Origin of the sequence: Flagellimonas sp. (genome assembly GCF_965215805.1) — a bacterium.
GTDB lineage: Bacteria > Bacteroidota > Bacteroidia > Flavobacteriales > Flavobacteriaceae > Flagellimonas.
This window is the reverse complement of record NZ_OZ244124.1, coordinates 1,045,643-1,160,985: the sequence shown is the minus strand read 5'-3', so window position 1 is coordinate 1,160,985 and position 115,343 is coordinate 1,045,643. Positions and strand designations below refer to the sequence as shown.

The 115,343-nt window shown below is 41.8% G+C and carries 112 protein-coding genes and 3 tRNA genes (2 of these 115 running past the window's edge); 42 read left to right on the top strand and 73 right to left on the bottom strand.

Translation table 11 applies throughout. The features are described 5' to 3' along the window. From ACOOE0_RS05190 to ACOOE0_RS05170, 5 genes are all read left to right on the top strand, one after another. A protein-coding gene (locus ACOOE0_RS05190) for a PorP/SprF family type IX secretion system membrane protein (RefSeq protein ID WP_420401414.1) crosses the window boundary here: on the top strand, positions 1-364 show its final stretch. Its footprint begins 1,694 nt before the window's first position; only the last 364 of its 2,058 coding nucleotides appear in the window; the start codon falls outside the window, past its left edge; the stop codon is at positions 362-364. Position 365: 1 nt separating this feature from the next. After that, entirely contained in the window at positions 366-14,105 is a 13,740-nt protein-coding gene (locus tag ACOOE0_RS05185) for a T9SS type B sorting domain-containing protein (protein ID WP_420401413.1), read from the top strand. A gap of 19 nt (positions 14,106-14,124) precedes the next feature. Beyond that, positions 14,125-15,075 carry a type IX secretion system membrane protein PorP/SprF gene (locus tag ACOOE0_RS05180; protein ID WP_420401412.1) on the top strand — a complete coding sequence of 317 codons (951 nt, stop codon included), beginning with the start codon at positions 14,125-14,127 and terminating at the stop codon, positions 15,073-15,075. Positions 15,076-15,117: 42 nt separating this feature from the next. Next, a complete protein-coding gene (gene folB, locus ACOOE0_RS05175; RefSeq protein WP_420401411.1) occupies positions 15,118-15,480 on the top strand; it encodes a dihydroneopterin aldolase in 363 nt (120 codons plus the stop codon). A gap of 45 nt (positions 15,481-15,525) precedes the next feature. Next, a tRNA-Cys gene (locus ACOOE0_RS05170) sits at positions 15,526-15,596 on the top strand. A gap of 29 nt (positions 15,597-15,625) precedes the next feature. Here ACOOE0_RS05170 and ACOOE0_RS05165 read toward each other — a convergent pair. Genes ACOOE0_RS05165 through rnr form a run of 3 tightly spaced genes read right to left on the bottom strand, consistent with a single transcriptional unit; the run spans position 15,626 to position 19,200 of the window. Beyond that, positions 15,626-16,285 carry a LysE family translocator gene (locus tag ACOOE0_RS05165; RefSeq protein WP_420401410.1) on the bottom strand — a complete coding sequence of 220 codons (660 nt, stop codon included), beginning with the start codon at positions 16,283-16,285 and terminating at the stop codon, positions 15,626-15,628. A 1-nt stretch (position 16,286) separates the two neighbouring features. Continuing rightward, complete coding sequence (locus ACOOE0_RS05160; protein WP_420401409.1) at positions 16,287-16,967, bottom strand: head GIN domain-containing protein; 681 nt, start codon at positions 16,965-16,967, stop codon at positions 16,287-16,289. A 49-nt stretch (positions 16,968-17,016) separates the two neighbouring features. Continuing rightward, positions 17,017-19,200 (bottom strand): ribonuclease R, encoded by a 2,184-nt coding sequence (rnr, locus tag ACOOE0_RS05155; protein ID WP_420401408.1) that lies wholly within the window; start codon positions 19,198-19,200, stop codon positions 17,017-17,019. Positions 19,201-19,790: 590 nt separating this feature from the next. Here rnr and ACOOE0_RS05150 point away from each other — a divergent pair. The 5 genes from ACOOE0_RS05150 to ACOOE0_RS05130 are packed head-to-tail and all read left to right on the top strand — an operon-like array spanning position 19,791 to position 22,468. Then, positions 19,791-20,222: an RpiB/LacA/LacB family sugar-phosphate isomerase gene (locus ACOOE0_RS05150; RefSeq protein WP_420401407.1), complete on the top strand. Its 432-nt coding sequence runs from the start codon at positions 19,791-19,793 to the stop codon at positions 20,220-20,222. A gap of 9 nt (positions 20,223-20,231) precedes the next feature. Beyond that, positions 20,232-21,149: a cation diffusion facilitator family transporter gene (locus ACOOE0_RS05145; RefSeq protein ID WP_420401406.1), complete on the top strand. Its 918-nt coding sequence runs from the start codon at positions 20,232-20,234 to the stop codon at positions 21,147-21,149. Then, positions 21,149-21,592: a GNAT family N-acetyltransferase gene (locus ACOOE0_RS05140; RefSeq protein ID WP_420401405.1), complete on the top strand. Its 444-nt coding sequence runs from the start codon at positions 21,149-21,151 to the stop codon at positions 21,590-21,592. The genes ACOOE0_RS05145 and ACOOE0_RS05140 overlap by 1 nt, the downstream gene beginning before the upstream one ends. 44 nt (positions 21,593-21,636) lie before the next feature. Beyond that, positions 21,637-22,026 carry a helix-turn-helix domain-containing protein gene (locus ACOOE0_RS05135; RefSeq protein WP_420401404.1) on the top strand — a complete coding sequence of 130 codons (390 nt, stop codon included), beginning with the start codon at positions 21,637-21,639 and terminating at the stop codon, positions 22,024-22,026. Between the two features lie 46 nt (positions 22,027-22,072). Further along, positions 22,073-22,468, top strand: a complete 396-nt coding sequence (locus ACOOE0_RS05130; protein WP_420401403.1) for a VOC family protein — start codon at positions 22,073-22,075, stop codon at positions 22,466-22,468. Between the two features lie 118 nt (positions 22,469-22,586). On the opposite strand, the gene ACOOE0_RS05125 is transcribed toward ACOOE0_RS05130, so the two are convergent. The 3 genes from ACOOE0_RS05125 to ACOOE0_RS05115 all read right to left on the bottom strand — a co-directional run bounded on the left by ACOOE0_RS05125 (position 22,587) and on the right by ACOOE0_RS05115 (position 25,103). After that, positions 22,587-23,297, bottom strand: a complete 711-nt coding sequence (locus ACOOE0_RS05125) for a GIN domain-containing protein (protein WP_420401402.1) — start codon at positions 23,295-23,297, stop codon at positions 22,587-22,589. A 32-nt stretch (positions 23,298-23,329) separates the two neighbouring features. Next, a complete protein-coding gene (locus ACOOE0_RS05120) occupies positions 23,330-23,761 on the bottom strand; it encodes a GNAT family N-acetyltransferase (protein ID WP_420401401.1) in 432 nt (143 codons plus the stop codon). Between the two features lie 202 nt (positions 23,762-23,963). After that, positions 23,964-25,103: a helix-turn-helix domain-containing protein gene (locus ACOOE0_RS05115; RefSeq protein ID WP_420401400.1), complete on the bottom strand. Its 1,140-nt coding sequence runs from the start codon at positions 25,101-25,103 to the stop codon at positions 23,964-23,966. A gap of 111 nt (positions 25,104-25,214) precedes the next feature. Between ACOOE0_RS05115 and ACOOE0_RS05110 the strand changes: the two genes are divergently transcribed. From ACOOE0_RS05110 to ACOOE0_RS05090, 5 genes are all read left to right on the top strand, one after another. Next, positions 25,215-25,637 (top strand): SRPBCC family protein, encoded by a 423-nt coding sequence (locus tag ACOOE0_RS05110; RefSeq protein WP_420401399.1) that lies wholly within the window; start codon positions 25,215-25,217, stop codon positions 25,635-25,637. Positions 25,638-25,723: 86 nt separating this feature from the next. Then, positions 25,724-26,140 (top strand): hypothetical protein, encoded by a 417-nt coding sequence (locus ACOOE0_RS05105; RefSeq protein WP_420401398.1) that lies wholly within the window; start codon positions 25,724-25,726, stop codon positions 26,138-26,140. Positions 26,141-26,184: 44 nt separating this feature from the next. Further along, the gene (locus tag ACOOE0_RS05100) at positions 26,185-26,898 is read left to right on the top strand and encodes a class I SAM-dependent methyltransferase (RefSeq protein WP_420401397.1); all 714 of its coding nucleotides are present in this window, start codon (positions 26,185-26,187) and stop codon (positions 26,896-26,898) included. A gap of 16 nt (positions 26,899-26,914) precedes the next feature. Further along, positions 26,915-27,643 carry a hypothetical protein gene (locus tag ACOOE0_RS05095; RefSeq protein ID WP_420401396.1) on the top strand — a complete coding sequence of 243 codons (729 nt, stop codon included), beginning with the start codon at positions 26,915-26,917 and terminating at the stop codon, positions 27,641-27,643. 16 nt (positions 27,644-27,659) lie between these two features. Beyond that, positions 27,660-28,352 (top strand): nitroreductase family protein, encoded by a 693-nt coding sequence (locus ACOOE0_RS05090; protein WP_420401395.1) that lies wholly within the window; start codon positions 27,660-27,662, stop codon positions 28,350-28,352. Here the strand turns inward: ACOOE0_RS05090 and ACOOE0_RS05085 are convergent. From ACOOE0_RS05085 to ACOOE0_RS04990, 20 genes are all read right to left on the bottom strand, one after another. After that, on the bottom strand, positions 28,349-28,957 hold the full coding sequence (locus ACOOE0_RS05085) for a hypothetical protein (RefSeq protein WP_420401394.1): 609 nt from the start codon (positions 28,955-28,957) through the stop codon (positions 28,349-28,351). The genes ACOOE0_RS05090 and ACOOE0_RS05085 overlap by 4 nt on opposite strands. Continuing rightward, positions 28,947-30,179: a DNA (cytosine-5-)-methyltransferase gene (dcm, locus tag ACOOE0_RS05080; RefSeq protein ID WP_420401393.1), complete on the bottom strand. Its 1,233-nt coding sequence runs from the start codon at positions 30,177-30,179 to the stop codon at positions 28,947-28,949. The genes ACOOE0_RS05085 and dcm overlap by 11 nt, the downstream gene beginning before the upstream one ends. An 18-nt stretch (positions 30,180-30,197) precedes the next feature. Further along, on the bottom strand, positions 30,198-30,725 hold the full coding sequence (locus ACOOE0_RS05075) for a DinB family protein (protein WP_420401392.1): 528 nt from the start codon (positions 30,723-30,725) through the stop codon (positions 30,198-30,200). Positions 30,726-30,727: 2 nt separating this feature from the next. After that, positions 30,728-32,125, bottom strand: coding sequence for a pyridoxal phosphate-dependent decarboxylase family protein (locus ACOOE0_RS05070; protein ID WP_420401391.1), 1,398 nt, complete (start codon positions 32,123-32,125; stop codon positions 30,728-30,730). Between the two features lie 41 nt (positions 32,126-32,166). After that, complete coding sequence (locus ACOOE0_RS05065) at positions 32,167-32,469, bottom strand: ArsR/SmtB family transcription factor (protein ID WP_420401390.1); 303 nt, start codon at positions 32,467-32,469, stop codon at positions 32,167-32,169. Between the two features lie 68 nt (positions 32,470-32,537). After that, a complete protein-coding gene (locus tag ACOOE0_RS05060) occupies positions 32,538-33,026 on the bottom strand; it encodes a GDYXXLXY domain-containing protein (RefSeq protein WP_420401389.1) in 489 nt (162 codons plus the stop codon). Next, complete coding sequence (locus ACOOE0_RS05055; protein ID WP_420401388.1) at positions 33,023-34,087, bottom strand: DUF4401 domain-containing protein; 1,065 nt, start codon at positions 34,085-34,087, stop codon at positions 33,023-33,025. Before ACOOE0_RS05055 ends, ACOOE0_RS05060 begins: the two co-directional genes overlap by 4 nt. Next, positions 34,066-35,025, bottom strand: a complete 960-nt coding sequence (locus ACOOE0_RS05050; RefSeq protein WP_420401387.1) for a DUF2157 domain-containing protein — start codon at positions 35,023-35,025, stop codon at positions 34,066-34,068. The genes ACOOE0_RS05055 and ACOOE0_RS05050 overlap by 22 nt, the downstream gene beginning before the upstream one ends. An 87-nt stretch (positions 35,026-35,112) precedes the next feature. After that, positions 35,113-35,664, bottom strand: coding sequence for a DUF7010 family protein (locus tag ACOOE0_RS05045; RefSeq protein WP_420401386.1), 552 nt, complete (start codon positions 35,662-35,664; stop codon positions 35,113-35,115). A 17-nt stretch (positions 35,665-35,681) separates the two neighbouring features. Further along, a complete protein-coding gene (locus tag ACOOE0_RS05040; RefSeq protein ID WP_420401385.1) occupies positions 35,682-36,407 on the bottom strand; it encodes a GNAT family N-acetyltransferase in 726 nt (241 codons plus the stop codon). Positions 36,408-36,411: 4 nt separating this feature from the next. After that, positions 36,412-36,825 carry a nuclear transport factor 2 family protein gene (locus tag ACOOE0_RS05035; protein WP_420401384.1) on the bottom strand — a complete coding sequence of 138 codons (414 nt, stop codon included), beginning with the start codon at positions 36,823-36,825 and terminating at the stop codon, positions 36,412-36,414. A 12-nt stretch (positions 36,826-36,837) separates the two neighbouring features. Beyond that, positions 36,838-37,377, bottom strand: a complete 540-nt coding sequence (locus ACOOE0_RS05030) for an NADPH-dependent FMN reductase (protein ID WP_420401383.1) — start codon at positions 37,375-37,377, stop codon at positions 36,838-36,840. A gap of 73 nt (positions 37,378-37,450) precedes the next feature. Continuing rightward, positions 37,451-38,029: a Crp/Fnr family transcriptional regulator gene (locus ACOOE0_RS05025; RefSeq protein ID WP_420401382.1), complete on the bottom strand. Its 579-nt coding sequence runs from the start codon at positions 38,027-38,029 to the stop codon at positions 37,451-37,453. Positions 38,030-38,085: 56 nt separating this feature from the next. Continuing rightward, entirely contained in the window at positions 38,086-38,373 is a 288-nt protein-coding gene (locus ACOOE0_RS05020) for a DUF6150 family protein (protein WP_420401381.1), read from the bottom strand. A gap of 92 nt (positions 38,374-38,465) precedes the next feature. Next, positions 38,466-39,656: a hypothetical protein gene (locus ACOOE0_RS05015; RefSeq protein WP_420401380.1), complete on the bottom strand. Its 1,191-nt coding sequence runs from the start codon at positions 39,654-39,656 to the stop codon at positions 38,466-38,468. Between the two features lie 3 nt (positions 39,657-39,659). Next, complete coding sequence (locus ACOOE0_RS05010; RefSeq protein ID WP_420401379.1) at positions 39,660-41,285, bottom strand: S41 family peptidase; 1,626 nt, start codon at positions 41,283-41,285, stop codon at positions 39,660-39,662. Continuing rightward, positions 41,266-41,649 (bottom strand): ribonuclease P protein component, encoded by a 384-nt coding sequence (gene rnpA, locus ACOOE0_RS05005; RefSeq protein WP_420401378.1) that lies wholly within the window; start codon positions 41,647-41,649, stop codon positions 41,266-41,268. The genes ACOOE0_RS05010 and rnpA overlap by 20 nt, the downstream gene beginning before the upstream one ends. A gap of 64 nt (positions 41,650-41,713) precedes the next feature. Then, on the bottom strand, positions 41,714-43,558 hold the full coding sequence (locus ACOOE0_RS05000) for a M1 family metallopeptidase (protein WP_420401377.1): 1,845 nt from the start codon (positions 43,556-43,558) through the stop codon (positions 41,714-41,716). 1 nt (position 43,559) lies between these two features. Further along, the gene (locus ACOOE0_RS04995) at positions 43,560-45,209 is read right to left on the bottom strand and encodes a S8 family peptidase (protein ID WP_420401376.1); all 1,650 of its coding nucleotides are present in this window, start codon (positions 45,207-45,209) and stop codon (positions 43,560-43,562) included. A gap of 29 nt (positions 45,210-45,238) precedes the next feature. Further along, entirely contained in the window at positions 45,239-46,105 is an 867-nt protein-coding gene (locus tag ACOOE0_RS04990; RefSeq protein WP_420401375.1) for an MBL fold metallo-hydrolase, read from the bottom strand. Between the two features lie 288 nt (positions 46,106-46,393). Between ACOOE0_RS04990 and ACOOE0_RS04985 the strand changes: the two genes are divergently transcribed. Next, complete coding sequence (locus tag ACOOE0_RS04985) at positions 46,394-48,220, top strand: cation:proton antiporter (protein WP_420401374.1); 1,827 nt, start codon at positions 46,394-46,396, stop codon at positions 48,218-48,220. A gap of 160 nt (positions 48,221-48,380) precedes the next feature. Next, positions 48,381-48,683 (top strand): hypothetical protein, encoded by a 303-nt coding sequence (locus ACOOE0_RS04980; RefSeq protein WP_420401373.1) that lies wholly within the window; start codon positions 48,381-48,383, stop codon positions 48,681-48,683. A gap of 2 nt (positions 48,684-48,685) precedes the next feature. Here ACOOE0_RS04980 and lepA read toward each other — a convergent pair whose 3' ends face one another. Beyond that, positions 48,686-50,482, bottom strand: a complete 1,797-nt coding sequence (gene lepA, locus ACOOE0_RS04975; RefSeq protein ID WP_420401372.1) for a translation elongation factor 4 — start codon at positions 50,480-50,482, stop codon at positions 48,686-48,688. A gap of 154 nt (positions 50,483-50,636) precedes the next feature. Here lepA and ACOOE0_RS04970 point away from each other — a divergent pair, with 154 nt between their 5' ends. Further along, a complete protein-coding gene (locus ACOOE0_RS04970; protein WP_420401371.1) occupies positions 50,637-53,054 on the top strand; it encodes an outer membrane beta-barrel protein in 2,418 nt (805 codons plus the stop codon). A gap of 51 nt (positions 53,055-53,105) precedes the next feature. Further along, positions 53,106-54,098, top strand: a complete 993-nt coding sequence (gene dusB, locus ACOOE0_RS04965) for a tRNA dihydrouridine synthase DusB (protein WP_420401370.1) — start codon at positions 53,106-53,108, stop codon at positions 54,096-54,098. Here dusB and ACOOE0_RS04960 read toward each other — a convergent pair. Together ACOOE0_RS04960 and rbfA are read right to left on the bottom strand one after the other, a co-directional pair. Further along, entirely contained in the window at positions 54,095-55,303 is a 1,209-nt protein-coding gene (locus ACOOE0_RS04960; protein ID WP_420401369.1) for an FtsX-like permease family protein, read from the bottom strand. The genes dusB and ACOOE0_RS04960 overlap by 4 nt on opposite strands. 2 nt (positions 55,304-55,305) lie before the next feature. Beyond that, positions 55,306-55,698 (bottom strand): 30S ribosome-binding factor RbfA, encoded by a 393-nt coding sequence (gene rbfA / locus ACOOE0_RS04955; protein WP_420401368.1) that lies wholly within the window; start codon positions 55,696-55,698, stop codon positions 55,306-55,308. Between the two features lie 103 nt (positions 55,699-55,801). Here rbfA and mce point away from each other — a divergent pair, with 103 nt between their 5' ends. From mce to ACOOE0_RS04935, 4 genes are all read left to right on the top strand, one after another. Then, positions 55,802-56,209: a methylmalonyl-CoA epimerase gene (gene mce / locus ACOOE0_RS04950; protein WP_420401367.1), complete on the top strand. Its 408-nt coding sequence runs from the start codon at positions 55,802-55,804 to the stop codon at positions 56,207-56,209. Positions 56,210-56,267: 58 nt separating this feature from the next. After that, positions 56,268-56,341 (top strand) — tRNA-Ile (locus tag ACOOE0_RS04945). Positions 56,342-56,469: 128 nt separating this feature from the next. Further along, the gene (locus ACOOE0_RS04940; protein ID WP_420401366.1) at positions 56,470-56,733 is read left to right on the top strand and encodes a hypothetical protein; all 264 of its coding nucleotides are present in this window, start codon (positions 56,470-56,472) and stop codon (positions 56,731-56,733) included. A 20-nt stretch (positions 56,734-56,753) separates the two neighbouring features. Beyond that, entirely contained in the window at positions 56,754-56,981 is a 228-nt protein-coding gene (locus ACOOE0_RS04935; protein ID WP_420401365.1) for a hypothetical protein, read from the top strand. Between the two features lie 168 nt (positions 56,982-57,149). Here the strand turns inward: ACOOE0_RS04935 and ACOOE0_RS04930 are convergent, their stop codons facing one another. The 3 genes from ACOOE0_RS04930 to ACOOE0_RS04920 form a co-directional block, all read right to left on the bottom strand. Beyond that, positions 57,150-57,692, bottom strand: a complete 543-nt coding sequence (locus ACOOE0_RS04930) for a hypothetical protein (RefSeq protein ID WP_420401364.1) — start codon at positions 57,690-57,692, stop codon at positions 57,150-57,152. A 58-nt stretch (positions 57,693-57,750) separates the two neighbouring features. Next, on the bottom strand, positions 57,751-58,677 hold the full coding sequence (gene dprA, locus ACOOE0_RS04925) for a DNA-processing protein DprA (protein WP_420401363.1): 927 nt from the start codon (positions 58,675-58,677) through the stop codon (positions 57,751-57,753). A 211-nt stretch (positions 58,678-58,888) separates the two neighbouring features. Then, entirely contained in the window at positions 58,889-59,101 is a 213-nt protein-coding gene (locus ACOOE0_RS04920; RefSeq protein ID WP_420401362.1) for a hypothetical protein, read from the bottom strand. Between the two features lie 563 nt (positions 59,102-59,664). Here ACOOE0_RS04920 and ACOOE0_RS04915 point away from each other — a divergent pair. Together ACOOE0_RS04915 and ACOOE0_RS04910 are read left to right on the top strand one after the other, a co-directional pair. Beyond that, the gene (locus ACOOE0_RS04915; RefSeq protein ID WP_420401361.1) at positions 59,665-60,828 is read left to right on the top strand and encodes a hypothetical protein; all 1,164 of its coding nucleotides are present in this window, start codon (positions 59,665-59,667) and stop codon (positions 60,826-60,828) included. Positions 60,829-60,837: 9 nt separating this feature from the next. After that, positions 60,838-61,824: a hypothetical protein gene (locus ACOOE0_RS04910; protein WP_420401360.1), complete on the top strand. Its 987-nt coding sequence runs from the start codon at positions 60,838-60,840 to the stop codon at positions 61,822-61,824. 178 nt (positions 61,825-62,002) lie between these two features. Here ACOOE0_RS04910 and ACOOE0_RS04905 read toward each other — a convergent pair whose 3' ends face one another. The 18 genes from ACOOE0_RS04905 to ACOOE0_RS04820 form a co-directional block, all read right to left on the bottom strand. Beyond that, positions 62,003-62,341 carry an HNH endonuclease gene (locus ACOOE0_RS04905; protein WP_420401359.1) on the bottom strand — a complete coding sequence of 113 codons (339 nt, stop codon included), beginning with the start codon at positions 62,339-62,341 and terminating at the stop codon, positions 62,003-62,005. A 17-nt stretch (positions 62,342-62,358) separates the two neighbouring features. Next, positions 62,359-63,648: a DUF6965 family protein gene (locus ACOOE0_RS04900; RefSeq protein WP_420401358.1), complete on the bottom strand. Its 1,290-nt coding sequence runs from the start codon at positions 63,646-63,648 to the stop codon at positions 62,359-62,361. A 260-nt stretch (positions 63,649-63,908) separates the two neighbouring features. Then, complete coding sequence (locus tag ACOOE0_RS04895; RefSeq protein ID WP_420401357.1) at positions 63,909-65,045, bottom strand: AAA family ATPase; 1,137 nt, start codon at positions 65,043-65,045, stop codon at positions 63,909-63,911. Then, positions 65,042-65,425, bottom strand: coding sequence for a helix-turn-helix domain-containing protein (locus ACOOE0_RS04890; RefSeq protein WP_420401356.1), 384 nt, complete (start codon positions 65,423-65,425; stop codon positions 65,042-65,044). Before ACOOE0_RS04890 ends, ACOOE0_RS04895 begins: the two co-directional genes overlap by 4 nt. A gap of 66 nt (positions 65,426-65,491) precedes the next feature. Beyond that, the gene (locus tag ACOOE0_RS04885; RefSeq protein WP_420401355.1) at positions 65,492-66,217 is read right to left on the bottom strand and encodes a hypothetical protein; all 726 of its coding nucleotides are present in this window, start codon (positions 66,215-66,217) and stop codon (positions 65,492-65,494) included. Positions 66,218-66,223: 6 nt separating this feature from the next. Then, the gene (locus ACOOE0_RS04880) at positions 66,224-67,135 is read right to left on the bottom strand and encodes a tyrosine-type recombinase/integrase (RefSeq protein ID WP_420401354.1); all 912 of its coding nucleotides are present in this window, start codon (positions 67,133-67,135) and stop codon (positions 66,224-66,226) included. Positions 67,136-68,106: 971 nt separating this feature from the next. Then, positions 68,107-70,071, bottom strand: coding sequence for a DUF3857 domain-containing protein (locus tag ACOOE0_RS04875; RefSeq protein ID WP_420401353.1), 1,965 nt, complete (start codon positions 70,069-70,071; stop codon positions 68,107-68,109). Positions 70,072-70,090: 19 nt separating this feature from the next. Further along, entirely contained in the window at positions 70,091-72,010 is a 1,920-nt protein-coding gene (locus tag ACOOE0_RS04870; protein WP_420401352.1) for a DUF3857 domain-containing protein, read from the bottom strand. 7 nt (positions 72,011-72,017) lie between these two features. Further along, positions 72,018-75,317 (bottom strand): tetratricopeptide repeat protein, encoded by a 3,300-nt coding sequence (locus tag ACOOE0_RS04865; RefSeq protein WP_420401351.1) that lies wholly within the window; start codon positions 75,315-75,317, stop codon positions 72,018-72,020. A gap of 308 nt (positions 75,318-75,625) precedes the next feature. Further along, a complete protein-coding gene (locus ACOOE0_RS04860; protein ID WP_420401350.1) occupies positions 75,626-76,513 on the bottom strand; it encodes an ABC transporter six-transmembrane domain-containing protein in 888 nt (295 codons plus the stop codon). Positions 76,514-76,537: 24 nt separating this feature from the next. Beyond that, a complete protein-coding gene (locus ACOOE0_RS04855) occupies positions 76,538-76,939 on the bottom strand; it encodes a hypothetical protein (protein WP_420401349.1) in 402 nt (133 codons plus the stop codon). 137 nt (positions 76,940-77,076) lie between these two features. After that, entirely contained in the window at positions 77,077-78,189 is a 1,113-nt protein-coding gene (locus ACOOE0_RS04850) for a helix-turn-helix domain-containing protein (RefSeq protein ID WP_420401348.1), read from the bottom strand. A gap of 154 nt (positions 78,190-78,343) precedes the next feature. After that, on the bottom strand, positions 78,344-78,589 hold the full coding sequence (locus ACOOE0_RS04845; protein WP_420401347.1) for a hypothetical protein: 246 nt from the start codon (positions 78,587-78,589) through the stop codon (positions 78,344-78,346). Then, positions 78,586-81,684 (bottom strand): efflux RND transporter permease subunit, encoded by a 3,099-nt coding sequence (locus ACOOE0_RS04840; RefSeq protein WP_420401346.1) that lies wholly within the window; start codon positions 81,682-81,684, stop codon positions 78,586-78,588. Before ACOOE0_RS04840 ends, ACOOE0_RS04845 begins: the two co-directional genes overlap by 4 nt. 12 nt (positions 81,685-81,696) lie before the next feature. Further along, a complete protein-coding gene (locus tag ACOOE0_RS04835) occupies positions 81,697-82,710 on the bottom strand; it encodes an efflux RND transporter periplasmic adaptor subunit (RefSeq protein WP_420401345.1) in 1,014 nt (337 codons plus the stop codon). A gap of 18 nt (positions 82,711-82,728) precedes the next feature. Next, positions 82,729-84,051, bottom strand: a complete 1,323-nt coding sequence (locus ACOOE0_RS04830; protein ID WP_420401344.1) for a TolC family protein — start codon at positions 84,049-84,051, stop codon at positions 82,729-82,731. Between the two features lie 309 nt (positions 84,052-84,360). Then, positions 84,361-84,434 (bottom strand) — tRNA-Ala (locus ACOOE0_RS04825). A 55-nt stretch (positions 84,435-84,489) separates the two neighbouring features. Beyond that, complete coding sequence (locus ACOOE0_RS04820; RefSeq protein WP_420401343.1) at positions 84,490-85,287, bottom strand: universal stress protein; 798 nt, start codon at positions 85,285-85,287, stop codon at positions 84,490-84,492. A 53-nt stretch (positions 85,288-85,340) separates the two neighbouring features. Between ACOOE0_RS04820 and ACOOE0_RS04815 the strand changes: the two genes are divergently transcribed. The 6 genes from ACOOE0_RS04815 (at position 85,341) to ACOOE0_RS04790 (ending at position 89,700) form a co-directional block, all read left to right on the top strand. Next, complete coding sequence (locus ACOOE0_RS04815; RefSeq protein WP_420401342.1) at positions 85,341-85,841, top strand: GNAT family N-acetyltransferase; 501 nt, start codon at positions 85,341-85,343, stop codon at positions 85,839-85,841. 12 nt (positions 85,842-85,853) lie between these two features. Beyond that, positions 85,854-87,188, top strand: a complete 1,335-nt coding sequence (locus ACOOE0_RS04810; RefSeq protein ID WP_420401341.1) for an MATE family efflux transporter — start codon at positions 85,854-85,856, stop codon at positions 87,186-87,188. Positions 87,189-87,237: 49 nt separating this feature from the next. Next, a complete protein-coding gene (locus tag ACOOE0_RS04805) occupies positions 87,238-88,005 on the top strand; it encodes an enoyl-CoA hydratase/isomerase family protein (RefSeq protein WP_420401340.1) in 768 nt (255 codons plus the stop codon). A gap of 123 nt (positions 88,006-88,128) precedes the next feature. Then, a complete protein-coding gene (locus ACOOE0_RS04800) occupies positions 88,129-88,557 on the top strand; it encodes a DUF3592 domain-containing protein (RefSeq protein WP_420401339.1) in 429 nt (142 codons plus the stop codon). A gap of 34 nt (positions 88,558-88,591) precedes the next feature. Beyond that, a complete protein-coding gene (locus tag ACOOE0_RS04795; protein ID WP_420401338.1) occupies positions 88,592-89,359 on the top strand; it encodes a UDP-2,3-diacylglucosamine diphosphatase in 768 nt (255 codons plus the stop codon). Continuing rightward, entirely contained in the window at positions 89,356-89,700 is a 345-nt protein-coding gene (locus ACOOE0_RS04790; protein WP_420401337.1) for a cupin domain-containing protein, read from the top strand. Before ACOOE0_RS04795 ends, ACOOE0_RS04790 begins: the two co-directional genes overlap by 4 nt. Here the strand turns inward: ACOOE0_RS04790 and ACOOE0_RS04785 are convergent. From ACOOE0_RS04785 to ACOOE0_RS04765, 5 genes are all read right to left on the bottom strand, one after another. Further along, positions 89,697-90,968, bottom strand: a complete 1,272-nt coding sequence (locus tag ACOOE0_RS04785; protein WP_420401336.1) for an MFS transporter — start codon at positions 90,966-90,968, stop codon at positions 89,697-89,699. The genes ACOOE0_RS04790 and ACOOE0_RS04785 overlap by 4 nt on opposite strands. Before the next feature lie 3 nt (positions 90,969-90,971). Next, positions 90,972-91,358 (bottom strand): VOC family protein, encoded by a 387-nt coding sequence (locus ACOOE0_RS04780; RefSeq protein WP_420401335.1) that lies wholly within the window; start codon positions 91,356-91,358, stop codon positions 90,972-90,974. After that, on the bottom strand, positions 91,355-93,058 hold the full coding sequence (gene recJ / locus ACOOE0_RS04775) for a single-stranded-DNA-specific exonuclease RecJ (RefSeq protein ID WP_420401334.1): 1,704 nt from the start codon (positions 93,056-93,058) through the stop codon (positions 91,355-91,357). Before recJ ends, ACOOE0_RS04780 begins: the two co-directional genes overlap by 4 nt. Positions 93,059-93,145: 87 nt before the next feature. Beyond that, positions 93,146-93,436 (bottom strand): GIY-YIG nuclease family protein, encoded by a 291-nt coding sequence (locus ACOOE0_RS04770; RefSeq protein ID WP_420401333.1) that lies wholly within the window; start codon positions 93,434-93,436, stop codon positions 93,146-93,148. Between the two features lie 169 nt (positions 93,437-93,605). Further along, positions 93,606-94,028: an OsmC family protein gene (locus ACOOE0_RS04765; RefSeq protein ID WP_420401332.1), complete on the bottom strand. Its 423-nt coding sequence runs from the start codon at positions 94,026-94,028 to the stop codon at positions 93,606-93,608. Between the two features lie 54 nt (positions 94,029-94,082). On the opposite strand from ACOOE0_RS04765, the gene ACOOE0_RS04760 reads away from it, so the two are divergent. Further along, positions 94,083-94,685: a carboxymuconolactone decarboxylase family protein gene (locus tag ACOOE0_RS04760; protein WP_420401331.1), complete on the top strand. Its 603-nt coding sequence runs from the start codon at positions 94,083-94,085 to the stop codon at positions 94,683-94,685. A gap of 256 nt (positions 94,686-94,941) precedes the next feature. Then, complete coding sequence (locus ACOOE0_RS04755; protein WP_420401330.1) at positions 94,942-95,511, top strand: DinB family protein; 570 nt, start codon at positions 94,942-94,944, stop codon at positions 95,509-95,511. 21 nt (positions 95,512-95,532) lie between these two features. On the opposite strand, the gene ACOOE0_RS04750 is transcribed toward ACOOE0_RS04755, so the two are convergent. The 3 genes from ACOOE0_RS04750 to ACOOE0_RS04740 form a co-directional block, all read right to left on the bottom strand. Continuing rightward, a complete protein-coding gene (locus tag ACOOE0_RS04750; RefSeq protein WP_420401329.1) occupies positions 95,533-95,880 on the bottom strand; it encodes a hypothetical protein in 348 nt (115 codons plus the stop codon). A gap of 53 nt (positions 95,881-95,933) precedes the next feature. Beyond that, positions 95,934-96,365 carry a hypothetical protein gene (locus tag ACOOE0_RS04745; RefSeq protein WP_420401328.1) on the bottom strand — a complete coding sequence of 144 codons (432 nt, stop codon included), beginning with the start codon at positions 96,363-96,365 and terminating at the stop codon, positions 95,934-95,936. 169 nt (positions 96,366-96,534) lie between these two features. Beyond that, positions 96,535-96,876, bottom strand: coding sequence for an immunity protein Imm33 domain-containing protein (locus ACOOE0_RS04740; RefSeq protein ID WP_420401327.1), 342 nt, complete (start codon positions 96,874-96,876; stop codon positions 96,535-96,537). Positions 96,877-97,158: 282 nt separating this feature from the next. Here ACOOE0_RS04740 and ACOOE0_RS04735 point away from each other — a divergent pair, with 282 nt between their 5' ends. After that, a complete protein-coding gene (locus tag ACOOE0_RS04735; RefSeq protein ID WP_420401326.1) occupies positions 97,159-97,446 on the top strand; it encodes a hypothetical protein in 288 nt (95 codons plus the stop codon). 217 nt (positions 97,447-97,663) lie between these two features. Beyond that, on the top strand, positions 97,664-98,317 hold the full coding sequence (locus ACOOE0_RS04730) for a Crp/Fnr family transcriptional regulator (protein ID WP_420401325.1): 654 nt from the start codon (positions 97,664-97,666) through the stop codon (positions 98,315-98,317). Positions 98,318-98,363: 46 nt separating this feature from the next. Here ACOOE0_RS04730 and ACOOE0_RS04725 read toward each other — a convergent pair whose 3' ends face one another. The 13 genes from ACOOE0_RS04725 to ACOOE0_RS04665 all read right to left on the bottom strand — a co-directional run bounded on the left by ACOOE0_RS04725 (position 98,364) and on the right by ACOOE0_RS04665 (position 106,568). Continuing rightward, positions 98,364-98,939 (bottom strand): uracil-DNA glycosylase family protein, encoded by a 576-nt coding sequence (locus ACOOE0_RS04725; RefSeq protein WP_420401324.1) that lies wholly within the window; start codon positions 98,937-98,939, stop codon positions 98,364-98,366. Between the two features lie 112 nt (positions 98,940-99,051). Continuing rightward, positions 99,052-99,405 carry an SPW repeat domain-containing protein gene (locus ACOOE0_RS04720; protein ID WP_420401323.1) on the bottom strand — a complete coding sequence of 118 codons (354 nt, stop codon included), beginning with the start codon at positions 99,403-99,405 and terminating at the stop codon, positions 99,052-99,054. 37 nt (positions 99,406-99,442) lie between these two features. Next, on the bottom strand, positions 99,443-99,916 hold the full coding sequence (locus tag ACOOE0_RS04715) for a YHS domain-containing (seleno)protein (protein ID WP_420401322.1): 474 nt from the start codon (positions 99,914-99,916) through the stop codon (positions 99,443-99,445). Positions 99,917-100,161: 245 nt separating this feature from the next. Continuing rightward, positions 100,162-100,515, bottom strand: a complete 354-nt coding sequence (locus ACOOE0_RS04710) for a hypothetical protein (protein ID WP_138837057.1) — start codon at positions 100,513-100,515, stop codon at positions 100,162-100,164. 92 nt (positions 100,516-100,607) lie between these two features. Beyond that, a complete protein-coding gene (locus ACOOE0_RS04705; RefSeq protein ID WP_420401321.1) occupies positions 100,608-101,660 on the bottom strand; it encodes a helix-turn-helix domain-containing protein in 1,053 nt (350 codons plus the stop codon). A gap of 78 nt (positions 101,661-101,738) precedes the next feature. After that, positions 101,739-102,800 carry an NAD(P)H-dependent flavin oxidoreductase gene (locus ACOOE0_RS04700; protein WP_420401320.1) on the bottom strand — a complete coding sequence of 354 codons (1,062 nt, stop codon included), beginning with the start codon at positions 102,798-102,800 and terminating at the stop codon, positions 101,739-101,741. Beyond that, positions 102,790-103,158: a nuclear transport factor 2 family protein gene (locus tag ACOOE0_RS04695; protein WP_420401319.1), complete on the bottom strand. Its 369-nt coding sequence runs from the start codon at positions 103,156-103,158 to the stop codon at positions 102,790-102,792. Before ACOOE0_RS04695 ends, ACOOE0_RS04700 begins: the two co-directional genes overlap by 11 nt. Positions 103,159-103,168: 10 nt before the next feature. Continuing rightward, positions 103,169-103,912: an SDR family NAD(P)-dependent oxidoreductase gene (locus tag ACOOE0_RS04690; RefSeq protein ID WP_420401318.1), complete on the bottom strand. Its 744-nt coding sequence runs from the start codon at positions 103,910-103,912 to the stop codon at positions 103,169-103,171. A gap of 1 nt (position 103,913) precedes the next feature. Further along, on the bottom strand, positions 103,914-104,114 hold the full coding sequence (locus tag ACOOE0_RS04685) for a tautomerase family protein (RefSeq protein ID WP_420401317.1): 201 nt from the start codon (positions 104,112-104,114) through the stop codon (positions 103,914-103,916). Positions 104,115-104,223: 109 nt separating this feature from the next. Then, positions 104,224-104,781, bottom strand: coding sequence for a Crp/Fnr family transcriptional regulator (locus tag ACOOE0_RS04680; protein ID WP_420401316.1), 558 nt, complete (start codon positions 104,779-104,781; stop codon positions 104,224-104,226). Between the two features lie 8 nt (positions 104,782-104,789). Continuing rightward, the gene (gene rsmI, locus ACOOE0_RS04675; RefSeq protein ID WP_420401315.1) at positions 104,790-105,467 is read right to left on the bottom strand and encodes a 16S rRNA (cytidine(1402)-2'-O)-methyltransferase; all 678 of its coding nucleotides are present in this window, start codon (positions 105,465-105,467) and stop codon (positions 104,790-104,792) included. A 9-nt stretch (positions 105,468-105,476) separates the two neighbouring features. After that, the gene (locus ACOOE0_RS04670) at positions 105,477-105,833 is read right to left on the bottom strand and encodes a DoxX family protein (protein ID WP_420401314.1); all 357 of its coding nucleotides are present in this window, start codon (positions 105,831-105,833) and stop codon (positions 105,477-105,479) included. Positions 105,834-105,893: 60 nt separating this feature from the next. Beyond that, a complete protein-coding gene (locus tag ACOOE0_RS04665; RefSeq protein ID WP_420401313.1) occupies positions 105,894-106,568 on the bottom strand; it encodes a hypothetical protein in 675 nt (224 codons plus the stop codon). 157 nt (positions 106,569-106,725) lie between these two features. Here ACOOE0_RS04665 and ACOOE0_RS04660 point away from each other — a divergent pair, with 157 nt between their 5' ends. The 7 genes from ACOOE0_RS04660 (at position 106,726) to arfB (ending at position 113,813) form a co-directional block, all read left to right on the top strand. After that, positions 106,726-107,370, top strand: coding sequence for a thymidine kinase (locus ACOOE0_RS04660; RefSeq protein ID WP_420401312.1), 645 nt, complete (start codon positions 106,726-106,728; stop codon positions 107,368-107,370). Further along, complete coding sequence (alr, locus tag ACOOE0_RS04655) at positions 107,363-108,469, top strand: alanine racemase (RefSeq protein WP_420401311.1); 1,107 nt, start codon at positions 107,363-107,365, stop codon at positions 108,467-108,469. Before ACOOE0_RS04660 ends, alr begins: the two co-directional genes overlap by 8 nt. A gap of 78 nt (positions 108,470-108,547) precedes the next feature. Beyond that, complete coding sequence (gene mscL, locus ACOOE0_RS04650; protein ID WP_420401310.1) at positions 108,548-108,949, top strand: large-conductance mechanosensitive channel protein MscL; 402 nt, start codon at positions 108,548-108,550, stop codon at positions 108,947-108,949. A 186-nt stretch (positions 108,950-109,135) separates the two neighbouring features. Further along, positions 109,136-110,149: an aspartate-semialdehyde dehydrogenase gene (locus tag ACOOE0_RS04645; protein WP_420401309.1), complete on the top strand. Its 1,014-nt coding sequence runs from the start codon at positions 109,136-109,138 to the stop codon at positions 110,147-110,149. A 73-nt stretch (positions 110,150-110,222) separates the two neighbouring features. Beyond that, positions 110,223-112,376, top strand: a complete 2,154-nt coding sequence (locus tag ACOOE0_RS04640) for a prolyl oligopeptidase family serine peptidase (RefSeq protein ID WP_420401308.1) — start codon at positions 110,223-110,225, stop codon at positions 112,374-112,376. A 59-nt stretch (positions 112,377-112,435) separates the two neighbouring features. Next, the gene (locus ACOOE0_RS04635; RefSeq protein WP_420401307.1) at positions 112,436-113,446 is read left to right on the top strand and encodes a sulfate/molybdate ABC transporter ATP-binding protein; all 1,011 of its coding nucleotides are present in this window, start codon (positions 112,436-112,438) and stop codon (positions 113,444-113,446) included. Next, positions 113,409-113,813: an alternative ribosome rescue aminoacyl-tRNA hydrolase ArfB gene (gene arfB, locus ACOOE0_RS04630; protein WP_420401306.1), complete on the top strand. Its 405-nt coding sequence runs from the start codon at positions 113,409-113,411 to the stop codon at positions 113,811-113,813. Before ACOOE0_RS04635 ends, arfB begins: the two co-directional genes overlap by 38 nt. A gap of 15 nt (positions 113,814-113,828) precedes the next feature. Here the strand turns inward: arfB and ACOOE0_RS04625 are convergent, their stop codons facing one another. Both ACOOE0_RS04625 and ACOOE0_RS04620 read right to left on the bottom strand, forming a co-directional pair. Beyond that, positions 113,829-114,281, bottom strand: coding sequence for a 3-oxoacyl-ACP synthase (locus ACOOE0_RS04625; RefSeq protein WP_420401305.1), 453 nt, complete (start codon positions 114,279-114,281; stop codon positions 113,829-113,831). 8 nt (positions 114,282-114,289) lie between these two features. Then, positions 114,290-115,343 carry the 3' portion of a sensor histidine kinase gene (locus ACOOE0_RS04620; RefSeq protein ID WP_420401304.1) on the bottom strand. Its footprint extends 296 nt past the window's final position, so the window shows 1,054 of its 1,350 coding nt (coding positions 297-1,350); its start codon lies off the right edge, out of view; its stop codon occupies positions 114,290-114,292.

Here is a 115,343-nt window from a genome sequence, read left to right as displayed (position 1 = left end):
ATCACGCGGTGCTTCTTCAAAATATGGGGATAACACATTGACCAAAAATGTGACCAAGACAAATAGCACGGGAAGCGGTCAGGTTACCTTTAAAACATACAAAATCAATGGCCTTGGGTCTGGATTCTACATTATAGCCAATGTCTTTGAAAAGCCCTCCAACGCCAGAAGATTTGTTCGGGAATTGAACTCCCGAGGCTTAAACGCCAGCTATTTCATAAACCCAGAAAATAAGTTAAGGTATGTCTATCTCAAGAAACATGAGAACTGGACCAATGCCCTTACCTCATACTATTCCAAACTAAATGCCTCGTATGATGACGAAATGTGGATCATGCGGGTAAAACCAAACTCCCATAGTTAAAATGACCAATCGATTTTATAAAGTACTTCTAGGTGTCCTATGTCTTGTTGGCATAGGTTTCAATGCCGCAGCTCAAGAGGTTCCTTTTACACCGCGTCTTAACGATGGTGGAAATACCTATTTGAACATTAAGGGGGATTATACGTTTTTGTCCAACAGTGTCATGAACTCTGTGTCCAATGGCCATGATGTGAATACGCCTTATAACGGCAATGGGAGTAACAACAGCTTACATGTGGAATACGTTGATATCGACTCCGATCCCTCAACCTTCAACTCCAGTAGTTCAACCCTATCTCTCCCTGCTTGTTCGCAGATTTATTGGGCAGGATTATACTGGGCAGGAAACTACGATGTTGAGCGGGACGGTGATCATCGAAGCAGATATGTTAGCGGCTATACGGACGACCCCAATCACTATGACGTTACCCAAGTAAAGTTTAGGGTGCCGGGAAGTGCCACCTATATAGATCTACAGGCCGACACAGCCGCCGATCCGGTTGGGGAAGAGGATGATATTATTGTCAACGGATATAATACGTTGCCCAATGACCCATATGTATGTTACAAGAACGTAACCAATATTCTCCAAGGCCTCGCCGACCCAACAGGAGATTATTTTGTGGGTAATGTGAGAGGTACAAGAGGTGCTACCACTTATGGTTGTGCTGGATGGACTTTGGTTGTTATTTATGAAAACCCAACGCTCCCAGGAAAGTACATTTCTGTTTTTGATGGGTACGAAGGGATTACCACCCAATCAGGAAACTCAACTGCTGACATAACCGTATCCGGGTTTAATACCATTCCTGTTGGACCAGTTAATGCCCGTATTGGTGTAAGCACCTTGGAAGGTGAAACTTCGCTTTCTGGAGATACCTTTGGTATTGTCTCCAACAGTAGTGCAACATTCACAGATATCTCAGATTCCGCAAACCCCAACAACAACTTCTTTAACTCCACAATTTCTGAAGATGGAGCTAACGTAACTACAAGAAACGTAAGTAGTACCAATGCCATTGGATTTGATTCCGATGTATTTGATCTAAACAACCCGGGCAATAGTATCATAGATAATGGAGATACCAGCGCTACCCTAAGATTAGGGACAAGCGGAGATTGGTTTGCTTCATTCTTGGTGACGTTTGCTGTGGAAATCATTGAACCTACCATAGTCTTGGAAAAAAAGGTGGAGGATATCGGAGGTAATGACATCACTGGTTTAGGAGTTAACCTTGGACAGTACTTGGATTATGTCCTTTCCTTTGTTAACACAGGAAATGATGACGCGACCAATTACACGATCAGGGATATTTTACCGGCAAATGTTACCTTGGATGAAACCACCATTACCGTGCCAACAGGCGTTACATGGACATATGATAATGCAACCAGGGAGGTGGTGTTTAACATTCCGGACAATTTAGTGGAAGAAGGCGATCCCGTTTCTGAAATAAGAATGCGGGTACAGGTAGCTGAGAATTGTTTTGATTTTATAGACGCCTGTACGGACATTATTGAGAATTTGGCATACTCCACCTATGAAGGGATTATCAATGCCAACCAGATTAGTGATGACCCCAGTGTATCCGACTTTGATGATTGTGGATTTACTACCCCCGGGGCCACTAACTTTCTTTTGGATGATTTATCCGCTTGTAACTTTACGCGTACCGTGGAATTGTGTGGTGCGGATGTACTGCTTGATGCTGGGGACAACTTTGATGCCTACATCTGGTATTTGGATGAAAATGGAAACAACCTAATTGACGCTGGAGATACAGTAATAAATGACGGAGATCCGGATGGAGACCCAAGTACCTTCTTGGCAGACGCTCCAGGAACTTATATGGTAGACAAGCAAGTGGCAGATCCGTGTAAGGATTTTGCCGAAATCATCATTGTGGACTTGTTTTCTGCAGGTTCCGGTCTTACCAACCCCATTACCGCATTGATCAATGACACATCCAATACTGTTGATGGCGAAATTGTTATCTGTCCCAATGATGGTGCGGAACTTCCAGAAGTTTTCCTTTGTGGACTCAACGACACAGAACTAATCCAGGTAAATATCCCAGATGCGGATAGTATTGATTGGGAACAATTGGACGAAACTTCTTGCGCTGCATCAACCCCGGATTGTGCCAATACAGACAACTCCTGTACCTGGAATTCTGTAGGAACAGGAAATGATTTCTTGGCCTCGGATGCAGGGCAATACAGATTGGTGGTAAACTACCAAAATGGATGTTTCAGAAGATTCCATTTCAATATCTATAAGAACCCTCTTGACCCGCAATATACCTCCAGTGATATAATCTGTAACACTGATGGTAACATTACGGTAACCAATATGCCCATCGATTATGAGTATCGATTGATTGATCAAACTACAAGTACGGTATTGGTTCCTTATAACGCCAATCCAAGTTTTGACATTACTACCAATGGTGCTTACACGGTTGAGATGAGACAACAAGGTGTAACCGATGGTTGTGTTTTTGTTTTGGATAACATCGGAATCCTTGATCGCGATTTTCAAGTTGACATTGAAACCAAAGACACGGATTGTAACGGTTTGGGTGAAATTGAAATCTCCGTTTTAAACGTTGAAGCACAGTACTATTATGAAATATCGCAAGGTGGAACCATAGTTGACACTTTTGGTCCTTCCAACGACAATAACTACACCTTCGTAAATCTAAATGATGGGGTTTACGATGTGGAGGTTACAACAGATGATGGCTGTTTGCATAATGAGCAGGTAACCATTAACGATGTTACCGATTTGGCCGTTACCGCCGTAACCACTAAAAACATCGATTGTACCCCTGGTGTTATCACCGTAACGGGTTCAGGTGGATTCCCAAACCCAAACTACAATTATGCCATATGGAGTTATAACGGTGTTGACTTGTATGCTAGCGTAGGGGATATTCCTGGAGGCGCATATCAACAAGCTAATGACTTTACATTTGTCAACGGGGAAGAGGGCAATTACGAATTTGTGGTTGTTGATGGTAACAACTGTTCTTTTATCTCAAATACAGCAACCATTGTTATTGCACCTTCAGTGGTTTACACAACCGCAGCCACCGATGAAACTTGTTTTGGAATCGAAGATGGAACCTTTGCTGTAAACGTAACCAATTCAAATGGATACAGTTTGTCCTATACCTTGACATACCCGGATACCTCCACAGCGACAAACACCTCTGGATTGTTCACGGGCTTACCTCAAGGTTCCTATTCCTTGGACATTACACAAACCCAAGGAGCTGTTTCCTGTGATTTTACAGAAACCTTTACCATCGGCGGGCCAACTTCAGGTATTTCCGGCGATGCCGTATTGATACAAGATTATACCTGTTTACAGGATGGCATAATTGAAGCTCAAAATGTGGCTGGTGGAACTGCTCCTTATGAATATAGCATTGATGGGGTTAACTTCTTTAGCGGTGCTGGAGCAGAACGATTCTCCAACCTGACCAATGGAAATTATGCCATTACAATTAGAGATGCCAACAACTGTACGTTTGTTACAAACACCATAACTTTTGACCCATTAAATCCTCCCTCGGACTTAACCTTTTCTGCTAGCACTCCCAACTGTCCTGCACTAACCTCTGATGTGACTGTGACCGTTGTTGACGGAAATACACCTTTCGTTTTTGAGATTACTGCGCCCGCACCTATTGCGGCCACTTCTATCTCAGGGAACACCGCAGATTTTGATGGGCTTGCCCCTGGAACCTATACTTTCCGGGTAACTGACAATAAAGGATGTGTTTATGATGAATCCTTTACCATCGACCCCGTTTCACAAATCAGTGTGGTTGGTAACTTGGTCAGCAACATTACCTGTTTCACGGATACAGATGGAGAAATTGATTTCATCGTTTCCGACTTCAACACGGACTATGACTATTCCGTAACTGGGCCAGCCAATTTCTCTGGAAACAACCAGACAGGAGGAACTATTTCCTTAACTGGATTGGATGATGGTACATATACAATAGTTGTAACCGACAACCTAACCAATTGTACCGCTACCACAGATGTTATGGTGAATGCTCCTGCCGCGGCTTTGACGCTAAGTGCTGCAGAAACCCAACCCACCTGTATCACGGATGGAAGTGTAACACTTTCTTCAACCGGTGGCTGGGGAGGAAATACCTTTGTCCTTACTAACCCTGACACTACTCCCTTTGGCACAAACAGTACGGGAGTATTTAACAATCTAACCCAAACCGGAACGTATAGCGCAACAGTAACTGATGCCAATGGCTGTGTGGTCAATACCGCCTTTACATTGAATGCTGCTGTTCCACCAGTTCTTGCAATTGTTCCCAACGACACCTGCTACGACGATGCCGTTGGATTAACATTAACAGCCAACGTAACTTCTGGTGGCGATGGTAATTATCAGTATAGCTTAAACGGAGGGGCTGCCCAGGCAAGCAATGTGTTTGCTGGATTGACCTCGGGAACCTATACCATTGAAGTTAGGGACGGGAACAACTGTACCGACACAGCCTCCATAACTATTAACCCAGAATTAAGCGTTTCTGCGACAGCGGCCAACATTACCGCTTGCGGCACAGATACAGATATAGATATTGTTGGTGCTGGTGGAGATGGGAATTATGTATATGCTGTTGTTGCTGATGGTGTAGTTCCAACGGCTGGTGATTTTGCGGCTACTAATCCTGTGTCCGTTACTGGAGCAGGGGATTACGATGTATATATCCGCGATAATAATGGAGCTGCTGGTTTTTGTGAGGCTTCTTTTGATATTACAATTGCCCAAGACGCGCCTTTGGCGATAACTCCAAGTTTTACTCCGGTAAGTTGTTTTGGAGGGTCTGATGGAACTATCACTTTAGTGGCATCTGGCGGAGAAGCCCCTTATCAGTACAGCATAGACAACGGAACAAACTATCAGGTTTCTGGGAACTTCATCAACCTAACCCAAGGAACATATAACTTAAGAATTAGGGATGCCAACAACTGTGAGGCCACGGGGACGGTAACCGTTACCGAGCCCAATCAATTGGTGGCCGAGGCACAACAGACCCAAAACTATACTTGTTTACAATTAGGACAAATTTCCGTAGGAAGCGTTACCCCTACCACTGGAGGCTCTGGAGATTTCCAATATAATATTAATGGAGGGCCTTGGACCGCTTCCACCACTGGTGGTCATGTCTTTACTGGCTTAACCGATGGAACCTATACCATTCAGGTACGGGATGCTAACGAAATTGGCTGCTTTATTACCCTTCCGGATGTAATTATAGCTCCACTACCCGTAGAGCCTACATTGACCACTTCTGTGGCATACAACTGTGATGGCACAGGGGATATTACCATATTGCCCAACGACCCCTCCTATACCTACAGCTTAAATGGAGGAGCCGCCCAAGCAAGCAATGTGTTTACTAGTGTAGCTGTGGGGACACATACCATTGATGTAAATTATGGTAGTGATTGTGTTACTCAGACCACGGTAACCGTGGAACCTGGAAACGCCTTTACCGCAAACATAACTGCATTCTCTGACATCAGCTGTAATACTGGAACTGACGGTTCCATCACTTTTGAAATAGAAAATTTTGATGCTGTCAATGGCTTCGAGTACCAGATAAATGGGGGAGGTTTTTCTGCCCCACAAACCACAAGTCCGATTACAATCAATGGGCTTGCCGCTGGCGCCTACGCCATTGAGGTAAGGGATGTGTTGGACAGCACCTGTTTGATTACCCTAAATCAGACCTTGTCCGAACCAGCTGCGGTGGTAACTACGGCATCAATCACCTCAGTATTGACCTGTACCAACGGCGGGGCGACCATTACGGCCTCTGCAACGGGTGGAACACCGGCTTACGAATATCAGTTGGAAGATAATATTGGAACAATCTTAACGGCTTACCAAAGCTCCAATGTGTTCACAGGACTTGCTGCCGGAGATTACATCGTAAGGGCTAGGGATACCAATCTTTGTGAAGATCCCATCGATACCGCTTTGACTGTGGTTACTCCAACACCTATTACATTTACCTCAACACCAACCGCATGCTACAGCGGAAGCAATGATGGAACCATTCAGGTAGATGTTACCGCTGGAAACGGGGATTACCAGTTTAGCCTAAATGGCGGGCCATGGATTACCCCAACTCCAGCTACGGCAACAACTCACACGTTCACTGCTTTGGCCGCAGGCAACTATACAATCAATGTAAGAGACGGGTTCGGTTGTACGGGAACCTTGCAAAATATTACCATAAACGATGCCCTGGTAGCCACTGTTGATGTGGTTGATATCAGTACGTGTGCAAATGGTAGCATTACCGTAACTGCATCTGGTGGAGTTCCCAATTTGGAATACGCATTCGTGCCAACCACCACCAGTCCGACAGGTCTGTTCACCACAACCAACACCTTTACGGTAACAGCTGGAAATGATGGTGACTACGATGTTTATGTTAGGGATAATTCGGCTACAGTACCCTTCTGTGAATTCATGGAAACGGTAACCGTTAATCCAGCAACTCCACTGACCATTACAAGTACCCCGACCGACCCAGAATGTCATGACGGCTTTGGTTCCATTCAAGTTGATATAACTTCAGGAATTGCCCCATATACCATCCAAATTATTGATTTGGACAATGGGGGTGTGGGTAACGTAACGGATACCAACGTGTTGGTAACCAGCAGAACTTATTTCAATTTGCTATCTGGTGACTATACCATCAATGTAACAGATGCTACTGGATGTTTGGTTACAGATACACCTGTAAATATTGCCAACCCGGATGAGTTGACGGCCACCATTTCAGGTGTAACTCCAGCCACATGTACTGGAGACCCCAATGATTTTGGTTTTCAATTTACTGCATACCCAACTACTTTGGGCACAATTCAATTTAGTGATGATGGCGGTGCTACCTGGACTGCTGGTGACAACTCTGTTCCCGGAACCACCGATGTGATTACTGGTTATAATTCTGGAGATATTGTTAATCCTTCCATGAGAACCGTGGATGGTTTGGGCAATACCATTTGTCAAACCGATTTCCCTCCATTTTTGATTCCTTATCCTTTGGATGATTTGGATATTACTATTTCGGCTTTGGTCGTAAACTGTAATGAGCTACAGGTCACCGTTCAAGGGTCTGAGGGAGCTCCAGGATATGAATATGCCTATTCTGACGACCCTAACAATTTTAACCCCGGAACCGCTACATGGTTCCCTGGTGACAGTGTGGACAATCTTGGAAATCCTGTGACCGCAGGTCATGGTAGATACATTTGGACAGGTTTGGTGCCTGGTCGAACATATCTTTTCTACGTAAGGGATAGTGGTGGATGCGTTAGACAAAGTAATGTGAACGTAAACGACTTAATCACAGTTCCCTTAGAAATTACTTCCGCCATTACTCCATCTTGTAGCGGGGCCAATAATGGAAGTATTACGTATACAGTAACTGATAACCAAGCTCCATTTGGAACAGAATTTAGATGGACGGTTTATGATATGACCACAGGTGTTCCTGTTGCAGTGGCCAATAGTGGTGGAAATGTTCCTTATACATCGCCACAAAATGTAACCGTTACTGGTTTGGGCGCTGGAAACTACTTCATTGAGGTAGTTGAGGTTGATGGAGGTTTGGACAGTTGTGTAGGAGCAACCGAAAATGAACTTTTGGACGAGCTTGATCCTTTGACTGGAACCCCAGTTGTATTACAGAACATTAGTTGTGATAACCCCGGTTTAATTCAGGTTCAAAACCCTCTTGGTGGCGGTGGAACTTACACCTATACCGTAACGGGTCCCGTTCCTTTTGTAACTATTACATCTACTTCAGATAATCCAATAGAGATACCTGCCAACTCTCCTGCTGGAAACTATCATGTTACCATCGAAGATCAATATGGCTGTTCTACCCCTTTGGGTAACGTTGCCTTGACCTTGACCCCGGACCCAACCATTGATTCCACCAATGTGGATAACTGTTCTGACCCTGCCACGGTTACTATCAACGCGACAAGTGGTGCTGCACAGATATTCTATTCTTTGGATGGTGGAACCACCTACCTGGACAATGGAGGTGTTTTCAACAACGTTGCTGCTGGAACGTACAATATTTCCATTCTTGACAGTAACGGATGTACCGATACAGATGTAGTGACCGTGCATCCTGTTTTGGAAGTTGATGTTGCCTTGACCAAGCTCTTGGATTGTTCGGTAAGTCCAGATGCTGAAATAACCATTGAGGTCCTTGCGGGATCTGGTGATTACGACTATCAAATTACGGATGGTACTGGAACGGTAGTTGCAAGAACGGCACTTCCATCGAATCCGTTTGTGTTTAGCACAACTACTGTTGAAAACTATACGATTACAGTCTTTGACAACCTGACTTCAACACCTTGTACAAGAGTGTTCAATATCCCGGTTGCCCCGGCCTTAACGCCATCTTTCAATATTACTTCAACTGCAGATGTTACTTGTAATGGAAATGATGATGGAACCATAGATGTTGCAGCCGTTGATAACGGAACTGGTCCGTTCACTTTTGAAATTATTTCTGGGCCTGGTAGTTCGGCTACTTTCCCGTTAGCACCAACAAGCAGTAATGCTACTACTGCATCTTTCACTGGGCTTGAGGGAACTGCAGCTGGAATCACCTATACCATAGAAATCACAGCGGCCAATGGATGTACTTCAACACAGACACAGACCATTACCCAACCGGATGTGTTGTCCAACATAAACACAACTGTGGTAGAGTTCGGTTGTACCACTGGAAACAACATGAACAACGCTACAATCACCGTCGATACAGCATCTATAACCGGTGGAAGTGGAAACTATGTGACCTATGAGTTCATTGACGATCAGGGAACTGTTCCTACTGGGGACGATGTTGTGGTTCAAGTGGGCCCAAGCAATGTGTACACCGAAACCAATACGGCTGGTGGTAGCTATATCATCAATGTTTATGACGACAATGGTTGTGTAGGTACTGTTACAGAATCCATTGCGCCATTTGACGAGCTTGTTTCGGCCAGTATTGCCATCGACGCTGCTGCCACTTGTTTAGCTGGTGAAAATATTACCATCACCGCCAACGGATCCATAACCAATTCTGGAACAACTCCTGCTAATTATGAGTTCAGGTTGTTGCCTGCCGGAATTTTCCAAGCCTCTGGAAGTTTCACTGGTTTGGCCGTGGGCACACACAATTTTGAAGTTAGAAATGTGGTTACAGGATGTGTCTTGGCCACTTCGCATACGGTAGCCGATCCAGAAATATTGGATTTGGTTGTGGTCAACACCACCAACATTACTTGCTTCGGAGACACCAACGGAGCAGTGGAGCTTGATCTACAGGATGCATTGGCAGTAACCTATGCAAGTGCCACTACTTATACTTTGTACTACGATATCAACAACACCCCGGGTAATTTGGCAGATGATATTGTTACTGCTGGCGGCGATGCCGATGGCAATTTCAACATTACAGGTTTGGCCGCAGGTAATTACTATATTGAAGTGACGGACACCAACCCTCCTGGTTCTGCCTGTGTTTATGCAGAGTCTTTCACAATCGCCGGACCAAGCGTGGGCATTTCTGCCAACACCCAGGTCACAGATGTTACTTGTGCACTTAACGATGGTATAATTGAAGTTATAAATCCAGCTGGAGGTTGGGGAAGCTACACCTATTTCGTTGACTTGGCTTCAAACCCTGCACCTACCTTCCCAGGAAGTTATCAAGTTTCTCCACAGTTCTCCGGTTTGGCCGGTGGAGCTGGAGCAGGAACGGATTATCAGGTTTGGGTGGCAGACGTAAACGGATGTGAATTCCAATTGCCCAATGTAAATTTGGTAGACCCAACCCCAATAACGGCAACCCTACAAATCAACCAAGAAAACTGTACTGCGCTTCAAGGTGAAATTGAAGTAGTTGGCACAGCTGGAGGACAGGGAAGCAACTATACCTACCAATTAATCAGAAATGGTAGCAATGTAGGTTCGCCTCAAACAAGTCCAATTTTCTCTGGTCTTGGAGAAGGTTCATATGAGGTACTTATTGCGGACCAATGGTCATGTACTACCACGATTGGTCCAGAAGTCTTAATCGAATCCATGTCTGCTACGGCAACAGTGGTTAAACCAATGGACTGTACGGTAGATCCAGGTGGTCATATCACCATAAATGTAACAGGCGGTTCCGCCAACCTTTCTTATGATGTGCTATTCCCTGATGGATTGACCACAGCAAACAATACAACTGGTGTTTTTACCGGCTTAACACAAGCAGGAACTTACACCTTCACCATTACTGATGGAGATACGGTAACCCCTTGTACTGTGGTATTGACCCAGGATCTGGATGCTCCAATAACTCCCGTAATCGATGATGTGGTTATGGCTCCGGTAAGCTGTAATGGCGGTTCCGACGGTAGTTTGACTGTTGTCTTGGATCCTGTTACCGTGGTAAACCCAGTGTATACCTATGAGCTGTACGAAATCACAAATTTGGCAGTACCATACAGAGTAGCACAGACAAGCAATGTCTTTGACAATCTGCCTCAAGGTGATTATAGAGCCCGAGTTATTTCAGGTAGGTCTTGCGATGATTTCTTTGATCAGACCGTTACCGAGCCTACGGTATTAAATGTTTCTGCTTCAGCTACAGCATTTGTGTGTAATGCAAGCAATGCAGTTAACACCTCAACAATTACTGTAACAGCTTCAGGTGGAACAGGTCCATATCTGTATAGCATTGACAATGTGAACTTCCAGGCCTCAAACACTTTTGATGTAGTGGATACGGGAGTTGTCCAAAACATTACAGCTTATGTAACCGATGCCAACTCTTGTGCGCAAACGGCAGTTGTGGCTCCAATTCAGCCTATCAATGTATTCACGGTTGCGGTTACACAAAACATTGGTATTACTTGTGCCAATCCTGAAGAAGTTTTGGTTACCGTTACGGATGATGGAAATCCAGCCAACACCTATACATTTGAGTTGTTGCCTGTCGGAAACCCTGCAGGGACTCTAACGGCAACCCCAACCAATGTAACAGCAACCTTTGAGTTGACACAACCTGGAAGCTATACATTCAGAATTACGGACAACACCACTGGTTGTTATGTGGATACAGCTCCTTATAATATCGCTCCATACGATACCATCGATGTTGTGGCTACGCCAACAGCGCCTGCTGTTTGTTTTGGAGACACCAACGGTGCATTGGAAATTAATGTCACTGGATATACAGGAGCTTATGACTACGAAGTTTTCAACTCTGATGGAACCACAACGGGGGTAACGGGATCAGCAAATACAAGCACCAATCCATTGCCAATAGCAGGATTCCCAGGAGGCAACTATTATGTACGTGTTACCCAAACAGCCAATCCATTATGTGTTGAGGATTCCAATACCATAACCATAGCATCTCCGGATATGGCCTTGGCCGCAACACCGATTGAGGTGGCCAATGTGACCTGTGCCAATAATTTAGGAGAAATAGAAGTCTCGCCTACGGGAGGTTTCGCTCCATATGATATCCAATTGACCAACACTACTACCGCTCAGGTTTACAATGTGTCCAATGTAGTCAGCTTTGTGTTCCAGGGCTTGTCTGCCGGTCTTTTTGATGTAGAAATTACAGATACTGCTGGTTGTACAATCAATGAGCCTATTACGTTGACACAACCAGCGCCAATTACGGCCGATATTGATGCCACGCCAACCACCTTAGTGTGTTACGGCGACACCAACGCAACAGTAACCGCTATAAACGTATTGAACGGTAGAGGGGTCTACTTGTACGAATTGAACACCTACGACCCAACTGGAACCACCATTGTTTCAACAACAGGGGCACAAAGCAATGCTGCCTTCACCAACCTTGGAGCTGGAATCTACAGCATTACTGTCTCTGATGGATGGAGTTGCGATGTAGAGACCGTTCAGGTTACCATTTCCGAGCCTGTTGAGGTTATGGCCAATTTGATTCAGCTTTCACAGCTAACCTGTACCGCTCAAGCACAAATTGAGCTAACGGCTGCTGGTGGAACAGGACCATATGAATTCAGTTCAGACGGTGTGCTTTATACCAATATGTCTGGTGGAAACACCCATACATTTACGGTTCCAGCCGGAGCATACCAATACTATGTTAGGGATGCCTTTGGATGTGAGGCCATGATTTCAAATCAAGTGACCGTAGATCCTATCATTCCTTTGGATGTGGTTATTGATGACAGTGCAGCGACCATTAATTGTACTGGTGAAGCCTCGGCAACCATCAGAGCTACAGCCGTTGGAGGTCTTGGTAACTACTCTTATGAACTATTTACGGATGCAGGTCTCACCAACTCCGTTGCTGGACCACAAAATGACGGTGAATTCAGTGGATTGATTGCTGGAACATACTTTGTAAACGTAATCAGCATGGATTGTCAGGTAACCAGTACGGCTATCAACATTACCGATCCTGCACCCTTGCAAATTGACCGACAAGAATCCACAGATGTAACATGTTCAGGTTTGGACGATGGTACCATCACCGTAGAGGTTTCTGGTGGAACCGGTGAAATTTTCTATGCCATCACACCTAACTTGGATCAGTTTGACACGGTAGGAACTTTCGAGGATTTGGCACCCGGCATTTATGATGTAATTGCTCAAGATAGAAATGGATGTTTTGAAACCTTCCAATTTGAGATTTTGCAACCAGAACCTATCCAAGCTCAGGCCATCAATGTAATGCACGAAGTTTGTTTCAATAGTGCAGATGGTTCCTTTGAATTGGACATTACAGGAGGTACTGCGCCTTATTTCTCCAGTTTGAACTCGAATGCCGATGCGGATTATGTTCAAGATCAAATCTTGTTCCAGAACCTACCGGCAGGAATGCATGTGGTGTTCGTAAGGGATGCTCAAGGCTGTGAAACCAACATCATTGTAGAAATCAACCCTGGTGTTAATCTTGCAGCGGAAGTTACCCCGATCTATGAGTGTGATGGAAATCTGCCCACAAACCGTTTGGATATTGTCTTTGAAGACACCTCTGTTATACCAGATGTGATGTATGCCATTGATTCCACGGATCCAGCTGACCTTCAACTGACATCCGACTTCATGAACATAGTACCAGGTGATCATTTCTTGACCATTGCGCACGCAAACGGGTGTATCAATACCATCGATTTCAGCATAACCGGATTTGAGCCATTGACCTTGGTGTTGGAGAACAACAACATCAATGAAATTACGGCCGTAGCCGAAGGAGGTCTGGAAGATTACACCTTCATCTTTGATGGCGTGGACAACGGAACGGACAACACCTACATTATCAACAGAACCGACACCTACACTGTTACGGTTATTGACCAAAACGGATGTGAGGTAACCATGGAAATCTTTATGGAATTCATTGATATTGAGGTACCTGACTTCTTTACTCCAGATGGTGATGGATTGAATGACAACTGGTTGCCAGACAATCTTGAAGCCTTCCCTAACGTACTAATGATCATTTTTGATCGTTATGGTAGAGAGCTCTATCGTATGCGTTATGGCGATGCCGGATGGAACGGAATCTACAATAACAGTGAGCTCCCAACTGGAGATTACTGGTACATCATCAAGCTCCAAGGCGAGAATGATGACCGTGAATTGGTTGGACACTTTACCCTATATCGAAATTGATCCTTTAACCTACAGCATCATGTTAAGAAAAAGCATAACCTCAATTTGTATACTACTGCTCTCCCTCGGGGCAGTGGCACAGGAACTGACCATTCCGCAGCTTTCGCAATACATTGCGGACAACCCTTTTCTAATGTCTCCAACCTATGCGGGAATTGGCGATCACATCAAGGTTAGACTTAACGGTCTTACACAATGGGTGGGTATTGAGGATGCCCCGGACACCCAAACTTTGGCTGCAGATGCTAGAATAGGTAATAGGTCGGGCCTTGGGATGCTTATGTACAATGATAGCAATGGGGAAACCAAGCAGCGAGGGGCTCGGATATCCTTTGCGCACCACTTGACCTTGGATAGATATGAGGATGTCTTCCTGTCCTTCGGTATTTCCTATAACTTCAACCAGTTTAGGATCGATGTGGAGAACTTTACCGATTTTGGGGGTCAAAGACCAACTGATGATAAGGCTACTACCAACCACAACTTTGATTTGGGCGTCTTATATCGATTCAGTAAATTTTATATAAGCTTGAACGCTTCCAATATTTTGCCCAAGGATTTGGCCCAGTTCAATCCTGTTTTTGAACCCAACACCTTGAGAAACTACTACGCCTATGCAGGGTATAGTATTTCCAAAAACAAAAACAGCAAACTGGAGATAGAACCTTCGGTTTTCTATCAATATTTTGAAAGTGATGGTCGATCGGTGACAGATTTAAATGCCAAATTCCGTTTTCACGATTTTGAAGATTATTATTATGTGGGTGTTACCTATCGCTTCTTGAACGATCAGTTGGGTAAACCTTTGTATATAGCCCCTATTGCAGGATTGAAAAAAAACAATTTCTACTTTGGCTATTCCTATCAGGTCATCACCAACGAGATTTTGGGATATAGTACAGGTACCCATGTTGTAACGGTGGGTATGGATCTCTTCCAGGGTATCAGTAACTGTAGGTGTATGTACTAATTACTGGGTTTCACTTATTTTTGTCCCACCAAAGCAACAATTGTGGGGAAAATAAGGCTCAACAATATTAGAGTGCACTCCAACCATGGGTGTTTAAAGGAAGAAATGCTCATTGGAAGTGATTATCGGGTAGATTTGGAAGTATATACCAACTTATCCAAACCATCTGTTTCCGACAAGCTCAGTGAAACAGTTGATTACGTTCATCTCAACAACATTGTAAAGGAAGAAATGGCCATTCGTTCCAATCTTTTGGAACACGTGGCCAAACGAATTCTAGATCGTGTTTTTATAGAATTGACCACCGTTTCCAAAGCTGAAATAGAGGTCGCAAAAATCAATCCTCCAATAGGAGGGGATGTGCAGAGTGTAAGCGTAGTTTTAAAGGCCGAAAGACCTGCCTAAAGGTTTGGGTAAGCTAAAAAAAGTAGTACATTTGCACCCTGAAATGGCATCGTGGCCGAGTGGCTAGGCACAGCTCTGCAAAAGCTTGTACAGCGGTTCGAATCCGCTCGATGCCTCAAGAACCCAACCAAATGGTTGGGTTTTTTTATTCGCTAATACGTTCTATGCCTTCTTTGATATCAAACTTTTCCTTGGGTAAAAACCCTTTGATAATCAACACGATTCCACAAACAATGATTACCAATCCAAGCACCTTCTTGATTAACACAATGCGTTCCTTGGTCAAATACTTTTTCAATTGCTTGGCCAATAGAATCTTAAAGACGTCCGTGATAAAATAAACAATAATCATGGTGCTGAAGAAGACCAAAATCCTATTTGGACTGTTGTCCAAACTAGGTCCCACGATCACAATCAATCCCAACCAAAAAGCCAGTACCCCAATATTGATAAAATTCAAAAGAAATCCTTTTATCATTAGCCCAGCGTAGGTGCCTTTGGAGGCTTTCAGGTTTTCTTTTTTGGAAGCCTTTTTCGCAAAAATTACGATACCGTATACCAGTAGAATCATTCCTCCAAAAACAAACAGACCTGGTTGGTTGCTTAAGTTTTCCAAAAGCTGAAAACTACTGAAATACGCTATCAACAAAAAGACAACGTCAGCCACAATCACTCCAAAATCAAAACTAATGCCAGCCCTAAATCCTTTGGTTGCGCTGGTTTCCAAAAGCACAAAAAAAACAGGGCCTATCATAAAGGCCAATAAAAACCCCAAAGGTATTGCTGCTTGAATGTCTTCTATCATACTAATCCATCCGAATTACTTTCCCACCAAAAACTGTCTTTTCATCCATCTTTAAAGGGTCTCCGTACACTAGCACCTCTCCTCCAGCTTTAACATTGGCCTTAACGTATTCTGTAGCATAAATTGCCCCATTTCCGCCAGCATTCACGGTAATTGTGGAAAATTTGGTCTTGAGCTCCTTTCCGTTATATTCTCCCCCTGTGTTGATAATCACATCCTGGGTGTCCGCAAAGCCCTTAACCTCAATTTGACCACCAGTGATTGCTTTGACCAAAAGTTGTTCTGTTTGACAGTTGATTTTCAATTCCCCTCCTTCTTGAGCCCTTAAATCCAATACACTTTGAACCATGGTTTCCTCGGAGCTAATTTTAGCATCCTCATTGACATCTATTACCACAAGTTCCCCTGCATGGAATAAATCAACAAAAGTTCTATAACCACTAAAAATTTTGTCAATTTCCATTCTAATTTTTAGCACACCATCGTTATTCACAATGGCCACTTTTTGTGTATGGGCCCCTTTGATCACGGCTTTGTTTTCACCCGATTTTATCAGATTGATGGAAATTCCATCAAAACCCTTTACCTCCGAAAAAGATTCCAGTTCTTTTGTAAGCTGCTCTTCCTGTGCCTGCATCAGCTGAAACGAAATGAACAGCATCAGTATTATTAAAGCTTTCATGTTTCAAAGTATTATGCGCAATTGGTTCACAAAATGTATTCCAAAAAAATCACTTTTTCCGCCCCACCAGGGAAAAATCCAAATGTCTTTTTATTAAATCCGTTTCCTTTACCATCACATAGACCTCGTCCCCTAATTGGTACATTCGTTTGGTACGCTCTCCCACAATGGCAAAATTACGTTCATCAAAGACATAATAATCATCTTTGATATCCCGTATGCGCACCATTCCTTCACATTTATTCTCAATAATCTCCACGTAGATGCCCCATTCGGTAACACCAGAAATCACCCCAAGGAATTTTTGATCCCTGTGGTCCTCCATAAATTTAATCTGCATGTACTTGATGGAATCCCGTTCAGCATTGGCAGCCAACAATTCCATATCCGAAGAATGCTTGCATTTATCTTCATATAAAGTATCCTTGGGAGGTTTGCCTTTATCTAGGTAATGCTGTAGTAATCGGTGCACCATTACATCCGGATACCTTCGGATTGGTGATGTAAAATGGGTGTAGTATTCAAAGCCCAAACCGTAATGGCCAATATTTTCGGTGGTGTAAATGGCCTTGCTCATACTCCTGATTGTCAAAGTGTCCACCAGGTTCTGTTCTTTCTTCCCCTTTACATCCCTTAAGAGCTGGTTTAGAGAGCTGTTCAGACTCTTTTTGTCCCTGAGGTTAATGGAATGTCCAAACCTTGAAATAACCCCGTTTAAGGCCATTAATTTTTCCTCATCAGGTTCGTCATGAATCCGATAAACAAAAGTCTTTTTTTGTTTGCCAATAAACTCCGCCACCTTTCTGTTGGCCAACAACATAAACTCTTCTATAAGCTTGTTTGCATCCTTGGATTCCTTGAAATAGACTCCTTCGGGTTCATTCTTCGCATTCAGGTTAAATCGCACCTCTATTTTATCAAAGGAAATGGCCCCGGCATCCATCCGTTGTTTACGCATGATCTTCGCCAATTTATCAAAGGTCAAAATTGCCTCAACAACATCCTCCGAAATAGTATATGCATCCTCCCGAATGGATACTTCCTTTGGAATCTTGTCTTGTTTGGTTTCAATCACATGCTGCGCCTCCTCATAAGCAAAACGCTCATTGGAATTAATGGCAGTACGTCCAAACCATTGATTGATCAACTTGGCATTTTCATCCATTTCAAAAATGGCCGAAAATGTATATTTTTCTTCATTGGGTCTCAGGGAACAGGCTAAATCGGAGAGTACCTCAGGTAACATGGGAACCACCCTGTCCACCAAATAGACCGAAGTCGCTCGCTCATATGCCTCGTCCTCCAAAACCGTATCGGGCTGCACATAGTGCGACACATCCGCAATATGAATCCCAATTTCGTAGTTGCCGTTTTCCAATTTTTGGAAAGAAAGGGCATCATCAAAATCCTTGGCATCTTTTGGGTCGATGGTAAAGGTCAACACATCCCGCATGTCCCTTCGCTTGGCAATCTCGGATTCTTTGATGGAAGTATCCAGGGTTTTGGCAAACTGCTCCACTTCATACGGAAATTCATACGGCAGACCATATTCTGCCAAAATGGAATGGATTTCGGTATTGTGTTCCCCAGGTTTACCCAAAATTTCCAATACTTCTCCATAGGGAGATTCGGCATCATCAGGCCAATTTCCGAGTGCTACCACCACCTTATCCCCATCTTTTGCCTTTTTAAGTTTGTCCAGGGGAATAAAAATATCGGTATACATCTTTGGATCGGTGGGTCTGACAAAGGCAAAAGTCTTCTGCTTGTCCACAATGCCAACATAGCTGCTTTTTCTTCGTTCCAGTACTTTGGAAATCTCCCCTTCTGGTTTCTTTCCATTCCGTCTGGGTCTCAAAAATATCTCGACCATATCGCCATGAAAAGCCTTGTTTAGCTTATTGTAAGGAATAAAGATGTCATCTTCAAAATCTTCGGTAATGATATAGGCATTCCCACTGGTGGTCAAATCCACCTTTCCAGTGTAATAGGTATGTAAAGTTGGCTTTTTCTTGAACTTGCCGCGTTCCACTTCCAAAATCCTATCCGTGGCCTTTAATTGCCCCAATCTTTTGATCAAAGCGTTCCTATCACGGGTATCCGTAATACCCATTTTTGAAGCTATTTGCTTGTAGTTGAAGCTTTTAGAAGGTTCTTTCTCCAGTACTGTAAAAATGCCTTTGGTAATCTCGTTCTTGCGTTGACTCCTGGCTCTCTTCTTTTTCTTTGACATCTACAGTTTAATTTTTTGAAAATTACGAATTATAATAAGGCAGCATCATTTTATGGCAAACAATCGTTTCACAAGAATTGTTTTATCAACATATATTAATATTCTTTTTTCTTTCTTTTTTAAAATTTATAAAAATGATGATTATGATAGCTTGTTGAAATGTGGAATAAATTATTTACGAAAAAATTGACTTCAACAGATAAGAAAGTTTGTGAACAAACTATCAATGGAAAAGAAAATTAAAAATCAACGGATTAGATTTTTAATGAACATAATTTGATAAGTGTTTTCAACATGGAATTTTTGAAAACTAAAATCAAATTTATTGTTGACTACGGGAAATAATTGTTGCTTAAAAGTTGATTACTTTCTGATGGATTAAACGCACAATTTTGAATTTTAATATGTAATGCCAATATTTTTTGAATAATAAAAATTTAATTCCCTCAAGTTTTCTACGAACGATCAACAAACCACCTTTTTTTTCAAAGTTCTGAATATGAAGCCAATGGAAATAATAGGTGATTTTTATCAACATCCCAACTTTAAAAGAATCGTACCTTTGTATTTACCAATCTAAATCTTGAACAATGAAAATAGCTATAGGAAATGACCATGCCGGTACAGACTACAAACTGGCAATTATTGGCTTGTTGAAATCAAAAGGAATTGAAGTAACCAATTACGGAACGGATGGAACGGATAGCGTAGACTACGCTGATTTTGTACACCCTGTTGCCGATGATGTTGAAGCAGGTAAAGTAGACTTGGGCATTGTCATCTGCGGCAGCGGAAATGGGGCTACCATGACCATCAACAAACATCAAAACATAAGAGGAGCGCTTTGCTGGAATAAGGAAATCACAGCTTTGGCCCGTGAACACAACGACGCCAACATTTTAAGCCTTCCTGCTCGCTTTATAGCACTCCCACAAGCCCTGGAAATGGTAGAAACTTTCTTGAATACCGAATTTGAGGGCGGTCGGCATGAGCGACGCATAGAAAAAATTCCCTGCAGATAAGATGGATTAATGGGGCACCACCACCATCATGGACATTCGCATTCCCACAATGATTTAAAGGGAAGGAATCTTCTCATATCCATAGTTCTCAATATTGCCATTACCGTTTCTCAGGTAATAGGTGGTCTAATTTCTGGCAGTCTGGCGCTCTTGTCCGATGCCCTGCACAATTTCAGTGATGTTCTCTCCTTGATCATCAGCTATGTCGCCGCTTTGTTGGGACGAAAAAAGGCCTCAAAAAACAAGACTTTTGGTTATAAACGAGCCGAAATCTTGGCCGCTTTTATCAACGCTGCAACTTTAATGGTGGTAGCCGTTATTTTGATGATTGAAGCCGTGGAACGCTTTTTTGAGCCCCAGGAAATAGAGTCCAGCTTGGTGATTTGGTTATCGATCATAGCTATTTTGGGCAATGGATTTAGCGTGTTGTTACTTAAAAAAGATTCTGAGGACAATATGAACATGAAATCGGCGTATTTGCATTTGCTTACGGATATGATGGCTTCTGTAGCGGTCTTGGTAGGAGGTGTATTGATGAAATTTTACCAAATTTTCTGGGTAGATGCTGTGCTGACCATGGCTATAGCTCTTTATTTGATTTATATGGGCTATGATTTATTGAAGGAATCCACCAAAGTGCTGATGCTGTTTACCCCATCAACCATTGAAGTGAAGGAAATTGTGGAATCCATTTGTACCTTGGAACCGGTTAAAAATGTGCACCACGTGCATATTTGGCAGCTGAACGAAGAGGAAATTCATCTGGAGGCGCATATCGATTTTAAGGAAGACATTAAATTGTCGGAATTTGATAAGATTTTGGTGGATATTGAAGAGCATGTATATCATAAACATGGTATAAACCATGTAAACATCCAGCCCGAGTTTGACAAATGTGATTCCAAAAGTGTAATTGTACAGGATTGATGGAAATTCAGATAAAAACGTTTGACCAATTAACTACCAAAGAGCTCTACCAGCTTTTGCAATTGCGCAGCGCTGTTTTTGTGGTGGAACAAGATTGTGTGTACCAAGATGTGGACGGAAAAGATCAAAAGGCAATCCATGTTTTGGGAACAAAAGAAGGCAAACTTGTAGCTTACACCCGAATGTTTGGCCCTGGGGATTACTTTGATAATCCAAGCATTGGAAGAGTGGTGGTAGCCCAGGACGAAAGGCAATATGGCTATGGCAAGGTGATTATGGAAGCTTCCATCCAAGATTTGGAATCTCGATATCCAAAGAAGACTCTAGAGCTTTCCGCACAGACCTATTTGTTAAGATTCTACAACAGTTTGGGTTTTAAAGAAACGGGTGCGGAATATTTAGAGGATGGTATTCCGCATGTGAGGATGGTGCGAACCCAATAAAGCACTGAAATGCCTAATTTTATGAGTCTATGGCTAGATAAAGGATGACTTTTTACGAGAAGGAAATACATAGAATTGGCCGTAAGGTTTATGCAAACCAATCACAGATCAATGCCGTAATTAGAACGCGCCAGCATTTGGAAAACAACTATGGGGCCAACACCAATTTGAATTATTTGTCCAGTGTTGGAGCCGTATCCAAATATCATTTGTTGCGCCTATTCAAAAGATATTATGGCCTAACACCAACACAATATGTAACGGACAAACGGATTGGAAAAGCAAAAGAACATCTCAAAGACGGAATGTCCGTAACCCAAACTTGTTTTGCTGTTGGCTTTCAAAGTTTGGGGTCTTTTAGCACCCTTTTCAAAAGGAAAACAGGAAAGTCCCCGCATCAATATCAAAAAGAGCAACTTTCGAGAAGCATTTAGTGTCTTGATTTTGGAACTTGCCCGCTCTAATCCTAATTGAAAAAGCATGAGAGTAACTTTAATAAGCATTCCCGTTCTGGATCAGGAAAAAGCGCTAAAATTCTATACGGAGAAACTTGGTTTTATCAAAAAAAGGGACATTCCGTTGGAAGGTGGCAATAGATGGTTGACCTTGGTTTCCGCAGAGAATCAAGACGGCCCCGAACTTTTATTGGAGCCTGCCCCCTTGCATTTTGAACCCTCAAAAGTATACCAAGAAGAGCTTATGAAAGCTGGAATTCCCTATACCCAGTTTGATGTGGATGATGTACAAAAAGAACACGACCGACTTGTGGATCTCGGGGTGGAATTTAGCGTAAAACCCACCGCAATGGGTACCGTAAAAGTTGCAGTTTTTAATGATACCTGTGGTAATAACATTCAGTTGGTGGAGGAGATTTAAAAGTGTTCCAATAAAGATTTTTAAACCCAAAGAACTATGTGTTCAAACCCATTCACCACCAATGGTTATATTGGATTAGAGGTTGATTTAGTCAAGTATGGTAAGATAAGGGATTAACTTAATTGGCATTAACAACTTGACCACTACCAATGATTTGCTGGGTTATTGATGGCGCCCCTTGGTAGTTCACGTTGCCGGAGCCTTTGATGGTAACATCTAGATTATTTTGGACCCTCACATTACACTCACCGCTTCCAGCGGAATAAATGGTGGCATGTTTTACCGGGATTTCATACAGATTCAAATCACCACTACCGCGAGTATCTATCCTTAGGTTTTGTAGGTCGCCAAAACCTGAATTTGCTTTGATGTTTCCGCTGCTCCAAGAAGTGATACCAAGGTTCTCCATCGCATCAAAACCATTAATGGTGATGTCCCCGGAACTTTTGGAGACCACCTGCTCCAATTCTGGTAGTACGATATCTATGGAGAGTTCAAAGCTGGAATAACAACCCTCTTCCAAGGCGATGGTCCAACCCCCATGGTTTACTTCAGATTCCAATCTGTTGATTACATTGGCATGGCCAGTGGCTGTGACAATTTGCTCATTGCCTTGCGAAATACGAACATCGACCCCTTGTAGGTTGATTACCTTTTTAAAATCTCCAAGATAAATTGATTCGGTAACAATGGGTCCGGTGCCCACAACCTTTAAGGTTCCATTGCTGCAAAGCAAATCTTCGTCCACAACACCTATGGCGATATCCGAATAGCAGGCCGATAGTGCCAACGCGGTGGTGGTTAGTAAAATACAAACTCTGTTTTTCATAACGTTTATATGTTTTTTGATTTCTATTTGTTTTAAAACCGGGTTGCACACTCTAGTCGAAGAACCATTTCCTGACTGGGTAAATGCCTGTATTTTTTTATCGGCCTAAAACCATATTTGTTATAGAAGGCCCTGCCTATCTGGTTTTTTACAAAGACTTCTACCTCCAGTTGTTCAAACAAGAGGCCTACATAATTGACCAAGGCCGTTCCTATGCCCCTGGCATGCTCGTCTGTCAGCACAAAGAGTCCGCCTATTTCATTATTGGCCATGGAGATAAACCCAACGACCTCTCCGTCTTCTTCATAGACCCAGGTTTGGGAATCGGGCAGGTACACCTCCCTCATGTCTTTTTCAATTTTACTTACGAGGTCCGCATCTAGGAAATGGTGCGCCAAAGCTGTGGCTTCCCTCCAAATATGGATCAGTTGCTCTAAGTCCGCCGAGGTATGTTTTCGTATCATTTTGTTGTTTTTGTTTTTTAAATGGTTTGCCTACTGAAAGTTTATCCTGCACCCAGTAAAAGGATTAGAAGTGCAATTAGAAATTTGGCCAGTACGCCCATATCGATGATTTTAAATGATTGACGTGGCAAAAGTGCGGCCTCTAAATCACCTAAATGCCTTAAATGATGATTTGAGACCTTTTTGTTGGGAGTTGTACGGCCTACTTTGTAAACTGAGCCTTTTGAAATTCCTTTGGGGAGCTTCCAAGCTGCTGACGGAAGATGCGGTTCAGCGTAGCTTTGGAGTTAAAACCGCTTTCAAGACCCAGGGCAAGAATGGTATATTTCTGGTTTTCGGGCTTTTTTAAAAGTGCCGATAAATGCTCCACCCTAAAGGAGTTGACATAATCAAAAAAGGACTTTTCGGCCTTTGTGTTTATGGTTTGGGAAATCTTGTGGGTGGTTACGCCAAGGCGTTCGGCCAGACCATGAATTTTAAGCTGGGGCTCCAGAAATACCTTTTCCTGTTCAAACAAGGTGTTGATCTGCTGAAACAGGGCGTCCATATCTCGATCGGAGAGCGATGAGGTCTTGTATTTTTCACCTCGGGCAACGCTCTTTACGGGATTTCCATCCTCATTCCGTGGGGCATCTCTAAAATCGGCCAGGGCATATTGTTTGATGCCATTATAGCATAAGTAGAAGAGGGAAAGCACCATCACCAGATAGGATATGGCAAAGGGTGTTTTTATATCCTTGAGCACCCCTATATCGAAACCCACAAAAATCAGAAACCCAAGTATATCATTAAAGAGAAAAATAAGGGTAAAGTTCCGGAACCATTTTAAGTGGATAGGGTCTATAAAGGAATAATAGTTCCGGATGTCTTGGCCATAGCGCTTCATTTTTCTTAAAAACCAGATCAAGACAACAATTTCAAAAGCATAATGGGCCTTATAGAAAATCATGTAGCCCACAGGAGGGTCATTATACAGTTTGATGATTTTTTCATAAGAACCATAATCATTAAACAAAAAGAAATCCATCAGCAAAAAAATGGCATAGGCCAATGCAAAAGAGGGAACCCACCACCATGTTTTTCTAAGGCGGTGCTCCTCATCTGTAAGCACCAATCCATATAGGATAAAACTTGGAAAAAGAAAGCTGGAGACCAGCATTTGAAAAAGGTATTTTGGAGCGGTCAACCCTTGGGCAATAAGAACATAGGAGAACAACATTGCTGCAATAAGCAGAATGGCCAAAACAAGCAAGTAATCGCTGGTCCCTTTCTTTTTTTTAGGAAGAATGAACAAAAGAAAAATGAACAGTACGGTAATCCCTACTATATTTACATAGACCATATTAAAATCCCACGATGCCTTAACCTACAACAAGATAAAAAATCCCACAGAATCCAATGGTTGATAGGGCAGTAGAGCAACATCTTGGAGATTAAAACGGCGTTTCGATAAATGAAAACAATCACTTGGAAGTTACATTTAAAATCTAGCCCCGAGACGGTTTTTGAGCTTCTTTCCACATCGGAGGGGAGGGCAAAGTTCTGGGCCGAAAAGGCAGATGAGGAGAATGGTATGGTCCACTTTGTATTTCCCAACGGCCAGACCTATGGCAGCAAAGTTTTGGAATGCATTCCCAATCAAACATTCTGTTTGGACTACTTTGAAAGCTTGGTTAAATTCCATTTGGAACCTTCGGACAATGGTGGAACCGATCTTACCCTGATCAATGAAAATGTTGCGGAGGAAGAGTTTCATGAAGTTCATGCCGGATGGGTCTCTGTGTTGATGAACTTAAAAGCTACGGCAGACTTTCAATGCGATTTAAGAAACCATGACCCAAACAAGACATGGGACCAGGGGTATTTGGATAATTGATGACTATCCAGCACCCAAAATAATTCCTTACATTTCCTATCACAAACAATTTTCGAGGAGTACTTGTAAATCTAAAATCAATAAAATTGGCACAACGTAATTTTGGTAAAAGAGTTAAAACATTGGCCATCTTGTTTGGCTTTATGGCATTAATGGGGTGCAGTAACGATGCAGAAATATCACCTGACGCTATACTTGGTGAGTGGCTAACTGTGGGGCGTGAGACAAAATCCGGTGTTCCGGATGAGATATCATTTTGTGAAGCTCGCATTTACAGGAAGTTCAACACGGATGGCAGTATGGTCGCCAAATGGACAACAGGTGATGCCCCAACGGAATGTGCTGATTTGAGCCTCTCGACCTTAAAATGGAAAAACATTGGAAACAATAGATGGGAGCTGGGTACCGGGGTACTTGTTTTGGGAATTTTACGGTTAGAAGGAAACCGAATGGTGGAAGAGAACCAGGATAACGAGTGGGTTTACTTTTATGAAAGGAGATAGTCATTTGACATGGCTAACAGCGGAGGGATAAAGTGCGGAAGCAGATGAAGGAAATTTACGAGCCAAAATTTGTCGAGAACCTATTTGACAAAATGAGCAGCTCTTACGCTAGGGTCAACTATATAACCTCTTTTGGATTTAGCGAAAGATGGCGGCGGCAATGCGTAGAAGAACCCAAGATTCAAGAGGGAAAATATGTAGTCGACCTAATGACCGGCATGGGTGAATGCTGGAAACACATTCTAAAACCTTCCGACGAAAACTCAATTCTCATAGGGCTCGATTTCTCATCGGAAATGGTTAAACGCGCCAAGAAACGCAGGCATAGACACAAAGACTCTAAAATTGAGGTTCTGATGGAAAATGTCTTTGACAACTCGTTTGAAAGCGGAGTTGCAGATTATGTTATCTCTGGATTTGGGTTAAAGACTTTTAATCATGGGCAATTGGTAAAGTTGGCTGATGAAATCAGTAGAATTTTAAAACCGTGCGGGGAATTTTCACTCATAGATGTGTCCGTTCCCCAAAACAAGGTGCTGCGAACTTTCTATATGCTCTATCTAAAGAAAATCATCCCTATTTTAGGAAAACTCTTTCTGGGAAATCCAGAAACCTATAAAATGTTGGGCATTTATACGGAGAAGTTCGGTAATGCGAGAAACACGCTTCAAATTTTTGACCGCCCAGATTTTGAAGTGGAATATGTAGAGTATTTTAATGGCTGTGCCTCAGGAATTAAAGGAAGAAAAATAAAATAGCCGCGACCAACAACACATGTTCTGGAACAAAAAGAAAAAACTGCCAATAACCCAAGAGGACAAAGCTTGGATTGATGAAGACCTAAAATGGATGTGTACCGAATTTGGCGAGGAACACTTTTTGGAAATTCAAACCGTAACCCCAACCAAGGATTTCTATGAAAGAACCTTTGATGGCACCGAAAAAGATGCGGAATTCATTCTCGAACGAACCATGGAGTTGATGAATATTCGAGATACCAAAATAAAGCTGGAGTTCTTTACAGACCAACCCATTGAAATGGCCGATGGTACAATTTTGAGCACACCTGCAGACATTGATGGGAGTTGGGACAGTGCAGGCGGGACATATCAAAAAACCAATAAGGAAACCATAATTTCTATTGAACGGAGACAGCTAAAAACCCCAATATCATTAATAGCAACAATCTCACACGAATTGGCGCATCAAATTCTATTAGGAGAGAACAGGATAGAAGAAAATGACGAATATTTGACTGATTTAACTGCTATCGCTTATGGATTTGGGATTTTTATAGGCAATTCACGTTTTCATTTTTCGGCATCGGGCTTTGGGTGGCAATCCAGCGGACAAGGATATTTACCAGAACAAATTATTGCTTACGCAATGGCCTGGTTATCGAAACTTCGGAATGAGAATACTGATTACAGCCAGTTTTTGGACAAATCCCTTAAAAAATACTTTGACCAGAGCTACGGATGGTTGATGGAGAATGAGAAATAAATATTAGAATTTACAGATGAAAACACCAGACCACATTAACCTCAACGGCTATAAACATGTTTTATATGAAGGAGAGACGTATTCTTCAAACGAGTCTTTAGAGCGTAGCCAAGAATTTCATGAATGGTTGGATAAACGCAGGTCAGTTCGGGAGTTTTCGGACCAAAAGGTGCCCAAAGAAATCATTGATAATTTGATTTTAAGCGCCTCCACAGCACCTTCTGGTGCCCACAAGCAACCTTGGACCTTTTGTGCAGTGTCAAATCCTGCCCTGAAGACCGAAATACGAAAAGCTGCGGAAGCCGAAGAAAAAGAAAGCTACGAACACCGGATGAGTGAACGCTGGAAAAAGGATTTGGAACCCTTGGGAACGGACATGCACAAGCCTTTTTTGGAAATTGCTCCCTGGTTGATTATTGCCTTTAAAAAGGTCTACGAATTTGACGAAAATGGAGAAAAACACAACAATTACTACGTAAACGAGTCCATTGGGATTGCTTGTGGCATGTTGATATCTGCCATCCACAATGCGGGCTTGGTGACCTTGACCCACACCCCCAGCCCGATGAATTTTCTAACCAAAATTCTTGATAGGCCGAGCAATGAACGGGCCTTTTTATTGCTTCCAGTGGGCTATCCAAAAACCCCTACCTATGTTCCGGATATCCATAGAAAGGGACTGGATGAAATCGTTGTGTATTACGACTAAACAAATCGCTTTCCGACACCAATTCGGGTTAAGAACTCCAATTTCAAAATGAGGTTAACGGGCTTTTCTACCTTATTTCTTCTCGAGAAAAAAAGATAACCTTCCGAATACGAGTCGAGGCTTTCCAATTGCATTTTCCCATGATAATGGGGTTGGGAACACGCCAGTCCCATCATTTTTTCGCGGGTTATACCCTTGGAATTCAAGAAATCCAGCAGCTTTTTACGGTTTACAAAGGTGATGTTGCAAGCGGAAAATACGTCCTTCTCATCAATATAAACCCCAGTGACCAGAGAGTAGAAATCTGTTTTTTTGTTGGCGTCCAGAAACCAGCCTATTTTCTGTTCCCCACCTTTTTCATAACAGAGCTCGAAAGCAAAAGTGGGGAGGTTGGTGTTGAGGTAATCCAACTGAGCCTTTTCGTCAATATGGTATACCGCACCCGTTTGTTTGTGGGTGAATGTCAGGTCAACTCCTAATAGCTGTTCTTCTATATGGGAAGTACGTTTAAAAGAATAGCACTTCAAATACTTTTGGTACTGGCCATCAAGAAAATGGGAAAATAACCGCTCCCTGGATAAATCGTCTTTAAAGCTACTCTTCAAATTCCTGGGCTTTCCGGAACAGGGCGGCACCAATTTCTTTCACCACACCCACCACTAAGGCATTGCCCATAAAAAAAGCACGCTTGGCATCAGAAATGCCCTCAAGTTGGGTGTGATTGTCCGGAAACATGTTCAACCGTTCCAATTCAACTGGGGAAAGCCTGCGCATTCCCTTGGGTGTTTGCACCACATGTTTAAACCGGGATGGGGACTTTCCGCCCTCTCCGGTAATAATGGTTCTGGAAGGTTGATCAAGGGCATCTGGGAAAACCATACTGCCCTCACTGTAGTTATATTCAAAACCAGCTTTGGTTCTTCGAATTTCTTTTTTGGCCCCTTTTAAATATTCCCATTTTGGCCGCTCCTCTTCGGAGATAAACAGGCTTTCATCTGCACTTCCGTTTTCCAAAATATCGGCAAGCACCTGTCCCGTTTTTTGCAGAAGCGGTTCCGTTTTAAAGGAGGACACCCGTCCGTTAACGCACACTCCTGAATTTAAAAAAGGTGAAAGCCCTTTTTCAGTGTTGAACTCCTCTGAAAGTTCTACCAAACTTTGGTCTATGGAAAAACGCTGGACTTGTTTCGAGCTAGCTTTAACGGCAAATGCCGAGGCTAGCGTTCCTTGCTCCAAAATCCAATCTTTAGCGGAGGCTTTTTGCATGGATTTAAATAAAGGGGAAGATTTGTGGTAGCCCAGAAAAAAAACCCGCCTTCGGCGCTGGGGCATTCCATATTCGGCGGCATTGATCACCCGCCACTCCACCGCGTATCCTAGGTCATTGAGACTTTTCAACATGATGGCAAAATCCCGTCCACGTTGCGAAGAAGGAGATTTCAGGAGCCTATCCACATTTTCAAAAAAGAGGTATTTGGGCTTGTTTTCCTTTTCCGATAAAATCCGGTGGATGGACCACCAAAGCACCCCCTTTTTTCCAATGAGCCCCTTGGAGTTTTTTAAGGTTGTGGCCACGGAATAATCCTGGCATGGAAATCCCCCTACCAAAACATCATGGTCCGGAATTTCATCGGTGGATACTTCTTCAATATTTTGGTTGGAATGGTTGTCGGCCCCAAAACGGGCCTCGTAGACCATGGACGCATGCTGCATTTTTGTGGAGGGTTCCCACTGATTGCTCCAGACCACGTTAAAGTGCTCGGTGTCCTCCAATCCCAATCGGAAGCCACCAACTCCGGCAAAAAGCTCGCATACCGTCAACTGCATGCCCAAAAATAGGATTTTCTACAAGTCCTTCAGGATTCTGATGTAATTTTTCCACGGGCCCACGTCCGTGGCATAATGCTTTACCATTACCCGACTCATTTGATTAATATGAGCCAAATCATGCACAGTCCAAGTGGAAAGCAGCTGTCTTAAACTCACTTCCCCTAAATCGGGATGCACACCTTTTTTGTCCAAATCCTCCTCACTTAATTTCCAGGATTTAAGCTGGTTCAATGACGATTCACGAAGGCTGGCAAATTCCTCCAGCAGATCTTCCATGGTTTTCCCTTGGGACAATTTTTCCTGTGCAAAACGGTCAAAAGGCTCAAAAGTTTTATCGGAACCATCACCCAGAATTATTTCTGCCCTGGGAACCCAATCGGTTTGCTCTCCATGGATCAAATGGCCCAAAATGTCATAGGCGCTCCACGTGCGGGGACCTTCATTTATGGTGGCCCAGTTGGCGTCCAGTTCGTAGAAAAGGGCCTTGAAAACAGCGGGAGTCCGCTCCAAAATTTTGATGGATTTGTCTATATCGAAATTCATGATCATTGTTTTTTGGCCTTGGCCAATGATTGTTTAAAAGAAGCTACGGCCTTGGAAATATCATCTTCCGTAGTGGCCCAAGAGCAAATGCTCACACGGATAACCTTTCGGTTTTTCCATTGCGAACCTCCAACCCAACAGACACGTTCTTGTTGAATGTTGAACATGGTGTTCTGGGTCAGTTCATCTGTTTCGCATTGCACCAAAACTTGGTTGAAAACGACATCATTAAGCACTTCAAAACCTGCTATTTTTGAAATTTCATTTTTAAACTTGGTTGCCATGTGGTGCATGGTTTCAACCAGGTCTGTTACCCCTTCCCTGCCCAAATATTTCAATGCGGCCCACAGTTCAATGATTCGCGCTCGCCTGGACATTTCGGGGGTGTAGAACATCCCGTCCCTTTCTTCGCCTTTAACAATATAGCTGCCCGTCATGTGCAAAGCAGATTTTAGCGCCTCGGGATGCTTGCAAAGGACAATACCACTGTCATAGGGAGTGTTCAAGGTCTTGTGGGCATCCACGGCCCAGGAATGGGCATGCTCCATACCATGGGTAAGGTGGGAGAGATTTTTTGTGGCCCGGGCCCAAAGCCCAAAGGCCCCATCAATGTGAATCCAAGCTCCTTTTTCAGCCGCCTTTTTGCAGATTGCCTCAAAATCATCAAAGGAGCCGGAATTTACATTCCCCGCCTGTAGAATTAGAATACAGCTATCATCAAGTTCTGGGATTTGGGAGGGGATGATTCGGCCTTGGTCGTCTGTGTCCACCCATTCAATATTTTTATAGCCAAAACCTAGCAAGGAAATAGCCTTGATCACTGTGGAATGCGCTTGATTGCCCGTAATAACCCGCAGTTTTGGACTGCCGTTTAGACCATTTTCATTCACGTTCCATCCCAATTTTTCAAGTTGATGGAATCGACCAGCCGCTAAACCGCAAAAATTGGCCAAGGAGGTGCCGCTGACAAAGCCCGCGGCGGTATTATCGGCCAGATTAAACAGTTGCTGTAGCCATTGCTCAACAACGGACTCGAGCTTACTTCCGATTGGGGATAGCACTTGCATGGCTGGAGCCTGGTCCCAAACAGTTGACAGAGACTTAGCCGCAAGGGTAATGGGGAGTGAGCTGCCATTTACAAACCCGAAGTAACGGCCACCAAGAGTAGCAACAGTAGCGGAACCTCCATGAGTGTTCAACTGTTCCAGAATTTGCGCGGAATTCCCGCTTTGTTCAGGCAGGTTCTCTTCAAAATGTTTCAAGTTTTCCAGGGCTTCCTCGGAGGGGTATACATTTCTGCCGAATACGGTATCAATATATGATTTGGCATAGTCGTGAGCTGCTGTCAAGTCGGATTTGGTTTCCAACTCTTGAAGCATTTGTTCCTGCAGATTTTTCATATTGATATATTGAAAACTATCGATTTAAAAAGATAAAATTTTTAGAGCTCTTTGCTCATTTCCTTTACATAGGCTTTAATGTTTTTCTCATTGCGTTGAAAGTAGGTCCATTTTCCAATGCGGGTAGGGGTGATGAGCCCAACATTTTGAAGCTGGGATAAATAATTGGATATAGTGGACTGTGAGAGGCCGGATTTCTCAAAAATATATTGCCCACAGACCCCAAATCTAAAATGCCCCAATTCCTTATGCGGCGGAAATTCCTTGGAAGGTTCCTTCAGCCATTTAAGGATATCCACTCGGGTTTTGTTGGAGAGTACTTTATTTATTTCAATGACATTCACTTTTCAAATATAGTAAATATCGAGATATGTCGATATATAAACTTGTCAAACACGGGCAGAAAACGGAATTATTCAATCAAATTCTTGTCTTCATCATAGAGGCCTATTAAGAGGCTATTGCCATTTCCATCCACTTTGACACCGCCATATTTGGCATTTTCATACTTCTCTCCTTCACCTTCCTGAAAAAAATAGGATTCGGCTCCAATGTTGATGTTGTTCCAGCTCTTTTTGGTATAGTTGATTAAAAATTCACCAGGGTTCAATGGCAATTTTTCACGCTGTACCCTAAAATGGTCAATGGTGTTGTCCGAATGGAGGGTAACTACGCAGAAACCAGTTTTGGAGATTTTATCATAATCAATATCACCAGATATGCCATAACGTAACCTCATATAATCCCCCTGAATTAGGGAGCGGGGATCCACTGGGGCGAGTTCTAGAAGGATGAGCTGTCCATCCTCCAACAGTTTCTCCTTTTGAACAACAGAATTGCTGAACAGCACCAGTACCAAGACCAAGTTTACCAATATTACAATTTTCTGAATGTGGTTCATTTCTTGGTCATTTTAAGGGTGAACAAATAGAAAAGTAGAAATACCACTCCAGATGAAAACAAGATTATAGACTTTGTCAGCAGGGTCAGGTTGAGGTCGTAGTAATATTGTGAAACAAAATAGGTTAGAGCAATGATTCCAATAGCCAGACCCGTTTTGTAATTTATTTTATAACTCAATAATATGATCAGGATTGCACCTGAGATTGCGGGCGCCATGACGGCGGGCAACAATACCGCCACGCTAAGGATGTAAATCAGGGTTTTGGTATTACCAGAGACCACGCCAACCACCTTTATCAAATCCCTTACCAAATAAAGCACGGCCAAAAAAGATACAACTGAAGAGAGCCAGATATAGTTTTGATCAATGGGAAACAAATCTCGCTTGCCCAAGGCAATCAATCCAATTAAAAAGGAAAACAGCAATCCAATTCTTAGGGGGCCGTACAGTTTGGAAAGCTTATTACCCGATGTAAGGAACTTGGCCTCGTTGAGAAAACAATATACCAACAACAGCGCATAAACCGCTAGGTACAAGTGAATCGAATTATACTGGTCATTGGAAATGATCAAAATCAGCAAGCAGCCACTCACTCCAAGAATGGAGAGAAAGGACAGCATATAGGTCTGTGTAACAAACAAACTGCCCAAGGCCGCATTCAAGACCAAAAGAGTAACCATATCCTCATTTACTTCCAAGTTCAATAAACTTATGATGACCAAGGCAAAGCCTATAAGGTAAATGGAGATGCTAAAAGTGTCTATGATGAGCCGATCGAACATTTTGTTCAAGATCAAAGCGCTAGATATTAATAGTACACCCAGCACCATCATTCCCACTTCGGAGTCGTAGACCCCTAAAATGAACAGAAAGCCCAAAAATGCCAAGGAAGCCAAAAAGCCACCAAAAATGGAAAGCACCTTGATGGCCAAACTGGAAGCTTCTCTCTTATCCTGACCAAGAGCTTCCAAAATGGCGCTTTCATCAGATTGAAAGTGCTCCCCTTCCTTTTTTTGGATGGTTGCTAGAAAAGTCTTTACCCGATTTGCGCGTTCCATTTTCTGTGAAGTTTTATGAGCCACATGATTAACAAAGTCACACTGCTTATAATGAACAAGCTAATAATCAGAAACATTCCAGCATCACCCGATAGTTTGATCAGAAATGCAGAAAACATAATAATCGAGCTAAAGCCAATGACGGAAAGGTAAAAGGCACTTTTGTTCTGTAAGCCATATAATACCCCTGCCACATAAAGTAGCAGTACAGTAAACAGGAGCATATAAAATGCAGTCTCTGGCGGGTCAAAAATTCCTATACAGACACCCATGGTGGCATAAACAATGGCTGCTAACGCAATCAAATGTGTAAACCAGGACGGGGTATTTATATTTTTAGCCCATTCGGAACCCAAAAGAAATACTACGAGAATAAAACTATTGACCCCAAACAACAAGGAATGAAGAAAGACATCTGACCAGCCATGAGCGACCTGCTCTGCATAAAGAACAATAGTAATGTTTATCAAAGTGATGAAAACGGTCCATAGGGGTGCAAAATTTACAATGGCTACCCAAATGGCAATTAGCAAAGTCCAATTGAGAAATAGGTCATACGCATTGGCACCTGTCTGGTACACTTGCCCAAAAACGGCTAGGAATAACCCAACCAAAACAGCGCTTGCCGTAAGTAGGGCCTTTTTAACCAATGGATTCAGCTTGGCCAATACCGCTGTTAAGGTAGTGGCCACCAAAAGGCCGCTGATCAAGCCGAGTTTGGCAAACTTGTGAAGCGCATCCCAATTATAGGCAAAGAAAAAGATGATACCTGCCACCGTGAAGGAGACTCCGAGGCCCAAGAAGAAGACTTTCAAGAATTTTAACCAGTCCCCGGACGCATTGTAAATATGATCATGTAAAGCCTTGGACACTGAAGAAGTAGACCAGTTGCTATTTTTTGCAATGATTCGAATTTCCTCCCTGCGGATTTTTTCCATATGCAGAAAGATAACAAAATAGTAGGTCTGTTTGGCACTAAATTGATGGATGGCTCATTTGACTTTATAGCTTGGAATGGAGAAAGCTTATTTTGCGGTTCTTCGTTGCCGTAAGATCAAAAGGGTAATTAGATAAATCAATACAATCCCAAAAGGGATGGCCACAAACCGATGTTCAGGCAAAGCATACCAGAGACCTAGAACCAGAAGGGTTCGGGTAGCTGCATGGAAGATCCCAACCCAATGTTTAATGATCCAAGAAAAGGGAATCCACATTCCCCCCAAAAGGATTCCAACCGTTAAGGGAAGGGAAGTGTAGTCCACTAGAAAAAAGGGTATGGCAATGGCGTAGACCATTACGGCCTGACCTACGGTATAAAAAAACAAAGCATCAAACTCGTTTTTGGCCTTATTCCTGGCTAAAAAATTCTCGCCGGTAAACTTGGAAATGAACATGGCCAAATACACAATACTCCCAGTTCCGATGAAAAGCACCCAAACTGTGGCCTTGGCAGAAAGGAAAAGGGAAGCAATGCCCACCAATGCCCACATAATGGCGCCTGCCAAAGGAGTTGCCAAGAATTTGCTGCTTGCAAAAGCGATGCGTTGTTTTTCCAAAGAAGCTCCCTTGTTTTCCATAGTAGACATGTATTTGCTTAGACCTTAAAACTGACTAAAGAACCGTGGGTTTCAAAACCCAGTTTCGCATAGATGGGTTCTCCCAATTTGGAAGCGACCAGAAAAACCTTTTTGGTTCTTGATGCCCCAGCTTTGGATAATAAGGCCTGTGTCAATCTTTTGCCCAGCCCCAATCCCCTGTAAATGGGAAGCACCCCGATCATATGGATACCTGAATTTCCGTCACCATCAAAATAAACCATACCGCAACTGGCGTAGGTTCCTAAATGCATGCCCAAATATAAATGAAACTGTCGATGTCCAAGCAATGCATTTATCGTACTTGGATGAATGGTATAACCAAAAGCCTTGGAAGCCACAGCGGCAAATTCAAGGGCATGTTTTGAGCTTCCAACGACAACGATATCATCTGACAAACCGCAGGGATGATCTTGATTTGATGAAAGACACATGGCCTTTACCCTGGAGATTTCCTTAAAGCCAATGAGCTTCAATTTTTCGATTAGTTTTTCGTCCTCCCCTATGGAAAAAGAATTGGGAAGAATCCCATTCTGCATACTTCGTTGGATGTATTCAAAGTCCGTTTTGGAGGAATCGGTTATAAAAACTTTACTTGGCCAAGAATTGGAAGGGGCAAGGGTAGAGGTATATCCCAGCCCCGTCTTGGTGAACCCTCCTTGGTTCCCAATTTCGGACCAAAACTCAAACAGATGGGCCACTATCTCTTGGTTCAAAGTATTCATAGCACTAGACCTGTGAAGCTTCTACAAAGGCCGCGGAGTCCTCATAAAACCTGTACTCCTTGATTTTGTCATCTTCAATAATGCTCATTTGGGCCCAATCGCTGACGAACATTTTTCCTGTTGCTTTTAGTTCGTGGCTAAAAGAACCATTGGCAAACACCACGTTATTCTGTGCCACAATTCGTTCCACTTCAAAACTTTTGGTGTTGAAGAGGGCAAGAATGTTGGCGATAAATTGTTCGGCTTCCTTTTTAGTTCTGTAAATGCCGTGCAATTGTTCTTTGGGTCTTTGCTGCTCTTTTACACTTACAATAAGGCAGTCTTCGTGAAAGGAATCCAACACCTGAATTGTATTTCCATTTTGAAAAGCCGTAAAGTAGTCGTTAACTACCTGAATGTTTCGATTTGATTTTTCCATGATTTGATTTTTCTATGAATGAAGTATTTGTAAAAAGTTCTGGATGACGCCGTCAAACTTGGCAGCCTCTTCCTCATTTGCAATTCTATTATTGATAGGGTCAAATTTGTGATTGAAGCTACCAAGGGAGTACGAATCCGTAAGATTGCCGCCCCAAATAGGCAGGAGTTTTTCCAAAACTTTTAGATTGGAAGCCCCACCATTGTATCCTGGGGATGTGCTTAGGAGCAAAACAGGCTTATCGCCAAAGAATTTTTGATCAATTCTCGAAACCCAGTCAATGAGGTTCTTTAAAAAAGCCGTGGGGAGCCCATTGTGTTCTGGAGATGCAACAATAAAACCATCTGCTTGTGCAAATTCCTTGAAAAGCAATTTAATGGGTTTTGGCAATCCCTTTTCCTCCTCTTGAGGGCTATAAAGGGGTACATCCAATGTGGTTGAGGCTATCCTTTTGATTTGGGATGAATGAAGCGCCTCCAAAGCGGCGGTCATTAATTTTTCATTGATGGAATTTGGGCTGTTACTGCCCGTTAAAGCAAGTATCTTTTTCATTGTACCGTGATTTACGGCACAAAGTTTCTAAACTCCTGGGGCCTGAATCTTAAGGTATCTTAAGAAAGAAGGGTCAAGGAGAATTTTTTCGCAATGAGCTTAAAAACTCAGGGGTAATCCCCAGATAAGAGGCAACCATGTATTGAGGGACCCGTTGTTCTATGGCACGGTACTTAGAACGGAATTCCTGATATCGCTGCTCGGCCGTTTTGCTCATGGTATCCATGGTACGCTCTTGAAAAGCCACATAAGCTTTTTCAAACTTCAACCGAAAAAAACGCTCAAGTGAAGGGATATCATGTAACAATTGGTCAAGGGTGTTTTTTGATATTTGAACTACGGTGCTGGGCTCAAGAGCCTGAACAAATTGTTTGGCCGGGGTTTGGGTAAGATAGCTGTATAAGTCATTGATCCACCAACCCTCTATTCCAAATTGGACCACATGTTCTTTAGCCTCGGAATCCATATAGTAGGCCCGCAAACATCCTTTGGATATGAACCTCATGTGTTTGGAAGTATCTCCTGCAAAAAGTAAAACATCTTTTCTTCCAAGCTCAATAACCTTACAGTGTTGTTTTATAAGATGTGCCTCTTCCAAAGAAATCGCTACTGAGGTTCTAAAATGATTTAAAAGATGTTCAACTGGATTCACCTAGGCGCTAATTAAGAAGGAGACTTTCAAGATAGGGAATTTGAAGCCAGCTTACGCTACCACATCCAATGCTGCAGGGATGTGTCCCTCCATTTGGCCTTATAGTCCGAGTCCACGACATAAATGATCAGATCAGCCTTATAATCGGCTTCCACGAAATAGACTTTTTTGTCAGCTTTATAATCTGCATCAGTGAAAAACCATAGCCCTCTGTTGTCTTGTGCTTTATAATCCCTGTCAACTTTATAAACCAAGAGATCTGCCTGGTAATCGCGATCGGCAACAAAGACTTTTATATCTGCTTTATAGTCTCGGTCCACAGCAAAAACTTTTTGGCCGTGCATGAAGTGCGTGCAAAATAGAAATACTAGAAAAGAAAATAGCGCTTTCACGGGTTTTGGTTTATTCTTAGGGCACCAAAACCATGCCAAGCCACCTAATTGGATTTTAACAGCTCAATAAACTCATTTATAAATGTAGACTGGGCACTAGATTGTGCATGAATCAACTCGTTTTTCCTCGAATACAATCGAACAAACAAATCAAATCGGACACGATAGACCATATTTTGGACTTCTGTATTTTCCTTATCCTTGAGTTTATCCAGTTTTCCCAGTTCTTTTTTCCACCATTCCCAATTCACTTTTTGCGGTTGTGCAAAGTCCTCCCGTAGTTGTTTGTCCCAAGCCATCACCCATTTTCGTTCCTGTTCCAACGTTTTTCCCAACTGGGCCAATTTCTTTTTGAGCAGCTTGGATTTCAGAAGCGCTGTATATTGGGTTTCTATACTGTCGATGTCCCAAATTCCTTTGTAGTCTTTGATGATCCGTTCCAGTTGTTCTGCTTCAAACAAAAGCCGTTCTCCTGCTCTGAACTGCTTTACTAGCTCATAGTCTTTTACATATTGAGCTCGTAATTTATCTGTTGGAATTGGCTTTTTCTTTTTGAGCTTTTGAAGATTTAACCAATCAAAGGCGCGCAGGATTTGTTCCTGCGGTGGCCATCGATGCTCTTCATCAAAAGTAATTAGGGTGCTGTTGAAATTGATGAGGTTTAGGAAGCCTTTGTTTTCTACCATTTCCTTATAGTTCATGTCCCTGTTCCCGCAGAGGCCCACATAGGCGTAATCATGGGCCGCTGGCATATGCTCCTTGATTCCTGAAAACCCCGCTCCACAACCTACGACCCCGGCAAACTTATTGGTCAGGGATGCGATGGCACTTGCCAAACGTGAACCCCCGGAAAAACCGGAAGCATACATCTCATCCTCTTTTATATTGAAATGGGAAAAAACATGGTTGAACAAGTTGTTGGCCAAGGCAAAGTTTCTTTCGTAGGGGGCATTTCTGGAGTTGTTGGAGCAGATGAGAATATGACCATACTTTTCCGAAGCGGGAATAAAAGGTTCAATGCCGGCCACTCCCCTGGCAGAAGGATCAAAAATAAAAACAATGGAACTCAGCTCCTGGCTGGAAAAATTCTGGGGCAAATAGAGCGCAAAGGTCTCTTTTTGGGCTCCATTGACTGGGATAGAATCGTGTATTTCCCCTTTTTCATAGCCTTGCTGACCGAATAGGGGAATGTTGAAAACCAGTATCAGAAATAGGCATGGGCTATACCTTTTCATGACTTACCGAAGAATGCCATTGTATTTGGAATCATCTCCGAGCAATGCCGTGGCACTGAGAATGGCATCATCATGCTTTAGGTAATATTGATAAAGACCTTCCCTATAGAAATATCGTTTGATGATCTCGTCTTCAAGATTTTTTTTGATTTCCTTTTGATAGGTATCCAAAGCGGAAATTTTACCATTATTGATGGCCAATAACAAGTCCTTGTACTTTTCTTGGACATTGGAACCCAACAAGTGATCCTCGGAGTTCATGGTTTGTTCCAATAACTCTTCTGTTTCGGTCTGGAATGAAAAATCCTGTGTTTGCGCATATTTTTTGAATGCCCCAAAATCCGAATCCGTAAAAGTGAAATCACCTACCGTGTCAAAGGAATGGTCAAAATAGAAATCAGTGGCAAAGTCAAAGATGATGTTATTTTGCTGTAAAGCATCAATAAGGTTATTGGTTCTGATGGATGCAATTTCCACATCGGGCATTACCCCTCCACCGTCCTGTACCTTGCGGCCATTTCTTGTGGTGAACTCCTGAAATTGGGTGTTCCTGACGGCGTTTCCTTCTTCATCCCTGTTCCAATAATCCAAAGACTGGATACACCTTCCTGAGGGGGTATAATATCGGGAAATGGTTACTTTAAGTTGGGTGCCATATGTAAGTTTGAGCGGGCGCTGCACCAAGCCTTTTCCAAAACTACGGGCGCCCATGACCACGGCTCGGTCCAAATCCTGCAATCCCCCGGAAACAATTTCGCTGGCTGAGGCACTTCTACCATCCACCAACACCACGAGCGGGATATCCAAATCTTCTGGCTGATTTTTGGTCTTGTACTCCTGATTGAACTTTTTGACCTTGGATTTGGTGGTTACGATCAGCTCTCCTTTGGGAACGAACAAATTGGTCACATTGATGGCTTCTGTAAGAAGACCCCCAGGATTTCCCCTTAAATCGAGAACCAGTCGCTCCGCGCCTTTACCCTTTAGATCTTGTAGCGCCGATTTGGTCTGGCTGGAAGCCTTTCTATTGAATCGGGAAAGCACGATATAGCCCGTTTTTTCGTCGATCATGTCATAAAAAGGAACCGCATCCACTTCCACTCCTTCACGGTTTAGGGTAGCGGTCTTGGTTTCTCCCTGTCTTACAAAGGTGACATCTACGGAAGTGTTGTTGGCCCCTTTGAGCAATTCACTGGCGTTATCATCAAAATCGGCAACCGTAATGTCTCCAATCTTTATGATTTCATCCCCAGCCTTCAATCCAGCCTTATCAGCAGGATACCCTTTGTAAGGTTCAACAATGAGCAATTTACTCTCATAGGACCGAACCAAGGCCCCAATACCTGAATATTCACCTGCGTTGTTGATTTTATAAGCCTCCACATCCTGTTCGTTCAGAAAACGGGTATAGGGATCCAATTCTTCCAACATGTTCTTAATGGCTGAATCCATCAATTCCGCAGGATTCGTCTCATCCACATAATTCATGTTGAGTTCCTTGAAAAGTGTCGTGAAGATTTCGATTTGTTTTGCTATCTCGAAGAAATCGCTTTTAAATCCGGAAGAGGCAACCAAAATGGTGAGCGCTACAACTGGAACCCAAATTCTTTTATTGATCAGGTTTTTCATGGGATTCTTTTTTTATGAATGCTTCCAAAAGCTGAGTCATGGCTTTGTCCACCTCCTTGGCGTTAGGCATCGTATTACCAAGGTATAAAAATAGAAACGCAAAGTTTCCCTCTACATTGTTAAAAAGAAGGTGCTTGCTCAACCGATAAGATTCCCGAAGAAGGCGCTTTACCCGATTCCGATCAACGGCATTTTTAAACTTTTTCTTTGGAGCTGCTACACCGGCCTTGAACTGAACATCATCGAATTCACATTTGATGTAAAGCAGCCTTATAGGAAAGGCCTTGACACTTTTTCCTTCAACAAAAAGTTGCTCAATCAGCTTTTTGCTCTTGAGTTTTTCTTTTTTGCTGAAAGAGGCCATTTTAGTCTACTTAAATTTTCTCGCTAGAAAGGAACTTCGCCCAAAAACGAAGGCCGCTCTGATCTTAAGGCTGCCAAACGTTGTTTTCCCCATTTACATCGGCCATGAGTTGTGATGGATCAATGACCAAAGCTTGGATATCGCCCAAGGGCTTGTCAATGATCAACTCATAGGTGGGATGCGCCCAAGTCCAATCTTTTGCCACGGTTCTTTTCAGGTTGGGATAGGGGTTATCCTTTTCACCTCTCATCATTTGTAGCGGGATGTAATAAGTTTCCTGGGTACCATCCGTATGGGCCACCAACAAATCAATGGGCATGGGCATATCTCCAATTCTTTCCAGGATCACCTTGGTCTGGTTCCCCAAGGCCTCAACACTTTTAATGGCATAGTCAATCGTATTGGTTGTTTGGGTCCAATCCACCAAATACCATTCGAGCTCCATTCCAGAGACTTTTTCCGCCACGCGTTTAACATCATTGGGAACAGGATGTTTGAACTTAAAATCTTCATAGTATTTCCGCACCGATTCCATGAGCTTATCCTGTCCTATAACATATCCCAGTTGGGAAAGGAAAATGGAACCTTTGCTATAGGCGGCAATTCCATAGGCAAAGTTGGTGCTATAGCGATCGGCGTGGGTGGCCTGTGGTTTTTCCAGACCTGAATTTACCAGTGCGTAATACCCTTTATAAGAACCCTCAAACGGATTTTCCTTGCCCTGTTCCATGATCTCATTCATACACAAACTGCTGATGAAAGTAGTAAAGCCTTCATCCATCCACTCATGCTTGGATTCGTTGGTGGCCAGCACATGTTGAAACCAGGAATGTGCCATTTCATGCACCATCACGCCAACCAAACTTCCGAAAGAACGGTTACCGGTGATTAAGGTACTCATGGCATACTCCATTCCGCCATCCCCGCCTTGAACCACCGAATATTGCTCATAGGGATATTTGCCAATATTCTTGTTAAAGAAACGCATGGCATCAGCCGTTTTTGGCTGCAAATTTTTCCAGTTTTCTATGATTTCCGGATTGTTTTTGTAGTAGAAATGAAGGGTGGGCCCATCCTCCATTTGCAAGGTATCATGAATGTATTCAGGGTCCGCTCCCCACATAAAATCGTGGACATTTGGCGCCTTAAAATGCCATGTCAAGGTTTTGCCCTTGGTTTTAACCTTGGTGCCAGGGGCCTCATATCCATGTCCCACCTCTTGCGGGTTTTGAAGATAACCTGAACCACCTACCACATAGTCCTTGTCCAAAGTCAATTTTACATCAAAATCCCCCCAAACTCCGTGAAACTCTCTTGCGATGTAAGGGTTTGCATGCCAACCTTCAAAATCGTATTCGGATAATTTAGGATACCACTGACTCATGGAAAGGGCCACGCCTTCGGATGTGTTTCTGCCTGACCTTCTAATTTGGGCAGGCACTTGTCCTTTAAACGCCATATCCAAAGTAGTTTTACCACCCGAGGGAATGGGTTGCGCCAAATCCACCACCAAAATGGTTCCTTCTTCGGTAAAAGATACAGCTTGACCATCTTGGGTAAGGGTTTCCACATGCAAATAACCCATTTCAGATTCAGATAGGGAGGCAATCCTACTTTTCCCATTTTCCATCATCCTGCCATCGGGATCTTTAATGCTTTGCAAGCGGGCATCCATCTGGCTGCCAGGCTGAAAGGCATTAAAAAACAAATGGTAGTACACCCGATTCAATGCATCGGGAGAGTTGTTGGTATAAATCAGTTTTTGCGTACCCGTATATTGAAATGTCTTTACATCCATTTCAACATCCATGGTATAATCTACATGCTGCTGCCAATATGAAGTGTTCTGGGCAGGAAGCGAAAACACAGCGGCAAAAGCCATTGATAAGAAAAACCAGGCCTTTTTCATCTTATTTGGTGTTGTTGCTAAGGGTTGCTTTTCCTTTGGTGATGCTTTCTGCTAGTAATAAGGCGTTGTACGCATTCACCATTTTCCCAGATTTGGAAATCTTATCAAAAGTTGAGGCGTTGGCCGGATCTCCCGAAACAATTACGGAAGCCTTGGTGCCCAACCCTGATTGAATAATAATCTGTTTTACTTGTACCGCTGACAACTGCGGGTAGTAGGATCGGACCAATGCCGCAACACCTGCAACAGCTGGTGCGGCCATTGAAGTACCTCCCATGAAATCATATTTGTTGTTCGGCAAGGTGGAATAAATGGCATCTCCAGGCGCAAAAACATCCACGTTTTGGCTGCCATAATTGGAGAAGGTTGCCACCATTTTGGAACCATAACTGCTGGTCAATGCCCCAACCGTGATTACGTTGTTGGCAATTTCCATAGCTCCGAACATATGATCATTGGGGTAGTTCGGATTTTCTGGATTATCCAAATCATTGCCATCGTTTCCTGCAGCATGTACAATTAAAACATCTTTTGAAGCTGCATATTTTATGGCATCATACACCCATTGTGCGTTGGGAGAAAAGGATTTTCCAAAACTACAGTTGATGATTTTGGCACCATTGTCCACAGCATATCGAATGGCCAAGGCAACATCTTTGTCATATTCATCGCCATTGGGTACCGCGCGCACACTCATGATTTTCACATTTTTGGCAACTCCGTTCACCCCTTTTCCATTGTTCCGTTCCGCAGCTATAATCCCGGCAACATGGGTTCCGTGGCTTTCGGTATCCACTCTATTTTTCGGATTTCCGTTCCCGTACTTTTTGTCACTAAAGTCATAAGGATTGTCCCCAACGGTCTGTCTTCCGTCAAAATCCTTGTTGAGGTTGTAGTTGACCTGATCCGTGAAGTAGGTAATGCCCTCGTTGAGTTCTTCCATTACACTGGGAATACTCTCCCCGTAGGTGAACATTTGGGTAAGTACGGCAACATGCTGCTGCATTTCCTCTGTTTTAGGCTCAATGGACAACAGCTCTTTTTTGGTGTATGAACTTTTGCCCAATTCTTTTTTCACAGCCTCATCAGCACCCTTAACCACTTGGAAAATCTGCTCGTATTGTTGTTTGTTCTGCAATGCTTTTGGATAAGCTTCGTCCAGTTTTAAGCGAGCTTTGGCTCTTGCCGAGGCGTCCCCAACACCTACTCGGAGCATACGTACATACTCCAATTGTTCGTTATAGGCTTCGCCCAGGAAATTATAGCCATGGATGTCATCTATATAGCCGTTTCCGTCATCGTCCCTACCATTATTGGGTCGCTCACCTTTGTTGGTCCACAGCACGCCGTCCAAATCTTCGTGTTCAATATCGATTCCCGAATCAACCACGGCCACAATAACGGTTTTCCCGTTTTTGTTCTTGATGATTTCCCGGTAGGCCTTGTCCACGCTCATGCCGGGTATGGTATCCGTAATGAGGTCTGCATGCCCCCAGGTTTTTTTCTGATATTCTGACAATTCCGATACCTTAAGGGGAATGGTATCTATATTTTCAACGGGTGTTGAAACAAGGGTAGTGGCACCGCACCCCATTAGGAAAATGGAAGCGGAGACCATAGAGAAAGAAAGATTGAAATAACTGCGATTCATATAGATGATTTTAATTGAAATGTAAAACTTTATTGTGAATTGAATACTTCATCAAAGGAAAACAATTGATCCAGGCGCACGCCTTTTTCTGTTTTTTTGAGGGAGCACAATTGATTGTGCGCATCGTGCTCAAAAAAGAGGAGGTAGTTGTTTTCTGCAACCGTATTCAAAAAATTAGCCTTTTCTTTTAAGGTTAGTAAGGGTCTGGTATCATAACCCATAACGTAAGGTAAGGGAATATGCCCAACTGTTGGAATCAAATCTGCAACAAAAACCAAGGTCTTGCCCTTATATGTAACATGGGGCAACATTTGTTTTTCCGTATGTCCATCTGCAAAAAGAATGCCGAACCCCAACTCTGAACGCTCTTGAAATGCACCTTCTTTTCGATCCACAAAATGAAGTTGGCCACTTTCTTCCATGGGCAAAAGGTTTTCTTTTAGAAAAGAGGCTTTTTCCCTAGCATTTGGATGGGTTGCCCATTCCCAATGATCCGTATTGGACCAAAATCGTGCATTTTTAAAAGCGGGCTCATACCCCGTTCTATCGGTATTCCATTGGATACTTCCCCCGCAATGGTCAAAATGGAGATGGGTTAAAAAAACGTCTGTGATATCATCCCTATGAAACCCCAATGCTTCCAATGAAGCATCCAAACTGTGGTTTCCCCAACGGTAGTAGTAGCTGAAGAATTTTTCTGATTGCTTGTTTCCCAGACCATTATCAACCAAAATGAGCCTGTTGCCATCTTCAATGAGAAGACAGCGTGCGGCCAAATCGATCATATTGTTGTTATCTGCCGGGTTGGTTCTGCTCCAAATGGATTTGGGCACCACTCCAAACATGGCCCCCCCATCCAATTTAAAATTTCCGGTCTCAACGGGATAAATAGTCATTCAGAAAAGCAAATGGCGTGCAAAATAAGAAAAGCAAGCCTTAAATAGTTAAAAAACATGGGTTTATTGGCCGTATTTTAACAAAAATCAAACAGGCACGGATGGCCTCAAAAGTTTGGTGAACTGCCGCCCAAAATAGATCAGGGTCTTGGTTTCTTGAACACTCAACAACCGTCCTTTTTTAGGAATGGGGCTTCAAAATATCACAATATGAAGAAAGAAGTGGCCAATGTCATAAGTTTGACAAAATTCTAAAAGAAAAACGTTAAATTTCAAGAAAACTAACTCATGGTAGAGCTTGCGGGCATTATAATTTTGGGAATCATTGCACAATGGGTGGCATGGCGCTTTAAACTTCCCGCTATTTTACCGTTGATTCTGATTGGGCTTTTGGTGGGCCCTATTGCCACTTTGTACACTGAGGATGGAGGTAAACTAATAGAGCCTATTTGGAATGGGAAAAAGGGACTTTTTCCTGGAGAGGGCCTCTACTATTTTGTGTCCTTGGCCATCAGCATCATTCTGTTTGAGGGAGGACTTACCCTTAAACGGGCTGAAATAAAAAATGTGGGCCCGGTAATCACAAAGTTGATAACTGTGGGGACCGTGGTAACCTTTTTTGGGGCTGGAGTTGCGGCTCATTACATCTTTGAACTTACTTGGCAAATTTCATTCCTGTTTTCTGCATTGATCATTGTCACGGGGCCTACCGTAATAACTCCAATCCTGAGAAACATCCCGTTAAAGAAAGATGTTTCCGCAGTGCTTAAATGGGAAGGTATTTTAATAGATCCCATCGGGGCTTTGGTGGCGGTTTTGGTCTTTGAATTTATTAGTGTGGGAGAAGGTCAGGCGTTTACCAAAACCGCATTGATTGAGTTTGGCAAAATCCTATTGTTTGGAACCACCTTTGGTTTCACTTTTGCCCATGCCTTGGGGTTTGTCATCAAAAAAAACCTGGTGCCACATTATTTGCTGAATGTGGTATCACTTTCTGTGGTGCTGTTGGTGTACGTGGAATCCGATGTGTTTGCCCATGAATCCGGATTATTGGCCGTGGTGGTCATGGGAATGGTCATGGGGAATATGAATTTGCCCAATTTGAAGGAGCTCCTTTATTTTAAGGAATCGCTAAGTGTTTTGTTGATTTCCATCTTATTTATCCTTTTGGCGGCCAACATTAATATTAGTGACTTGGAACTTATTTTCAATTGGAACACGGCCATTTTGTTTGCCGTGGTTGTTTTTGTGATACGGCCGTTGGGTGTTTTTCTAAGTTCGATGGGTTCCGATTTGAAACTCAATGAAAAGCTTTTTATTGGTTGGGTTGGCCCTAGAGGTATTGTTGCGGCGGGAATTGCTTCGCTATTTGGCTCCAAGTTGTTGAGCAAAGGGGAACCAGGAGCAGAATATATTACGCCTTTGGTGTTCATGATAGTGCTGGGAACCGTACTATTGAATGCGACTACAGCCCGTTTTGTGGCCAAAATTGTGGGGGTGTTCTTAAAGAAATCTGAAGGGGTATTGATCATTGGCGCTTCCAAAGTATCCCGTCTTATTGGGAACTATCTCAAAAAGAACAATCGGCATGTAGTATTGATAGACAACAACCAAGCCAATATTGAAAAAGCACAACGTTTGGGACTTGAAGCGATGACAGCGGATATTTTCTCGGACTCACTGGCGGACAATATTGAACTGAACGACATGGGATTTTTGCTGGCCTTAACGGGGAATTCGGATATTAATGAATTTGCGATTGAAAAATTCCAACGGCAATTTGGGGAAAACGGGGCGTTCAGATTGGTAAATTCCGATGAGATGAACGATCCTGACAACAATCCACAAGAGGGGCTGTTCTCCCATACGGACGACTTCATCAAATTGATTGAAGTGGTACGGAAATATCCTGCCATTCAAGAAATAGACCTTAAGGACAAACAACATTATGATGATCTGATCGATCTGGCCCAAAAGGACAGCGAGATCATCCCTGTTTTCACAAAAGCTCCAACCGGGGTCATAGACGTTATCCCTGCAAACAGCAAGGACTTTTCTCCAAACGGGAATGGCTATAAGCTGGTGTACATGGGAAAAACCATTAATATTGACTAGAATCCCAGTCTTAGGATTCCTCTCAAAACTACATTTTTAGCAAAAATCCCTTCATCCGTCAATTGAAAAGGGCCATTCGTCAATTGAGCGCCTAAAAAAGTACTGTTGGGCGGCTACATTACTCCATCTTTAATTTTAGTCTAACCTAAATCTTGTTGAGATGAAAAAAACAGTACCACTTACGGCCTTAATGGCCATTTTGTTTATGGGCTGTTCTGTGGACGCAGAGCAATTATTGAAAGACAGACTTGCCGAACCTGAAGTCACCACTTCCTCGGTGTGCTTTTCCTGTGCAGATCAATTGGGGTTCAAGCTCGAAATATGCAGTAATATGGATGGAACCTATACCTTATTGTATAAAGATGTAGAGGTAAAGACCATCAATGCTGAAGAGCTTGAAGGCATGAGCCCGAGGGAATTTGTCGCCGAAGGATGCAAGGGCATTCCAGATTTTGAAAGCTAAACCTAGTCGTTCAGTTTAAGGACTGCCATAAAAGCTTGTTGTGGAATCTCCACGTTCCCCACTTGGCGCATGCGCTTTTTCCCCTTTTTCTGTTTTTCCAAGAGTTTACGCTTTCTGGAAATATCACCCCCGTAACATTTGGCAGTAACATCTTTCCGAAGCGCTTTGATGGTTTCCCTGGAAATGATTTTGGAACCAATGGCCGCTTGGATAGGAATATCAAACTGTTGCCTTGGGATAAGCTCCTTTAATTTTTCGCACATCTTCTTCCCAATACTATGGGCGTTATCAAAATGAACCAATGCGGATAAGGCATCAACGGGCTGCGCATTCAACAAGATATCCACTCGGACCAATTTGGAAGTTCGCATTCCTATTGGGGTATAATCGAAAGAAGCGTATCCCTTTGAAACGGTTTTCAATCGGTCGTAAAAATCAAAAACGATTTCGGCCAGGGGCATATCAAAAGTGAGCTCCACCCTTTCCGTCGTCAAATAGGTTTGATTGGTAATTTGACCCCGCTTTTCAATGCACAAAGACATCACGTTGCCCACAAAATCAGACTTGGTAATGATAGTAGCCTTTATATAAGGTTCCTCTACGCGATCTACTGTGGAAGGATCGGGTAAATCCGAAGGATTATTAACAATGATTGCTGTTTCCCTGTCCTTGGTAGAGTATGCGTGATAGCTAACATTGGGTACGGTAGTAATAACGGTCATGTTGAACTCCCGCTCCAATCGCTCCTGGATGATTTCCATATGCAACATGCCCAAAAATCCACATCTAAAGCCAAAACCAAGCGCGGCACTGCTTTCAGGAGTAAATACCAAGGAAGCATCGTTCAACTGCAATTTTTCCATGGAGGAGCGAAGCTCCTCAAAATCTTCCGTATCCACAGGATAAATTCCAGCGAAAACCATGGGCTTAACGTCCTCAAAACCTTCAATGGCGTTTTGGGTGGGTTTATTGGCATCGGTGATGGTGTCCCCAACCTTGACTTCCCGAGCGTCCTTGATTCCCGTAATTAGATAGCCCACATCTCCAGAGGAAATAACGGGCTTGGGAACCTGATTTAACTTTAAGGTGCCAATTTCGTCGGCAAAATAGTCCTTGTTGGTGGCCACAAACTTGATTTTCTGCCCTTTTCTTATTTCTCCGTTGATGACCCTAAAATAGGTTTCCACACCTCGAAAGGGATTGTAAACAGAATCAAACACCAAGGCCTGTAGGGATTCATCTGGGTTTCCCTCGGGAGCGGGAACCCGCTCTATGATGGCCGTGAGGATATCTTCTATACCAATACCGGTTTTGGCACTGGCTGGAATCACTTCCTCTGGGGTGCACCCCAAAAGGTCAACAATATCGTCCGTAACTTCATCTGGGTTGGCACTGGGCAAATCCACTTTGTTGAGCACGGGAATGATTTCCAAATCGTTTTCGAGAGCCAAGTATAAGTTTGATATGGTTTGGGCTTGGATACTTTGGGCCGCATCAACCACCAAAAGGGCTCCTTCGCAGGCTGCGATGGATCGCGAAACCTCATACGAGAAGTCCACGTGTCCAGGAGTGTCAATCAAGTTGAGGATATAAGTTTCTCCCTCATGGACGTATTCCATTTGAATAGCATGGCTTTTGATGGTTATACCACGCTCCCGCTCCAGATCCATATTGTCCAACAGCTGATCCTGTTTTTCCCGATCGGTAACGGAACCTGTAAAGTCCAATAAACGGTCTGCCAAGGTACTTTTACCATGGTCTATATGTGCAATGATGCAAAAATTCCTAATCCTCTCCATATCAATAACTGCCCGTAAAATCTAAGGCTTTAAAGCAACTGCAAATATAGCTCTTTTAGCTGCCCAACTACTGGTTTTTTGCAAATATGACGCAATGGCGACGTACATGGCTCTAAAATATTTTCTTAGATTTGATATCCAACCCCAAGACTAAATGAGACACCTTGCCTTTATTTTTTTATTGGCGTTTTTCCCCTGCACGCACTTGCATGCACAGACTTACCAGATTAGCGGAAAGGTTGTAGATCAAGAAAATAATTTAATCCCATATGCCAACATCCTTTTGTTACAGGCAGTTGATTCCACTTTTGTTATGGGAACATCAGCGGATGAGGGGGGTTACTTTTCTTTGAATGAGGTTGAACCAGATCTATATTTATTACAGGCCAGTTATGTGGGTAGAGGCTCGGAACCAAGAGCATTGGATATTGCCGGCAACATTTCATTGGGAGCTTTGATTATTCCTCTGGAAACTAATACCCTGGACGAGGTTGTGGTGACCGCAAAACGACCAACACTGCAAAGATTTCCAGACAGACTGGTCTTTTCCGTTGAGAACACCATCGTTTCACAGGGAAGTTCTTGGGACATATTAAGAAGCACTCCTGGAGTTATTGTAAATCAGGAAGACTTACAGATAAAGGGGCAAAGTGCCACGGTTTATCTGAATGACCGAAAGGTGCAGCTCTCTGGTCAAGAGGTAAAGGAATTGTTGGAAGGCTTTTCAGGGAATAACATAAAATCCGTGGAAGTAATTGCCAATCCCCCGGCCCGCTACGACGCTGAAGGTGGGCCCATATTGAACATTGTTACCTCCAAAAACATTACGCCAGGATATAAAGGAAGTATCAATGGGAGCTATACCCAGGCCTCGTTCCCAAAATTCGCCGCAGGGATGAGCCACTATTTCAAGACGGACAAACTCAATCTGTTTGCCAACTATTCCATAAGCCCGAAAAAAGAATTGCAGAAGACAAGAAAGGGAACAAATTATATGGATGATACCAATTCGATTTTTTCCAGATGGACCACCTTATATAATGAAACGCTGTCCTCCCAAGCACAGAACGCCAGCTTTATACTGGACTACGATTTTGATGAAAGGAACAGCCTTAACCTCACTTCCAATTTGGCCTTTAATTTTGGACAGGAAAGGGAAATAGACTTGAATGCGGAAATTAGGGATGGACAGCAGCAGTTGGATTCTACTTTTATGACGAGGAATATTGCCGATTTGGACAATTCCAATTTAGCCTTTGACCTTTCATATGTCCACAAACTGAAGAAACCAGGTGCCAGCCTCACTTTTAATGGACATTTTACGAACTATAATGGGGAATCGTTTCAAAATCTGAACTCCAATTATTTTGACAACAATGCCATGTTCATACGAAATTTTGCCTTTGACACGGATTCCAAGCAGGACATACAAATTTTTACTGGACAGGCGGATTTCTCAACGCCTCTGGGAACCAGCTCATTTGAAACAGGGCTTAAGATGTCCTCCATTACTTCCGAAAGCAGGGTGGACTTTCGGAATTTTATCGGTTCGGACAATGCCGTAAGCCCATCCTTGTCCGATGTGTTTTCCTATGATGAGAAGGTTTATGCGGGATATTTGAGTTGGGTAAAGAGCTGGGATAAATGGTCCATGAAATTAGGTGTTAGAGGGGAATTAACCGAAGCCAATGGAACATCACAAACCCTAAATGAGACCAATACTGTGGACTTTTTTGAGCCCTTTCCTTCCGTATATATTCTGTACTCTCCATCAGACAAACATAGCTTTGCCTTGGACTATGGAAGAAATGTGGCCAGACCCAAATACAATGACCTAAACCCCTTTAGAGTCTTTTTCAATGAAAGTGATTTTGAGGAGGGCAATCCCAGTTTAAGGCCAAGTTTTAGCAATAATTTTAATTTTAATTACTCCCTGAACAGCGAGTTCTTTGTTGACATTTATTATCGAGACAATGGACGCAATATCGGGTATTTGGTTTTTCAGGACAATGATGAGCAAACCTTGGTGGAGTTGAAACAAAATATGTTGGCCAGTAAGTCCTATGGTTTGGATTTCACGGTCAGTAAGGGGATAACCCCGTTTTGGTTTATGTATGCGTACACCTCCTTTTTTCATGAAGAGGAGACGTTTCTCGCGGTGGAAAGCAACAATCAGGAATACACCAACGAAGTGGATGGGGTTTATGGCTATTTGGCCAACTACCTGACCCTATCCAAGGACGGCACCTTCACTGGAGAACTTACCATGACTTATATATCGCAGTTCTTATTTGGTTCGTATATCTCAGATGAGCAATTGAATCTGACCCTGGGATTGCGCAAATCGCTCTGGAACAATCGAGCCAGTATTTCTGTGGCCGCTGAGGACGTGCTGGAGCGATACCTTACCACATATACCTCAAGATACCTTAATCAGTACAATTTTTACAGACGCAGACCTGAGGCCCAGTTTATCCGATTTGGATTCACTTATAATTTCGGAAACTTTAGGCTACAGGATAATGAGCGGGCCATCGAGAAAAAAGAACGTGACCGATTGGAGGCCGACTAACCCACTGATTTTCCTGTATTTTGTATTTTTGCAATCCTAAAAAAGAAGGATTTGCCTAAGATTGGAAACATAGAACTCCCTGATTTCCCGTTGCTACTTGCTCCCATGGAGGATGTAAGTGATCCCCCATTTAGAGCCTTATGCAAAGAACAGGGTGCGGATGTGGTCTATACGGAATTCATTTCATCAGAAGGGCTTATCAGGGATGCGGCCAAAAGTGTGATCAAGCTGGATATTTACGAAAAGGAACGCCCTGTGGGAATCCAGATATTTGGTGCCGAACTGGATTCCATGTTGAAGGCTGTTGATATTGTTGAAAAGTCCAAGCCCGACATAATCGACATTAATTTTGGGTGCCCCGTGAAGAAGGTGGTCTCTAAAAATGCTGGTGCGGGAATTCTTAGAGATATTCCGTTGATGGTGAAACTAACCGAGGAAATGGTAAAGCGGACACATTTACCCGTTACGGTTAAGACCCGATTGGGTTGGGATTCGGATTCCATCAAGATTGTAGAAGTCGCGGAGCGATTACAAGATGTAGGAATCCAGGCTATCGCCATTCATGGACGAACCCGGGTACAGATGTACAAGGGCGACGCTAATTGGACTCCAATTGCAGAAGTAAAGAATAACCCCAGAATGCAGATCCCAGTATTCGGAAATGGGGATGTGGACACTCCTGAGGCGGCTGTGAGAATGCGGGATGAATTTGGCCTGGACGGAGCCATGATCGGAAGGGCAAGCATTGGCAACCCCTGGTTCTTTAAGGAGGTGAAGCACTACTTTAAGACAGGAACACTTTTGGCACCTCCCACCATGGAAGAACGCGTGGAAGCTGCACGAAGACACCTGCAAATGGCCATTGATTGGAAAGGTGAAAAGTTAGGGGTTTTTGAAACCCGTAGACATTATACCAATTACTTCAAAGGAATTCCCCACTTTAAGGAGTACCGCATGAAAATGGTAACCAGCGATGATTCCTCAGATGTTTTTGCAGCTTTCGATGAGGTTTTGGAAAAATTCGGAGATTTTCAGTTTGTTTAGGAAGCAATCAAACGCCTGCTAATCCTACTACTGGCTATTTGTGAAGAAACAAACCCAAGCACTACGATGGTGCCAAGTACCACCACAACATTCATCAAATTATATTCCACTGGATAGGCCAGGGAAGGTGTAATTTTTAACCAACCGAAAGCGAGTTGCGACCCAATCAAAAGTGACCCAATTAACACCCCGATAAGTCCACCCAATGTGGTAACAAGAAGACCTTGGGTAAAATAAATGGAGCGCAGCTCTTTAATGGTAGCGCCAAGACTAAAAAGGGTTTTGGAGTTTTGTTGTTTGTCCAAGATCATCATTATGATGGCCCCAACCACATTGAACAAAGCAATGATCAGAACCAGGGTAAAAATCAAATAAGTTGCAAGATTTTCGGTGTTGAGCATGCGATAAAGGGTACTGTTTTGCTCCTGTCGGTTGAGCACCAACACCTTATTGCCCAAAATTGTTTTGAGTTCGTTTCGAACGTCTTCCAAAGGAAGTTGCCCATTCAATTTAAAGTTGATTCCAGAGATTTGTGTACTATCCTTTTCCAAAAAAGTCTGCACAAGGGGCAGCTGGGCAAACACATATTTTTTATCTAGATTTTCCTCAACCGCATAAACCCCGCTCACAACCAACGGCAATTCATTATAAGGTTTGGAGCTGAAACTCTGTTGCGAAATAGAACCCTTTCCAGGTTTTGGCACCAAGGCAGTCAAAGGAGTTTGGTAATTATCCAAGGGAACATTAAGTAAATTATATATACCAATTCCCACCACTCCGTTGTATTCTGTTATTCCCCAATTGCCAAAATACAGTGTGCTGTCCACGCCGGTTACAGATCTGTAATTTCCATCAATGCCTTTGATGTAGGCAAAATGGCTTTTGTCCCTAAACGTGAGATAGACCCTTTCCTCTAGTTCCTTGGAGTAGTTGGCCAGGCCCTGTACTTGTTGCAGCTTGTTTTCTTCCTCCGGAGTAATGGAAAAGTGCTTCCCATAGGCGGGAAGTGCCTTAAGATCCGGATCAAATGTATTGGTAAAGGAAAGACTAAACGTTTTTAGACCAGCAAAGGCAGAAAGCACAACGAAAAGCGCAGCTGACCCAATAACGATCACTAAAAAAGTGATGAAATTGATAATGTTTACCGCATTTTGACTGCTTTTTGACCGTAAATAGCGCTTTGCGATATAAAATGGAAAGTTCAAAATCAGGATTTCTTTCGTTTGGCAAGCAAGTCCCTGTTCTCAATCGGGTTTTCTTCCCCCTTTAATGACTTTTCAATTTGATCGATGTATTCCAAGGAATCATCATGATAGAAACTAAGTTCCGGAACGCGGCGCAATTGATTTTTGGTCCGTTGTGCCAGCTCGTGCTTGATCAGGGGCTGATTGGACTTGACCCCATCCAACAATTCGTTGGCCTTATCGTTTGGGAATATACTGAGGTAGACCTTGGCAATGGAAAGATCTGTGGTCACATAGACCTTGGAAACCGAAATTAATGTTCCTTTTAAACCTCCATCTGTTGCAGCTCGTTGAAGGATATCCGCAATATCCTTTTGAATGATTCCCGCAATTTTCTTCTGCCGCTGTGTTTCCATACTGCAAAATAACGGAATAAATGACGAACCTCATGATATCATAAGAAGACAGTGCTTAATTTTGGAGGGAATTACCTGCAAACGATTAAAAAAAGCAAGAAATATGGATAAAATAGAACATATTGGGATAGCCGTTAAAAATATTAGGGAATCAAACAAATTGTTTGCAAAACTGTTGGGCGTTGAACCGTACAAGATGGAGGAAGTTGCTTCAGAAGGGGTAAGGACTTCCTTTTTTCAATCGGGGCCCAATAAAGTGGAATTGTTGGAAGCAACTATTCCAGATAGCCCCATTGCCAAATTTTTGGACAGGAAAGGCGAGGGGATTCATCACATTGCCTTTGCTGTGGAAGACATTGAATCGGAACTACAACGGTTAAAGAAAGAAGGCTTTAGAATATTGAATGAAACACCCAAAAAAGGGGCCGACAACAAGTTGGTGGCGTTTTTACACCCCAAGGGAACCAATGGGGTTTTGGTAGAACTTTGTCAGGAGATAAAGGAAGAGTAGCGGTTTAAAACCTTGCGACGAACAAAAATAAGTAGTAATATTGCATCCGCAATTTGCGGGTCCTATAGCTCAGTTGGTTAGAGCACCTGACTCATAATCAGGGGGTCCCTGGTTCGAGCCCAGGTGGGACCACCTTAAACACAGAGAGTTACACGGTTTTTATCGTGCAGCTCTTTTTTTTGTGCAGAAAATTTGCAGAAAACAACTTGATTTTAGGGTAATTCAAAGCTTAAATATTATTAATCCTAAAATTTCAAAAAATGCAAAAGGACCAGAATTTTTACAAGATTGCTAAAGAACTTTTTGTGTACGCCAGCGCAAAAGAAATAGGTGAACACTTATCCCTGACCACTTCACAATTTATACAACTGGATATTGGAGATTACGGCAGCGAGGTAGATGGAAATTATTATAGCAACTGTGTCTTTATGACCACCACATTAATGAACTTCATCCACGAATTGGAAAAGGAGTACTTTAAACGTGAAGAAAGTTTGCGGGCTCCTGAGCTAAAAGCAAGCTGACCACTCTTTGACCTGGGCAGATGACTAGCAGAAACGCAAATGCCAATGAGATTGGTGAGCGGCTATCCGTAATCACTTCAGAATTCATCCATCTTGATATTGCAAATAATGATGGCCAAGCAGATGGCCTTTATTTTAGCAATTATGTATATATGATAACCTCTTTAATCAACTTTATCCACGAACTGGAAAAAGTATCATGTTGGAGTAAAAAGTCTTTTCAGGATTCAAACCTAAAAGCTAGCTAAATGACGCTTGCACCTATTAGCGCATTTTCTCTTGAATATTATTGGACTTTAGAATTTTGAGCACTAAGTTAAAATGCGCTAGTTCCTTTTCATTGATGGAATTAATGGATCCAGGGCATAAAACAATAGAAATCTTAAATCAGAACTAATGGTAAAATATCACTTGTATTACCCTTCTTCAATTATTCGCCTCGTTATAAAAACCCCCATTATTTCAGCATTTGGAAAGCGTTTTTGGAGAATTCTTCTACATGCTACAAAGTGAGAACCGGTTGTTATCATATCGTCAAACAATAAAATAGTGCCTGGCTCAGTCTCACATAAATCCTCATCGATTTGAAGGCACCTCATTAGTTCCGTTGGAGGAGGGCGATCATCCGATAAATGGGATGACCTTATTGTTTCGGTGAGGGTTATTAGTTCACGCACATCTCCTTCAGTGCCCCTGCAAATGCCTTTCAGGATTTTGGTCATTCTATCATCATATTCTGCATGCCCTTTTGCTTTTGATGGGGGAATAGGGACCAATGTTACATCTCCACTTAGATATTGAGGAGAAAAAATCTTTCTATATAGATCGATGACCACCCTTATTGCCCAGCCTTTCCATTTATATTCAGGCCTTCCTTTTTTTAATGGGGATTTTTTAAGATTATATATAAGGTCTGTAACTTGGTCCTCTGAATAACTCAGTCCAGTTTTATATTCCATCAAATAGTAGCAATTGTCTTGACTACCAAGATAAGAATGTTGGTCTATTACCAGCTTATCAATTTTCCGGAGTCTCTGACACATCTGAATTCAAGGCATTTATAATATCGTTATAGTCCTTAACCCGAATTGCTCCTTCTTTCTCAAATCTGGATGGCCACGTTATCTTGGGATTCTGAAAATTACTTTCGAGAATAAAGAGCTTTCTCTTTTGATACAAAGCGGCTTTTGCTTGAATGAGGGTTCCGGAAGTTTCACCAGCCTCTATTATAACTGTGGCTTCTGTCAAAGCCGACATAGTTTTGTTTCTCTCAGGAAAGAATAACCTATTTCCCCGAATACTTTGCTGTTCATATCTCCAAAAAGGCACCTGACTTAATAGTAAGTGTTCCTGAGCTATAAATTGCTGAAGCTCCTTATTTTCCTTTGGATAGTATTTGTTAAGTGGCGTTCCAATTACAGCAATAGTATTTCCATTGCTGTCAATGGCCGTGCTATGTGCTTCAGTGTCTATTCCTTGCGCAAGCCCTGAAACGATAGTAAAACCGTCATTGACAAGCAGCTTTACAAGCTTTCTGGCCCGCCTTCGCCCATAATCTGTGGGTTTTCTTGTGCCAACAATGGCAATAGATCTACTGTTAATCAGCTCTAGATTCCCTTGATAATATAGAAGTTCTATGGGTTCTTTGGCGTCTCTGAGCTTAAGAGGGTAATCAAATGTGGAATTAATCAGGAAATTGGGCTTATTTTTTTTTAGAAAATCCTTGAGAGCTGTTTTGATATATTGATAGAATTCTTCTATATCTTTTTCTTCAACCAGGTCAGAAGGTCTAGAATCCGGATTGTTGGCAAAAAACTCGGCGAGTTTCTTAAAGCTTACACCTTTGTTTTTCCAAAGTGCCTCGTACGCAGCCATCTCTTTAATGGGTTCTATGGAATCATTAAAAGGATTGCCCGACTTATTCAGGTATAAGGTCGCTTGCATATTCTAGTTATAATAAAGTTTAGTTGGTTTCTGTTACGAATATTGTACTGGATTTAATTTTATTTACTGATTCAATTTTCGCAATTTAAATAATATTTTAGTCACAAGTGATCAGCGGTCAGCGAAAAAGGTCAAGACTAGCCCAAAAGCGTGCATCTGGCCCATGGGCATAAAACCGCTCCATGCACAATACGAATTTCTACTTAAGCATTTAAATTATCCGTTCTAGAAAAATAATATACTCTTTAACCTTCAAATGGTATTCTTCAACCCCATAAATCCCAAAAGAAAGAATCTCCATTTCTTTTGCGGCATACTCCTTCATCGTTATTCCATTACTGTGTTCCAAATAGTTTGACCAAATGACTTGTTTGAAATCATTGGAGTTTTGGATTTGGTTTGCAAGTTTGAAAGGATATATCATTGATTTTGATTGGGTCATTCCTCAAACGGATGTGTTGTTTACTGATTGGGTTAAATGGCGCTTATTTGGATTACATGAACATCAACATAGAATGCTTTGATTAATTCATTTATAGGCACTTTTTTGATAATGGCACCTGATATCAAATTTATGATTACCCGGTGCTTTTTAAAATCAAATTCTGATTTGAAGCTTAAAGAGTCAGAAATAACCTCGGGCATGTTGTAATAATATCACTCGTGTAGAGAGTTACCAGTACGTTTCAAAAAAGCTATCGGAGCTCTATCCTATTGACCTAACGTCAAGGACTCTAAGTTTAGTATTTACTGCCAAAATATATACATTTTCAATAAATGGAGCCTACCAGATCAAAAAAGTTTCTAAATTCATTGATTTCGTGAAAAGCTTGGTGGAGGAACTGATTATGTCTTTCTCAAGAGCTGACTTGAAGTATAAACCTCTATCTTTTGGATTCTTATAAAGAGTTATTGTTTCTATCGCTCATTTGAAACCATATATCTGATTCGGCAAAGAGAGCGAAAAAGGGACTTATAAATGTGCTTATGGATATATTTGGCAATGATTTCATTGGTTCATCTTTCGGAGCAAATAGTAAAGAATGGAATGAGAAAAAATTTGAGGCGATTGGCAATTTAATTGGCAACAGGGAGGACGCTAAATCATTTTTGGCCACAAGCACTTGGCAGACGTTAATTGAGTCACCAGAATTTAGAACATTATACAGCGACAATAGAGAAGCTAAATCAAACATATTAAATCGTGAGAAATATATTGTTTCCTTGAGTAAAGACAGTTATGGCCTTTTAATATTCGACCCCGATTTTAGTGGTAAAGAACCGGGTGTTTTTGATTTGGCATCTTCAATTACCTCAAATTCTGTCGCAAGTGGATTCCAGGCCTGGAAAAGAAAAATGAGAAATGCTGTAAATCGTCAAAGAAAATACCTCTCTTTAGGCCAACGAAGTAATAACTCCACTGCCTTAGTTGTTCAAAAACATGACAACACATATAGATTTTTTAACAAGAACATCCTCAAAATAACCGACTTCGACCTTTTCAAGGATGTTATAGCTAATTTTAGTTGGCCTGTAATAATTACAAAACCACCTATTCAAAAGGTAACAAATGTGTATCAATCGCTCTCAAATCGGGTAAGAGAGTTTGATGGAGGTTATTATTTAGGGTCGCTTGCCGGCGTCTGCACATATAATTCCAACCACGAATTCGGAGCCACAATACCTCTCCACTCTTTTAAAAACATAGAGGTAAAAGTTGACAAAACAAGGGTTTATATCGGGGGCTTCCCTGGAACTATAAGCTCGGTGGATAAAGTCAGTGATAGTTGTTTCGTTAAGTTTGACCCAGGAATTACCAGCATCCCACATACTATGCGGGTAAATGGACCAATAGTAGGAGTATCCCCTAGACAACATGAAAAATGTTCATTTATAAATAAAAAAAGGGATAACGTGTCTGCGGAAATAGTTGGTTGGTCTCCCACAATTAATTATTTTAATGCTAATAATCAAGTGAAAGTTCTGACCAATCCGGTTACAAATCCAGGAGATTCAGGAGCCGCTTTAATGGACTCTTCTCAAAATGTTATTGGATTTGCATTTTTTAGAACTGCGGTGGGTGAGACTTTTGAATACTCTGCTTGGATTTGGGCAGCTTCCGTGTTTAAAGCGCACAAATTAACCTTTTAAATCTAGAAAATGGGATGGTTCCAAAGCATTTTTAAATCTGAAACACAGGATTGGTTTTTTTCAAAAATTCCATTTAAGCAAACTCCGGGGGATATTAAGTATAGTAAAGTCGATGCAGAGAGTAGATACATAGAGATATTTCTTAAATCAATGCGAATTGTAAATCTAAGAAAAGGCTTCTCTAAATTTTACCCAACTGTGCACAGTCACATAGAAATAGCTCATAAGACTGGTAAATCCGCAAGTTTCAATGTTGTAACAACATCTAGCAATTTGGAACTGTTGGATTCCAAAAACATTGACAGGGTTATAAATTTTAATCGACGACTTTTAGGTCCTATTCCGTATAGAGGTTCTGATGTAAAAATTGAAGCCGGACTTTTTGCGGTTAAAGAAGATAATTTAGCTAAACAGTTTATTGCATTGCTTGATGATATATCCTCTTTAGGTGGGGTATCATTTATTAGCGCCGCACTTCCGTATGTCCAACCGTTGGAACATGGAATTGAATTGCTAACAGGAAGTAAAGAAAATGTAACTTTAGAGATTGGCTTAAATGTTGAATTGAATAAATTGGAAACAGGATACTATGCCATTATTAGGGTAGATAAAGGTCAAATTAATGTCAAGGATTTATTGATTGACAAAAAAGATTTTAGACTAACCGACAAAAAGGGGAATCCATTCAAAGATTATCCATACATGGTGCTCGAAATTTCGGCAAGGAAAAAACGCGATGATTGGTATAGTATTCCTGAAATATCTAAATCCTACAATAACTTAAAACAAGAAGTTTTAAAGAGGGATTATGTAAACGCGTCAGATGCGTTAAAGGCTTTTAAGTATGAAATATTGACTTGTCCCGATTTGTTGTATAAAGATGCAAAGTCAATTTACCAAATAGTAGAAGGCGAAATAAATGAAGTATTAAGCACTACTGAGACTAGCGGTACAGACAATGTTGAGCTAAAGGAACTCCGGGATTATCAAATATAAAAATCATTTAAACTCTAATTCCAGGCATCAATTAAGGGGGATGAATTAAATCATCGAGTTGGCAAAACGATATAAACTATTCTATCGGATGACTTCTTTTTTGATTTGCACTTTACCCCCCCCCTCTAAAAAATTACTCTAAGTAAAATTTCGACTGGGGTAGGATATACGGACTTTATTACCTGGGGTGTTTTGACCCCCTACCCCCTTTCTCCTTGTAACCGTGGGCTTCCTTACCACTTTTGCGGTTGTGGCAACTTTTACAGAGTGCCTGAAGGTTTCTTTCATCATATGGTTCACCACCATCCTTTATCCTAACAATGTGATCGGTAACTTCCGCCTGGGTTATTCTGCCCTCCTCTTGACATTTAACACAGAATGGATTTTTTTCACGATAGGCTGTTGATGTCTTTCGCCACTTGCGACTATTGTAAAAACTATGGTCTTCCCTTACACTCTGAAAAGGTTTGTAATCATCTCTCCATGGGCGTTTCTTTTTTTCTGGTCTGTACGGCATATCTTTAAGTTTTAAGATTAATAATCATTCTTGATCAGATAATTTTTTAGTTGTTCAAGCCTGTTGTAGTAGGGCCTATAAACGCTTTTGCCATTATGCAGTTTAACTGTGTGCAAGCTGGTTTCCACGAATTTGCCCAGATCCGTAATGGTGACCGATGAACTTAAATTGATGGGGCCGGCCGGTAATTCCGCTTCCTTGAAGAAGCCCACTAATTCATCGACGGGCCATATCTCCTTGCCCACCGTTTCTATTTTCTCGGATTCCATGAAGAAGCGGTCCTTAGAATCAATTTCATCACTATGTAAATTGACATCCTTTTTAGGCTTTGCACGTTTCAGTTTGTCATTGGAAGCTTTTCTGGTAGAGCTCTGTGGTGGTTCCGTAAGAAAGTCGGCCATATCATAGCCTTTCTTCAATTGCTCCGCGGTCGCCTTGTTCTCGATCAGTTGGGACACTTGGATATTGGCTATATCCTTAAGTTGCCTGGCCTTGTTGAGCCATATCTGATAGGCACCGGCATCTGGGTATAGGGTGACCGCTTTTCCCTTTAGGCACTGGATCCGTTTTATTGAAAGGTTGTTCAGGTTTCCAGATGCCAGCCAGAGGAAATCGGGACAATGAACGGCACAGAGCATAGCGGTCTTCTCGCTTTCCACGATAGCCACCGGTTTGAAAGGGTGTTCCTTTAAAAGGTGCTCACCGAAGAGGCATTGGTCCAGATTGTAATCCTTGTAGCCAGCAAGCTTATGTACCCAGTTGATATGCGGATAGGGTTTCTTTACCCTTTTGCCAGTAATGGGATCATACAACATTACCTTACCAGTACGGATCCTGCCTTCCATATCGATTTGCCAAAAGACGTTGGCTCCTTCCCAGTGCCCAGAGGTACCCAGGAAATATTGGCCAGCAACTTGCTCGGCCATTTCTAGCCCCAGTCTATTGGTCAAAAAGACCGCGAAATGGTTTTTATCAAAGGACCTTAAGGTCCTCTTTAAAGTCTCAAATGGTATTAGTGAAATGGGTTTTTCTTGTACTGGTACCACGGCTTTTTTTCTTGCTTGTCGTTCAGGATTCTTGCTTGTGTGTGGACCGGTATGTTGGTTATCCAAAAAGTACTGTTTTGGACTATAGTGGTAACCACACTTGATTGCCCTATTGCAAAGCCCTACATTATCCGCCAAGGGCTCCCCCGTGTCCATATCAACATAAAGGGTAAACTGACCCTTCTTGTGACAGTTTGGACAGATATGCCTTGTCTTGGACCCCTTGTAGGGTTCTAATTTATATTTATGATTACCGTTCATAAGTTCATGATAAGTTCACGCGGATGAACATTTTTTGACGTGTCTATGTAGTTGTTTATCAAGGAATTATGGACGACGGGGATTGCTAAGTTCATAAGTTCACGGTATCCATGCGTGTTCGTGACCTCGGTCGGGGAAGGATACTTTGTTTTATCCGTGAACATGTGAACTTTTCTGGGTTTGCCTGAGCTAATCATTTAAGAATCAAATATTTACATTTGTTTTTAAAAGTTCATATGCGTGAACTTAGCGTGAACTTATCAGACAAGAGTTAAGTTTGAATCGTTAGGACCATCGTTCTGCTTTTTGGCCTTGTTCCTACCTTTGATTTTTGTTATATCCTTGGTGTTCTCGCTTACCCAGCCCCTTGAAACACCCAGCTTGTCCTGTATCTGGTCAATTGTTGCGCCCTCTTCCTTCATCTGCCTGGCAAGAACCCTTTTGTCATCAAAAGAGTTTTCCCGGTTGATCAAGAGGTCATACTCAGTGGTGTAATATTGAAATTGGAACATTAGGAAGTTGTCCGGCTTGGCTATTTGGCAGAGCATCACGTTGTTGGCATCAAACTTGAACTCTGTGTTTCTGGCCTTAATTTGTTTAAGGTACCTTGCGCCTTTATCTGCCTGGCACTCTCCGATTGCAAAGGAGGAATCACAGAAATTGATGAGCATCTTGGACCCTTGGAGGTCATTGCGGGTAATGGGCTTGTTTTGGTCCCTTTTGGGTGTATGTGCCAGGGCCAAGATTGAGATGCCGTGTTTTTTCTTGAGTGCTTTGAGCTGCTTCATCAGCGGTAGGGCATCCTTTGCTTTTTCGGTTTCATTTTTTAGATAGGTAATATTGTCCACTATCAATGTTCTGGCACCGGTCTCTTTTATGGAGGACTCCAATGAGGAATGGAGAAATTCCTCAAATTTCCCCTCAGGGACATCGGTATCGGGGTCTATTTCTGCCCTTAGGAAGTTATCACAGAACAGGTAGTGGTTTTTGTAATTGACCGAATATCTGATTTCAAACTGTTTGTCAGAGAGTTCAAAGTCCAGATACAATACCTTGTGTTTATCTGCTTCCAAGGTGAAACCGTGTACCGGATTCCCGGTCGCTATACTGTTTCCAATTTGTACGGCCAGAATGCTTTTTCCAACGTTTGTGTCGGCGAACAGGATGCATAGCTCACCCTCGTGCCAAAATTCACTGAACAACATTCTTGGGGCAGGTCGGTTCTTGGCCTCTTCAATCCATTGCGCGCCTGTTTTAACGACAAACAATCCTTTTTTCGAAAGGGCCTTTAGGGCATCGGACTTCAGTTGCTCAGTCACCTCCGAAGTCGTCAAGCCCGCATTTTTGGCGACTTGCTTTTTTATTATTTCATCATTGAATTTTGGATCCATCATCATAGGGATGTTGACCCTTTGGCACCACCTTTAACAGATGTTTTATTTCGGACTTGAGACACTTCGTTTTTTTGACCGCATAGAACCACGTCAACCTCTTGAGAAATAACTGTTTTGGTTTTGAGCTTGCCTTCCTTTATGCTATTCAGAAGTTCACTTTTTAGGAAGTATCTTTTCCCAAATTTCTTATAGCTAGGGATGGTGGCCTTAATCGCCATGTTATAGATAGTTCCTTCCGCTAATTTCAACATCTTGGATGCTTGCTTTACATCAAGTAAATCTGATTCCGGCTGGTGGTTGGTCGTATTGTTGGTCTGAAGTTCGTCAACGGTATATTGTAGCTTGTCAAGCTTTTCTTCAATTGATTTAAAAGGATTTTCCATTTGCGCTATTGATTACGGCACAAATGTTCGGTAAGAATTAAGAAGGCTAGGGGTTGCTAGGGGTTGCTATTTTTCTTGACGTCTAATTTTTTCGTCAAGACGGGACAAATCTTTTATGGCCCTACTTACATTTTCGCCTGAAGAAAGGAAGCGGATTACTTTTTCAATATCTTTTTTGGTCTTTTTTGGGGAATGTTGGTTCAGCCTATCAGTATTGGAACAGACCTTTAAATAATGATTATTGTAAAGATCTTGTCCAGACCCATGACCATGAAACTGCGTTATTTTGTTTGCAACATCACTTTGCTTTCCAGGCTTGGGAATTACGATACCTTCATACCAACAAATCAAAGCTATTTGTCTTTGGGTTAGTTTTTCTCCCTCGTTAACTAGATATTCCCACTTCGCGTTTATGTCAGCAATTGGCCTTTCATTCCACTCAACATGTGGTTTAACATCTTTGGACTTAGGCAATTTATGAAAGCTTTTATCTAATGTCCAATGCCAACCAAGGACATTGAGAACAAAAGTTGCTGGACCAAAAGACCCAGACATGTTCGTATGGACTAGATACTCCAGCCATTTTTCTTCAGGAAGGTCTTTTGGGAAGTTATTGGCATTCATTACTTCAATTTGCCTAAAAGCATAGCTTAAACGATGCTTTATTTTTTCTATCGTGTATTGTAGGAGTTTGTCCTTTTGATAAATGGTTAAAGTAGTTACAAACGAAGGTATTTGTACGGTCTCGTCGAACCAGTCTGAAAGTTGAACCTTAGTAGGAATCATTTTCATTTTTGATCAATCAAAATTTAAGAGGCTTTCACTAAGCTTTTGTTTGACATCATTTGAGAAACCAGCAAAGTAATTTTGTGTTGTCGAAAGGCTTTTATGTCCGAGACTTTCCTGTAATAGCTCCATACTGGCCCCTTTTCTTATTGCTTGAGTAGTAAAACTATGCCTTGCCCAATAAGTCGATATTTCATCAGTAATGCCATTTTCCATCGCCAATTTTTTGATATGTTGATTCACGAATCTTGTAAAGTCTTTTACCTTGTTTGCAGCTTGTAAGGCGGAGTCGCTTTGCGAAAGGATGGGAAAAATATAATCCTCACTTTTACTATTCTTATTACCGTATTCTTCAATAACATTAAGAGCAAATACAGGCAGCATTGCCTGAATTAACTTTGGGTTGCTTTTAGTGGTCCTTTGAGTCTTTGCTCGGTAAAAAGAAATGCGGTTATCGCTAAGGTTGCCATATTTGAGCTCGGCAATATCCTTGAAATTCATCCCATTTGCCAGATAGCTAAAGAACCAAAAATCTTTGGCCTTTTTCTGTTGATCATTCTCTGGTTTAGATTCAAATAGGGTTTTTAATTGTTCCGGAGACAATGCTTTTTTCACATTCTGTCCGGTTGGGATTTGGTATTGTGATTTCCCAAACGGGTACATTGATTCCCTAAGTCCTGAATTTGGGTCGTTGATGGCAAGGTTAAAAATGGCCCGCAATGGCCTCAAATAGATTCCAATTGTGGCTAATGAACACCCCTCATTGACTAGGTATTTCTCATATTTCTTTAAAAAACCAACAGATATTTTTTCGAACGGAATGTCATCCAACTTTTTTATTCGACTTAGATTTATATATCCTTTCAACCTTCTATAGGACAGGCTATAGTTTTCAGCAGTTCTAACTCTGCCCTCTTGTTCCAAAGCTTCTATCTTGGTTTGGTAATAATCACCAATGGACAATGCGGCAGACTTGTTATAGTACCTTTTTTCAAATGCCTCAAACGAAAAATTGGGGAGGTTCTTTAGAATCAATTCAGCTTTGTTTCGAAGGACATGAAGTATTTCAGATATTTCTGCCTTTCGCTCTTTTCTTATTTTATTACCCCCTTTTGCAGGCCTCAGTTTCACTGCCTGATCATATTCCGCAATGGTAAAATAGTAACCAGTACGGAAAAGTTTTTCTTTAGTGCTTGGGGGGTGGTATAACCTTAATTTAAGCGGAAAAGTGTTTTTACCCTTCTTACGCCTGGTGTCAAAGTAAAAGGTAATGGAATACTCCTTACTCATCGTTCATTTTTTTTACTAAATAAAAATGGTTCAGATTATTTGCAGAAAATTTGCAGAAAAATAATGAAATTTTGTGAGATAGGATTAAAACTTATATTTTTATGCTGCTGAAAAACAGTAAATTACTATATCTGTGTTAACCCTAATTAAGTATATGCGAATGACTCATAATCAGGGGGTCCCTGGTTCGAGCCCAGGTGGGACCACTTAAAAATCCGTAATTAACTAATAAACAGTTTGTTGCGGATTTTTTGTTTTTAAAATTGTACGATATTTGCTTGGGTAAAGTGTTTCGGATTTAGTACAAATTCTTTAGACCACCTTGCATAAATAAGAGTATAATATTCAGTTGTGGCTAGTGTTAATAAGAATGTCAGATGGTTATTCTCTACTAGTTGACATAGTATATCAAGGAAAGTCTGAATGCACCCAACAACTGCGAGCGTTCTTAAACCTCTTATAGCGACAAAGATTCTTTTTTGTGATTGTTCCCACAAAGAACTGCTTTGGAGGCCAGGGTTCGAAGCGAAACACTAATAAAACAGACACCCTTGGCAAAATTGTGGAAATACTCTAGGAAATCGAGTAAGATTTTATTTTTAGTATTAGCCTTCGGGCTCTAGTATCAATGTAATTTTGTTGAAATCAGCTGCCGTATTAATCACTTTTCTAAACTCCTCAAATATAGATGGAACAACAATATTGGTTCTATAATGTTCGTCCGCAGTAATGCTCAAAACATTATCCTTTAATTCATAAAATGAGATAAATGAAAAGAGTTCTTCTCCATTCTCATCATATTTGTTTTCAATGTTGAGTTCATCCAGATTTACCACCCTGTAGCCTTTAGGTAAAGTAATGTTGAGTGTCCGGTAATAGCTTCTAGTATGCTCGTTTTCCAAAGGAAGCACACGTTTTTTATCCTGATACATTTCTATTTGAGGGCCTATTAGTTCACCCAATTTAAACAAGTATTTTCGTCCAGCTTTTTCAACAAAAGCGTCAGACTTTAAATCTACTATGAACTGTATTGGCTTTATTCCGAAAAGGTCTGGGTTTTCATTGACCAATTCCATTTTTTTAACCTCGATATTCTCATTCATGGTTTTTGCCAGCCCCTCCATCATTTCATTCCTGTTATCTCCAATTATCTGATCCATGTAGGGATGAAACGGCATGGCATAGTAACCCGAAAAAGAACGTTGCAGCTTTATCAAGTTATAGGTTAAATCTTCCTGGTCGAATTGGACATCAAGTACCATTTTATCAATGGTTTTATCCGCACTTAAAGGCTCAATATATTTGACCTTCCCTATAGCAGATTTAAAAGAGCCAACACTTACCTCCTTTATGAAAAGACCATAGTTATCCGTTAAAAAGGCAGGAGGATAACCATATCTGGATTGCATATCTGTGGGAGAAAGGTAAGTTTTCAGGTCGGGAAAGTAAATCAAGAAATCCTTTAAAAAGTTATGGGCTTCAAAATCCTTGTCAAATTTTAAAACTTGACGATCAGATGTTATAACAATTTCATGGGTTATTTGAAGGTGCCTCAACAGCGCAACATAAAGCTTTATCATTCCTGAGGAACTGGCCACTTTCTTTTCAAGGATTTCCTCCAGATTAGTAAGGTTCTCATCTCCAAACTCCGATAAGATAAATCCTGATTTTATTTTATTATCAATACTTCTGATTTGGGTTTCTAAATCATCATTGTTTTTGGCTGAGGAGGTTGCAAACTGTTGAATTAGAGAGTTAGCCTTCTTGCTTGGTTCCGTATAGTAATAGTTATAAATATTCTGAGCAACCTTGCCATACGAGGATAGGTCACTTTTATTGGTTTTTAGATTTTTGTCAAGCTTATAAATCAAATAGCCACGAGAAGCAGCGTAAGGGGCTTGTTCCTCCTTCTGTAAACCTTCTAGATTCTTTAGGTTTAAATTCCAATGTAATCTGTCTTTTGATAATGTATCCTGAACAACTTCCGGTAATCCATTATAGGATTTAAACTGAAATACCAAGTTCGAAGGAGAGTATACATCAAAATCTATATTTTTTTTGTCAAAATCCGACTGCAACCGAAATGCTATCCCACTATAACTAGGGTTCTTCTTTTCTATATAAAAGTATTCAATGACACTACCTTTTTCCACACCCTCAAAAGCAAAATATTTGTAGTGTTTCCCGGTTTCTTCATCTTGCGCCGTTAGGATTTTAGATTCGTCCAATTCAATGATTTTAGAATCCTTTGTTATTACCCTTGCTTTACTTACAAGCAACACAGAATTGGCGGAATAAGGCAAATATATTTTGTTATATGCCTCAATCTTATCGTTACTGTTCAACCAAAGTGCCTTGTGTTCAAGATAGTGTTCGGTGAAGGCATTATCATTTGAATAGGCAAACTCTGTAACGTATTTTTCCTTTAAAGCCATCATTGGCTCTTCATTGTTAACGGGTAATTTATATTCAGGCGTTTTATCCCAATTGTAGCTTGACACAAAAAGGTCGTCTTGGCCATGAATCGAATAGGATAAAAAAACAAGTGCCAGAAAATAAAGATTTTTCATAGGGGTTATGGAAGTTATATTAATGTTTTTTGAGCACAACAACCTCTTTATGTTGCCGCTCAATTTTTTTTGCAAGCTGGTTTACTTTTTTTTGGGCATCGGAATCAAAAACCAGTGCATTAAGCCGAAAGTTGCGTTTATATATTATTTGGTTTGATTGAAGTTCATAAGCTATGCCATAATCAAAGTATTCATTTGATAGGGTTATTCCTTCAGGTAAATAATCAACTATGTAGCCCTCAGGAATATTAAATACGTATTGATACTCACCTGAATCTAAATATCTGTGCTCCAATGGAACAGTTCGATTATCATCTGTTTTCAGGTTAGAAACAATGGTCTTGCCCAGATTCAAGTTAATGTAGATTTCATCTCCCAAAGTTTTGGCATAATTGGGCACACTAAAATCGTATTCCACAATGAGGTTGTCATCATAACTATATTTGTTTGTCTCAGTAAAATTGGAAATTTGGAAACTGTTGTTCCCCTTTTGAAAACCTGAGTTGTATATATCTAGAAGTTTTGTTTTGGCATTGTTCTTTTCCAAGCGATAGAAGAGGTCTATTTTCCCGTAACCAGCTAATTCAGACCTTGATTTCCCTTTCAAATTATTGCCTTCCAACTCAATGATAGAATAATCTCTATAGATATTTTTTAATGGATCGATTATGGGAACTTTTTTTATCATAAATGAATCTCTTCCCATCGAAACCAATGCTTCCTTCCCTTGAATAAAGGATGTTGGCATTTCCATTGCGTTGAACCTTCCGGTAGCATCCAAAAAATAAGATTTCCCTTGATACTCATAATGTAAAATCATATGATTATCAACTGATGGGGTTGGAACATCTTTATAGCTATATGGGATACTTCTTGTGCCAATCCAAGCCAAGTTTCCCTTAATATTAGCTATATCGAGCATTTTTAATAATAGACTTGAATTGTCTTTACAATCACCATACTTTTTACGAAACACTTCACTTGCTTCCCTTGGAACGAATCCGCCCAAGGCATATTCGAATGCTATGTATTTTATATTTTCCTGAACCCAATAGTAAATGGCTCTTACCTTTTCAAGCTCATTTTTTTTGTTGGCCGTTAGATTTTCAACAAGTTGTACCAATTCTTTGGGAGCTGGCTCATCATTTAAGTTTTCCACAAGTGAAAAGTACCACCTATACAAATCCGACACATCTTCAAGAAGGTTAACCGTTTCCCCATTGGACTCATATGAAACAATTATTGGGATGATATGTGGTAAAATGCTCTTATAATCCGGTGCTTTTTCCTCATATTTAAATTCATCGATGTTTTTTACTTGCCAGGTATATATGTTGTGTTTTCTAGTCTTTTTTTCAGTGAATTCAACAAGCAAACCGTCCATGTTAACCTCTTGAAATCTAAGCTTAACAGTATTGTCCGAAATGATGGTGAATTTGTTGTCTTTAATAGGGTAAAAGTTCCCGAAATAGAAGGCACTCAAAAAACGCGGATTCTTTATGATTTGCTTATAACTTAGTCTAGTTTTTGCCCCTGGACCCAAACTTGGAAAGATAAAATTGATTGATTTTACATCATCGTAAAATGACCCCTCCAATTCATCTTTATCCTTAAAATTGGAAACTTTTAGCTCTTCATACTTATTGTCCCTTATCACAAATGAAGATGCCTCTATTTGTTCCAACTCGTAAAAAGAGGAGTAACTCAATGATTGTTTTGCATCATTTTTAGCACTATCATATAGGAATATGTCTTCCTCCAAGGACTCTTGGGATATTACAAATTGTCCCTTGTCAAGGCCAATATTCAAAACTGCCTCTTGGTTCAATCTAACAGATTGGGAGTTTGGATACTGTTCCTTGTACTTTTTATAGTCAGTCGAAATTTGTGAATACGAAGTATACCCAAGCAGCAGAATAATAAGCGTTCTTATTCTCAAACCCTTTCTATTTGGAAGTAGATGAAATAATATCGCCATTGAAATAAGTTTCTTCAATCATTAGTTTCCCGTTTTCATTGTACTTCTTGGAAACACCTTCTTTGATATTGTGTAAATAAGTTTCCTCCTTCTTCAAATTGCCGTTGTCATAGTACTCCCTTACAATACCGTTTAAATTCCCCAATTGATACTGGCGTTCTTTTTTTATGTTACCATTGGAAAAGTACTCCACTCTTCTTCCTTCAATTTCTCCTTTGGCATAATGTATTTCTTCCAGCAATTGTCCTGAATAATAATATTCTTTGTATACATTGACCAACTTCCCATTGCCATACTCAATGTCCATGGATATCTTCCCGTTATCATAATGGGCCAACATTTTGCCTGTTTCGTTCTCAATGGGAATCATCGGCATCTCTTTGGAGTTTTCATCCTGATAGCTGTAACCTTTTAAACGCCCATATTCATAAAATCTAACAAGTTGTAACTTACCGTTTGGGCTGTAAATTTCTCTTCTACCATGTCGCTTGTCATCATAATATTCGCCTCTACTTTTTATGCTGCCATTTTCATAATAGCTGACAGCATTCTTTTGGAGTTTTCCTGAGCTATAATAAGTTTTGGTATCTAAAGTCCCATTTTCATAATAATAAATGTAATCCCCGTCCAATTCTCCATTCACATAATTTGCAACGGTTTCCACCTTTCCGTTATCATGATACCAAGTCACCTCTCCATGTAACTTTCCGTTTAGGTAATTACCTTCAGTTTTCTTTAAACCATAGAAATCAAAATATGAAAAAGGGCCATGCCTTATACCGTTGACATAGGTTATTTTAGTACTTGGCTTTTTGTTTTGATGCTTATAGCTCAACTCATATTTTTTTCCGCTTTTATCATAATCGACTGTATGGTATACGTTTCCATCCACATCGTAATAAATGTCTTTTGATTGATTGCCGTAATTGTAAATACTAGCTTGAGTTTTAAGTCCTTTTCCAGAAAAAATTAATTGTTCTCCATGGAATAATCCTTTGTGATAAAAGTTTATTTCATTTACAACACCATCTGGGGCATATGATTTCCATTCCCCGTGGGCATTATTATCCTTATACCATCCTTGTCTTTTTATTTTACCGTTTTTATGGTAAATGACATAATAACCGTTTAGTGTGTCATTTTTATAGTGGGAACTGGTCTGCAACTCCCCGCTGGTATAATATTCTTTATATTCTCCTTGTAATTTGTCGTCTTCATATACCCCTTCGTCAGTTAAAATACCGTGTTTGGAATAATACTTCCACTTGCCTTTCTTTCCCCCTTTAATGTCATATAATCCTTCGGACTTAATTTTACCATTTGGCGAATAACCTTTGTAGTAAAACTCACCTCCCTTTTTGCGGTTTTCTTCAATTACATTACCTTCTTTGTCATAGTACTTATAGGCAATGAACTCACCTTTACGGTATTCAAAAATATAGTGCAGTTTTCCATCAACGTCATAGTATTTATATTCTCCGTCAGTTTGACTTTTGTCATCGTAGTTAAAATCACTTTCTAGAGTACCATTGCTATAAAAAGTTTGCCAGTGTCCCACATAGTTGCCTTCAAAAGATTGCCCAACTTCTTTTGGCGACCCGTTGGGATAAAACAACTTGTAATACCCATCTACAAATCCATTTTTGCTGTTTAAATCTGTATATAACTCACCATTTAAATAGTATTTGGTCTCTTGACCGTGAGCCTTTCCATCCTTAAAATTTATTTCGGAGCTTATTGTTCCAGTTGGAAAGTACTCGCTATACTTTCCTTTTACTTTTCCCTTTGCATACGTCGCCTTGGATTTTATTAACTCTTCACCCACATCATGGTACGAATAAAACTCGCCATCCAACTGACCATCGGTGAAGTACTTTTTTTGCTGCAATGCACCTTTTTTGTTGTAAAGCAAATACTCTCCATCCAAATTATCATTCTTATAATTGGCAAGAATATTTGGTTTTCCATTCTCATGATATAGAACGTTTTTGCCATTCAATTTTCCATTTATATATTGAGCTGATTCCTTAAGTTTTCCTTGCGCATTGAAGAATATCCATTCCCCATCTCTACCACCTTCAGGACTAAATGTTCCTTTTGCGGTCAATCTTCCCCTGTCATTAAACAACTCCCAAGCTCCCACAACAACATTGTTTGCAGTTTGACCAATGCCTTTGGTATAGCCATCTTCAAAATAATAGGTCAACGTTTCTTCTTTTCCATTTTGTTTGATGGTATTGTTTTTTACAATATCTGCCCATTTCTGTTTGGATAGGTCAAAAAACTCCTGAATCTCGTCTATCTTCTTTTCGATAACTTTTGCGTAAGTTTCATTCTCAATGGAATATGATAGGGTATAGCTGAAAGCATCAAAAAGCCCTTGATTCACAATCCATTGATAGAATGGGACAAACTTGGTGTCCCAAAACCCCCCATTCCCGGAAAAGTTCTTTAGAGACTCCATAAGGGCATGGTTTTGTCTTATTATGGCAATGTCAATTTCGTTCCCTGTTTCATACTTTTCGTTCAGTGCAACTCTGTTGTTGATTATCAAGTCAATTTCTTCGAATGATGCATCATCTTCGGAAACTTTTATATCAGGATTCTTCTCATAACTATTCTTACTTTGAGCAGCGGTGTTGAGCAGCTTTAGAACACTAAACGCATTGTCCGCATCAGGTTCAATCAGCAAATACATGTTATATGACATTAAAGCCTGACTAATTAACTCTTGTTTGTAACAGATGTCTCCCAATTTTAAATAAGCACTTTTGTAAAAGGGGTCTAGAAGGATTGTCTTTTGATATGCTTTAACTGCTTCTTCCCATTTATCTCTTTTTTCCAAACAAACTCCTTTGTTATACCATAGTGTCTTATTCTGTGGAAATCGTTTTAACCCTAACTCACAGAGATCTAGAGCATCTTGATTTTTGTCCTGCCCTAAGAGCGAAGCCACTTTGTTAACGTAAAATGAACTATGTAGATCATAGCAGTTGGAACCCAGCCCTTCGTCGGTTACTGCAATAGCCTCATCATATTTTTTTTGAGCCATTAAATAATATGATTTTGTTACCATTACTGAGCAGTAGGTAGAGTCATTTTTACTAATCTTTTCTAGATATTCTACTGTTTTTTCATACTCGCCCTTTTCGGCGGCTTCACTCATCTTTTCGGACACAGAATCGTAATCTATGAAAGGGATTTTTTCTTGGGCTGAACTGAGGAGGCTAAAAAAAAGGGATAGTAGTAGGGGTAGGTATTTCTTCATTTCTCAAATATAAAAAAGCACCTGATAATTCTACTCTTCTTGTAGGGAATTTCGATGTTAAAAGAAATAATCTCGTTTAACTTGCAAATTCGTATACTTAATCAAGTAGCAAGAATAACCTTTTGGGATTTCCAGTTGGAGTTACTTCAGGAAACTACTAAAGGAGATCATATTTGGGACTTGGCAAATAAAAGATTACAGCATCAAATAAAAGGACCTATAAAAAGGCCGCTTAACAAGACTATGCAGAAATCAATAATGGTTTAACATCAGTTTAGTTTTTTTCTTCATTTCTACTTCCTACGTACCTACAACTTTTCCAATCGCCCTTTTATTTCTTTCAGTCGCAACCAATTTTGATAAAACATGGGTAAAGCAATTACGCTTTCTATGTATTGAAAAACATAGATGATCAACGAAAATAAAGCTCCGTATGCCACATTGCCCGTACTTACCGAAAATACGATGGAGAGCACCAAAAAGGCCATCAAGACCAACCACGACATGGAAAAATTGAATACCTCCAGATCAGATAGTTTAATATTCCATTTCATCATGTTTTTTAGATGGGACGCGAGCAATGTACCGTCATTTGTTGTGATAACATCTACCTGTTTTTCAAACTCATTGTTATAGGCACTATTTAAATCTGTGGTCCTATTACTGGTCAAAAAATAAATGAGAAAGACCAAAAATGTGGCAGCTAGACCAATATAAAATACGTTGAGGTTCAGACTTGCAATGATGATGACCACTCCCACCATTCCTATAATAGTAGAGACCAACATCGGAAGGGAATTTTCCAAAAACTCGACAATCTCATTGATCATTCCCAATCTTGCGGTTTTTATTGACGACCGGTTCCCATCTATTTTCAAGAGCATTGTATTACCCAGCCTTCGGTATATCTTGGCATAAATTCTTGAATCGAAAAATCGGCGTCCCCCGCCAATCAGAATAATAAGTACTCCCAATGCGCCAAGTTGAAGGGCACCCATATAGCTTCCGTTAATGGCACTGTCTATTGCAAAACCAATGAACAAGGGAATCAGTAATTCGATAGCTGATTCGACCAAGATCAAAAAGAATACAAGGCTGAGCTTCCACTTGAATTCCAACAACACGGACCGTAGGGTCACCCTTTCAGCATCGAGTCGTTTTCGGATACCTTTCCAGATTCTTTCCTTATCGAACATATGCCGTCCGTTTAGCATTGGAAATTACTTTAATCGTTTCCAAGTTTCATTATCGGAATAGCCCCATGCCGAATAGCTTACGACCAAGGTGTTGTTATCACTCAATTTAAGGTTCGCCCTGACCTCATAATTTTTCCCTTTATGATCAATTATGAACTTTCCAGTACCTTTTTCCCCTTCAAAAACGATGTCCTTTATTGCCAGTGATTCGTGTTCTTCACCACGCCCTTTATCATCTTTGATGTAGGTGGCATAACAGGTAGGCTTTCCATTTTCATTTCTGAATTCATAAGTCACATAGAATTTCTCATTGTTCTCCTCATACTCCGCTTCCCATTTTCCGGTCAATGGATTGTTTTGGGCCGTCAAATTTGTGATTGACACTAATACTACCACTAGGGTAGTGAATGTTGTTAAGGATTTCATACGACTATTTTTAAAGAATTAAAGTCAAAAGTAGCCTTAGCGATTTGCAAGAATGCCGCTCCCTATAATACTGAACATAAAAACTGCCTTGAATCATGACCAAGGCACTTTGGACAGTGATACGATTTTTATTGGAGCTAAATTTTTGAGGCCTTTTTAAATTCTGTGGGGGTCTGGGAAGTCACTTTTTTAAAAGCGGTATAAAATGCCGCTTTGCTATTGAACCCCACATCGAGAGAAATGGCGAAGATGGTGTCTGGTTTTGGCATGAGCAGCCGCTTTTTGGCTTCCTCAATTCGAAAACCATTGATGAAATCAGGAAATGTCATGCCCGAATTTTGATTGATTGCCTGTGAAACATGGTGGACGGAACTTCCCAACTTTTCAGATAATGTGTTCAATTTTAAATCAAAATCGAGATACAATTGTTCTTCCCTTACCAAGGTGCTTATTTGATCAAAGAGTTCAGACGAATCTTTCAATGAGGATTTGGCATATTTTTTTTTGGTTTCTTCTGGTAAATCTTCAAAATCTCCCGAAAAGGCAAATACGGGAAAATGCATAATGGAATAGGCAAAAATGAAAAAGAATATAGCGATCAACAGCGATTCAAACTTCATGGAGATTTGATAGGTGTCCAGAGTATAACCGTTGACGACAAGGTTGATGAACATGCCCAGTTGCAAAATTACAAGAGTGATCAATATCAATTTAGCCCATTTGTACTTGAGCCTTTCTTCTTTGGTAAGTACCAATGCCATCGGCGCCTTTCTAAAACGATAGTACGCCAGGAAGAAGAAGAAAATGTTGAGCAAGGTGACCAAAAGGTATTCCAATGACAACCACTCGGCATAATCTGAGGTCTGTAATAATGTAAAAAACTCATCAATACTTTCATGTTCAAAAAGGGGATAAAAGAACAACCATCTCAGAATGGTAAGGCCTATAATGATAAACACCCATTTTTTAAAAGCTACCGGTAGTTTTATCAATAGGACGATAAAGTAATAGAACAGAAATCCTACCAAGTGGTGGAATATATAGGATACCCCAAAGTACCAATTGCTCCCGGGTTCGCTTAGGGTGGTATAGTAATCAAATGATACGAATGCAAAATAAAAGACCAGTGCCGCCAAAACATAGCGAAGTCTTTTATCCCTGCCCAGGCCTGATTTTCTGAACAAAATGAAAACAAACAAAAATACCCCTACGGTGAGACTTAATAAGGGGGCTATGTTTAAAGCATCCATAGGGCAAATGTAGCACTTAATGCCTATAAAAAATGGGACATTCCCCCCGTTTCCTATGGAATGGTTTTATGTGACTTATTGTTACTGCTGCACAACTAGCGAATCAATTAAAGGAGTTCGTGTTCTTTCGGATTTGTAAATACAAGGCTAGTCATCATTGGACAAAGAAGAGGATCACCAACACATCTATTGTCAGGATCAATGCCAAAATAAGTACCCAGACCCACAATTTTACATGAAAGTTTTTGGCCACGATCACTTCTGCCCACCACCACACGCTGATATACCCGATCCAAATCCATGTATTTTGCACTTGATGGACGATCATAATGATCATTCCTATCAAGAAAACTATCATTACGGCCAAAAACTTTACAATTTCAATTTTTGGTGGTTTCATCCGACTGCCTTTTTTTGCCTTCTACTTCTAATGACATAAAACAAAGAAGGAATCAGATACAGGGTCAGCACAGTGGAGGTGATCATCCCACCAATGGTCACGATGGCCATGGGGATTCTGTATTCCGCTCCCGCATCGCCCAGACCAATGGCGTTGGGTAGCATTCCAAATATAATCGCAACCGTGGTCATAATAACAGCCTTCATTTTGGTTTTCCCCGAAAGAATGGTAGCACTATGAATGTCCATTTTCTTTTTATGCATCAATTGTTCGGTATAGTCGTGGATCAAAATATCGTCATTCACCACCAGACCCAGCAGGGTAATGATGGCCATTAGGGACATGATATTCATAGTTGTTCCAGCAAAATACATGATGATAAAAACCCCTATCAAGGCCATGGGCACGGTAGTAAAAATGACCAAGGGCTGCCATAGACTTTCCATTAGGGAGGCCAGAAGCATGTACATCAACACTAAGGCCAATAGAAAGGTAACAGTCATATCGGTCACCGTGTTGTCCAATTCCTCTACATTACCGCTCCATTGGAAATCGACACCGGCGGGTAGATTTATTTCGTTGAACTTTGCATCGACCATTGCCCTAACATCTCCCAATATATAACCGGGGGCCAAGGTGGCGCTGAACTCGGCGGTCTTTGACTTTTCTTTATGGAGGATTTGGGCAGGGGCGGTTTCATAGGACACCTCGGCCAACTGCCCAACAGAGTACATACCCGTCGCTGTATGGACAGGGAGCTGTTTGATATCTTCGACCGAGTTGGCCTGGGCAACAGGAACCTTGATATTGATGTTGTACTCCACATCGTTTTCACTCATTACCGTGGCCTTGATACCCGTAATGGCACTACGAATAACCAATGCCAATTCATGGACCGAGATGCCCAGTTCGGCCAACAAACGCTTCTTGGGCTTGAACTGAAGCAAGGGCGGACCATTTCGTAAGCTAGATTCGAAAGAAATCAAACCTTCCACATCTTTTAAAAGATTCATGACCTGATCGTTTGCTTGAGACAGTTGTCCGGCATCATTAGATTTTAGGGAAAATCCCAAATCACCACCACTTTCTTCAGAATTGATGGTCGCTACCACGGGTTTTATTTCTGGTATCTCCTTGAGGTCGTTCAATAGTTTCTCGCCAATTTGCGCATTCGATAACTCCCGTTCCACCCGTTTGTTGAGCTTCAATGAGATATTGGTGTAATTGGAGCCGGTGGTAAAGGAGTTTTTGCTTCCCAACATACTCAATACCGCCTTTACCTCAGGATATGAGGCAATCTTCTGTTCGACCAGTTTGGTCAGTTCCCTGTTTTTCTCCATTGATGTGCCCGGTTGCATTTCAAGCTCAACGAACAAATCCCCGTTATCGGATTCCGGTTCAAATTCAAATCCGATTTCCCCCAGCAATCCCAGACTCATGATAAAGAAGAAGAACATCACGGCAAATAGGATGATGGGATTGCGTTTTCTTGACATCAACCTTCGCAATGATCGTTCATAAATTTCTTGAAGCCTGTCAAATGATTTAATGATCCAATTGGAAAACTTGGAGGGTTTTGGATCGTTCTTCAATAAAATTGATGCCAGCATCGGGGTTAAGGTAATGGAGACCAGAAGCGAAAAAATAGTCGCGAACGAAATGGTCAGGGCGTATTCCCTAAAGAAAGCACCAACTATGGAATTCATCGAGGCAATCGGCAAGAACACCACCAAGTTGGTGCCCGTGGACGCCAAGACAGCCGTAAAGACTTCTTGGGTACCGGTGACACAGGCCTCATTCATGGGCAAACCCTCTCTTTTGAGGCGAAGAATGTTCTCCAAGACCACGATGGAGTTGGAAACCAAAGCCCCAATGGCCACAGCAAAGCTCATCAACGACAGCATATTGAGCGACCCATCAAAAAGCCTCATGGCCAAAAAATTGATAATGAGCGATACGGGAATGGAGATGCTCACGATTACCGTGGCCTTAATATTGTTTACAAAGAGAAATAAGATCAAACCCGTGACAATGATTCCCAGAATAACATTCATCATGGCATCGTTCACCGAACTTTCTATATATTCCGAGGAGTCGAATGGCAAGCTCAGGGTAACCCCTTGGGGCAGGTTTTTTTGGATTTCGGGAACCAGTTTCTTTACCGCCTTTGCTATGGATACTGCGTTTGCAGTGCTGCTTTTCTGCACGCTAATACCCACAATATTGTTCAGTTCTTTTTTTTCAATTCCATCGTAAAAGAAGGCATCATTTTTTGAAAGTTGGAAGCTGTCTTTTACCGTGGCAAAATCGGTCAGTTTCTTTTCCCCATAAGGGGTGGCGATATAGGTGTTCTTGACGGATTCAACAGAATTGTACTTATTGCCGGTCTTGATGATGGATTCCCTGTCTTCCCTTACGATATCACCGCCTGACATATCCACATTGTTGTCCTTTAACTGTGTGGCGACCTCCGTGATGTTCATGCCCAGACCGTAAAGGCCGCTCTTGTCGACCTCCACATGTATTTCACGTAATTTTCCACCATTGAACTCAATTTTGGTGACCCCATCAATGCGAGATAGTTTATCCTTGATTTCCCTTCTCGATAGTTGGTAGAGTTTGTTGGCATCCACATTTCCGGTAATGATCAGATCCACCACGGAACCACTGTTCATGCTAAAAGGTGCCAACAGGGGTTTGGATCGTTTGCGAACAAACGGCAACTTGGCCTCCTTGGGCAAAAAGGAAACCACCAGATCTATCTTGTTTCGCAGTTCGGCCATGGCCTTGTCTTGGTCTTTATCCAGTTCAAATTGAACGATGATCATGGACATATTGGGCATGGAGTACGATTGCATAAGCTTGAGCCCATTGATGGTTGCCACTTCCTTTTCAAGCAGGTTGGTAATCTCGGTTTCCACTTCCCCTGGGGTTGCCCCGGGATAGTCCGTAATGATGACCATGGCTGGTAGATTGACCTCGGGCATTAGGTTTACCGGCAGTTTTACATAGGACATAAATCCGAATAGCAATAGTGCCAAAAAGACCATTGAGGTGGTAACCGGCCTTGATACTGCGAATTGGGTAATTTTCATAGCTGATGTATTTTACTGAATGATTGAAACGGGGCTGCTTCTTTCTACTTTTTCCGAGCCGGCGGTAATCAAATGCTGTCCAACTTCCAGGCCCTTAATGATCTGCACTGAAGTTTCGTTTCGCTGCCCTATTTTCACATCGGTTTCAATGGCTTTGCCATCTTCGATGACGAACACGTAATGCCTATTCCCAATTTGTTTCAACGATTCCACAGGTATCCAAATACTTGAAAGTGAAACTCCGGTTTCCAACTCGATTTCAACATGAGTGCCCGCAAACGATACACCTTCGTTCTTAAATGAGGCGGTGACCAGAAATGCTTTTCGTTTTGGATCCATTTGGATGGATGTCCTTGTGATTTTCCCTTCAATCTTTTTATGGGGAAGAATCAAATAGGTTGTTGCTCCTACTGCTATAGGGGCAATGTCTTGTGGAGTTACATAAAAATTCACCTCCACCGCAGCCGTTTCCGCCATGCTGAACAGGGGTTGCCCCATGCCCACTTCCTCACCGACCTTGACTGGAACATGGGTAATGGTTCCACTAAATGGGGCCTTGACAGTGTTCATATTTTGTACTTGCTGGGTCGTTTTGTCCAGAACATCCAATTGGGTTTTATATGCATCGACGGACACTTTGGAGACAGCACCTGCCTTGAACAGTTCTTGTTGCCGCTCATAATCTTTGGTCATCTTGTTTTGCTCAATTCGTGCCTGCTCAATCTGTAATTGGTGATTCAAGGGAGGATATACGACTACAACTGTACCCTGCCGCACTCTCTGACCGGGCATAGCATTTAATTTGGTTACTATTCCCGACTGTTGTGCGACAAAACTTGCTGATTTGGAAAATTGCAGTTCCCCGTGATAGACCTTTGTTTTATTGTAAGGCTCTTTTTTTAAGATGATTGCCTTTACATTGATCTGTTCTTCCTTAGTGGTTTCCTTTGAGGTTTCCGGCCAATAACAGGCCGACAGGAGTATGCTTGAAATCAGCAACATCGATAAACGTTTTATTGTCTTCATTTTTTGCTACTTTATATTTTATAGTTTGCCATTGGATTGACCTGTGATTCGTGAAATTTGAAGTTGCGCGATATGCAAGTCCAAATACGCATTGAGCAATTCCAATTTGGATTGCGTGAACCTCAAACGACTTTCCTTGAATTCGACGGTAGTGACTACGCCCAGACTCAACTGCTTTTTAAAAATTTCCAGTTCGCTTTCATTGAGCACAATAGTCTCCATATACGTTTCAATATTGGTCACGGCACTGTTATAATTGTTTTCGGCCGTACGTAGTTGGTTGAGCAGATGCTGTTTGGTCTTTGCAAGCCTGAGTGCCGCCGTTTCCCTTTCAATGGAAGCCTTTGCAATTTTCGCCTTGTTGCTCCCCCCGGAGAAAATGGGAACACTGACTCCCAGCTGCACAAGGAACAATTTGTTCTCGTTAGCACTGAAATTAAGATCATTGGCCTGGGCATCATAGTTATAGGCTGCAGTCAGATTGAGCTTTGGATACCAGAACTTTTTGTTGATTTTGATATGCTTATCGGCAATCTCGACCTCTTTTTTTAGGGTCTTGAGCTGTGGCCGTTCCTCCAGATCCGCTTCAACAGGATACATGGTATTGTCGATGCCCATGGTTTCAAGATTGTCCGTTAATATGATGCGCTCTTCCAAAGGAATATTTGCCAGTTCTTTTAGGCCGTTCACCAATTTTTCAAATTGATTTTTGGCATTTTTAAGGGGTGGGAGTGTCTTTTTATAGAAAACCTCGGCTTGTTGTGCCTGTAGATCACTTACCGTGCCCTTGCTGTGTAGTTTTTCGATTTGGGCCAACTGTGCTTTGGCCAAGCTCGAATTTTCATCGAGTACGGCAACACTCGCTTTGGTAAAAACCGCCTGCCAGTACAAAGTGGAAGCTTGGGTAACAAGCTCATCCTGAAGCTGTTCGTCATGTAATCCACTGATTTCCTCGGCAAGTCTTGCAATTTTTGCAGCGGAAAAAATGGCTGGATCAAAAAGGGTTTGGTTCAGCGTAGCATTGGCACTGACACTGTTGTTGAAATTGGTCCGTAAGCGTGTGATGCTTCCATCAAAATCATTGATAAAAAGGAAATTTCTATTGAAGTCCCGCTGATAAAACCCGTTGATGCCCACATTCGGCAATAGTGCGGATTTGGCTATTTTGGTTTCCTCCTTGGCAATCAAAACCTGTTTTCTACTCTGCTTTAAATCGATGTTGTTTTGTTTGACCAATTCGATATACGATTGCAGATCCAGTTCCTGGGAATACAATGGAGGGTGTATTCCTATGATAACACAAAAGACCCAAAAGAATAAAGAGTGCAATAGATACTTCATTTGCTTCGTTGTTTTGTGATGGAGGGTAGCCCCCATTTTTCGAAGCAAATGTAGTTTTGCCTTATACCGTATAAGACTTGCCCTATAAATCAGGACATAATAATTAATGATAAAAATGTCTGGATTTAACGGGGACATGGTCTTATACCATTGGCGCTCCATTGCCCTAGCCCTTGTCGGAAAGTACTCTCCTATTTCATCTCCCAGTCCCCGTCATTGGCCAGCGTATTGCGGGTCAACGCTGCTACTATAAATTAAGTACGCTGCATGGCCCATAAAAAAAGCACCCTTTTGAGGTGCTTTAATGTGTGGAGAATACCGGATTCGAACCGGTGGCCTCTTGCCTGCCAGGCAAGCGCTCTAGCCAACTGAGCTAATCCCCCGCAGAGCGCAAAGGAAAGACTTTTTATGAAAGTTTCAAAATAGGAATGCCTAAGCCTACACTTTTTTTACGCTTAGGACCAAAACAGGAATGGGAACAAAAAATTCAGATTTGGGAACGGTGTTCTTTTCCCACAATTTCTTGAAGAACCCACGTTTTCTTCGGAACACACACAGCATATCGGGCTGCTCTTTTTGAAAGTACTCCAATACGCCCAAATAGGTAGATGCCTGCTCTGTAATGTTCAATTTTTGGCTAAGATCCAACAAAGCGGTATTAACCTGTAAATCTTCCTCGGAATAGCCAGGCCTTTTTACCAAAAGCAAGCTTATGCTGGCCCTGAACTTATCCTTAATGGCCACCAAGGGATTTAAAACACGATTTCGTTTCAAAATCCCGGAACCAAAGGCGGTCATTATACTTTTTATGGGCTTGAATTTTGTTCCTTTGGGGACCAATAGTGCAGGGATGTTGGTCTGCTTCACTATTCTACCAGAGGTGTTCCCCAAGTAAAGTTCTTCTTTGATATCATTGCTTCGCGGGGCCATAATAATCAAGTCTATGCCCAGCTCCTTATGGATGCTTTTCACTCCATCCACAATATCCCCATTGTAAGTGGCTATTTTGATGTCCACCTTACCAGTATTCACCGTGTCAATGATCTCCTTAATTTGCACTTTGCTGCTTTGGGCCACTTTTTGTTCCACATTGGCTAGACTTCCTGCTGCGGATATTACAGTGATCACATCCATGACATAGACCTGTGCCCCAAACTTGGAAGCAAAGTCAATGGCATATTGAAGTGTGTCGGAAGAATTAGGGGATGTTCCAATGGGTACAAGAATGTTGTTCATGGGTTGGTGGTTATTATTATAGCTTAAATTTACAATTAAATTGAAACCAATCCATGATAAGACTCGCAAAGATCTCAGATATTGATGGTATTCTTGAAATTACGCGCGCTTGCGCGGCAAAAATGGAGAGCGATGGAATTTATCAATGGAATGAACACTACCCCTCAAAACAAGCCTTTCTAAAAGATTTGGAAAGAGAGGAGCTCTATGTAACGGAAGTTGAGGGCAAGCTAGTTGGAGCAATTGTAGTTTCCACTTTTATGGATGAAGAGTATGTCCCTATTGAATGGTTGACTCCCAACGGTAACAGCTCCTATATTCATCGAATTTGTGTGGACCCCAATCTTCAGGGCAAAGGATATGCCCAAAAACTAATGGATTTTGCAGAAGAACTATCCAAAGAGAAAAGGTTTACTTCCGTAAGGCTGGACACCTTCTCCCAGAACAAAAGAAATCAGCGGTTTTATGAACAAAGAGGATATCAAAAACTGGGGGATATCTTCTTTCCTAAACAAAGTAGCCATCCTTTTCATTGTTACGAACTAGTGCTGTAACTTGCACCAACTTTGGCAACTGCAGTTAATTTAAAAAGCATCAACCAGCTGGCAATTCCGGCCACCATTTCAGGGATTGCGGAGCCTATTCTATCCATAACGGATACGGCAATAGTGGGTAACATTCCCGTTGATGGACTTGAATCCCTTGCCGCTGCGGGCATCGTAGGTTCGTTTTTATCCATGCTCATATGGGTTTTGGGCCAAACACGAAGTTCAATTTCGGCCATTATCTCGCAATATTTGGGCGCTGGAAAATTGGAGGAGGTAAAAAACCTACCGGCCCAAGCTATTTTTTTCAATATCCTGTTGAGCATTGTGGTCCTCCTCTCAACGATTTTCATTATCGAGGAAATTTTTAGTTTGTTCGAAGCCTCGGGCAAAATCTTGCAGTATTGTATCTCGTACTATTCCATACGGGTCTGGGGATTTCCTCTAACGCTATTCACCTTTGCGGTTTTTGGTATTTTTCGGGGACTGCAGAATACTTTTTATCCCATGATCATTGCTTTGATCGGGGCAGCCCTAAATATTGTTTTGGACTTCGCATTCGTATATGGCATAGAAGGAATTATCCCGGCCATGTACTTGGATGGCGCAGCATGGGCCAGCCTTATTTCCCAAGCCGTAATGGCCTTGATGGTTTTTGTGCTGCTCATCAAAAAAACTGAAATAAGCTTAAAGCTGGTCTTCCCATTGAACAAGGAACTAAAGCGATTGATTTTCATGAGCCTCAATTTATTTGTTAGGGCCCTGGCGCTGAATGCGGCATTGATCATAGCGGTTAGGGAAGCCACTGCCTTGGGGGATCGTTTCATTGGGGCGCATACCATTGCCATCAACCTATGGTTGTTTGCCGCCTTTTTTATCGATGGATATGGTGCTGCGGGCAACAGCATGGGTGGAAAATTATTGGGAGCTGAGGATTACAAAGGACTTTGGCGATTGGCAACAAAGATTATGAAGTACGGAATGGTCGTGAGCCTAATCCTAATGCTTCTCGGTTTTATTTTTTATTATTCGGTAGGAGAGATTTTCTCAAATGACCTGATTGTTTTGAACACCTTCTACAGCATTTTCTTCATAGTAATTCTTGGCTTGCCCATGAACACCATGGCTTTTGTTTTTGATGGCCTTTTTAAAGGACTTGGAGAAATGAAGTATTTGAGGAACGTTTTGCTTTCCGCTACATTTCTAGGGTTTGTTCCCGCATTGTATTTGGGCAAATACCTGGGTTGGGGATTTTATGCCATTTGGATTGCCTTTGTGGTTTGGATGATGATCAGAGGGCTGGCACTGGTATGGAAATTCAGAAGAAAATTTAAGCCGTTGGTGCAAAACCGTTAATTTAGTAATCTTATATTCTGAGTTCTGACAACTGATTGCTGAAAAATATATGTCAACCAAGAGAATAAACGGAAGCCTCTACACTAAAATTGAAAACAATATTGCCTGGGTCGAATTTGGACATCCGGCAAGTAATTCGTTTGTTTCCGAATTGTTGGCCAGACTGGCTTCTGAATTTGATAAGATATCCGAAAACAAGGAAGTTTCCTTAATTGTTTTAAAATCGGAAGGGGACAGGGCTTTCAGCGCAGGCGCCTCTTTTGACGAATTGGTGGCCATTTCCAATCTGGCGGAAGGTAAGGCGTTCTTTGCGGGTTTTGCCAACGTGATCAACGCCATGAGAAAATGTAGCCAGCCCATTTTTGGACGGGTTCAAGGTAAAACGGTTGGTGGCGGAGTAGGTCTTGCCTCGGCCTGCGACTATGTGTATGCCACTGAAGCGGCCTCTATCAAGCTATCCGAAATTTCTATTGGAATAGCGCCCATGGTCATTGCTCCCGCAGTGGAGCGCAAAATTGGGAAATCCGGTCTGGCAGAACTTTCCTATGCGCCCACAGAATGGAAAAATGCATATTGGGCCAAGGAAAAAGGGCTATATGCCAAGGTGTTTGACTCCATTGCCGAAATGGACAAGGAGTTGGAGTTTCACGTTCAAAAAATGGCAACCTATAACGCCGAATCACTTGCTGAAATGAAACGTGTACTTTGGGAAGGCACCTCGCACTGGGATCAATTGCTTATGGACAGGGCAGAGGCATCCGGAAAGCTGGCGTTATCTCCCAACACCAAAGCAGCATTGGAAAAGTTCAAAAAATAAAAGCATGGACATTCTTTCATATTTAAATAGCGATCTTGTTTTTCCCATTTTGGCCTTATTGGTCATCGTGGTTTATATTGTAACACGGGTTCGGAACAAAAAAAGGTATAAACGATAGCCGAAATGGCAGCAAAAAGGTACACCATGTGGATTTTGTTGTATGGATTCTTCTTTGTTCTAGGCTTGATTCTGGCATCGGTTGCAGCGCAGCAATATCAGAAGACCCAAAAATTATTGGAAGAAGGCATTAGGACAACAGCTGTGGTCACCACTCTTTTGACTAAAAGCGACAGTGATGGCAATACCTATACCCCAGTTTTTGAGTTCAAGGACCGATCAAACACCACTCAAACCTATAAAAGCCCAATTAGCTCCAGTCCGCCAGCTTATCGGGTGGGAGATAAAGTGAAAATAGTCTATGACCGAAGGGATAGCGACCATGTAAAAACGGTCACCTTTTGGGGGCTTTATCGCGTCAGCGTAATTCTTTTCATGATTGCATCACCGCTATTGGTCATAGGAGGCAGCTATTTGCTTTACACCTACAGATAAGTTTCCGCTCAGTTATTGGTTATCTTTAACCCCAATGAAAGACCTAACACTACCAGAAGGAAAGAAAGTCTATTTTGCAAGTGACAATCACTTGGGTGCACCCACCAACGAAGACAGTATGCCCAGAGAGAAAAAATTTGTGGCTTGGTTGGACTCCATTAAGCAGGATGCGGCGGCCGTTTTTCTGATGGGGGACCTCTTTGATTTTTGGTTTGAATATAAGACCGTAATCCCAAAGGGATTTACCAGAACACTGGGCAAGCTGGCGGAACTTTCGGATATGGGTATCCAAATCACCTATTTTGTGGGTAACCATGACCTCTGGATGAATGGGTATTTTGAAGAAGAGCTAAACATTCCTGTCTACCATAAACCTCAGCAGTTTTTAATCAACAACACCTCTTTTTTCATTGGCCATGGAGATGGTCTGGGTCCGGACGACAAGGGCTTTAAACGGATGAAAAAGGTTTTTACCAATCCCTTTGCGAAGTGGTTGTTCAGATGGCTTCATCCAGATTTGGGCGTGAAGTTGGGCAGGCATTTGTCCGTCAACAATAAAATTATTTCTGGGGATGCGGATGCGAAGTTTTTAGGGGAAGATAAAGAGTGGTTGGTACTCTACGCCAAGCGAAAATTGGAAACCCAACACTATGATCATTTCATATTTGGGCACAGACATTTGCCCATGGAAATTAAACTCAATGAAAAATCTACCTATACCAATCTTGGGGACTGGATTTCTTACTTTACCTATGCCGTTTTTGATGGGGAACAATTGGCTTTAAAAAGGCTGGAGGAATGATAACATCCAAGGAAAACAGTGAGCATTACTTCTGGGGAGATAAATGTAGCGGTTGGCATTTGGTCAAGACTGAAAGTCTCAGCATCATTGAGGAATTGATGCCACCCAACACCCAGGAAAAGGAACATTATCATCAACATGCCCAACAGTTTTTTAGAATTTTAAAGGGCACCGCCACTTTTGAAGTAGCAAACAAATTGATACAGGTTCCTGCGGGATCGGGAATCCACATTCCTTCTGGTACACGCCATAGAATCAAGAACGATCAGTCGGAAAACTTGGAGTTCTTGGTCATTTCGCAACCCAATACCCGAGGAGATCGAATAGAAGACCCAGCCTAATCCTTATTGTGCTCTTCCACATCTTTGGACAAGTCCAATCGCCTAAAGCTTGGGGAAACAATGGCAGTTGTTCCCGTGGTCAAGATGGTCATAACACCTCCAAAGACCACAGCTGTTACCGTGCCTAATAATTTGGCAGCCAATCCGCTTTCAAAAGCACCCAATTCATTGGAGGAACCTACAAAAATCGAATTGACCGAAGCAACACGCCCCCGCATATTATCTGGGGTTTTTAATTGTAAAATGGTCTGTCTGATGATCATGGAAACACCATCTACAGCGCCGCTTAAAAACAAGGCTACAACAGACAGCCAAAAAGAGGTGGAAACCCCGAAAACGATGATACAGACACCGAAGGCAAACACGGCCCACAACAATTTACTCCCAGCATTTTTGTGCAGCGGAAATCTAGTGGATCCCAACATGGTTAAGGCAGCTCCGACCGCGGGTGCGGCCCTCAAAATACCAAACCCTTCCGACCCTACATGCAAGATATCCTGGGCATAAATGGGCAAAAGAGCCACAGCGCCACCAAACAAAACTGCAATCATGTCCAAGGTGAGCGCACCAAAAATGGCCTTGCTGCTAAAAACAAATCGTAATCCATCTTTTAAGCTTTCAATTACTGGCTCTCCTATTTTAGGATTCAAGATGGGTTTTCTTGATATCCGTAAGAGGAAAATGAGCGCGACCAATGAAAATCCAAAAATCAAACACATGGACCAATGCACCCCGATCCAACCAATACTGAATCCAGCTAATGCGGGACCCATAACCGAAGCCACCTGCCATGTTGAACTGCTCCAGGTGGCGGCATTTGGGTATATCTTTTTTGGGACGATCAGTGCGATCAAGGAAAACACGGTAGGGCCAATAAATGCTCGGACCAGCCCTCCAAGAAACACCAAAAAGTAAATGGTGTACAAAATAGTACGAGAATCGAGTTGGGTTTCCAAATCGGGATCACTTATAAAAAAAAGCCCAAGACTAACTACGGAAAACGCCAAAATGCATTTGATCAACAAATTCCGTTTTTCCTTTTGATCAACAACGTGACCTGCAAACAGGGCCATGCCAACAGCTGGAATAACTTCCATCAACCCAATAATACCTAAAGAAAGAGGGTCCTTGGTCAAAGTATACACCTGCCATTCAATAACTATGAATTGCATGGACCAAGCAAAAACCATAGCAAATCGCACCACCAAAAAAATATTGAATTCTTTGAATCGGAGCGCCGCATAGGGGTCAATGGCGTTTTTGGTCATAGGTTAGGTTGTAATCTCTATTCGGTTGCCTTCAGGATCCAAAGTTACACTTTCATAATATCCATCACCCGTGGTTCTAGGTTCACCAATTATTGCGTACCCATCCTTTCTAAGTTCTTCGGTAAGGGCATTTACTTTTTCCTTAGAGCCCACAGATATGGCAAAATGAACCAAGCCCAACCGTTCTAAATCCTGACCCACAAGGTTTGGAATCTCAGGATTGTGCATCAATTCCAAACGTGCGCCATTTGAAAAACTTAAAAAGTAGGAGGAAAAGTTTTTCTTTGGGTTGGTATATAATTCGCCCCGCTGTGCCCCAAAGTACTTTTCGTAGTACGCACAGCTAGATTCCAAATTTGTGACCCATAAGGCCAAATGTTCTATTCTCATCGGAGATCTCGTAACTTCAGTTGTAGGCTCACTTGCCCGTTCCATTCATTTTCTTCCAAAGAAAATACCACATTAAAAATACCCTTGTTTTTAACCTTGTCCAATCGGGAACCCAAGTTAAATCCTATAGCGCCATATGCCTTTTCAATACCACTCAGCTGGTTGGCTGACTTGACCCTAAGTTTTAAGTGCTTTTCATCTTCACCCACCCCTTTGGCATATCCAGTATCCATTAGTTTTTCGGCCATAAAAACAGGCGTCATGTTCCCAGGGCCAAAGGGAGCAAATTGTTTTAGGACACGCATTAACCTTGGACTTATTTGACTCAGGTCAAGCTGGGCATCTATGGAAAGTTCGGGTTCCAAAAGTTTCGGACTAATGGTTTCCGACACTACTTTTTCAAAATGGGTTTTAAAGTTTTTGTACTGCTCTTCTGAGAGTGTCAACCCCGCGGCATATTTGTGTCCTCCAAATTGTTCCAAATATTCGGAGCATGCTTCCAGGGCATTGTAGACATCAAACCCTTTTACGGAACGCGCCGAAGCCGCTAGTTTGTCTCCACTTTTGGTAAAAACCAAGGTGGGTCGGTAGTAGGTTTCCATAAGTCGGGAGGCCACAATACCGATAACACCTTTGTGCCAGCTTTCATGGAAAACTACCGTGGTAAATTGGTCTTCTTCCCCATGGTCTCGAATTTGCTCCAAAGCCTCTTCGGTGATCTTTTTATCCAGGTTTTTCCTGTCGGCATTGTATTCTTCAATTTCCGAAGCGAACTGTCTGGCTACTTCCAAATTGGTCTCCACCAGTAGGTTTACCGCATGTTGCCCGTGTTTCATTCGCCCAGCGGCATTTATTCTGGGGGCTATGATAAAAACCACATCTGTAATGGTTAAGGATTTTTTATTAATGTTTTCAATTATCGCTTTGAAGCCCGTTCTCGGATTGCTGTTAATGACCTGAAGTCCAAAGAAAGCCAGCACCCTATTTTCCCCTGTGATAGGAACAATATCAGCACCAATGGCAGTGGCCACCAAATCCATATAGGGAAGCAAATCTTCGGTGTTCAATCCTTGTTTGGAGGCCAAAGCCTGAATCAGCTTAAATCCAATTCCGCAACCACAGAGTTCTTTATAAGGATATTCACAATCTTCCCGTTTTGGATCCAAAACCGCTACTGCATCTGGTAGCTGGTCTCCTGGTCTGTGGTGATCACAAATGATAAAGTCCACCCCTTTCTCCTTGGCATAAGCCACCTGATTTAAAGCTTTTACGCCGCAATCCAAAGCAATAATCAAGGAAATATCATTGTCCGCTGCAAAATCTATCCCTTTGATGGATACCCCATAACCTTCAGAATACCGATCGGGGATATAGGTGGCAACGTTGGGATAATAGTTTAGAAGATAAGATGATACCAAGGCCACCGCAGTCGTTCCATCCACATCATAATCACCATAAACCAAGATATTCTCATTGTTTTCAATAGCAGATTCAATGCGTTTCACGGCCTTGTCCATATCCTTCATTAGAAATGGATCGTGCAAATGGGTCAGTTCTGGACGAAAAAACGTTTTGGCCTCCTCATAGGTGGTTATTCCTCTTTGCGCCAACAAATGGGCCACCAGTGGTTCCACCTTTAGTTCTTTAGCAAGGTTTTCAATGGTGTCAGGGTCAGGTGTAGGTTTTATGGTCCAGCGCATAATGAATTTGGATTTTGATCAACGTCAGTTCGAGTTTTTCGAGCTGGACTGAGGAAGAAGGCCAGATTGAAAAGTATCGAGAACAAGTTATTGAAATTTCTTTTTAGCAAGATTTGGCAAGAGATGATAATTTTCTTCGATTAACGCTTCTTTCTTTGCCCTTGACCATTTCTTGATTTGTTTTTCTTTTTCAATAGCAATTTTGATACATGAAAATTCTGAATAAAAGACCAAAACAACGGGTCGTCTCCAAAAAGTATAACTCGACGGGTATTTTCCTTCAGAATGTTCTTGAATGCGGTTTCCAAGATTGGACGTGACACCTGTATAATACGTGTCGTCTGAACATTTAAGGATATATAGATATGATTTTTTCATTTTCTACCCCACTGACTTCTCGATACATCCCGAACTTGCTTCGGGACACTCGAAGTGACGTTACACAAATCTTGGAATGATTTATTTATGAGGTCGACTTATGAACTTAAATGTAATTCAATTTTTTGAACTTGAAACTTGAATTTGAACTTGTACTTGCGCCTTGAACTTATTTGTGATGAAAAACCGTTTTGATATCCAATTCGGCAAACCTTCGGAACATTTCCATGACACCACAGTACTTCTCAACGGACAGATCAATGGCTTTTTGAAGTTTCTTCTCGTTCAAGTTGCTGCCATGAAAATGGTACTCAATAACCACCTTGTCATAGTATTTGGGGTGTTCATCCGTAAGGTTGGCAATGGTCTCAATTTGGAAATCATCCACCTCCAATTTCATTTTCTTGATCAAGGAGGCCACATCCAATCCAGAGCATCCCGCGAGAGAGGAAAGCATTAGCGCTTTGGGTCTAAAACCTTCTCCTTTTCCCCCATCATCGGGGCCTGCATCAATTTTAAAAGTATGTCCCGATGGGTTGTTACTTTCAAAGGCCATTTCGCCCAACCATTTGGTAGTGATATGATTTGTCATGAAGTCAATTTTTTGTTTCTTGTAGCTTTCAAAAATACGATTAAAACCGCACTTATGGCATTAGTAAACCCCCTTGACCCGAACCACGATATTGAGACCAAAAAGCTCGCTGAATTCTTTAACGAAACCCTGGGCTTCTGCCCCAATTCGGTGTTGACCATGCAGCATAGACCTGCAATTTCCAAGGCATTTATCAATTTGAACAAAGCCGTAATGGCCAATGAGGGTAGGGTGACTTCGGCCTTAAAACGAATGATTGCCTGGGTAAGCAGCAATGCCACAGGGTGCAGATATTGCCAAGCCCACGCCATACGAGCTGCTGAGCGTTATGGTGCGGAGCAAGAACAGCTGGACAATATTTGGGAATACCGAACGCATCCCGCTTTTTCTGATGCAGAACGCGCAGCTCTTGATTTTTCCTTAGCTGCTTCCCAGATTCCCAATACGGTGAACGGTGATATCAAAGCGCGCTTGTACGAGCACTGGAACGAAGGTGAAATTGTAGAAATGCTCGGCGTGATTTCCCTGTTTGGATACCTCAACCGTTGGAACGATTCCATGGGTACTTCCATAGAGGACGGCGCGGTGGAAAGTGCGGAGCAATATTTAGGTGACATTGGTTGGGAAAAAGGAAAGCACGACGGATCTAGATACTAGATATTAGACTTAAGATTTTAGAGACAAGACCGCTTCGCTTTTAGATATTAATGCCATGGTGTAGTTTGATGAAATTTGTCAGTTCTCGATACGATTTTTCGTTCCTCAAAATCACTCGAACTGACGTTTTGGGTTGGAATGCTATGCGGGTACTGAAATCTGACCTCAGATTTCTGAAAGCGCTATTTCTTGATTTGCATCAACATTTATTGGCCCAACTTGCCTGAACTTTGTTGGCATCAAAAAACGAACAGTTATGGCAAGCTTGCTCATCACTTCCGAAAACCAGATTCAGCGTTTAAACCAGATTGTAAACAAGGTAAAAGAGCTACAAGCATTGGATGTTTCCCAACTGACCACCCCTCCCCACGCAAAGTCATGGAATGTTGTTGAGGTCATTGAGCATTTGAACATTGCTTATGGGATCTATATGCCCAAACTGGATGAGGCTTTTTCCAAAATGCCAACCCTTGATGCTGCCCCAAACGAATTCAAGGCCAGAACATGGCAAAAAATTGTGATTGCGGGGCAACGACCCAAAAATGGGAAGCGAAAATGGAAATTGAAGACCCTAAAACGTTTTGAACCTTTGTTGGACAAGCAAACACTGACCCAAGAAAAAATAGATGCTGTTTATGAAACCTTTTTTGCCCATCATGCCCACCTTAAAGAGGCTATCCTAAAAAGCAGGAACAAGGATTTGACCCAACTTAAGATAACTTCTGCCATTGGGCCTATTGTGAATTTTTATTTACCGGAATGTTTTGAGTTTTTGCTCTGCCATTTGGAACGGCATATGGTTCAGATTGATGAGATTTTGGGGTGAAGTTATTAAAAAGCTTATTGTTCAGTCCCTCAAGTTATCTGGTATATCGATATGCCATTCGGCCATTTCCACCCCGGATATAGAAGACTTTTGAGAATAAGCTGCTGTCTGACTTTCAATTGAGCCATTTAATTCCCAATGATATCCTATTAGTTGACCCGTTTTGATAAGTTCGAACATCAATTCTTCTTTCGTGTTACAATCAAATAGCAAAGTAAAACTTCCAGAATACTTTTGAGTATCCCAATGCTTTTCAAATTCAACCTCGGTTGCAAGTCGTCCAAGTTCGACAATTACTTGCTTTAGGATTTTTTGACTCTTATCCTTTGTGTTAGTATTTGTTGATATTTTCCAAAAAGACCTATGCATTTTCTAAGTTAATTTGTGGTGGCACAAAACTATAATGAATTATAGCCATTGTTCTACTCAGTTTTTCTTGTTTTAATGAGTTCGGTCAGTTTGTCCAACTTGGATTGCTCAATTTTTTTCCATGCAGAAGATTCAAATTCAATGGTAGTCCATTTTTTAAGTCCACGATAGATTGGTAAAATTAAGTCCTCAAATCTGCCATTTGCCCGAAATATTTCGGTTTGATTATATCCGTTTTTATCCGTTTCCAGAATTTTAAAAGAGTAAAAGGTATTCATCAACTCGAACTTGAAAAAATAGCTGATTGGTTGCTCAGTCCAGTACATTTCTGATTCAACACCGCTTGAAATTAGAATTAACGCTTCACATAGCTTGTCCGTGGGATTTTCTGGAATTTTCGACGAAGTAAATTCAAGAATGAAATCATCAGATTTAAAATAAACGGGTAACCAGCCCGAAATTGGTTGTCCTAGATTAAATTCCATTTTGCTTGGATTTTTCAAAATGTATAGTCACTCGTTTATAATCCCAATTTACCCTTTTTACGCGGTTAACCTTCAGCTGGAAGATGAAAGTGCATATGCCACAGATTGATGAGATTTTGGGGTAACACTAAACCAAAATGAAAAATAGTTATTGGCGAGTGTTGCTATTTTAAGTCTTCAAGAGTTTTTTATCATACCAGACATCCTCATAATTTGTTCCGTCTATTAGAAACCTATACCCAGAAGGTAAATCCAAGTATTCCAGAATATCGGAATCTAAATAATTGGTCAAATCTTTAACGCAAACTGGAGAGAAGAAATCCTTGTCTTTGGAGTATTCTCCACACCATATAAACCATCCATTGGAATTTAGTTTGGATGGATGTCTTAACCCATGCAATATTCCATTTTGAAGTGAGCTAATTGCCAATCCCACAACCGAATCCGGATTGGGTTTTTGAGGTTGGACATTTTGCCATTCGCAAACTGTTTTTGTTCTTCCTAGGCGCATATTCTTTACACACAACGTTTAAACAATAAATCGTTCTAATGGCCCTTAGCCATCAACTAGTGAAGTTACCCCTTTTTGACGTAAAAATCCCACCATTTTATTTTAAGCTGTATCTTTAAAGTGCGAAACGTATTATTCTAGATGCCTACAACCTCTTTATGTCTTAAATAGATAAGTATAGGATAGGCAAATGGGTGCAAGTCCCAAAAACATTCAGGGCATCGCTTTGATACGTTTCGCGGTGACCTATCCTCATTTATTAATCTATTTAATCTTTTTGTAATGCGAAACGTAGAAGATGGCCAGTCATGCCCTTATTGTAATTCGCCCATGGCCAAGGGCAACGTACCCAAACTTACCCCCGCACATGTAAAACTATTGCAGTATGTAGATGCCCTGGATGGGCCCAATAGGGTTAAGGCCCTTAAATGGGTTCACGATGTAGTGGTCTACGACTCCAACGAACCCTTGTACTGTGAAGAAAAAGAAGCACTGTACCAAGTAAAAGTGCTTTGGCAACTAATCGAAAAGACATTAAACAATGAGCAATGTTCAATGAACAATGAGTGAAGGGAAGGTGGTCAAAAGGCTTGGTTTTCGTCAAACTGAACTTGTTTCAGTTTCCCATAAACAATAGTACCTATCTAGTGAGATTCTGAAATGAATTCAGAATGACGTTTTCAGTTGCTTTTTGGACTGCCTTTCTTTATGTAGTTACTGGAGAGTAGAACTGCAGTCGAGAAACAACTCCTAAAGACTTCTCGATGCTCCTTCGACTGCGCTCAGGATGACATCTCGAAGTGACTTTCTGGACAGGAGTATTTTGGTTTATTTTTGGAAAAAATATCCTTCCGCAATGGATGATTCCTCATTTACCCAACTAAAAGCATTCTTTCCCCAGGTTCAGCTTACTGCAGAAGATGAAGACCATTTTAGGTCTTTGTGGTTGGTAAAGACGTTTAACCAATACGACCTTATCACCGAAGCGGGGAATATTGAACGCTATTTCTATTTTGTGCTGGAAGGGGTGCAAGCCATCTACATTCTTAACGAAAAAGGGGAGAAAGTGGTGCTGGGCTTTTCGTATTCGGGAAGTCCTTCTGGAGCATTTGATTCGTTCATTAAAAAACAAGCTTCGGATACTTTTTTGGAAGCCTTGAAACCTTCAAAAATGTTGGCGATTTCCTATGAAGATTATCAAAGCTTGTTTGAAAAACATCAAGAGTTTTATGAGTGGGGGCATCAGTTTTTTCAAAATATTCTGTTCGGGCGACTGCATCGGGAAGTGGAGCTTTTGACCCTCTCCGCAGAACAACGTTATAAAACTTTTATGCAACGATGCCCAGATGAACTTAAGGTGATTCCCCAGAAATATTTGGCCTCTTACCTCAACATGAAACCGGAGACTTTTAGTCGGTTGCGGTCATGTACTTCCTATTGAACTTCTCGATACCAAATTCCTTTGGAATTTTACTCGAAGTGACGGCTTAAGAATTTAACTGTTTGGCAATTTGTTTCTGAAACTCTGGAATCACCTCCTTTTCAAACCAAGGGTTCTTGCTCAACCAAAATCGGTTTCTTGGCGAGGGATGGGGTAACACAAAATACTCAGGAGCGTAGTTGCCAAAATTCCGAACCGTTTCCGTCAAGTTTTTTTCCATTCGATTTCCCAAATAATGGCGCTGCGAGTACTGGCCAATCAAAATCGTCAATTTTATGTTGGGCATTTGATCCAAAAGCTGTTGATGCCATTGTGGCGCGCATTCGGGCCGTGGGGGTAAATCCCCTGATTTTCCTTTCCCTGGATAACAGAAGCCCATGGGCATTTGGGCTATTTGGGTTTCATCATAAAAAGTTTCATCCGAAACGCCCATCCATTTTCGGAGCTGTTTCCCACTTGGGTCATCCCAGGGAATTCCTGTAGCATGCACTTTGGTTCCAGGGGCATGGCCAATGATCAGGATTTTGGCATGGGGATGGGCGGCCACAATGGGCCTTGGCCCCAAAGGAAGGTGGGTCTTGCAAATTTCACACTTGCGGATATTAATAAGTAGTTCTTTCATAAGGTTACATTGAATATACCTAAAAAGAGGAATGCCCCAACTAAATGTCAAGGCAATCCTTCATCACACAATCCATCACAAATACTCCCATGTATTTGAATTTCAAGACGGTTTAATTACTCACTTCAGGCTTGTGCAGGCTCACCACAATTAACACGGCAACCCCATTGATCCAATAATAATATCCATCCAACCCTTCAAAAGACAGCACAAAAGGAGCCAAGATAAACACCACGGCAACCAAAAAATCTACCAATAGGTGATACTTATATGGAATTACACGAAATACTCCCAAATGATGATCTGTCAGCAAAGTCAAGGCCAAGGCCGCAACGCCCACCACAACGGAGAGTTGCAATGCCAAGGGATTGGAACTCCCCAAGCCCAGTAAAAAGGGTAATGCCATCAGTGCAATTGCCACTGGATAGTCCAAAAATGCATGTATTCTTTTTGTCACGAATTTCATACCATTAAATTTTAGTTGAACTCTTTATCTATTTACACTAGTTATAGGTTTTACTCAGTTTTTCCCAGTTGGTGTCCGCGGTGTTCTTTAACTTGCCATGGTTGTTTTCTGCCAACCATAATTGTTTGGCATCCAATTCCACATTGTTCAAAAACAAGTAATATTTGCCATCCTTCACCATAAATTTGTTGGGATCCACTCTAAACTTTGCTCCTGCATACACTCCAAAGGCACAGTATCCGCCATACTGTGGCATGTACCTTTCTGGGTTCTTGTCAAACGTCTTCTTTTGCTCTTCTGAAGTGAAATAATACGCCACCTTTTTGTATTCGGATTTGTAGGCTTTGTTCCCTATCTGTGCCAATCCTAAATCCAAGTAGGATACGGGACTGTAGCCCGCGAGAGCAATATTGCTGTTGTCAATGTTGTTCGCTTTCTTGTCTTGTCCAAATGCGATGGATCCCATTGCAAAAGCAAAAATTAGTACTGTTGTTTTAATTGTATTTTTCATCTTTTTGTTTTTAATAATTGTCTTAATTGTTTTTTAATTCTAATTAATCGAGGTAAGCATCGGCATTGCCTATTTAAGGTGCCTTTAAGTTTGGATCTCCATAACAGTTGGCACCTTCATGATCTACCTGTGAAGCAGTTGATGTTATCCATTGCGCTCTCGTAAAAAGAGCACCAAAATCAAACCTTTTCTGGTTTAACAATCGGTCACGGCGTGTAGTGTTGGTGGAATACATCTGAACTTCATTATTGTGCATTAAAGTATTCTTCCTGAACCACCTCTCCATTTTCGTTCCAGATACGTCGAATGATCTCATGCCAGTAAATTTTACTGTCGTCTTTCATGTTGAAATCAAATGTGAATTCAGAAGCTGATACATTTCCATCCACAATAGTGTGGTGATGCGTAATGCCGTTTACTTGGGCAATTGCTCCTGCAAAGCCCTCCATTTTTTCAACCATTTGTTGTTTGTTGGTCGTTGCAACGCCATTGTAATCCGATGTGGTGGCATCCTCCGAAAAGTATTGCTTTACCGCATCTACAATAGCACCTTTGGCAACAACACTGTCCATTTCTGTGGCTAATGATTTAATATCCATTGCTTTTATTTTTAATGATTAAACAAATTTTAGTTTGTAATTACATTGCAAATTTCAGCATGGAATGGTCCTAAAGACCTACAAAAAAGACGCTAAGAATTGTACTTTTTGATCCGGTAATCAGAAGGTGTGGTACCTGTGTATTTTTTAAAGAAGTGCGAAAAGTGGTTGGCTTCCTCAAATCCCAATGTGAAGGCCACCTCATTTATGGGTGCATCCTGGGCAAGCATTTTTTTTGAGGTGGAAATCAGCTCGTTTCTTATGAGCTGACCTAGGGAAATATTCATTTTTGCCCTTGTTTTTTTGGAAAGTGCTTTGACTGAAAGGTGCATCTTGTCTGCGTAGAATCCTAACGACCGTTCCTCTTTGTGGTGTTGTTGCAAAAGATGGGTAAGGTCTTCTATGAAGAGATCTTTTCGGTTAAAATCAAAGTGTTCCCTAAAATCGGAGGGGTTTTGACCAGTGCTCTTTTTGAAAACACGATTAAAATAAGCTGGATCCTTGAATCCCATATCATAAGAAACCTCCTGAATGCTTTTTTCGGTAAAGGCAATGTCCTTTTTACTCTCCGTAAGCCTTTTGTTGGCCAACATGGTCTTTATGGTAATTCCCAGTTTGTCCTTGACAAGAGCTTGGGCATTGAACCCATTATCTTGAATTAAGGCCACCAAATCCCTATTGGTCAAATGGTTCTGAAATTCTTGATCCACCACTTCCTTAATGTCAAAAATAACCTGGTATTCGTTCTGACTGGCGTTAAAGGGATTTTGCCAATACCACTGCTTTAATGAAACATCTATGATTCCCTTAGTGTTTTCTGCAAAAACAGTGCTGGATAGATACTTTTGGCATTCATCGCATTCATCAAAGTTGATGTATCCCAGAGAGATGAGGTGCTTGAACAGCACCCTGACCTCTTGGTTTTCAAAAATCTCTTGATTGGGAAATTCTATGGTTCTCACCACAAAGTCCCCAGACAGGAATTTAATGTATTGCCCTTTTTCCAGATAGATGGCCTTGTCCTGCCAATTATTGTAATTTTTAAAGTCCACCTGAATGCTCCCAGAACCCGATAAAATATGGAAGAGGGTATATTGGTTGATAAAGTAAACCTTGTTTATTTCAGGAATTAGTTTTTGAACCATGGTTGGGCGGCTGTCCTATTTTGGTCGGAATTGGGGTTGCTAACTAACGATGTTGCACCATTTTCAGCTGTAGCCTGATCAGGACACATTAAGCTCATCCACCAAGGAACTGAACAACTCCCCTGCACTTTTGTGTCTAAGAATTTCGGTAGGTTGTCCTGCCCAAAATGCCATTAAATCCATTTTTCCGTTTTCCGCATACTTTTTACGAAGGGGAGCTAAAAAAGAACTCTGTAGTGGATAGGGAGCAACTTTGGTGTTCACATTATCCGCAACAAAAGGGGATTTAATTACCCTGCCATATCTGCCTGTAAAGACCTTGGTCAGTGTGGTTTTATATTCAGTTTTGGAAAACAGCCGATTCTTATGAACACCACTGGCTCCAGATTCCTCGGTGGCCAAAAACACGGTTCCCAGTTGTACCCCAGAGGCACCTAGGGCAAACATTTTTTTGATGTCCTTGGAAGTCGTGATTCCTCCCGCAGCGATAACTGGGATTTTTACTTTTTCAAGTGTTTTTGGGAGTAGATCTTGGGTTTCCAAAAAGGAGGTTGCCTCTGGATTCAGGAATGCGGCCCTATGTCCACCTGCGGCATTTCCCGTGGCCACTACCAAATCTGCCCCCCTTTCTTCAATGTATTGCGCTTCCTCCACCGTTGTGGCAGTACCGATGATTTTGCTTCCCCCTTTTTTGAGCTCCTCGAGTACATCGCTATCGGGTATGCCAAAAATAAAGCTGGCCACAGGGGGTTTGGATTGGATAACAGCTTCGATTTGATAATCATAGTCAGGCCCGCTTGAGGAGACTGTGGCTGGCTCCTCCATTTTTTCAGCCTTAAATAAAGGCAAAAACTGTTTTTTTACCTCCTCAAAATCTTCATTGGTAAAGGTTTTAACAGGGTCGTTTTTTAGGGGCACCCATAAATTCAGGGCATATGGTTTATCCGTTCGTTTTTTGATTTCCTTGCTGACCTCCAAAATCTCTTCGGGCTGATAGGCATTCAATCCAAAAGAACCCATGCCTCCCAAATTGGATACCGTTGAAACCAGTTTGGCAGTAGAAAATCTACCGCCAAATGGCCCCTGAATTATGGGATATTCAATGCTTAAAAGCTCCGATACTTTGGTCTTATTCCACATGGGCGAACAATTTGTTTACGATGGACCATTTTCCATCGGCATAATATAGGGATAGAAAATCGTAGTAGTTGTAACCGAGCATGGGTAAATGCGCTTTGACCACTGCCAATCTTCCCATAAGCTCCACGCCCACAATCTCCATTTTAAAATCCTCCTTTAGGTCTTTTGGACTCTTTCTTTGCTTCACAGACTCCAAATAGGGGTCCAACTCCTTTACATAGGGCTCTCCTTTGATATCTCCATAGAGTATCGCGTTTTTGCTGAAAGCGCTTCTCAAAAGTTCAACATCGCCTTGGTAAACTCCCTTGAAATAATCAGATACGACCGCTTCTATTTCTTTGATTCTATTTCCAAACAAAACCGCTTGTTTAAATGGCGTGCCCAACCGTGTGACCCCCGGCCACATTAATGGTCTCGCCAGTTACAAATTCTGCTTGGGCCAAGTAATAAGCTGTTTCAGCAATTTCATCCGCCTCCCCAATTCGGTTCAACAAATGCAATCCCGCCAGGCTATCAGCATCTTCCACTCCAATTTTACCTTGCAAAGGACTTCTTATGATTCCAGGTGAAATGGTGTTGATTTTAATGTTGTCCTTCCCATATTCCGCAGCCAACTGCCGTGTAAAGGTGTGAATGGCACCCTTACTTGAAACTGCCGCACTAGCTGGGAACCCGGAAATGGCATGATCTACCAGTACAGTTCCAATGTTGATGATACTGCCACCCTCTTGTTTCAACATTTCTGGTATTACAGCCTGACTGGTATAGTAGGTTCCTTTAAAGTTGGTGGTCAGGTAGCGATCCAAGTCGCTTTCTTCTACGTCCAAAAATGGCTTTGGATGAAACACCCCTGCGTTATTGATCAGTACGTCCACAGAGCCAAAATCACTCAAGGCAACCCGCACCAATTCCTGTCCTGTTGTTTTTTGACCTACATCGCCACTAACGGGAATGGCATTGGTAGGACTGCCCAAATCCTGATATGCCTTTTCCAATCGTTCTGGATTGTTGGCATTCATAATCACGTTGCTTCCTTTTTCAATAAATAGCTTCGCAATGGCATATCCAATGCCCGTGGAAGCTCCTGTTACAATTACTGTTTTTCCTTTCATTTTAGTTGTGCTTTTTTAATTCTCCATATTGTTCTCCCCGCATACCCCAGTTGTTTACATGTACTTCATCTATAACTATATGTGTGGTTTCTGGGTCTTTGTCCAAGACATTGACCAATAGCTCTGTTACTCCCTGAATGAGTTTCCTTTTTTGTGCTGTGGTGACTCCCTCATCGGTCACCTTAATGTTTACGTAAGGCATTTTGATTGTTTTAAAAACAAGGCAAAGTTGGGAACAACGCATTCCATGTGAAATGAGCTATCTCACAAATTTGAAGTGATGTAGGTCACAAATTGGACGCTTGGGAGAGTTAATAGAGTCGGCTTAGGGTTTCTCTGGACACTCCTAAGTAGGATGCAATCATTTTTTTAGAGACTCTTTGTATGATATTGGGGTATTGGGCGGACATCAATTCGTAGCGTTCCTTGGCGGTATTTTTTAGTAGGGAAAGCACTCTGTTTTGGGAGGCGATGTATCCAAATTTGGTTTTTTTGGCCCAGAACCGTTCCATCTTGTGAAATTCCTGGCTAAGTTTTTCTCGATCACTTTTGGTGATGTAAAGCAATTCGCAGTCTTCCAGGCAATCGATGTAGATCTGGGATTTTACCTGTTTTTCAAAGGCCTGGTAGTCGGTAACCCACCAGTCTTCCAACGCAAACTGAATGATGTGTTCCCTTCCTGACTCGTCCAGCACATACGCTCGCAGACATCCTTTGATTACCCAATATTCCTTATTAATTAACTCCCCTTCTTGAATGAGGTACTGATGTTTGCGTTTTTTTATGGGAGTGAAATGATTGAGAACATGGTCGAACTCAGAATCTTCCAAGGAAATGACTTCCTCTATATGTCTTCTTAAAGGATGCATCCTAAAATTTACGAAGATTTCTTTCCGCCCACAACCACAACCAACTCGCCTTTTGGGGGCTTGGCGGTGAAATGCTCCAACACCTCTGCCAAACTGCCCCTTATGGTTTCCTCGTACATCTTGGTCAGTTCGCGGGAAACCGAAGCGGGTCGTTCTGCACCAAAGTACTCCACAAAGTGGGTCAAGGTCTTTACCAGTTTGTGCGGGGATTCATAAAACACCATGGTTCTTGATTCTTCAGCCAAGAGTTTCAATCGGGTTTGTCTGCCTTTTTTTACGGGAAGAAAGCCTTCAAAAACAAATCGGTCGTTTGGCAATCCGCTGTTGACCAAGGCAGGGACAAAGGCCGTGGCCCCAGGTAAACACTCCACCTCAACGCCATTTTCAACACAAGCACGGGTCAATAAAAAGCCAGGATCGGATATGGCTGGGGTTCCCGCATCTGAAATCAACGCCATTTTGGTGCCGCCCTTCAACTTTTGCACTAAGGACTCCACCTGTCTATGCTCGTTGTGCATATGGTGACTTTGCAACGGGGTGTCAATTTCATAATGTTTGAGGAGTTTCCCACTGGTACGGGTATCCTCTGCCAAAACCACGCCCACCTCCTTTAGCACCTTAATGGCTCTAAGGGTGATATCCTCCAGATTTCCGATAGGAGTTGGAACCAAAAATAATTTTCCCATAGGCCAAAGTTAAGGCCTTACTTGCTTTCCTGTAAAATAAGAGATCAAAACAAAAACAAGGCCCATTCCAGCTCCCCATTGACTGCCATCACTGATCATATAATGCGCAAAAAAGGCGAGGAGCGTATTAAAGAAGAATCCGGCGTAGGCCCATTCTTTCAACCATTTAGAAAAGTTACCCCAGATAGCCAACAGACCCAATAGCTTTGCTATGGCCAAGGGATAAATGAGATATGTGGGATAGCCCATGGCCTCAAAAAAGCCTCTAATAGCCTCATGGTTGAAAAAGTAATTAAAGATGGAAAAACACATTAGGGCTGTAAGCAAACCCGTGGACAACCAAAAGGCAATCTTTTTGAATTTCATAGGAGAATTTTTAGGATTGAAGTCTTCCTAAAAATAAAAAAAGTAAATGGAAAAAGGATTTTATGCGAACCGACGTTCAATCAAGGCCATAAAACGAGCTTCATAATCTTCTTTGCCCTCCCAGTTGCTGTATTCCGGCTTTACCATGTTTTCAATAAAGGCAATGGACCGTTCTTCCGTATTTATGGTATTCAATTGGGACAGTACCCGTTTGTACTCCTCGATATTATCGTTGAACAAATGTTTAACGAAAGCAAGCTTGTCATTCAAACCTATTTTTAAATCCCTGACTAAAGAATCATTTAGAGATTTGGCCCCGCTAGCTTCTTTTTCTGGAGCGGATAGGATTTCCTTCTCATTTTTTAGGGTTTCGGGTTTGGCCACAAACTCGGTAAAAACATGCTCCACAGCCGTATCCGATGGCATTTCGGAAACCATGTCCTTAATGGTGTCCATTCCAGGAATGATGATGTCTTCCTCATGTGGATTGGTCTCGGGCACAGCTATATTGCCACTTAAAACGGCATTGGCCATTTTCTCGAACCGCTTCGCTATCACATTTTTGGATACATCCACCTCAACATCGGCCAATTTTTCATCTATAAATTTTAAGACCGCCAGTTTTTCATAGATCTCCTTGGCTTTGTCATATAGTTCCGTAAGCTCTTTATCTTCTCTTGCTGTTATAATGTCCGTGGACAGTTTAATCAACTCCTCCCTTAATTTCCGTATCATCGCCATTATTCTTTACTATAAATTTAGTTGGATTTTGCTTACAAGCTTACGAACAAAAGGTTAAATTTTATTCAAAAACCTTGGCATATTTTTTTAGTAGTTTTGTGTTTCTTATAATCAAACGAAAAAACTACCCAATTTCGTTTAAAAGTACGGTATGTTTCTCGAAAATACGGTTAACCCTAAAGAACAGTTTGGATGGATAGAAGTTATCTGCGGCTCCATGTTTTCGGGTAAGACCGAAGAGCTTATCCGTCGCTTGAAACGCGCCCAATTTGCCAAGCAAAAAGTAGAGATTTTCAAACCTATTGTGGATACCCGTTATCATGAGGATAGGGTAGTTTCCCACGATTCCAACGAGATACGATCTACGCCCGTTCCCGCTGCTGCCAATATCCGACTGTTGGCAGATGATTGTGATGTGGTTGGGATTGATGAAGCCCAATTCTTTGACGATGAGATAGTTACAGTGTGCAATGATTTGGCCAATAGAGGGGTGCGTGTGGTTGTTGCCGGCCTGGATATGGACTTTAAAGGCAATCCTTTTGGGCCAATGCCCGCCCTAATGGCAACTGCAGAATACGTGACCAAGGTGCATGCCGTGTGCACAAGGACTGGAAATTTGGCCAACTATAGTTTTAGAAAAACCAATGATGAAAATTTGGTGTTGCTCGGAGAGACGGGAGAGTACGAACCTCTAAGTAGGGCTGCTTTTTATAAGGCCATGCTGAAGGAAAAAGTAAGCCAAATGGAGGTTGAGGCCGAAGAAGTGGATGCCAAAAAGAAAACGGCCAATGGGTAAGATTGGTGAGACCACCCTGGAAATAGATCTAGCTGCGCTGGAACACAATTTCAAGTATTTAAAGTCAAAGATTGACAAAGAAACCAAGTTTCTGGCCGTTGTGAAGGCATTTGCATACGGCAGCGACATGCTGACCATTGCCCAAAAAATGGAAAAATTGGGGGTCGATTATTTGGCTGTAGCTTATACCAAGGAGGGAGTTTTACTGCGGGAAGGAGGAATCAAATGTCCCATTTTGGTACTGCATCCGCAACCAGCCAACTTTGAAGAGCTCATTCAATATCATCTGGAACCAAGCATTTATTCCCCAAAGCTTTTAAAGTCTTTTCTGCAATTTATTGAAGGGCAGCAGTCGGCATATCCGATACACATAAAATTTAATACAGGACTAAATCGGTTGGGGTTCTGGGAAAACGATGTGGACTTCATAGTAGAGCACCTTAAAGATCGAAACGAAATAAAAGTAGTCTCTGTGTTTTCGCATTTGGCCGCCTCGGAGGATCCCAATGAAAAGGAATTTAGCCAAAGGCAAATCCAATCGTTCCAAAAAATTTGCGAGCACCTTAATGGTAAACTGGGCTATACTCCTTTTAGACATATGCTCAACACTTCGGGAATCATTAACTATCCCGAAGCCCAGTTTGAGATGGTCAGAAGTGGTATTGGCTTGTACGGATATGGCAATGAGGAAAAAGTGGATAAAAAGCTAAAGCCTGTTGCTAGTTTAAAGACCGTAATTTCCCAAATACATCGAATCGAACCCAACGAAAGTGTAGGGTACAATCGGGCATTTACATCCGAAGGATTTAGAACAACAGCTACCTTGCCTTTGGGCCATGCCGATGGGATTGGCAGGCACTACGGAAATGGCAAGGCCCATGTCATGATCAAGGGCAAAAAAGCACCGATCATTGGTAATGTGTGTATGGACATGATTATGGTAGACATTTCGGGGATTGATTGCGAAGAGGGAGATGAGGTGTTGGTTTTTGGTCCAAACCGTTCTGCAGAAGCATTTGCTTTCTCTGCCCAAACCATTTCTTATGAAATATTGACGGCCATTTCCCCAAGGGTTAAACGGGTGATTATCAACTCCTGAATCTTGACGCACTAATTTGGCAGAAACCCTCTTTTTTGGTTACATTGTAGCTCAATTAACCTCTTAAACTATAAAATTATGTTGAAAGAATTCAAGGATTTCGCAATGAAAGGAAACCTGGTGGACATCGCCGTAGGTTTCGTTATGGGTGCCGCATTTAACAAGGTAGTGGCCTCTTTTACGGGCGGAATTGTATCACCATTGATCGGCTTGCTGTTCAATGCGGACTTTAAGGATGTAAAATACATTATAAAAGAAGGAACCATGAACGACGCAGGAGAAAAGGTAGGAGAAGTGGCAGTTCTTTGGGGAGAATTCGTTACCAACGTAATCGACTTTATCATTGTTGCCTTTGTCATGTTTATGATTGTAAAGGGTGTCAACAAGATGAAGAAGAAAGAAGAGCCTGCTCCTGAAGCTCCAAAAGGACCAACCACTGAAGAATTGCTGGTTGAGATTCGGGATGCACTGAAGAAATAGACGAAACGATTTCCCAATAGGGAAGCCGCTACACCACAATTGTAATCTTAAAACCGTCAAGTTGTTTCGCTAACAGCCTGGCGGTTGTTTTATTTATAACATTTTGTTATTTATTGCTTAATACTTGCTTAAATGCTTGTTTAGAACCTATTCTGTTCTAAATTTGTTCCCTCTAAATAAGATAAAATGAAAGTAGCGGTTGTTGGAGCCACTGGAATGGTAGGCGAAGTAATGTTGAATGTATTGGCGGAGCGTAATTTCCCTATAACAGAATTGTTGTTGGTGGCCTCTGAACGTTCAGTTGGGAAGAAATTGCTATATAAAGGCGAAGAGCATACGGTAATAGGACTTTCAGATGCGGTAGCCGCGCAGCCAGAGATTGCTATTTTCTCAGCAGGCGGGGGAACTTCCTTGGAATGGGCTCCAAAGTTTGCTGAAGTGGGCACCACCGTTATTGACAATTCATCCGCATGGCGAATGGATCCAGATAAAAAATTGGTGGTTCCTGAAATCAACGCAGACCAATTGACTCCAGAGGATAAGATTATAGCAAATCCAAATTGCTCCACCATTCAGATGGTCTTGGCTTTGGATCCCTTGCACAAAAAATATCAAATGAAGAGGGTGGTGGTTTCTACCTATCAATCTGTTTCAGGAACCGGGGTAAAAGCGGTTCAGCAATTGGAAAATGAAATCGCCGGGGTGGAAGGTGAAATGGCTTATCCGTATCCCATTGGCAAAAATGCATTACCCCACTGCGATGTGTTCTTGGAAAATGGTTACACTAAGGAAGAAATGAAACTGGCCCGGGAGCCACAAAAAATTCTTGACGACCGTACCTTTTCAGTATCCGCAACCGCAGTGCGAATTCCAACAGCAGGAGGTCATTCTGAATCGGTGAATGTGGAATTCCACAAGGATTTTGACCTCAATGAGGTGAGACAACTGCTCAGCGAAACTCCAGGGATTATCGTACAGGACAATCCAGAAACCAACACCTACCCCATGCCGATTTATGCACATGGCAAGGACGAGGTATTTGTGGGGAGAATCCGTAGGGATGAGACCCAGCGCAATACCCTGAACATGTGGATTGTGGCCGATAACCTAAGAAAAGGTGCCGCTACCAATGCCGTGCAGATTGCCGAATATTTGGTGGCAAACAATTTGGTGGCCAATACTTCTGAAGCTGTGTCCTAAATTCCAAGCGTTTAGATTTCCCGTTAAGGGAAATGCATATTTGCGTATTTTTATCGGCATCAATCAGATAAAAATGAAAAAATTCAGTCTATTAACTGCTGTAATCGCAATGACGGCCTGTCAAAACACACCCCAGAGAGAACCCATAGTCGTGACGTATCCTAACACTAAGAAAGTGGACACTGTTGACACCTATTTTGGAACCGAGGTCAAAGACCCTTATCGTTGGCTTGAAGATGATCGAAGTTCGGAAACCGAGGCTTGGGTAAAGGAACAAAATGCCGCAACTTTTGGTTATTTGGATCAGATCCCTTTTCGGGAGGATCTAAAGAATCGTTTGGAAAAATTGTGGAACTATGAAAAAGTGGGCTCCCCGTTTAAAGAGGGGGACTATACTTATTTCTACAAAAACAACGGTCTGCAAAACCAGTATGTGGTTTACCGTAAAAAAGAGGGAGGGGAAGAAGAGGTCTTTTTGGATCCCAATAAATTTTCGGAGGATGGAACCACCTCTTTAATGTCGCTGAATTTTACCAAAGATGGTTCCAAAGCCGCTTATTTGATATCCGAAGGAGGAAGTGATTGGCGAAAAGGGATTGTGATTGACACTGAGAGTCGAGAAATTGTGGAAGACACCTTGGTGGATATCAAATTCAGTGGGATTTCCTGGAAGGGGAACGAAGGATTTTTCTATTCCAGTTATGACAAACCTGACGGAAGTGAATTATCTGCCAAAACCGACCAGCATAAACTCTACTATCATATACTGGGCACCCCCCAATCCGAGGATCCTGTTATTTTTGGCGGCACTTCTGAAGAAAAACATCGCTATGTGGGAGGAAATGTATCCGAAGACGGGAAATATCTTTTTATTTCTGCGGCTACATCAACTTCGGGGAACAAGCTGTTCATGAAAGACCTTTCCTCATTGGAGAATCCGTTGGTCACTATTTTGGACGACACCGAATCCGATACTTATGTTATTGATACAGATGGTTCCAAACTCTATATGGTGACCAACCGAAACGCCCCAAACAAGAAGATTGTTGTTGCAGATGCGTCCAATCCAACACCGGAACACTGGCAAGATATAATAGCAGAAACGGAGCATGTATTAACCTCAGGTACCGGGGGAGGCTACTTCTTTGCGGAGTATATGGTAGATGCTATATCCAAAGTAATGCAATACGATTATGAGGGAAACTTGGTTCGCGAGGTAAAGCTTCCAGGAGTTGGTAGTGCCAATGGTTTTGGAGGTAAAAAAGAGGATGAGGAGTTCTACTTCTCATTTACCAACTACAACACTCCTAGCTCATCCTATAAATACAATGTTGAAACGGGAGCGTACGAGCAGTATTGGAATCCCGATATAGATTTTAATCCAGAAGATTATGAATCCACACAGGTGTTTTACAACTCAAAGGATGGCACCAAAGTACCCATGATCATTACCCATAAAAAAGGATTGGAGCTCAACGGTAAAAATCCCACCATCCTATATGGTTATGGTGGATTTAATATTAGCCTTACACCTTCCTTCAGCATTACCAATGCCATATGGATGGAACAAGGTGGAATTTATGCCGTTCCCAATTTAAGGGGTGGGGGAGAATATGGTAAAAAATGGCATATTGCAGGAACCAAACAGCAAAAACAGAATGTTTTTGATGACTTTATTGCCGCAGCCGAATACCTGATTGACCATCAATATACGTCCAAAGAGTATTTGGCCATTAGGGGCGGTTCCAATGGGGGACTTCTGGTGGGAGCAACCATGACCCAACGCCCAGATTTGATGCAAGTGGCCTTGCCAGCGGTAGGGGTTTTGGATATGCTGCGCTATCATACGTTCACGGCAGGTGCGGGATGGGCCTATGATTATGGCACTTCTGAAGAAAGCGAGGAGATGTTCCAGTATTTGAAAAACTATTCCCCTGTACACAATGTTAAGGAAGGAACGGCTTACCCTGCCACCTTGGTCACCACGGGGGATCACGATGATCGAGTGGTACCAGCCCATAGTTTTAAGTTTGCCGCAGTGCTTCAAGAGCATCAAAATGGGGATAGCCCTACCTTGATTAGGATTGAAACCAATGCTGGACACGGCGCGGGTACTCCCGTAAGCAAGATCATTGAACAATACGCAGATATTTTTGGGTTTACCCTGTTCAATATGGGTTTTGACAAGCTTCCCAATCAGGCAGTATTGAAAGAATTTAAGGATTAACCATACAGTAACCTCTTTAAAATCCGTTTCATTAGAGACGGATTTTTATTTTCAACCCTATGCTCAACGTTCAGATTGATGCTTTTTCCTATCAAAATGAAGCCACATTAAAGGATATTTCCTTTCAAGTGGACAAAGGGGAGCATATGGCCTTAATGGGAGAAAGCGGTTCAGGGAAAAGTACCCTCCTCAAAATCATCTATGGGCTTTTGCATATAGAGAATGGCCATGTGCTTTGGGGCGATAAACAGGCTTTGGGCCCCAATTTTAATCTTGTGCCAGGGGAGTCCTATATGAAATATTTGGCGCAGGATTTTGATTTGATGCCATTCACTACCGTTGCTGAGAACATTGGCCAACATCTATCGGTTTTTGATCGGGAAAACCATGAGGCACGCATTCAAGAACTTTTACTGCTCATTGAACTTGAGGATTTTGCCAAGACCAAGGTAAAAAACCTTAGCGGCGGACAACAACAAAGGGTGGCACTGGCAAGGGTTTTGGCCCAAGAACCGGAGCTTTTGTTGCTGGATGAACCCTTTGGACATATAGACAATTTTAAACGAAATTCGCTCCGAAGAAATCTGTTTGCCTATTTAAAGGAAAAGGGAATCACCGTACTTACCGCCAGTCACGATCCCAATGATGTGTTGCCCTATGCAGACCGAACGATAGTGTTGGAAAATGGCAAAATTATTGCTGACCAAAAAACGAAAAAGCTATACCAAAACCCTCCAAACTATTACACGGCCTCATTGTTTGGCGAGGTCAATGAAGTTCCTATCAGGATGCTAAAATCCTATGCGGCCATCGATAAATCCGTTTTGATTTACCCCCATGAATTCCAGGTATCCGAAACCTCAGGACTAAAAGTGGTTGTGACCCATTCCTTTTTTAAGGGAAGCCATTACCTTAACGAGTGTGAAGAAGGGGAAGGCATTGTTTTATATTTCAATTCTCCAAAGAAAATAAAACCAGGCGAAGCAGTTTTCCTTAACGTATCTTTGGAAACCATCAATAGCCGACTCCAAGTTGAACAAGGAACAGATTCAGAAAGAACTTCAATTTAAGGCCGTGCGAAGCAGTGGTGCCGGAGGGCAGCATGTGAACAAGGTCTCTTCCAAAGTTGAACTTAGTTTTGACATTCACCAAACCTTGGGTCTTTCAGATCGGGAAAAGGAAAGACTATTATTAAAATTGGATTCCAAATTGACCAAGGAAGGGATCTTGAGATTGCAATGTGATGAAGCCCGAAGCCAACACCAAAACAAGAATCTGGTCATTAAACGCTTTTACGGCTTATTGCAAACTGCGCTTAAGGAAGCAAAAAAAAGGAAAGCCACAAGACCTACAAAGTCCTCAGTGGAAAAAAGACTGAAATCCAAAAAAAATACCGCGAACAAAAAAGTCAATCGGAAACCACCGGAATTGGATTAGGACAACTCTTCTAACTCAAATCAGTTCCAAGATTTTGTGGTTCTTTCCATTAAATACAAAGGTGTCGCCAACTTCTTTGCCCAGCAATAATTTTGCAATAGGGGTGCTTGGTGAAATACAAAAGATGGGGTTTCCGTTTTCTTCTTTAAAAGCGCCTACGGAAATCGAAATGAAGTAATGGGCAGTTGAGGTTCGCACCAGATTGCCCAATCCTACTTTTTGGGTTGGTGCACCTATGTTTACCAATTTTAAGACTTGGGCCATTTTTTCAATTTCCTGTAGCTGCTGTCCCAACTTTTCCTGTTCCAGTTGCACCATGGCCCGCCCTGTTTCATGCTTGTCTCCGGCACTGCTCTTGGTTTCCAAATTCAAGGACTCCTGCAGAGTAGCGCCTCTTTTTTTGAGCACTTCCTTTTTTTGACGCACATAGTCTTGGCAGAAATGCAATAAGGCTTCCTTGATTTCCATGATGGCTTTTAAGCAAAAGTTAATTTGAACACTGTCTCTTGATGGGGAATGGAATGCACTTTCAAAGTTCCACCGTGCAACTGCACTACCCTTCTGGAAAGGCTTAGGCCAATACCCGTACCTTCCGTCTTGGTGGTAAAAAAGGGCACAAAAATCTCATCAATAAGATCAGCGGGAATCCCAGGACCATTGTCCACCACTTGAATATATTTGTTGCCATCGCCATCTTCCCCAGCTAGCAATCGCACCTTTCCATTTTCTGTTTCCTTTACAGACTGAAGCGCATTTTTGCTCAAATTGATGAGTACCTGTGAGATTTGCTTTTCATCAATAAAGAATTCCAATTTATCTGGATCACAGCTAACCTGAAAGTCGGTTTCTTGTTCCAGTTTAGGGGACATGAGCACCTGGATTTTCTCCAAAAGCTTACTTCCTTTAACGATGGCTTTATTGGGTTCGGGTACATTGAGCATACTTCTATAGGATTGCACAAAATCCATAAGATTGCTTCCTTGTTCCTTTATGACCTCCAATCCTTTTAATGTATTCTTGATCTGGGTTTGGTCCAAATCTTCCAATGCAACTTGCTTACCCTGTTTGCTATAATATTTAATGATGGAATCTGAAATAGAGGCAATAGGGGTTATGGTATTCATGATCTCATGGGTAAGCACCCTGATCAACCGCACCCAGGATTCTGTTTCCTTTTCATCCAACTCTTCATGAATATCCTGTACCACAACCAACAACAGGGATTGACCATCCAGTTCCAAAGGAGTCGACTTTAGCGCTAGTTGATTTTGTTCCCGTTCATTGGTCAACTGAAACAAACGTCTCTCAAAAGGCTTGAACGATTTAAAAACTTCATACAACCCCTCATCAACTTGGGCCAATTGTTTGATATGGTTCAAAGGGGAATAATTCAGTAGTTTTTCCAAGGTGGGATTGGAGAACAGGATATGCCCCTTTTCATTAAAGGTCATGATTCCAATACTTGCTTGTTTTAGAATCTCCTGGTAATACTGTTCCCGAATTTGCAACTGCAAATGCACTTCTTGGATC

Bases quoted from the DNA above. Each gene is read 5' to 3' on its own strand.
- ACOOE0_RS04640 (WP_420401308.1), top strand. From the start codon at position 110,223: ATGAAAAAATTCAGTCTATTAACTGCTGTAATCGCAATGACGGCCTGT.
- ACOOE0_RS04805 (WP_420401340.1), top strand. From the start codon at position 87,238: ATGTCAACCAAGAGAATAAACGGAAGCCTCTACACTAAAATTGAAAAC.
- ACOOE0_RS04910 (WP_420401360.1), top strand. From the start codon at position 60,838: ATGGGATGGTTCCAAAGCATTTTTAAATCTGAAACACAGGATTGGTTT.
- ACOOE0_RS05030 (WP_420401383.1), bottom strand. From the start codon at position 37,377: ATGAAAAAGATACTTGCTTTAACGGGCAGTAACAGCCCAAATTCCATC.
- ACOOE0_RS04760 (WP_420401331.1), top strand. From the start codon at position 94,083: ATGGCATTAGTAAACCCCCTTGACCCGAACCACGATATTGAGACCAAA.
- ACOOE0_RS05055 (WP_420401388.1), bottom strand. From the start codon at position 34,087: ATGGAACGCGCAAATCGGGTAAAGACTTTTCTAGCAACCATCCAAAAA.
- ACOOE0_RS04875 (WP_420401353.1), bottom strand. From the start codon at position 70,071: ATGAAAAATCTTTATTTTCTGGCACTTGTTTTTTTATCCTATTCGATT.
- ACOOE0_RS05110 (WP_420401399.1), top strand. From the start codon at position 25,215: ATGAAAACAATCACTTGGAAGTTACATTTAAAATCTAGCCCCGAGACG.
- ACOOE0_RS04700 (WP_420401320.1), bottom strand. From the start codon at position 102,800: ATGTGGAATAAGACCAAAGTATCGGAGCTTTTAAGCATTGAATATCCC.
- ACOOE0_RS05040 (WP_420401385.1), bottom strand. From the start codon at position 36,407: ATGAATACTTTGAACCAAGAGATAGTGGCCCATCTGTTTGAGTTTTGG.
- ACOOE0_RS04685 (WP_420401317.1), bottom strand. From the start codon at position 104,114: ATGCCTTACGTAAACATTAAGGTGACCGATGAGGGAGTCACCACAGCA.
- ACOOE0_RS04820 (WP_420401343.1), bottom strand. From the start codon at position 85,287: ATGAACAACATTCTTGTACCCATTGGAACATCCCCTAATTCTTCCGAC.
- ACOOE0_RS04755 (WP_420401330.1), top strand. From the start codon at position 94,942: ATGGCAAGCTTGCTCATCACTTCCGAAAACCAGATTCAGCGTTTAAAC.
- ACOOE0_RS05180 (WP_420401412.1), top strand. From the start codon at position 14,125: ATGTTAAGAAAAAGCATAACCTCAATTTGTATACTACTGCTCTCCCTC.
- ACOOE0_RS05165 (WP_420401410.1), bottom strand. From the start codon at position 16,285: ATGATAGAAGACATTCAAGCAGCAATACCTTTGGGGTTTTTATTGGCC.
- ACOOE0_RS04635 (WP_420401307.1), top strand. From the start codon at position 112,436: ATGCTCAACGTTCAGATTGATGCTTTTTCCTATCAAAATGAAGCCACA.
- ACOOE0_RS04815 (WP_420401342.1), top strand. From the start codon at position 85,341: ATGATAAGACTCGCAAAGATCTCAGATATTGATGGTATTCTTGAAATT.
- ACOOE0_RS05050 (WP_420401387.1), bottom strand. From the start codon at position 35,025: ATGGAAAAAATCCGCAGGGAGGAAATTCGAATCATTGCAAAAAATAGC.
- ACOOE0_RS05145 (WP_420401406.1), top strand. From the start codon at position 20,232: ATGGGGCACCACCACCATCATGGACATTCGCATTCCCACAATGATTTA.
- ACOOE0_RS04920 (WP_420401362.1), bottom strand. From the start codon at position 59,101: ATGATATATCCTTTCAAACTTGCAAACCAAATCCAAAACTCCAATGAT.
- ACOOE0_RS04990 (WP_420401375.1), bottom strand. From the start codon at position 46,105: ATGACTATTTATCCCGTTGAGACCGGAAATTTTAAATTGGATGGGGGG.
- ACOOE0_RS04995 (WP_420401376.1), bottom strand. From the start codon at position 45,209: ATGAATCGCAGTTATTTCAATCTTTCTTTCTCTATGGTCTCCGCTTCC.
- ACOOE0_RS05130 (WP_420401403.1), top strand. From the start codon at position 22,073: ATGAGAGTAACTTTAATAAGCATTCCCGTTCTGGATCAGGAAAAAGCG.
- ACOOE0_RS05045 (WP_420401386.1), bottom strand. From the start codon at position 35,664: ATGGAAAACAAGGGAGCTTCTTTGGAAAAACAACGCATCGCTTTTGCA.
- ACOOE0_RS04710 (WP_138837057.1), bottom strand. From the start codon at position 100,515: ATGGATATTAAATCATTAGCCACAGAAATGGACAGTGTTGTTGCCAAA.
- ACOOE0_RS04895 (WP_420401357.1), bottom strand. From the start codon at position 65,045: ATGATGATGGATCCAAAATTCAATGATGAAATAATAAAAAAGCAAGTC.
- ACOOE0_RS05060 (WP_420401389.1), bottom strand. From the start codon at position 33,026: ATGAACCACATTCAGAAAATTGTAATATTGGTAAACTTGGTCTTGGTA.
- ACOOE0_RS04670 (WP_420401314.1), bottom strand. From the start codon at position 105,833: ATGAAATTCAAAAAGATTGCCTTTTGGTTGTCCACGGGTTTGCTTACA.
- ACOOE0_RS04935 (WP_420401365.1), top strand. From the start codon at position 56,754: ATGACTAGCAGAAACGCAAATGCCAATGAGATTGGTGAGCGGCTATCC.
- dprA (WP_420401363.1), bottom strand. From the start codon at position 58,677: ATGCAAGCGACCTTATACCTGAATAAGTCGGGCAATCCTTTTAATGAT.
- ACOOE0_RS04795 (WP_420401338.1), top strand. From the start codon at position 88,592: ATGAAAGACCTAACACTACCAGAAGGAAAGAAAGTCTATTTTGCAAGT.
- ACOOE0_RS04890 (WP_420401356.1), bottom strand. From the start codon at position 65,425: ATGGAAAATCCTTTTAAATCAATTGAAGAAAAGCTTGACAAGCTACAA.
- ACOOE0_RS04735 (WP_420401326.1), top strand. From the start codon at position 97,159: ATGCGAAACGTAGAAGATGGCCAGTCATGCCCTTATTGTAATTCGCCC.
- ACOOE0_RS04905 (WP_420401359.1), bottom strand. From the start codon at position 62,341: ATGCCGTACAGACCAGAAAAAAAGAAACGCCCATGGAGAGATGATTAC.
- ACOOE0_RS05035 (WP_420401384.1), bottom strand. From the start codon at position 36,825: ATGGAAAAATCAAATCGAAACATTCAGGTAGTTAACGACTACTTTACG.
- ACOOE0_RS04985 (WP_420401374.1), top strand. From the start codon at position 46,394: ATGGTAGAGCTTGCGGGCATTATAATTTTGGGAATCATTGCACAATGG.
- ACOOE0_RS05100 (WP_420401397.1), top strand. From the start codon at position 26,185: ATGAAGGAAATTTACGAGCCAAAATTTGTCGAGAACCTATTTGACAAA.
- dcm (WP_420401393.1), bottom strand. From the start codon at position 30,179: ATGCAGTTGACGGTATGCGAGCTTTTTGCCGGAGTTGGTGGCTTCCGA.
- rsmI (WP_420401315.1), bottom strand. From the start codon at position 105,467: ATGGGAAAATTATTTTTGGTTCCAACTCCTATCGGAAATCTGGAGGAT.
- ACOOE0_RS04830 (WP_420401344.1), bottom strand. From the start codon at position 84,051: ATGAAGTATCTATTGCACTCTTTATTCTTTTGGGTCTTTTGTGTTATC.
- ACOOE0_RS04900 (WP_420401358.1), bottom strand. From the start codon at position 63,648: ATGAACGGTAATCATAAATATAAATTAGAACCCTACAAGGGGTCCAAG.
- ACOOE0_RS05000 (WP_420401377.1), bottom strand. From the start codon at position 43,558: ATGAAAAAGGCCTGGTTTTTCTTATCAATGGCTTTTGCCGCTGTGTTT.
- ACOOE0_RS04680 (WP_420401316.1), bottom strand. From the start codon at position 104,781: ATGCATCCTTTAAGAAGACATATAGAGGAAGTCATTTCCTTGGAAGAT.
- mscL (WP_420401310.1), top strand. From the start codon at position 108,548: ATGTTGAAAGAATTCAAGGATTTCGCAATGAAAGGAAACCTGGTGGAC.
- ACOOE0_RS04645 (WP_420401309.1), top strand. From the start codon at position 109,136: ATGAAAGTAGCGGTTGTTGGAGCCACTGGAATGGTAGGCGAAGTAATG.
- rnpA (WP_420401378.1), bottom strand. From the start codon at position 41,649: ATGGCCTCTTTCAGCAAAAAAGAAAAACTCAAGAGCAAAAAGCTGATT.
- rnr (WP_420401408.1), bottom strand. From the start codon at position 19,200: ATGTCAAAGAAAAAGAAGAGAGCCAGGAGTCAACGCAAGAACGAGATT.
- ACOOE0_RS05160 (WP_420401409.1), bottom strand. From the start codon at position 16,967: ATGAAAGCTTTAATAATACTGATGCTGTTCATTTCGTTTCAGCTGATG.
- ACOOE0_RS04785 (WP_420401336.1), bottom strand. From the start codon at position 90,968: ATGACCAAAAACGCCATTGACCCCTATGCGGCGCTCCGATTCAAAGAA.
- ACOOE0_RS04770 (WP_420401333.1), bottom strand. From the start codon at position 93,436: ATGAAAAAATCATATCTATATATCCTTAAATGTTCAGACGACACGTAT.
- ACOOE0_RS04730 (WP_420401325.1), top strand. From the start codon at position 97,664: ATGACATCTCGAAGTGACTTTCTGGACAGGAGTATTTTGGTTTATTTT.
- rbfA (WP_420401368.1), bottom strand. From the start codon at position 55,698: ATGGAAACACAGCGGCAGAAGAAAATTGCGGGAATCATTCAAAAGGAT.
- ACOOE0_RS04715 (WP_420401322.1), bottom strand. From the start codon at position 99,916: ATGAAAAATACAATTAAAACAACAGTACTAATTTTTGCTTTTGCAATG.
- ACOOE0_RS04980 (WP_420401373.1), top strand. From the start codon at position 48,381: ATGAAAAAAACAGTACCACTTACGGCCTTAATGGCCATTTTGTTTATG.
- ACOOE0_RS04690 (WP_420401318.1), bottom strand. From the start codon at position 103,912: ATGAAAGGAAAAACAGTAATTGTAACAGGAGCTTCCACGGGCATTGGA.
- ACOOE0_RS04845 (WP_420401347.1), bottom strand. From the start codon at position 78,589: ATGAAACCACCAAAAATTGAAATTGTAAAGTTTTTGGCCGTAATGATA.
- ACOOE0_RS04835 (WP_420401345.1), bottom strand. From the start codon at position 82,710: ATGAAGACAATAAAACGTTTATCGATGTTGCTGATTTCAAGCATACTC.
- ACOOE0_RS05120 (WP_420401401.1), bottom strand. From the start codon at position 23,761: ATGATACGAAAACATACCTCGGCGGACTTAGAGCAACTGATCCATATT.
- ACOOE0_RS04705 (WP_420401321.1), bottom strand. From the start codon at position 101,660: ATGGTTCAAAAACTAATTCCTGAAATAAACAAGGTTTACTTTATCAAC.
- ACOOE0_RS04750 (WP_420401329.1), bottom strand. From the start codon at position 95,880: ATGCATAGGTCTTTTTGGAAAATATCAACAAATACTAACACAAAGGAT.
- ACOOE0_RS04855 (WP_420401349.1), bottom strand. From the start codon at position 76,939: ATGAAATCCTTAACAACATTCACTACCCTAGTGGTAGTATTAGTGTCA.
- ACOOE0_RS05095 (WP_420401396.1), top strand. From the start codon at position 26,915: ATGTTCTGGAACAAAAAGAAAAAACTGCCAATAACCCAAGAGGACAAA.
- ACOOE0_RS05185 (WP_420401413.1), top strand. From the start codon at position 366: ATGACCAATCGATTTTATAAAGTACTTCTAGGTGTCCTATGTCTTGTT.
- ACOOE0_RS04840 (WP_420401346.1), bottom strand. From the start codon at position 81,684: ATGAAAATTACCCAATTCGCAGTATCAAGGCCGGTTACCACCTCAATG.
- lepA (WP_420401372.1), bottom strand. From the start codon at position 50,482: ATGGAGAGGATTAGGAATTTTTGCATCATTGCACATATAGACCATGGT.
- ACOOE0_RS04790 (WP_420401337.1), top strand. From the start codon at position 89,356: ATGATAACATCCAAGGAAAACAGTGAGCATTACTTCTGGGGAGATAAA.
- recJ (WP_420401334.1), bottom strand. From the start codon at position 93,058: ATGCGCTGGACCATAAAACCTACACCTGACCCTGACACCATTGAAAAC.
- ACOOE0_RS05010 (WP_420401379.1), bottom strand. From the start codon at position 41,285: ATGAAAAACCTGATCAATAAAAGAATTTGGGTTCCAGTTGTAGCGCTC.
- mce (WP_420401367.1), top strand. From the start codon at position 55,802: ATGGATAAAATAGAACATATTGGGATAGCCGTTAAAAATATTAGGGAA.
- ACOOE0_RS04885 (WP_420401355.1), bottom strand. From the start codon at position 66,217: ATGAAAATGATTCCTACTAAGGTTCAACTTTCAGACTGGTTCGACGAG.
- ACOOE0_RS04865 (WP_420401351.1), bottom strand. From the start codon at position 75,317: ATGAAGAAATACCTACCCCTACTACTATCCCTTTTTTTTAGCCTCCTC.
- ACOOE0_RS04940 (WP_420401366.1), top strand. From the start codon at position 56,470: ATGCAAAAGGACCAGAATTTTTACAAGATTGCTAAAGAACTTTTTGTG.
- ACOOE0_RS04780 (WP_420401335.1), bottom strand. From the start codon at position 91,358: ATGAGAATAGAACATTTGGCCTTATGGGTCACAAATTTGGAATCTAGC.
- ACOOE0_RS04970 (WP_420401371.1), top strand. From the start codon at position 50,637: ATGAGACACCTTGCCTTTATTTTTTTATTGGCGTTTTTCCCCTGCACG.
- ACOOE0_RS04720 (WP_420401323.1), bottom strand. From the start codon at position 99,405: ATGAAATTCGTGACAAAAAGAATACATGCATTTTTGGACTATCCAGTG.
- ACOOE0_RS05150 (WP_420401407.1), top strand. From the start codon at position 19,791: ATGAAAATAGCTATAGGAAATGACCATGCCGGTACAGACTACAAACTG.
- ACOOE0_RS05140 (WP_420401405.1), top strand. From the start codon at position 21,149: ATGGAAATTCAGATAAAAACGTTTGACCAATTAACTACCAAAGAGCTC.
- ACOOE0_RS04725 (WP_420401324.1), bottom strand. From the start codon at position 98,939: ATGAAAGAACTACTTATTAATATCCGCAAGTGTGAAATTTGCAAGACC.
- ACOOE0_RS04800 (WP_420401339.1), top strand. From the start codon at position 88,129: ATGGCAGCAAAAAGGTACACCATGTGGATTTTGTTGTATGGATTCTTC.
- ACOOE0_RS04850 (WP_420401348.1), bottom strand. From the start codon at position 78,189: ATGGATGCTTTAAACATAGCCCCCTTATTAAGTCTCACCGTAGGGGTA.
- ACOOE0_RS05020 (WP_420401381.1), bottom strand. From the start codon at position 38,373: ATGCACGGCCAAAAAGTTTTTGCTGTGGACCGAGACTATAAAGCAGAT.
- ACOOE0_RS04665 (WP_420401313.1), bottom strand. From the start codon at position 106,568: ATGATACGGAAATTAAGGGAGGAGTTGATTAAACTGTCCACGGACATT.
- ACOOE0_RS04660 (WP_420401312.1), top strand. From the start codon at position 106,726: ATGTTTCTCGAAAATACGGTTAACCCTAAAGAACAGTTTGGATGGATA.
- ACOOE0_RS04745 (WP_420401328.1), bottom strand. From the start codon at position 96,365: ATGGAATTTAATCTAGGACAACCAATTTCGGGCTGGTTACCCGTTTAT.
- ACOOE0_RS05075 (WP_420401392.1), bottom strand. From the start codon at position 30,725: ATGAATTTCGATATAGACAAATCCATCAAAATTTTGGAGCGGACTCCC.
- ACOOE0_RS04860 (WP_420401350.1), bottom strand. From the start codon at position 76,513: ATGTTCGATAAGGAAAGAATCTGGAAAGGTATCCGAAAACGACTCGAT.
- ACOOE0_RS04625 (WP_420401305.1), bottom strand. From the start codon at position 114,281: ATGGAAATCAAGGAAGCCTTATTGCATTTCTGCCAAGACTATGTGCGT.
- ACOOE0_RS04915 (WP_420401361.1), top strand. From the start codon at position 59,665: ATGGATATATTTGGCAATGATTTCATTGGTTCATCTTTCGGAGCAAAT.
- alr (WP_420401311.1), top strand. From the start codon at position 107,363: ATGGGTAAGATTGGTGAGACCACCCTGGAAATAGATCTAGCTGCGCTG.
- ACOOE0_RS05015 (WP_420401380.1), bottom strand. From the start codon at position 39,656: ATGAAAAGGTATAGCCCATGCCTATTTCTGATACTGGTTTTCAACATT.
- ACOOE0_RS05115 (WP_420401400.1), bottom strand. From the start codon at position 25,103: ATGGTCTATGTAAATATAGTAGGGATTACCGTACTGTTCATTTTTCTT.
- ACOOE0_RS05125 (WP_420401402.1), bottom strand. From the start codon at position 23,297: ATGAAAAACAGAGTTTGTATTTTACTAACCACCACCGCGTTGGCACTA.
- ACOOE0_RS04740 (WP_420401327.1), bottom strand. From the start codon at position 96,876: ATGCGCCTAGGAAGAACAAAAACAGTTTGCGAATGGCAAAATGTCCAA.
- ACOOE0_RS05135 (WP_420401404.1), top strand. From the start codon at position 21,637: ATGACTTTTTACGAGAAGGAAATACATAGAATTGGCCGTAAGGTTTAT.
- ACOOE0_RS04930 (WP_420401364.1), bottom strand. From the start codon at position 57,692: ATGGAATATAAAACTGGACTGAGTTATTCAGAGGACCAAGTTACAGAC.
- ACOOE0_RS05070 (WP_420401391.1), bottom strand. From the start codon at position 32,125: ATGAAAAATCTGCAGGAACAAATGCTTCAAGAGTTGGAAACCAAATCC.
- ACOOE0_RS04765 (WP_420401332.1), bottom strand. From the start codon at position 94,028: ATGACAAATCATATCACTACCAAATGGTTGGGCGAAATGGCCTTTGAA.
- ACOOE0_RS05090 (WP_420401395.1), top strand. From the start codon at position 27,660: ATGAAAACACCAGACCACATTAACCTCAACGGCTATAAACATGTTTTA.